General features: G+C 69.2%; 93 protein-coding genes and 11 pseudogenes (2 of these 104 only partly in view). 48 read left to right on the forward strand and 56 right to left on the reverse strand.

Annotated elements, in window-relative coordinates; genetic code table 11:
* From IU449_RS05865 to metH, 3 genes are all read right to left on the reverse strand, one after another.
* On the reverse strand, positions 1-16 hold the 5' end (the start) of the coding sequence (locus IU449_RS05865) for an HAD family hydrolase (RefSeq protein ID WP_195000901.1). The gene continues 656 nt to the left of window position 1, outside the view; only the first 16 of its 672 coding nucleotides appear in the window; its start codon is at positions 14-16; the stop codon falls past the left edge of the window.
* A gap of 80 nt (positions 17-96) precedes the next feature.
* The gene (locus IU449_RS05870; protein WP_195000902.1) at positions 97-1,698 is read right to left on the reverse strand and encodes a serine/threonine-protein kinase; all 1,602 of its coding nucleotides are present in this window, start codon (positions 1,696-1,698) and stop codon (positions 97-99) included.
* 62 nt (positions 1,699-1,760) lie between these two features.
* Positions 1,761-5,357, reverse strand: coding sequence for a methionine synthase (gene metH, locus IU449_RS05875; RefSeq protein ID WP_195000903.1), 3,597 nt, complete (start codon positions 5,355-5,357; stop codon positions 1,761-1,763).
* Between the two features lie 145 nt (positions 5,358-5,502).
* On the opposite strand from metH, the gene IU449_RS05880 reads away from it, so the two are divergent.
* Positions 5,503-6,387 carry a PAC2 family protein gene (locus IU449_RS05880; RefSeq protein WP_157101566.1) on the forward strand — a complete coding sequence of 295 codons (885 nt, stop codon included), beginning with the start codon at positions 5,503-5,505 and terminating at the stop codon, positions 6,385-6,387.
* 142 nt (positions 6,388-6,529) lie between these two features.
* Here IU449_RS05880 and IU449_RS05885 read toward each other — a convergent pair whose 3' ends face one another.
* The gene (locus tag IU449_RS05885) at positions 6,530-6,961 is read right to left on the reverse strand and encodes a hypothetical protein (protein ID WP_228803731.1); all 432 of its coding nucleotides are present in this window, start codon (positions 6,959-6,961) and stop codon (positions 6,530-6,532) included.
* 355 nt (positions 6,962-7,316) lie between these two features.
* Between IU449_RS05885 and IU449_RS05890 the strand changes: the two genes are divergently transcribed.
* The 4 genes from IU449_RS05890 (at position 7,317) to IU449_RS05905 (ending at position 16,124) form a co-directional block, all read left to right on the forward strand.
* On the forward strand, positions 7,317-8,459 hold the full coding sequence (locus tag IU449_RS05890) for an XRE family transcriptional regulator (protein ID WP_228803733.1): 1,143 nt from the start codon (positions 7,317-7,319) through the stop codon (positions 8,457-8,459).
* A gap of 279 nt (positions 8,460-8,738) precedes the next feature.
* Positions 8,739-10,226, forward strand: a complete 1,488-nt coding sequence (locus IU449_RS05895; protein WP_228804180.1) for a TIGR02677 family protein — start codon at positions 8,739-8,741, stop codon at positions 10,224-10,226.
* Complete coding sequence (locus IU449_RS05900) at positions 10,226-11,650, forward strand: DUF2398 family protein (protein WP_195002344.1); 1,425 nt, start codon at positions 10,226-10,228, stop codon at positions 11,648-11,650. The genes IU449_RS05895 and IU449_RS05900 overlap by 1 nt, the downstream gene beginning before the upstream one ends.
* A gap of 1 nt (position 11,651) precedes the next feature.
* Positions 11,652-16,124 (forward strand): SbcC/MukB-like Walker B domain-containing protein, encoded by a 4,473-nt coding sequence (locus tag IU449_RS05905; RefSeq protein WP_195000906.1) that lies wholly within the window; start codon positions 11,652-11,654, stop codon positions 16,122-16,124.
* A gap of 142 nt (positions 16,125-16,266) precedes the next feature.
* On the opposite strand, the gene IU449_RS05910 is transcribed toward IU449_RS05905, so the two are convergent.
* Entirely contained in the window at positions 16,267-16,785 is a 519-nt protein-coding gene (locus tag IU449_RS05910; RefSeq protein ID WP_195000907.1) for a M15 family metallopeptidase, read from the reverse strand.
* 301 nt (positions 16,786-17,086) lie between these two features.
* On the opposite strand from IU449_RS05910, the gene cutA reads away from it, so the two are divergent.
* The gene (gene cutA, locus IU449_RS05915; RefSeq protein WP_195000908.1) at positions 17,087-17,413 is read left to right on the forward strand and encodes a divalent-cation tolerance protein CutA; all 327 of its coding nucleotides are present in this window, start codon (positions 17,087-17,089) and stop codon (positions 17,411-17,413) included.
* A 344-nt stretch (positions 17,414-17,757) separates the two neighbouring features.
* Here cutA and IU449_RS05920 read toward each other — a convergent pair whose 3' ends face one another.
* The gene (locus tag IU449_RS05920; protein ID WP_195000909.1) at positions 17,758-19,434 is read right to left on the reverse strand and encodes a fumarate hydratase; all 1,677 of its coding nucleotides are present in this window, start codon (positions 19,432-19,434) and stop codon (positions 17,758-17,760) included.
* 257 nt (positions 19,435-19,691) lie between these two features.
* Between IU449_RS05920 and IU449_RS05925 the strand changes: the two genes are divergently transcribed.
* Positions 19,692-20,207, forward strand: a complete 516-nt coding sequence (locus IU449_RS05925; protein WP_195000910.1) for a MarR family winged helix-turn-helix transcriptional regulator — start codon at positions 19,692-19,694, stop codon at positions 20,205-20,207.
* A gap of 54 nt (positions 20,208-20,261) precedes the next feature.
* Here the strand turns inward: IU449_RS05925 and mftE are convergent, their stop codons facing one another.
* Complete coding sequence (gene mftE / locus IU449_RS05930; RefSeq protein ID WP_195000911.1) at positions 20,262-20,960, reverse strand: mycofactocin biosynthesis peptidyl-dipeptidase MftE; 699 nt, start codon at positions 20,958-20,960, stop codon at positions 20,262-20,264.
* Positions 20,961-21,023: 63 nt separating this feature from the next.
* On the opposite strand from mftE, the gene mftR reads away from it, so the two are divergent.
* The 6 genes from mftR (at position 21,024) to IU449_RS05960 (ending at position 26,417) form a co-directional block, all read left to right on the forward strand.
* Positions 21,024-21,665, forward strand: a complete 642-nt coding sequence (gene mftR, locus IU449_RS05935; RefSeq protein WP_195000912.1) for a mycofactocin system transcriptional regulator — start codon at positions 21,024-21,026, stop codon at positions 21,663-21,665.
* Between the two features lie 76 nt (positions 21,666-21,741).
* Positions 21,742-22,638, forward strand: coding sequence for an STAS domain-containing protein (locus IU449_RS05940; RefSeq protein WP_195000913.1), 897 nt, complete (start codon positions 21,742-21,744; stop codon positions 22,636-22,638).
* A gap of 13 nt (positions 22,639-22,651) precedes the next feature.
* Positions 22,652-23,041, forward strand: a complete 390-nt coding sequence (locus tag IU449_RS05945; RefSeq protein WP_040796867.1) for an STAS domain-containing protein — start codon at positions 22,652-22,654, stop codon at positions 23,039-23,041.
* The gene (locus IU449_RS05950) at positions 23,019-23,444 is read left to right on the forward strand and encodes an ATP-binding protein (RefSeq protein WP_228803735.1); all 426 of its coding nucleotides are present in this window, start codon (positions 23,019-23,021) and stop codon (positions 23,442-23,444) included. Before IU449_RS05945 ends, IU449_RS05950 begins: the two co-directional genes overlap by 23 nt.
* A complete protein-coding gene (locus IU449_RS05955) occupies positions 23,437-24,087 on the forward strand; it encodes a stage II sporulation protein M (protein WP_195000914.1) in 651 nt (216 codons plus the stop codon). Before IU449_RS05950 ends, IU449_RS05955 begins: the two co-directional genes overlap by 8 nt.
* A complete protein-coding gene (locus IU449_RS05960; protein WP_195000915.1) occupies positions 24,084-26,417 on the forward strand; it encodes a SpoIIE family protein phosphatase in 2,334 nt (777 codons plus the stop codon). Before IU449_RS05955 ends, IU449_RS05960 begins: the two co-directional genes overlap by 4 nt.
* A gap of 15 nt (positions 26,418-26,432) precedes the next feature.
* On the opposite strand, the gene msrA is transcribed toward IU449_RS05960, so the two are convergent.
* On the reverse strand, positions 26,433-26,951 hold the full coding sequence (gene msrA / locus IU449_RS05965; RefSeq protein WP_195000916.1) for a peptide-methionine (S)-S-oxide reductase MsrA: 519 nt from the start codon (positions 26,949-26,951) through the stop codon (positions 26,433-26,435).
* Between the two features lie 83 nt (positions 26,952-27,034).
* Complete coding sequence (locus IU449_RS05970; protein WP_195000917.1) at positions 27,035-27,988, reverse strand: helix-turn-helix transcriptional regulator; 954 nt, start codon at positions 27,986-27,988, stop codon at positions 27,035-27,037.
* Between the two features lie 92 nt (positions 27,989-28,080).
* Here IU449_RS05970 and IU449_RS05975 point away from each other — a divergent pair, with 92 nt between their 5' ends.
* The 4 genes and pseudogenes from IU449_RS05975 (at position 28,081) to IU449_RS05990 (ending at position 30,704) form a co-directional block, all read left to right on the forward strand.
* Complete coding sequence (locus IU449_RS05975) at positions 28,081-28,617, forward strand: DinB family protein (protein WP_195002346.1); 537 nt, start codon at positions 28,081-28,083, stop codon at positions 28,615-28,617.
* Positions 28,618-28,710: 93 nt separating this feature from the next.
* Positions 28,711-28,914, forward strand: coding sequence for a hypothetical protein (locus tag IU449_RS05980; protein WP_195000918.1), 204 nt, complete (start codon positions 28,711-28,713; stop codon positions 28,912-28,914).
* Between the two features lie 242 nt (positions 28,915-29,156).
* A pseudogene (locus IU449_RS28870) lies at positions 29,157-29,551 on the forward strand (AMP-binding protein); the annotation flags it as partial.
* 232 nt (positions 29,552-29,783) lie between these two features.
* Positions 29,784-30,704 (forward strand): cation diffusion facilitator family transporter, encoded by a 921-nt coding sequence (locus IU449_RS05990; RefSeq protein WP_195000919.1) that lies wholly within the window; start codon positions 29,784-29,786, stop codon positions 30,702-30,704.
* On the opposite strand, the gene IU449_RS29790 is transcribed toward IU449_RS05990, so the two are convergent.
* The 3 genes and pseudogenes from IU449_RS29790 to IU449_RS06005 form a co-directional block, all read right to left on the reverse strand.
* Positions 30,654-31,175, reverse strand: coding sequence for an SDR family oxidoreductase (locus IU449_RS29790; protein ID WP_416382154.1), 522 nt, complete (start codon positions 31,173-31,175; stop codon positions 30,654-30,656). The two genes, IU449_RS05990 and IU449_RS29790, sit on opposite strands and share 51 nt — an antisense overlap.
* 106 nt (positions 31,176-31,281) lie before the next feature.
* Positions 31,282-31,964, reverse strand: a pseudogene (locus IU449_RS06000) (thiolase C-terminal domain-containing protein); the annotation flags it as partial.
* Between the two features lie 34 nt (positions 31,965-31,998).
* Positions 31,999-32,631: a glyoxalase gene (locus IU449_RS06005; protein ID WP_195000920.1), complete on the reverse strand. Its 633-nt coding sequence runs from the start codon at positions 32,629-32,631 to the stop codon at positions 31,999-32,001.
* Positions 32,632-32,813: 182 nt separating this feature from the next.
* Here IU449_RS06005 and IU449_RS06010 point away from each other — a divergent pair, with 182 nt between their 5' ends.
* The 3 genes and pseudogenes from IU449_RS06010 to IU449_RS29630 form a co-directional block, all read left to right on the forward strand.
* Positions 32,814-34,109: an MFS transporter gene (locus IU449_RS06010; RefSeq protein WP_195000921.1), complete on the forward strand. Its 1,296-nt coding sequence runs from the start codon at positions 32,814-32,816 to the stop codon at positions 34,107-34,109.
* Positions 34,110-34,278: 169 nt separating this feature from the next.
* Positions 34,279-34,671, forward strand: coding sequence for a nuclear transport factor 2 family protein (locus IU449_RS06015; protein ID WP_195000922.1), 393 nt, complete (start codon positions 34,279-34,281; stop codon positions 34,669-34,671).
* Between the two features lie 140 nt (positions 34,672-34,811).
* Positions 34,812-35,271 (forward strand): annotated as a pseudogene (locus tag IU449_RS29630) (aldehyde dehydrogenase family protein); the annotation flags it as partial.
* A gap of 91 nt (positions 35,272-35,362) precedes the next feature.
* On the opposite strand, the gene IU449_RS06030 reads toward IU449_RS29630, so the two are convergent.
* Both IU449_RS06030 and IU449_RS06035 read right to left on the reverse strand, forming a co-directional pair.
* Positions 35,363-36,403, reverse strand: coding sequence for an NAD(P)-dependent alcohol dehydrogenase (locus IU449_RS06030; RefSeq protein WP_195000923.1), 1,041 nt, complete (start codon positions 36,401-36,403; stop codon positions 35,363-35,365).
* A 170-nt stretch (positions 36,404-36,573) separates the two neighbouring features.
* Positions 36,574-36,963, reverse strand: coding sequence for a MarR family winged helix-turn-helix transcriptional regulator (locus IU449_RS06035; RefSeq protein ID WP_195000924.1), 390 nt, complete (start codon positions 36,961-36,963; stop codon positions 36,574-36,576).
* A 211-nt stretch (positions 36,964-37,174) separates the two neighbouring features.
* Between IU449_RS06035 and IU449_RS06040 the strand changes: the two genes are divergently transcribed.
* The gene (locus IU449_RS06040; RefSeq protein WP_416382155.1) at positions 37,175-38,503 is read left to right on the forward strand and encodes an MFS transporter; all 1,329 of its coding nucleotides are present in this window, start codon (positions 37,175-37,177) and stop codon (positions 38,501-38,503) included.
* A 165-nt stretch (positions 38,504-38,668) separates the two neighbouring features.
* Here the strand turns inward: IU449_RS06040 and IU449_RS06045 are convergent, their stop codons facing one another.
* From IU449_RS06045 to IU449_RS06055, 3 genes are all read right to left on the reverse strand, one after another.
* The gene (locus IU449_RS06045; protein WP_195000925.1) at positions 38,669-39,082 is read right to left on the reverse strand and encodes a hypothetical protein; all 414 of its coding nucleotides are present in this window, start codon (positions 39,080-39,082) and stop codon (positions 38,669-38,671) included.
* Positions 39,083-39,605: 523 nt separating this feature from the next.
* Positions 39,606-40,619: an alpha/beta hydrolase gene (locus IU449_RS06050; RefSeq protein WP_416382103.1), complete on the reverse strand. Its 1,014-nt coding sequence runs from the start codon at positions 40,617-40,619 to the stop codon at positions 39,606-39,608.
* Positions 40,620-40,693: 74 nt separating this feature from the next.
* On the reverse strand, positions 40,694-41,533 hold the full coding sequence (locus tag IU449_RS06055; protein WP_195000926.1) for an NAD(P)H-binding protein: 840 nt from the start codon (positions 41,531-41,533) through the stop codon (positions 40,694-40,696).
* 75 nt (positions 41,534-41,608) lie between these two features.
* On the opposite strand from IU449_RS06055, the gene IU449_RS06060 reads away from it, so the two are divergent.
* Complete coding sequence (locus IU449_RS06060) at positions 41,609-42,205, forward strand: TetR/AcrR family transcriptional regulator (protein WP_324188106.1); 597 nt, start codon at positions 41,609-41,611, stop codon at positions 42,203-42,205.
* A 341-nt stretch (positions 42,206-42,546) separates the two neighbouring features.
* On the opposite strand, the gene IU449_RS06065 is transcribed toward IU449_RS06060, so the two are convergent.
* Together IU449_RS06065 and IU449_RS06070 are read right to left on the reverse strand one after the other, a co-directional pair.
* A complete protein-coding gene (locus tag IU449_RS06065; RefSeq protein WP_195000927.1) occupies positions 42,547-42,753 on the reverse strand; it encodes a hypothetical protein in 207 nt (68 codons plus the stop codon).
* A 99-nt stretch (positions 42,754-42,852) separates the two neighbouring features.
* The gene (locus IU449_RS06070; RefSeq protein ID WP_195000928.1) at positions 42,853-43,284 is read right to left on the reverse strand and encodes a group III truncated hemoglobin; all 432 of its coding nucleotides are present in this window, start codon (positions 43,282-43,284) and stop codon (positions 42,853-42,855) included.
* A 249-nt stretch (positions 43,285-43,533) separates the two neighbouring features.
* Here IU449_RS06070 and IU449_RS06075 point away from each other — a divergent pair, with 249 nt between their 5' ends.
* Entirely contained in the window at positions 43,534-44,349 is an 816-nt protein-coding gene (locus IU449_RS06075; protein ID WP_195000929.1) for an NAD(P)H-binding protein, read from the forward strand.
* A 57-nt stretch (positions 44,350-44,406) separates the two neighbouring features.
* Here the strand turns inward: IU449_RS06075 and IU449_RS06080 are convergent, their stop codons facing one another.
* From IU449_RS06080 to IU449_RS06090, 3 genes and pseudogenes are all read right to left on the reverse strand, one after another.
* Positions 44,407-44,625, reverse strand: a complete 219-nt coding sequence (locus tag IU449_RS06080; RefSeq protein WP_195002579.1) for a hypothetical protein — start codon at positions 44,623-44,625, stop codon at positions 44,407-44,409.
* A pseudogene (locus tag IU449_RS06085) lies at positions 44,615-44,944 on the reverse strand (acyl-CoA dehydrogenase); the annotation flags it as partial. The gene IU449_RS06080 and the pseudogene IU449_RS06085, both read right to left, overlap by 11 nt.
* A 34-nt stretch (positions 44,945-44,978) precedes the next feature.
* Positions 44,979-45,479: an AMP-binding protein gene (locus tag IU449_RS06090; protein ID WP_416382104.1), complete on the reverse strand. Its 501-nt coding sequence runs from the start codon at positions 45,477-45,479 to the stop codon at positions 44,979-44,981.
* On the opposite strand from IU449_RS06090, the gene IU449_RS06095 reads away from it, so the two are divergent.
* Both IU449_RS06095 and IU449_RS06100 read left to right on the forward strand, forming a co-directional pair.
* Positions 45,432-45,881, forward strand: a complete 450-nt coding sequence (locus IU449_RS06095) for a hypothetical protein (RefSeq protein ID WP_195000931.1) — start codon at positions 45,432-45,434, stop codon at positions 45,879-45,881. The two genes, IU449_RS06090 and IU449_RS06095, sit on opposite strands and share 48 nt — an antisense overlap.
* Positions 45,882-46,057: 176 nt before the next feature.
* Positions 46,058-47,230 (forward strand): Cmx/CmrA family chloramphenicol efflux MFS transporter, encoded by a 1,173-nt coding sequence (locus IU449_RS06100; protein WP_195000932.1) that lies wholly within the window; start codon positions 46,058-46,060, stop codon positions 47,228-47,230.
* Positions 47,231-47,255: 25 nt separating this feature from the next.
* On the opposite strand, the pseudogene IU449_RS28875 reads toward IU449_RS06100, so the two are convergent.
* Positions 47,256-47,438: pseudogene (locus tag IU449_RS28875) on the reverse strand (CoA transferase); the annotation flags it as partial.
* Positions 47,439-47,789: 351 nt separating this feature from the next.
* Here IU449_RS28875 and IU449_RS06105 point away from each other — a divergent pair.
* A complete protein-coding gene (locus IU449_RS06105) occupies positions 47,790-48,440 on the forward strand; it encodes a TetR/AcrR family transcriptional regulator (RefSeq protein WP_195000933.1) in 651 nt (216 codons plus the stop codon).
* 64 nt (positions 48,441-48,504) lie between these two features.
* Here IU449_RS06105 and IU449_RS29795 read toward each other — a convergent pair whose 3' ends face one another.
* Positions 48,505-49,464, reverse strand: a complete 960-nt coding sequence (locus IU449_RS29795; RefSeq protein WP_416382105.1) for a helix-turn-helix domain-containing protein — start codon at positions 49,462-49,464, stop codon at positions 48,505-48,507.
* Positions 49,465-49,673: 209 nt separating this feature from the next.
* On the opposite strand from IU449_RS29795, the pseudogene IU449_RS06120 reads away from it, so the two are divergent.
* The 3 pseudogenes from IU449_RS06120 to IU449_RS06135 all read left to right on the forward strand — a co-directional run.
* Positions 49,674-49,988: pseudogene (locus tag IU449_RS06120) on the forward strand (amidohydrolase); the annotation flags it as partial.
* A gap of 362 nt (positions 49,989-50,350) precedes the next feature.
* Positions 50,351-50,467: pseudogene (locus IU449_RS29800) on the forward strand (CoA transferase); the annotation flags it as partial.
* A 158-nt stretch (positions 50,468-50,625) separates the two neighbouring features.
* Positions 50,626-51,846, forward strand: a pseudogene (locus tag IU449_RS06135) (CaiB/BaiF CoA transferase family protein); the annotation flags it as partial.
* Positions 51,847-51,865: 19 nt separating this feature from the next.
* On the opposite strand, the gene IU449_RS06140 reads toward IU449_RS06135, so the two are convergent.
* Positions 51,866-52,390: a DUF2690 domain-containing protein gene (locus tag IU449_RS06140; RefSeq protein WP_195000934.1), complete on the reverse strand. Its 525-nt coding sequence runs from the start codon at positions 52,388-52,390 to the stop codon at positions 51,866-51,868.
* A 35-nt stretch (positions 52,391-52,425) separates the two neighbouring features.
* Between IU449_RS06140 and IU449_RS29635 the strand changes: the two genes are divergently transcribed.
* The 5 genes from IU449_RS29635 to IU449_RS06165 all read left to right on the forward strand — a co-directional run bounded on the left by IU449_RS29635 (position 52,426) and on the right by IU449_RS06165 (position 55,646).
* Entirely contained in the window at positions 52,426-52,776 is a 351-nt protein-coding gene (locus IU449_RS29635) for a ferredoxin (protein ID WP_324188107.1), read from the forward strand.
* A 78-nt stretch (positions 52,777-52,854) separates the two neighbouring features.
* Positions 52,855-53,595 carry a class I SAM-dependent methyltransferase gene (locus tag IU449_RS06150; protein ID WP_195000935.1) on the forward strand — a complete coding sequence of 247 codons (741 nt, stop codon included), beginning with the start codon at positions 52,855-52,857 and terminating at the stop codon, positions 53,593-53,595.
* 28 nt (positions 53,596-53,623) lie between these two features.
* On the forward strand, positions 53,624-54,022 hold the full coding sequence (locus IU449_RS06155) for a VOC family protein (RefSeq protein ID WP_195000936.1): 399 nt from the start codon (positions 53,624-53,626) through the stop codon (positions 54,020-54,022).
* Positions 54,023-54,085: 63 nt separating this feature from the next.
* Positions 54,086-54,697, forward strand: coding sequence for a TetR/AcrR family transcriptional regulator (locus tag IU449_RS06160; RefSeq protein WP_195000937.1), 612 nt, complete (start codon positions 54,086-54,088; stop codon positions 54,695-54,697).
* Between the two features lie 106 nt (positions 54,698-54,803).
* Positions 54,804-55,646: a thioesterase family protein gene (locus IU449_RS06165; RefSeq protein WP_195000938.1), complete on the forward strand. Its 843-nt coding sequence runs from the start codon at positions 54,804-54,806 to the stop codon at positions 55,644-55,646.
* Between the two features lie 138 nt (positions 55,647-55,784).
* Here the strand turns inward: IU449_RS06165 and IU449_RS06170 are convergent.
* Together IU449_RS06170 and IU449_RS29805 are read right to left on the reverse strand one after the other, a co-directional pair.
* Positions 55,785-56,662, reverse strand: a pseudogene (locus IU449_RS06170) (cytochrome P450).
* A 96-nt stretch (positions 56,663-56,758) separates the two neighbouring features.
* Positions 56,759-57,043 (reverse strand): annotated as a pseudogene (locus tag IU449_RS29805) (hypothetical protein); the annotation flags it as partial.
* A 7-nt stretch (positions 57,044-57,050) separates the two neighbouring features.
* Between IU449_RS29805 and IU449_RS06180 the strand changes: the two are divergent.
* The 4 genes from IU449_RS06180 (at position 57,051) to IU449_RS06195 (ending at position 59,003) form a co-directional block, all read left to right on the forward strand.
* On the forward strand, positions 57,051-57,242 hold the full coding sequence (locus tag IU449_RS06180; RefSeq protein WP_195000939.1) for a ferredoxin: 192 nt from the start codon (positions 57,051-57,053) through the stop codon (positions 57,240-57,242).
* Positions 57,239-57,385, forward strand: a complete 147-nt coding sequence (locus IU449_RS06185) for a DUF1059 domain-containing protein (RefSeq protein ID WP_195000940.1) — start codon at positions 57,239-57,241, stop codon at positions 57,383-57,385. Before IU449_RS06180 ends, IU449_RS06185 begins: the two co-directional genes overlap by 4 nt.
* Positions 57,386-57,613: 228 nt before the next feature.
* Positions 57,614-58,450 (forward strand): adenylate/guanylate cyclase domain-containing protein, encoded by an 837-nt coding sequence (locus tag IU449_RS06190; protein ID WP_195000941.1) that lies wholly within the window; start codon positions 57,614-57,616, stop codon positions 58,448-58,450.
* A 157-nt stretch (positions 58,451-58,607) separates the two neighbouring features.
* On the forward strand, positions 58,608-59,003 hold the full coding sequence (locus IU449_RS06195; protein ID WP_195000942.1) for a RidA family protein: 396 nt from the start codon (positions 58,608-58,610) through the stop codon (positions 59,001-59,003).
* A 218-nt stretch (positions 59,004-59,221) separates the two neighbouring features.
* Here IU449_RS06195 and IU449_RS06200 read toward each other — a convergent pair whose 3' ends face one another.
* The 3 genes from IU449_RS06200 to IU449_RS06210 are packed head-to-tail and all read right to left on the reverse strand — an operon-like array spanning position 59,222 to position 61,870.
* Positions 59,222-59,914 (reverse strand): ATP-binding cassette domain-containing protein, encoded by a 693-nt coding sequence (locus IU449_RS06200; protein ID WP_195000943.1) that lies wholly within the window; start codon positions 59,912-59,914, stop codon positions 59,222-59,224.
* Entirely contained in the window at positions 59,911-60,633 is a 723-nt protein-coding gene (locus tag IU449_RS06205; protein WP_195000944.1) for a response regulator, read from the reverse strand. The genes IU449_RS06200 and IU449_RS06205 overlap by 4 nt, the downstream gene beginning before the upstream one ends.
* Complete coding sequence (locus IU449_RS06210) at positions 60,626-61,870, reverse strand: sensor histidine kinase (protein ID WP_195000945.1); 1,245 nt, start codon at positions 61,868-61,870, stop codon at positions 60,626-60,628. Before IU449_RS06210 ends, IU449_RS06205 begins: the two co-directional genes overlap by 8 nt.
* Before the next feature lie 165 nt (positions 61,871-62,035).
* Here IU449_RS06210 and IU449_RS06215 point away from each other — a divergent pair, with 165 nt between their 5' ends.
* Entirely contained in the window at positions 62,036-62,638 is a 603-nt protein-coding gene (locus tag IU449_RS06215; protein WP_228803736.1) for a hypothetical protein, read from the forward strand.
* A 73-nt stretch (positions 62,639-62,711) separates the two neighbouring features.
* On the opposite strand, the gene IU449_RS06220 is transcribed toward IU449_RS06215, so the two are convergent.
* Complete coding sequence (locus IU449_RS06220; RefSeq protein ID WP_195000946.1) at positions 62,712-63,308, reverse strand: TetR family transcriptional regulator; 597 nt, start codon at positions 63,306-63,308, stop codon at positions 62,712-62,714.
* 103 nt (positions 63,309-63,411) lie between these two features.
* Here IU449_RS06220 and IU449_RS06225 point away from each other — a divergent pair, with 103 nt between their 5' ends.
* Both IU449_RS06225 and IU449_RS06230 read left to right on the forward strand, forming a co-directional pair.
* Positions 63,412-63,798 (forward strand): PaaI family thioesterase, encoded by a 387-nt coding sequence (locus IU449_RS06225; RefSeq protein ID WP_195002353.1) that lies wholly within the window; start codon positions 63,412-63,414, stop codon positions 63,796-63,798.
* Between the two features lie 14 nt (positions 63,799-63,812).
* Positions 63,813-64,043, forward strand: a complete 231-nt coding sequence (locus IU449_RS06230; protein WP_228803737.1) for a DUF1272 domain-containing protein — start codon at positions 63,813-63,815, stop codon at positions 64,041-64,043.
* Between the two features lie 227 nt (positions 64,044-64,270).
* Here IU449_RS06230 and IU449_RS06235 read toward each other — a convergent pair whose 3' ends face one another.
* The 5 genes from IU449_RS06235 to IU449_RS06255 all read right to left on the reverse strand — a co-directional run bounded on the left by IU449_RS06235 (position 64,271) and on the right by IU449_RS06255 (position 69,573).
* Positions 64,271-65,881, reverse strand: coding sequence for a regulator (locus tag IU449_RS06235; protein WP_195000948.1), 1,611 nt, complete (start codon positions 65,879-65,881; stop codon positions 64,271-64,273).
* Positions 65,882-65,904: 23 nt separating this feature from the next.
* On the reverse strand, positions 65,905-66,603 hold the full coding sequence (locus IU449_RS06240) for a cysteine hydrolase family protein (RefSeq protein ID WP_195000949.1): 699 nt from the start codon (positions 66,601-66,603) through the stop codon (positions 65,905-65,907).
* A complete protein-coding gene (locus IU449_RS06245; RefSeq protein WP_195000950.1) occupies positions 66,600-67,988 on the reverse strand; it encodes an allophanate hydrolase in 1,389 nt (462 codons plus the stop codon). The genes IU449_RS06240 and IU449_RS06245 overlap by 4 nt, the downstream gene beginning before the upstream one ends.
* Before the next feature lie 120 nt (positions 67,989-68,108).
* A complete protein-coding gene (locus IU449_RS06250; RefSeq protein WP_195000951.1) occupies positions 68,109-68,777 on the reverse strand; it encodes a GntR family transcriptional regulator in 669 nt (222 codons plus the stop codon).
* Positions 68,778-68,982: 205 nt separating this feature from the next.
* Positions 68,983-69,573 (reverse strand): TetR/AcrR family transcriptional regulator, encoded by a 591-nt coding sequence (locus IU449_RS06255; protein WP_195000952.1) that lies wholly within the window; start codon positions 69,571-69,573, stop codon positions 68,983-68,985.
* 137 nt (positions 69,574-69,710) lie between these two features.
* Between IU449_RS06255 and IU449_RS06260 the strand changes: the two genes are divergently transcribed.
* Entirely contained in the window at positions 69,711-70,730 is a 1,020-nt protein-coding gene (locus IU449_RS06260) for an aldo/keto reductase (RefSeq protein WP_195000953.1), read from the forward strand.
* Between the two features lie 143 nt (positions 70,731-70,873).
* Here the strand turns inward: IU449_RS06260 and IU449_RS28885 are convergent, their stop codons facing one another.
* The 17 genes and pseudogenes from IU449_RS28885 to IU449_RS06345 form a co-directional block, all read right to left on the reverse strand.
* Entirely contained in the window at positions 70,874-71,341 is a 468-nt protein-coding gene (locus IU449_RS28885; RefSeq protein WP_228803738.1) for a hypothetical protein, read from the reverse strand.
* A 796-nt stretch (positions 71,342-72,137) separates the two neighbouring features.
* Positions 72,138-72,359 (reverse strand): annotated as a pseudogene (locus tag IU449_RS06270) (cation transporter); the annotation flags it as partial.
* Positions 72,360-72,453: 94 nt separating this feature from the next.
* Positions 72,454-73,560, reverse strand: coding sequence for an RNA-guided endonuclease InsQ/TnpB family protein (locus IU449_RS06275; protein ID WP_195000954.1), 1,107 nt, complete (start codon positions 73,558-73,560; stop codon positions 72,454-72,456).
* A gap of 468 nt (positions 73,561-74,028) precedes the next feature.
* Positions 74,029-74,820 (reverse strand): enoyl-CoA hydratase, encoded by a 792-nt coding sequence (locus tag IU449_RS06280; protein ID WP_195000955.1) that lies wholly within the window; start codon positions 74,818-74,820, stop codon positions 74,029-74,031.
* A gap of 11 nt (positions 74,821-74,831) precedes the next feature.
* The gene (locus IU449_RS06285; RefSeq protein ID WP_195002354.1) at positions 74,832-76,004 is read right to left on the reverse strand and encodes an acyl-CoA dehydrogenase family protein; all 1,173 of its coding nucleotides are present in this window, start codon (positions 76,002-76,004) and stop codon (positions 74,832-74,834) included.
* The gene (locus IU449_RS06290) at positions 75,985-76,980 is read right to left on the reverse strand and encodes an acyl-CoA dehydrogenase family protein (protein ID WP_195000956.1); all 996 of its coding nucleotides are present in this window, start codon (positions 76,978-76,980) and stop codon (positions 75,985-75,987) included. The genes IU449_RS06285 and IU449_RS06290 overlap by 20 nt, the downstream gene beginning before the upstream one ends.
* 30 nt (positions 76,981-77,010) lie before the next feature.
* On the reverse strand, positions 77,011-77,325 hold the full coding sequence (locus tag IU449_RS06295) for a DUF4286 family protein (protein WP_195000957.1): 315 nt from the start codon (positions 77,323-77,325) through the stop codon (positions 77,011-77,013).
* Between the two features lie 66 nt (positions 77,326-77,391).
* Positions 77,392-78,852 (reverse strand): MlaD family protein, encoded by a 1,461-nt coding sequence (locus IU449_RS06300; protein ID WP_324188108.1) that lies wholly within the window; start codon positions 78,850-78,852, stop codon positions 77,392-77,394.
* Positions 78,852-79,976 (reverse strand): MCE family protein, encoded by a 1,125-nt coding sequence (locus tag IU449_RS06305; RefSeq protein WP_195000958.1) that lies wholly within the window; start codon positions 79,974-79,976, stop codon positions 78,852-78,854. Before IU449_RS06305 ends, IU449_RS06300 begins: the two co-directional genes overlap by 1 nt.
* 2 nt (positions 79,977-79,978) lie before the next feature.
* Positions 79,979-81,217, reverse strand: coding sequence for an MCE family protein (locus tag IU449_RS06310; protein WP_195000959.1), 1,239 nt, complete (start codon positions 81,215-81,217; stop codon positions 79,979-79,981).
* Positions 81,214-82,245: an MCE family protein gene (locus IU449_RS06315; RefSeq protein WP_416382106.1), complete on the reverse strand. Its 1,032-nt coding sequence runs from the start codon at positions 82,243-82,245 to the stop codon at positions 81,214-81,216. Before IU449_RS06315 ends, IU449_RS06310 begins: the two co-directional genes overlap by 4 nt.
* On the reverse strand, positions 82,233-83,255 hold the full coding sequence (locus tag IU449_RS06320; protein ID WP_195000960.1) for an MCE family protein: 1,023 nt from the start codon (positions 83,253-83,255) through the stop codon (positions 82,233-82,235). The genes IU449_RS06315 and IU449_RS06320 overlap by 13 nt, the downstream gene beginning before the upstream one ends.
* Positions 83,252-84,394, reverse strand: coding sequence for an MCE family protein (locus tag IU449_RS06325; protein ID WP_195002357.1), 1,143 nt, complete (start codon positions 84,392-84,394; stop codon positions 83,252-83,254). The genes IU449_RS06320 and IU449_RS06325 overlap by 4 nt, the downstream gene beginning before the upstream one ends.
* Positions 84,395-84,416: 22 nt before the next feature.
* A complete protein-coding gene (locus tag IU449_RS06330; RefSeq protein ID WP_195000961.1) occupies positions 84,417-85,292 on the reverse strand; it encodes an ABC transporter permease in 876 nt (291 codons plus the stop codon).
* Entirely contained in the window at positions 85,292-86,089 is a 798-nt protein-coding gene (locus tag IU449_RS06335; RefSeq protein WP_195000962.1) for an MlaE family ABC transporter permease, read from the reverse strand. Before IU449_RS06335 ends, IU449_RS06330 begins: the two co-directional genes overlap by 1 nt.
* A 9-nt stretch (positions 86,090-86,098) precedes the next feature.
* Positions 86,099-87,589, reverse strand: coding sequence for an aldehyde dehydrogenase family protein (locus IU449_RS06340; RefSeq protein ID WP_195000963.1), 1,491 nt, complete (start codon positions 87,587-87,589; stop codon positions 86,099-86,101).
* 122 nt (positions 87,590-87,711) lie between these two features.
* Positions 87,712-89,262: a class I adenylate-forming enzyme family protein gene (locus tag IU449_RS06345; RefSeq protein ID WP_195000964.1), complete on the reverse strand. Its 1,551-nt coding sequence runs from the start codon at positions 89,260-89,262 to the stop codon at positions 87,712-87,714.
* Positions 89,263-89,627: 365 nt separating this feature from the next.
* Here IU449_RS06345 and IU449_RS29810 point away from each other — a divergent pair, with 365 nt between their 5' ends.
* Both IU449_RS29810 and IU449_RS06355 read left to right on the forward strand, forming a co-directional pair.
* Positions 89,628-90,860: a hypothetical protein gene (locus tag IU449_RS29810; RefSeq protein ID WP_195000965.1), complete on the forward strand. Its 1,233-nt coding sequence runs from the start codon at positions 89,628-89,630 to the stop codon at positions 90,858-90,860.
* Positions 90,857-91,408, forward strand: a complete 552-nt coding sequence (locus IU449_RS06355) for a twin-arginine translocation pathway signal (RefSeq protein WP_228803743.1) — start codon at positions 90,857-90,859, stop codon at positions 91,406-91,408. Before IU449_RS29810 ends, IU449_RS06355 begins: the two co-directional genes overlap by 4 nt.
* 96 nt (positions 91,409-91,504) lie before the next feature.
* Here the strand turns inward: IU449_RS06355 and IU449_RS06360 are convergent, their stop codons facing one another.
* Positions 91,505-92,341 carry an SDR family oxidoreductase gene (locus tag IU449_RS06360; RefSeq protein ID WP_195000966.1) on the reverse strand — a complete coding sequence of 279 codons (837 nt, stop codon included), beginning with the start codon at positions 92,339-92,341 and terminating at the stop codon, positions 91,505-91,507.
* A gap of 124 nt (positions 92,342-92,465) precedes the next feature.
* Positions 92,466-93,239 carry a CoA pyrophosphatase gene (locus tag IU449_RS06365; RefSeq protein WP_324188109.1) on the reverse strand — a complete coding sequence of 258 codons (774 nt, stop codon included), beginning with the start codon at positions 93,237-93,239 and terminating at the stop codon, positions 92,466-92,468.
* Positions 93,240-93,463: 224 nt separating this feature from the next.
* On the opposite strand from IU449_RS06365, the gene IU449_RS06370 reads away from it, so the two are divergent.
* The 4 genes from IU449_RS06370 to IU449_RS29440 all read left to right on the forward strand — a co-directional run bounded on the left by IU449_RS06370 (position 93,464) and on the right by IU449_RS29440 (position 97,149).
* Positions 93,464-94,516 (forward strand): alpha/beta hydrolase, encoded by a 1,053-nt coding sequence (locus tag IU449_RS06370; protein WP_195000967.1) that lies wholly within the window; start codon positions 93,464-93,466, stop codon positions 94,514-94,516.
* Between the two features lie 195 nt (positions 94,517-94,711).
* A complete protein-coding gene (locus IU449_RS06375; RefSeq protein ID WP_195000968.1) occupies positions 94,712-95,629 on the forward strand; it encodes a universal stress protein in 918 nt (305 codons plus the stop codon).
* Positions 95,630-96,108: 479 nt separating this feature from the next.
* Positions 96,109-96,981: a universal stress protein gene (locus IU449_RS06380; protein WP_195000969.1), complete on the forward strand. Its 873-nt coding sequence runs from the start codon at positions 96,109-96,111 to the stop codon at positions 96,979-96,981.
* A 33-nt stretch (positions 96,982-97,014) separates the two neighbouring features.
* A complete protein-coding gene (locus tag IU449_RS29440; protein ID WP_267468261.1) occupies positions 97,015-97,149 on the forward strand; it encodes a hypothetical protein in 135 nt (44 codons plus the stop codon).
* 159 nt (positions 97,150-97,308) lie between these two features.
* Here the strand turns inward: IU449_RS29440 and IU449_RS06385 are convergent, their stop codons facing one another.
* Positions 97,309-115,343 carry the 3' portion of an amino acid adenylation domain-containing protein gene (locus IU449_RS06385; RefSeq protein ID WP_195000970.1) on the reverse strand. 292 nt of this gene lie beyond the right edge of the window, so 18,035 of the gene's 18,327 nt are visible here — the last part of the coding sequence; its start codon lies beyond the right edge, outside the window; its stop codon occupies positions 97,309-97,311.

Consider the following 115,343-nt stretch of genomic DNA (forward strand, 5'->3'; position numbering starts at 1 on the left):
CGAGTCGCCCCGTCATCCGCCGTTTTTCCCCTCGTCCCGACCGTCCCGGGACCTCCCCGGCGCATCGCCCTTCACCCTATCGACCCCCTGGTCCCCTCAGAGTCCGGAGCCGGAGATCAAGGTGCGGCCGCCGTCGCGGGTGACGCTGATCCAGCGGCTCTCCCCCGCGACCGTGCCGTCGGTCTTGACGTAGGTCAGCGAGACCGTCGCGCGATCGGGACCGTCGGGGGTCACGCTGGTCACGCTCACCGAGCGGATCGAGGACCAGAACGACGCGTAGGAACCGTATCCGCCGGTCTGCGCCTGGTAGGCGGGCGAGAGCTGCGCCCACGCGCCCGCGATGTCGCCGGGCAGCATGGCGTAGTAGCCCTGGGCGAACTGCGCCGCGTCGCCCGCGGGCGCTGCCGTGGTGGTCGTCGGCGAGGGCGTGGTGGTCGGCACTGTGCTGGTGACCGACTCGGCCGAGTCCTCGTCGGTGGTCTCGTCCGACGGTGTGGTGGCCTCGGCGGAGGCCGGAAGCGAAGGGGGCGCGGCGGTTTCGTCGCCGCCGGTGTCGCGGGTGAGCAACAGGACCACAGCCAGAGCGAGCACGGCAACCACCGCGACGACCGCCAGCATCAGCGTCGGCTTGCGCTGCGTATCCGAGGTCGAGGCACCCGCGGCCGCCGGGGGCGCCGGCGGCGCCGGGGGGTCGTACCCGTCCGTCGCCGGAATCGGTGCTGCGGCCGGAGCGGGAGCGGGACGGGCTGGTGCCGGACGGGCGGGGGCCGGACGGGTGGTCGCGGGGAGCGACGGCGCCCCGGACAGAACCGCCGTGGCGTCGGAGCCCGGTGTGGGCAGGACCTTGGTGGCCATCGGCGGCCCCGGCAACCGGGGCGCGCGACCGGCCGCCACATCGGCGAGCGCACGCGCCGCTTCCCGCATGGTCGGCCGGGCCTGCGCGTCCACCGAGAGCAGGCTCATCAGCACCGGCGCGAGCGGTCCGGCATTGCGGGGCGGCGCCACCTCGCCGAGGGCGACGGCGTGCAGGATCGCCAGCGGATTGTCGCCCTCGCCGAACGGCGGCGACCCCTCCACCGCGGTGTAGAGCGTGGCGCCGAGGGCGAACACGTCCGAGCTGGGCAGCGGGTCCTCACCACGGGCCACTTCCGGTGCGAGATAGGCCGGCGTGCCCGCCAGCAGACCGGTCGCGGTGACCGTGACGTCGCCGACCGCACGGGAGATGCCGAAGTCGGTGAGCTTTACCGTGCCGTCGTCGGCCACCAGCAGGTTCGCCGGCTTCACATCACGGTGCATGATCCCCGCGTCGTGCGCCGCCGCCAACGCGGAGGCGGCCTGCGCCCCGATCTCGGCGACCTCCAGCGGCGGCAGGGTGTGCCCACCGGCGATCTTGAACGCCAGGCTCGGCGCATCCATGTACTCCATCACCAGCCACGGCTGGCCGTCCTCCTCGGCGACGTCGAAGACGGTGATGGCGTTGGGATGGTGCAGCCGCGCCGCGATCCGGCCCTCACGCATGGCGCGCCGCTTGGCCTCGGTCGCCTGGTCCGGTGTCAGCCCCGGGGTCAGCAGCAGCTGCTTGACGGCGACGACACGCTCCAGCCGCTCGTCGGTTGCCCGCCACACCACCCCCATCGCCCCGCTGCCTACCTTCTGGGTCAGCCGGTACCGTCCCGCGATCAACCGGTCCGCCGTCATCTGGTCGCGCCTTTCCTCACCCGAGCGTCCACCCGAAAGATCCATCCACCCCGCATCGGGTCTCAGGCGTTGAAGTACTTGGCCTCCGGGTGCAGCAGCACGAACGCGTCGGTCGACTGCTCGGGATGCAACTGCAGTTCCTCGGACAGCACCACCCCGATCCGCTCCGCTTCGAGCAGCTCGACCATCTTGGCGCGATCCTCGAGGTCCGGGCACGCGCCGTAGCCGAAGGAGTACCGCGCGCCACGGTAACCCAGCTTGAAGTACTCCTGCACGTCGTCGGGATCGGATTCGGCGATCGCGCGGCCGTCGACCACCAGTTCCTCACGCACCCGCCGGTGCCAGTACTCGGCCAGCGCCTCGGTGAGTTGCACACCGATGCCGTGGACTTCGAGGTAGTCGCGGTAGTTGTCGGCGGCGAACAGCTCGTTGGCGAAGTCGGCGATCGGCTGCCCCATCGTGACCAGCTGCAACGGCAGCACATCGACCTGCCCGGTGGCGCGCGCCCGCTCCCTGGACCGGATGAAGTCGGCGATGCACAGGAACCGGTCGCGCTGCTGGCGCGGGAAGGTGAACCGGAACCGTTGCGGCGCATCGGGTTCGGGTTCGGTGAGCACGATCACGTCGTCGCCCTCGGAGACCGCGGGGAAGTAGCCGTACACCACAGCCGCGTGCTGGAGCACACCCTCGGTGGACAGCCTGTCCAGCCAGGCGCGCAGCCGCGGACGACCTTCGGTCTCCACCAGTTCCTCGTAGGAGGGACCGTCGCCGCCGCGCTGCCCGCGCAGGCCCCACTGGCCCAGGAACAGCGCACGCTCGTCGATCAGGCCCGAATACTCCTGCAGGGCAAGCCCCTTCACCACCCGGGTACCCCAGAACGGCGGCACCGGCACCGGCAGGTCGGCGGCCACGTCGGATCGCTCCGGGACCACGACCGGCACCTCGGCGGCCTTGCGCTTCTCGGCGATGCGCTTGGAACGCTCGTGACGCGCCTTGCGTTCGGCGGCGCGCTCACGTTCGGCGACGGCTTCGGGACTGTCCGGATCCGGTCCCTCGCCGCGCTTACGCGCCATGATCTCGTCCATCAGCCGCAGTCCCTCGAAGGCGTCGCGCGCGTAGTGCACATCGCCCTCGTAGACCTCGGTGAGGTCGTTCTCGACGTAGGCACGGGTCAGCGCGGCACCGCCGAGCAGGACCGGGAATTGCTCGGCCACTCCCTTGGAGTTGAGCTCCTCCAGGTTCTCCTTCATCACCACGGTGGACTTCACCAGCAGACCGGACATACCGATCACGTCGGCCTTCTTGTCCACCGCGGCGTCGAGGATGGTGTTGATCGGCTGCTTGATGCCGAGATTGACCACCTCGTAGCCGTTGTTGGACAGGATGATGTCGACCAGGTTCTTACCGATGTCGTGCACATCGCCCTTGACGGTGGCCAGCACGATGCGGCCCTTGCCCGCGTCGTCGGTGGACTCCATGTGCGGTTCCAGATAGGCCACTGCGGTCTTCATCGCCTCGGCGGACTGCAGCACGAACGGCAGCTGCATCTGGCCGGAGCCGAACAGCTCGCCGACGGTCTTCATGCCCGACAGCAGGGTCTCGTTGATGATCCGCAGCGGCGGCACCTCGCGCATGGCTTCGTCGAGATCGGCGTCCATGCCCGCCTTCTCACCGTCGACGATGCGCCGCTCCAGACGTTCGAACAGCGGCAGCGCGGCCAGTTCCTCGGCCCGGGAGGCCTTGGACGAGGACGCCGACACACCTTCGAACAGCGCCATCAGCTTCTGCAGCGGGTCGTAGTCGGGAGTGCGCCGGTCGTAGACGAGGTCGAGCGCGATCTCGCGGTGTTCCTCGGGGATGCGGCTCATCGGCAGGATCTTGGAGGCGTGCACGATCGCCGAATCCAGACCGGCCTGCACGCACTCGTGCATGAACACCGAGTTCAGCACCTGCCGAGCGGCCGGATTGAGGCCGAAGGAGATATTGGACAGACCGAGCGTGGTCTGCACCCGCGGGTGTCGGCGCTTGAGCTCGCGGATCGCCTCGATCGTCTCGAGGCCGTCGCGGCGCGACTCCTCCTGGCCGGTACCCAGGGTGAAGGTGAGGGTGTCGATGATGATGTCGGCTTCGTCGAGCCCCCAGTTGCCCGTGATGTCGGCGATGAGCCGTTCGGCGATCTCGACTTTGTGCTCGGCGGTGCGCGCCTGACCGTTCTCGTCGATGGTCAGCGCGACCACCGCGGCGCCGTGCTCGGCGACCAGCGCCATGATCTGCTGGAACCGTGAGCCGGGCCCCGCGCCGTCCTCGTAGTTCACCGAGTTCACCGCGCAGCGGCCGCCCAGGTGCTCGAGGCCCGCCTGCAGCACGGCGGGCTCGGTGGAGTCCAGCATGATCGGCAGCGTGGAGGAGGTGGCCAGCCTGCTCGCCAGCTCGTCCATGTCCTGCGCGCCGTCGCGGCCGACGTAGTCGACGCACAGATCGAGCATGTGGGCGCCGTCGCGGGTCTGGTCCTTGGCGATGTCGAGGCACTTCTGCCAGTCCTGGGCCAGCATCGCCTCGCGGAAGGCCTTGGAACCGTTGGCGTTGGTCCGCTCGCCGATCATCAGGATCGAGGCGTCCTGCTCGAACGGCACCGCGGTGTACATGCTCGACACCGCGGGCTCGTGTTCGGGCGAACGACGCCGCTCGGGCGCGGGCAGCGTGGTCTCGACCTCGCGCACCGCCTCGGCCACCTGCCGGATGTGCTCGGGGGTGGTGCCGCAGCAGCCGCCCACCATCGCCAGGCCGAACTCGGAGACGAACCCGCTCAGGGCCAGCGCCAGCTCCTCGGCGGTCAGCGGGTACTCGGCGCCGGACGCTCCGAGGACCGGCAGACCGGCGTTGGGCATCACCGACACCGGCACCCGGGCGTGCCGCGACAGGTGGCGCAGGTGCTCGCTCATCTCGTCGGGGCCGGTCGCGCAGTTCAAGCCGATCATGTCGATGCCCAGCGGCTCGAGCGCGGTGAGCGCGGCGCCGATCTCGCTGCCGACCAGCATGGTGCCGGTGGTCTCCACGGTCACGTGCGTGATGATCGGGATGCGCCGACCGGCCTGCGCCATCGCGCGCCTGCTGCCGGTGACGGCCGCCTTCACCTGCAGCAGGTCCTGGCAGGTCTCGATGAGGATGGCGTCGGCGCCGCCGTCGAGCATGCCGAGCGCGGACTCGGCGTAGGCGTCGCGCAGAGCGGCGTAGGGGGCGTGGCCCAGAGTCGGCAGCTTGGTGCCCGGCCCCATCGACCCGAGGACGTAGCGGGGGGTGCCGTCGGCGCTCGGCCCCATCTCGTCGGCGACCTCGCGGGCCAGGCGGGTACCGCGCTCGGACAGATCGCGGATGCGATCGGCGATGTCGTAGTCGCCGAGGTTGGACAGGTTGCAGCCGAAGGTGTTGGTCTCGACCGCGTCGGCGCCCGCCTCGAAGTAGGCACGATGGATGCCGCGCAGTACGTCCGGCCGGGTCTCGTTGAGAATTTCGTTGCAGCCTTCCAGGCCACGGAAGTCGTCGAGGGTGAGATCGGCGGCCTGCAACATCGTGCCCATCGCACCGTCGCCGATGACGACACGCCGACGGAGCGTATCGAGGAGGGTGGTATCGAACCCGGCGGAATCGGACACAGACATGGGTACAAGCCTAGTGGGCCCCTCCGACAGCCGGGCGCCGGTATCGTGGCAGCGGCTCACGCGTGTGCCCGGCTACCGTTTCGCTGCCCACGGCAAGCGGTAATCGGCACCACAGTCGCTGCGAGTAAGCCGTAGGCTCGGCAGGGTGAACCCCAGTGATACCTCCGATTCGGAATTGCCGACGTTGCGGGATCCGGTCCTGATCGCCGCTTTCGAGGGCTGGAACGATGCCGGTGACGCGGCCAGTGGTGCGGTGGAGCATCTGGAACTGATCTGGGACGCCGAGCCGCTGGCCGAGTTGGACTCCGAGGACTACTACGACTACCAGGTGAACCGGCCGACGGTTCGCCAGGTGGACGGCGTGACGAGGGAGATCCAGTGGCCCGCGACGAGCCTGTCGGTGTGCTCGCCGCCGGGCAGCGACCGCGACGTGGTCCTGCTGCGGGGCATCGAACCGAACATGCGCTGGCGGAGTTTCTGCGGCGAACTCCTCGAGTTCGTCGAACAACTGGGCGTGCAGACCGTGGTGATCCTCGGCGCGTTGCTGGCCGACACCCCGCACACCCGTCCCGTCCCGGTGACCGGCTCCGCCTACAGCAGCGAAGCCGCGGAGCGCTTCAACCTCGAGCAGACCCGCTACGAGGGACCGACCGGTATCACCGGAGTGCTGCAGGATCAGTGCGTGAAGGCGGGCGTGCCCGCGGTGTCGTTCTGGGCGGCGGTTCCGCACTACGTCTCGCAGCCGCCGAACCCCAAGGCGACGATCGCGCTGCTGCACCGGGTCGAGGACGTGCTCGACATCGAGGTGCCGCTGGGCGAATTGCCCAAGCAGGCCGAGGAGTGGGAGTCGGCCGTCAGCGAGATGACCGAGGGCGACGAGGAGATCACCGAGTACGTGCGCTCGCTCGAGGAGCGCGGGGACGCGGCCGTCGACATGAAGGAGGCCATCGCCAAGATCGACGGTGACGCGATCGCGGCGGAGTTCGAGAAGTACCTGCGCAGGCGGGGGCCGGGCAGCTTCGGGTTGTGACCCGACGCCGGACGGTCGCAGGGTGATCGCCGGACGGTCGCAGGGTGATCGCCGGACGGTCGCAGGGTGATCGCCGTGAGGTCGCCGACACGGGTTCTCCGTCGGCGGCTCCGGCTGTCACCGGGCGATTTTCGGGGAGGGTCTACTCGGCCGCGACAGATGCCGTCCGGTCGGTTCGGTGATCGGCGGGCAACGCGGGCGATCGGCCGTTCCAGCCGGCCATCGGCTCGCACACCGCGGAACCGCCCGGCGCGCCGGAACTCCGCGGCGCGTCGTCGATGGTCCACACCCGGGCCGCCGCGTCCTGCGCCAGTTTCGCGATCAGGATGTCGCGCGGGATCGTCTGCCCGGCAAGGTGGTCCAGTGAGGGCACGACGACGTGATGAGCGTCCGCCCGGCGCAGTTCCTGGGTCAGTTCGACGAAAGCCGTGCCGTCGCCCCCGGTCTCCTCGTGGAACGTCGCCGCGAAACACAGACCCTCCTCGCGCGCGAGGGAGCTCATCTTCGCCTCGAGTTCCTCGTGGTGCCCTTCGGCGAGATCGTCACGCACGTATCCGTAGATCAACGCTTCCACCCGAACCTCCGTTGGATTGGGGCCGTTGTCACCGATATCAGTTCGTTCACCGATCCGGCATTCCCCCCGCGGTCCTGCTGCGGGGCAATGCGATCGGACGGGGTTCGCGGCCTTGCAGCTGTACTTGCATCTGTACGACCGGCAACCTGTCCGTTCCTCTTTCAGAATGACTGACGCCAAACTGCGAATGCAGGTGTCAACCCGGGGACATCTGCGTGCCCTATCCGGTGCACCAGAGGTTAACTGGTGCGATACTACAGACGTGACCGCGAGTGAGGAACGACCCGTGTGGGCTGTCCGGATGCGCTCTGAACGTGACGCGAGGGGGTGGTCCCAGGCCGACGCCGTCCGCGCGATGAGAGCGAAGACATCGCACAACCTACCGACCGACTCGACCCTCCTACGCAATTGGCGCCGTTGGGAATCGGGCGAATCACGCCCCGACGACTTCTACGCACCGATCATCGCCGCCACCTTCGACACCGTGACGGCGGCGTTCTTCCCCAAGGCCAGACCGAATCGCGACGACGAACTGTTGTCGGCAACGGGTATGGACACGCTCGAATTCATCGGCAGGCTACGGATGTCGGACGTCTCGGCGTCCACCCTGGACGCCATCCGCATCACCGCCGAGCGGCTGTGCTGCGAATACTCCTATGCCGACCCGTATCAGCTGCACGCCGAGGGCACCGCCTGGCTGCGGCGCATCACCTCCTTGCTCGACGGCAGGCTCACCCTGGCCCAGCATCGCGAGATCCTCGTCATGGCCGGCTGGGTGGCGCTGCTGGTCGGCTGCGTCGACTACGACCTGGGCAGGCGCAGCTCGGCGGAGGCCACCCGGCGCGCGGCCTGGTCGCTCGGCCAGGAGGCCGACAACCCGGAGATCAGCGGCTGGGCGGCGGAGATGGCGGCCTGGTTCGCGTTGACGCAGGGTAACTACCGGGGTGCTGTCGAGGCGGTCGACGCGGTCCTGGAGGACACCCGACATATCGGCGTCGGCGTGCAACTGGCCGCCCAGCGGGCCAAGGCGTTCGCCCGGCTCGGGGATGTCGGCGAGGTCGACAAGTCCCTCGGCATCGGCCGAGCGATCCTGGACAGCCTCGACCATCCGGCGAATCTGGACAACCATTTCGTGGTCGATCCGCAGAAGTTCGACTTCTACGCCATGGACTGCTGCCGGGCGTCCGGGCAGGACCGGCTCGCCGAACGCTATGCGCGCCAGGTGATCCTGGAATCCACGCAGGCCGACGGCACGGTGTTCAATCCGATGCGGGTGTCGGAGGCGCACCTGACGCTGTCGGTGGTCGCGGTGCGCGACCGCGATCTGGAGCGTTCGGTCGACGAGGGCATGAAGGCGTTCGCGTGCAAGCGCCGTTCGCTGCCCTCACTGATGTGGATCGCCGGCGAGGCGGCCAGGGAGATGACCGAGCACTACCCCGGCGACCCGCGCACGAAGTCCTACCTCGATCAGTTGCGGGCGATCTCCGCCGACGCGTGAGGCGCGTCCTCCGCCTCGGCCCGGACACCCCGGCCCGGATACCTCGGCACCGCCCAATCGGTGTCCGGGCCGCCTCCGCGGCGAACCTCTCGTCATCGGAGTCGGCCACGCCGAACGCCCGCGGGTGATGTCGGCGGCGATCGCCCCGCTACTACTCTGTTGCCGGTGACCGACTCCGATGACCGGCCCGGCGGCCCCGACGATCAACCCGGCGGCGCCGACGATCGGGCCGGCGGCGCCGACAATCAGCCTGACGGCGACGAGGATCGGCGGCTTCGCCTGTTCGCTTTCACGACGGCGGACCGGCGCGCGGACTACCTGCGAGTGTTGCGCGCCTTCGACAGCGCCCGCGCCGCGTATGTGGTGTTGCTGCACGCCGACGAGGTCACCGAATGGGTGCTCGGGTCGGGCGGCGGCGAGCTGACCGCCGCCGAGGCCGCGCCGCTGTTGGATCAGCTGCACCGGTGGAATGTGCTGGAGCGCAGCTACGACGGCACCCGCGCGGCGACCCTGGCCGAGTACCGCAACCGGCATTTCGTCTATCAGTTCACCCAGCCGGGATACCAGGCCTACCGCGCGGTCGCCGATGTGCTGGACGCGCGCGGTGAGGAGGCTTCGCTCTCGCGGCTGGTGTTGCCGGAACTGCTCGCCGACCTGGGCGCGCTCGCCGAAGCCAATCGCGCCGGGGACGCCGAGCGCGTCTACCGGACTCTGCGCAGGCTCGACACGACGCTGTCGGATCTGGCCGGGCGCGCCGCGCACTTCTATCTGTCGCTGGGCGACCTGCTGCGCACCACCGAGGTCACCCCGGAATCGTTTCTGGCGCACAAGGACACGCTGCTGGCTCACATGCGCGAATTCGGCATGGATCTGGCCCGTTTCGCGCCGCGACTGGCAGAGGGCATCGCCGCGATCGAGGAGACCGGCGTCGAGACGATGCTCGAGCGAGCGGCGCGCTGCGACGAGCGGGTGCTGCTGTCGCGGGCCGATCGCGAGGCCGACTGGCGGGCACGCTGGCAGGGCCTGCGTGGCTGGTTCGTGCTCTCGGCCGACGGCCCCCGGGACGGCTTCGGCGCGGGGACCGAGGCCGAGCGGTTGCGCGAGGCCACCATGAGCGCCATCGCCGCGGTGCTGGCATTGCTGCGGCGCGTGACCGAGGCCAGGCGCGGCGGGGTGAGCCGCGAATCGGCACTGCGGCATCTGGCCGCCTGGTTCACCGCCGCACCGACCGCCGAGAGCGCGCACGCGCTCTTCGACGCGGTCTTCGGCTTGGGCCGCCCCCGTCATCTGGCGATGGAGCATCCCGACGCCGACCTGGTGCCTTCGAGCCGGTCCTGGTGGGAGGCGCCGCCGCTGGAGATCTCGCGCACGCTCGCCGAGACCGGCCGCCCGCCCGGCGCGGCGGCACCGGGCCGCATCCAGCGAGACCAGGCGAGCGTGCGCCGATTGCGGGAGACACAGCTGGCCACCCAGCGCGCTCGCGCCGAGGCGGCGCGTTCACTGGCGGGCGCGGATGTGCACGGGCGGGTTCTCGACGAGCGCGAGACCGAGATGCTGCTGCGCCTGCTGGACGCGGCGTCAACGGCCTGGGTGCCGGTCAGCGGCCGGGTCGCGGGCAGCTCCGGCAGCGACAGCGGCGTCACCCTCACCGTGTCCGAGCATCCGGAACCGACGGTGGTGCGTACCGCGCGCGGTCTACTGCACCTGAACAACCGCAGACTCGAGGTGCGCGCCGCAACCACCCGGCCCGGCGGGGAGCCACGGTGATCCACGCCCAGCGCATCGACCCGCTCGAACTCGACAGCTATCAGCGAGCCGCCCGGCTCGTCCTGGCCCATCACCTGGTGACCCGCGACTACCCCGACCGGGCCGCACTGTCCCAGATCCGCCGCTGGGCCACCGAACTGCGCGAGGATCTCGCCGCCTTGTTCGGCTACCGCCTCGAGGTCACCGAGACCACCGCCCGGCTGTTCCCGGTCGTGGACGCCCTCGATCCGGGCAGGCCCGCGCGCACCGTCAACGACCGGGTCTTCGATCGCCGCCGCTACACCTATCTGGCGCTGGCCCTGGCCGCCCTCGGCCGAGCGGGGGAACAGGTCACACTCTCCGAGCTCGCCGAGCAGGTGGTGGCCTACACCGGGCAGATCGACGGGCTGGAACTGTCCCCCGACCGCGCCGCGGACCGGGATGCCTTCGTGGACGCGGTCGGCTGGCTCGCCGCGCGCGGGGCGCTCACCCTGGCCGACGGTGACGCCGGTGGCTGGGCCGCCGACCCGGAGGCGGGCGAGGCGCTCTACGACATCGACCGCGCGGTGGTCTTCGCGCTCTTCCGCCCGTCGCGCGCGCTGCAACATCTGGACAGCGTGGCGGGGCTCCTCGGCGAGGACACGGTACCCGCAGGCGAGGACCGGGTGGTGGATCCGGCTGCGACAGCGCGCGAGATCCGGCGGGCGGTGGTCGAACGGCCGGTCGTCTACACCGCCGATCTCACCAGCCCGCAACGGGCGGTGCTCGCGCGGGACTCGGTGACCGCCGAGGTGACCGCGTTCACCGGGCTGCGAGTGGAGCGACGGGCCGAGGGCGTCGCGTTGATCGACACCTCCGGACGGCTCTCGGATGTGCGGTTCCCCGGCGCGGGCACCCTCGCGCAGGTGGCGCTGCTGCTGATCACCGAGATCGCCGATCTGGTCCTCGATATCGACGATCCGCTGCCCCGCAGGCCACTGGGACCGGATCCGGCACGGGATCTGCTCGCCGGGTTGGACAGCGCGATTCCCGAAGCCACCGTCTTCGCGCCGATGATCGACGGCACCGTGCCGGCGGATCCCTTCGACGGCTCGGGGCGGGCGGACCGGATTCCCGACGAGGACGGCGACCGCGGTGCCGGGCCGGAACCCGGCACCTATCCGTTCGTCGGCATGGAACGACTGCGGGCGATCGTCGGCGTGCTCACCGAGCGCTACGGCTCCACCTTCGCCGCTCACTGGCTCACCGATGTGCCCGGCCTGACCGCCGAGGCGCTCGACCTGCTGCGGCGTCTGCGCCTGGTGCACCCGGTAGCCGACGGTGTGTTGGTGCTGCCCGCACTGGCGCGTTATCGGGGCGCGGTGGTGTCGGTGCGCGCCCGGCGCGCCGAGGAATTGTTCGTCAGCGCCGCCGATGTCGGCGCGAGCGGTCCGGAAGGGATCTGACATGTCGGTCATCCACGGCGGTGTGCGTTTCGTCCCGACCAGGGCCGGAATCATCAATCTGTGGGACTACCGCGACCAGGAGTTCTGCTTCGCCGACGGCAGGCTGGTGTTGCGCGGCCCGAACGGTTCGGGCAAGACCAAGGCGCTCGAGGTGCTGTTCCCGTTCGTCCTCGACGGGCGCATCGAGCCGCGACGGTTGAATCCGTTCGCGGGCGAGGAACGCACCATGAAATCGAATCTGCTGTATCGCAAACAGGATTCGGCCTACTCGTATGTGTGGATGGAGTTCGCGCGCGGGCACCGGGACGATCCGGAGGTCGTCACCGTCGGCATCGGCATGCGCGCGACCCGTTCCTCGGACAAGGTGACCCGCTGGTACTTCGTGGCCGACGGCCGGGTGGGCGTCGATTTCTCCCTGCTGGGCCCCGAGGACCGTCCGCTGACCCGCAAGCAGCTGGCCGAAGAGATCGGCGCCGACAGCATCGTGGATCGTCCGGTGGAATACCGGGCCGCCATCGATGCCCGCATGTTCGGTCTGGGCGTCCAACGCTACGACCAGTTGATCAACCTGATCCTCACCCTGCGCCGCCCGCAGCTGGCCAAGAACCTCGACCCGCGCGGCCTGTCGCAGGCGCTGACCGGCGGCCTGCGTCCGCTCGACGACCAGCTGATCCTCGACGCGGCCCGCTCCTTCAGCGATATGGAGGAGGTCGGGCGCACCTTGACCGGACTCGTTCACGCCGACACCGCCACCCGCGCCTTCGTCGACGTCTATCGCAGGTATCTGGCGGTGCAGGCCAGGACCGAGGTCGAGCAGGTCGGCGCGCGGCTGGACGCGGTGACCCACGCGAGCACCGCCCTGTTCGCGGCGACCGAGCTGCGCCGCCGCCGCGAAGCCGAACGCGCCGCCGCCGAGATCCGCGCCGAGGACGCCGACCGCGAATACGAGCAGGCCCGCACCGATCGCGAAGCGCTGCAACGTTCCGGCGCCTACGAAGGCAAACAGCAACTCGACGACCTCGCCGACGCGGTCCGCCGACTGGAGAGTTCGGCGGCGGTGCACCGCGACAAAGCGGTGGCCGCGCAGAAGACGGTCGACCAGCGCGCCCAGGAAGCCGAACGGACCCGCGCCGCCGTCCGCGAATCGGTCGAAGCCCGCGTCCTCGCCGAGGACCGCACCCGCGCCGCCGCCGAGGAAGCCGGCATCGTCTGGATCGCCCCCGAACAGGCCCGCGGCGAGGCGCTCACCGCCGCGGTCCGCGCCCGTTCCGAGGAACGCGACGCCGACCTGCGGGCCGCCCGGGCCGCCCGCACCCGGCTCGAAGCCGCCCGCGCCGAACGCGATCGTGCCGAACGCCTCACCCACCGCACCACCACCGCCCGCGACAGCGCCGCCGCCGATCTCGCCCGCGCCGAAGCCGAGGTCGAACTCGCCCGCACCCGTCACGCCGCCGCGGTGCGCGACTGGCAGGCCGAGCACCGCGAGCTCTACGCACCCCTGGGCCCCGGCCTGGTCGATGCCCTGATCTCTTCCTCGACCGGTTCCGACGACGCACCCTCGCCCGCCGAACTCCTGGCCGAGCGAACCGCCCCGCTGTCGGAGGAGCTGCGGGAGCGCCGCCTCGCCGCCCGCGCCCGCGCGGCGGCCGCCGATTCCGGGCTCGCCGCCCTCATCGGCGAATCCGACCGTCTGCGCGCCGAACTCGACTCCTCCCCCACACCCGCCGCCCCGATGACCGGCGTACCCGGCCGCACCGGCGCACCCCTGTGGCGGCTGATCCGGTTCGGCGACAACGTCACCGAAGAAGCCGCGGCCGGTATCGAAGCCGCCCTCGAAGCGGTCGGCATCCTCCACGCGCGGGTCGGCGGCGCGGGTGCCGCACCGGCTCGGTCCGGCTCCGCGGCGGCCGCCATCGCACATATCGACACGGACATCCGCCCGCCACACCACTGCGCACCAACCATCGGCAACCAGGGCGCTCCCGCGACCGTGGGCAAGACCGGAAACCGGCTTCCCGGCGAAGGTTTCGCACCTGCGGCCGACGTCGGGCCGGCGGGCTCGCCGCACGGCGACAGTGACCGGTCCGGCCGCGGCGCGCACGAGGCGGTCACTGCCGGAGCGCACGTCGTTCTCCCGCTTCCACCGGAACGCCGCCCGGCTACACCGACACTCGCCGACGCGCTCCGGGTCGAACAGGATTGTGCGGATCTGGGCGTCGATCGAGAGGTCGTCGCCGATCTGCTCGCCTCCATCGCGCTGCTCGAGAACACCGAGACGTCCGGACAGATCGCGCCCACCGAGCCGGATCCGCGGGCGACCGTCGACCAGGACCACACAGCTCTGACGGTCGACACGAACGGCGGCTACCGGCACGGTGTCCGGCTGGGCAGGGCGAGCAAGGCACGGGCCGAGTTCATCGGTGCGGCGGCGCGCGCCCGGCGCAGGCAGGAACGGCTGGACGCGCTCGACGCCGAGTGCGCGACGGTGCGTCAGCAGGCGCAGCAGGCGCGAGCGGAGATGGAGCGAGCCGAGGCCGGGCTGGCGGAACTGACCGCGGCGGCCAAGGCGTTGCCCCGGCCGACGGCGGTGACCACGGCTTTGCGGGCGGTCGCGGAGGCGGCGGGCGGATTGCGGTCGGGCACCGAGGCCGCGGCCCAGGCCGAGCGCGAACTCGACCAGGCTGTCGCCGAGGTGACGGCGCAGGAGAAGAAGCTGCGGGCGATCGCCGCCGAGCACGCCACGCCGCACGAGGCCGCCGAGCTGGACGCGCTCGCCGCCGCCATCCGGCATTTCGAGAACACCGGTGCGGGGCTGGCCCGGTTGCGGCTCGAGCACGAGCGAGCGCTGGAGCGCGAGCGGGAAGGTGTCGATCGGTACGACGAGGCGGTGGCGCTGGCCGAGGCGTTCGCCGAGGAAGCCGAGGCGGCGCGGGCCGGGCTGGAGGAACAGCAGCGCAAGCTGGCCACGCTGCGCGACGCGCTGGGTGCGGGCGCGGCCGAGATCGACGCGGAACTCGAGCGCGCCGCGCGGCGCATCGATGCCTGCCGGGCCGCGCAGAAGTCCGCGCGCACGGCCGCCAACGCCGCCATCGCGGCGGTCGGCGACGCCGAGGCCGCCTACCGCACCGCGCACGAAGCACTGGGTACCGCGCTGACCGAAGTCATGGCCCAGGTCCGGGCCCTCGCGCCCTACGCACAGCCGGATCTGCTCGCCCTGCTCGGTGCGGATCCGGGCTTGCGCTGGCCGAGCAGCGCGGCCGCCTGGTCGACCCCGGACCAGGTGCTCTATCGCATCGCCCAGGCGGGACCGGATGCAAACGCGCAGATCCTGCCTGTCGAGGTCGCCGAACTGTTCGAGGCGCTGTCGGCGGCGACCGACCGCGTGCGGGCCGGGGAGGCCGCCCGCAAATCCACGCGCAGCGCGGTCACCGCGGCGTTGCAGGAGTTCGATGCCGCGCTCGCCGCGTCCGGGCGCGACTACCGATTGCGCTGGGACGCCGCCGACGGGCTGACCATCGTGCAGGTGCAGGACGAGCACGGGCTGTGTCCGCTGGCGGATTTCGCCGCGCGCGTCGCGAGCGCGCGCAGCGATCAGGAGCTGCTGCTCACCGACTCCGAGCGCCGTATCCTGGAGGACGCCCTGCTGACCGGGTTGGCCCAGCAGATCCACGAACGCACCCGCGATGCCCGCGAACTCATCGCGAAGATGGGTGCGGAGATGAAGAAGCGCCGGATGTCCTCGGGCAACACCATCGGGGTGCATTGGCTGCTGGCCGACGACCTGTCCGACAGCGCGCGGACGATGTGCAAGCTGCTCGATCGCGAGACCGCCGCGCTCGAACCGGCGGATCTGGCCGCGATCCGGGCACATTTCGCCGCCGAGATCCGCGCCGCGCGCGCCGCCCACCCGGAGCGGTCCTACCCGGAGATCCTCGCCACCACCCTGGACTACCGGCGTTGGCGGGTCTTCTCGTTCAGTTTGATCGGTGCCGACGGCAGCGAGGACAAGCTGACCGTCGCCCGGCACAGCGCACTCTCCGGCGGTGAGCAGTCGGTCTCACTGCACCTGCCGTTGTTCGCCGCCGCGCACGTGATGCTGGACTCGGCCGATCCGCAGGCGCCGCGCCTGCTGGCGCTCGACGAGGCCTTCGCCGGCGTGGACGACAACGGGCGCAGCGAATTGCTCGGCCTGAGCGTGCAATTCGACCTCGATCTGTTCATGACCGGCTACGACCTGTGGATCACCTACCCACACGTTCCCGGCTGCGCACACTACGACCTGGCCCATTCCGCCGCCGAGCACACCGTCAGCGCCACCTTGCTGGTGTGGGACAGCGGGGATCTGCTCGCCGAACACGACGGGACCGATCTCACCTCGGCGCTCGGTTCCCCCGACCGCCGTAGGGTTCCGGCGGGCATCGACGGAGGGCTGCCGCTCGACGACATGCCCGGCGCCGCTGTGCCGGTTCCCTGATCGGCCGGGCCGCTGGTCATCGCCTCGGCGCCACTCGTCGGTCCGGCGGGAACGCCTGCCGACCGTGTACGCCGGGCACGGCGCCTGCGCGTGTCGTCCGAATGCGGTGGCGCCTACCCGCGCCGGGGCGGCAGGGGCGCCCTCAACGCGCGCTCGCGTCGGGCAGCATGGCCGGGCACGGCGCGCCGGGCAGGGTGGCCAGCTCGAAATGCCACCATTCGTTGAGGAACGTGCGACACAGCCCCCAGCGGTTGCCGTTGGCCTCGAGCCACTGCGCGCCGGCCTGCGGGCCGACATCGATCGCCCGGCCGGCGACATGGGTGGATTCCTCCGGTGGGAGAACCCAGCGCCTGGCCTCGTCGGGGCTGCCGTAGGTAGCCACCCCGTCCTCCCACATCGCCTGTTGTTCGGCGGGCGTGCGGTAGCCGGAGGTGATCGACAGCGGCACGCCCTCGGCACCGGCGGCATCGGCGGCCATGGTGTAGGCCAGCGCCAGCAGCGGGTCGAGGCCCTCGGTGCCCGCCGCCGAACCGAGTCCTTCCGCGATGTCGCCGGGTGTCGCCGTCGCGGTGGCTGTACCGAGGGCGCCGCCGAGGACGACGACCGGGGCGGCCACCGCCGCCAGAACGACTCTCCTACCGAGCGAACGAGTCCGAAGCATGACGACGATGGTAACGGCGAGCCACCGCCTGACCCCGACGCGTGATCAGGGCAACACGCGAGATGCGAAGCATCCCGTGAGTGGCGTGTCGGCTGTCACGAACAGCCAGGTGGGTCATGGGCATCCGCCCCGCGTGGTGGAAATCGCGCTGTCCACAAAGTTATCCAGTGCTGTGGATCACAACTCGCACCTTCGGCTACCGATCACCGGCGCTCGATCCGCTCGGCCTATCCGGTGGAACCGGCACGAATCACCGCAGGGCAGCGCGCTGTTCGGTCGCGCGTGGGCGACACTGTTCGACATGGCCGACGACCAGATCGTAGACGTGACCATCACCGCCGACGACGCCGAATGGCTGGCCGCGTTCGCCCGCGGCCTCGTGACGGATCGACTCGCCGCCTGCGGCAACATCATCCCCGGCGTCCGGTCGATCTTCCGATGGAAGGGCGAGATCGACGACGAGGCGGAGAACCTGCTCGTCCTGCACACCCGGGCGTCGCTGGTGCCGAAGATCATCGAACGCGCCGACGCCGAGCACCCCTATGACACACCCCAGGTGCTCGCGCTCCCGGTGTCCGCCGCGCACCCGGGCTACCTGCGCTGGGTCCTCGACGAGACCGCCCACTGAGCCGGGTCCGCTACCCGCCTCCCCGTAAATACGTCGAGCCCGACGGCCGGAGGGAGTCTCCCCGGCCATCGGGGCTCAGCGACGAGCGCCGGTCGATGCCCGGCCACGGGACCATCATCCCCGGATGCTCCCACCGGCCGAACCCGTCCGGATAGAACGGATCGAACCTGTCGTCGATCACCTTCCCGCGGAACCGGTTCCGCGGGACCCACCGACTCCTCGAACCGGAATGCCCGGCGCCGGTACACCTGACATCCCGACCTACAGAGTGCCTTGCCGAACCCGCTTGCCGCTGCGGCGAATCGAGGGACATCCCGATGTCCGCACGGCGCCGGAGGTGTCGGTCAGACCCGCTCCGCCGACCGGGTGCGCACCCGCAGCGCGATCGGCTTCTGGGTTTCGGCGAAGAAGTCGTTGCCCTTGTCGTCGACGACGATGAACGCGGGGAAATCCTCGACCTCGATCTTCCAGACCGCTTCCATGCCGAGTTCGGGGTACTCGAGCACCTCCACGTTCTTGATGCAGTCCAGCGCCAGGCGCGCGGCCGGGCCGCCGATGGAACCGAGGTAGAAGCCGCCGTGTTCCTTGCACGCCTTGGTCACCTGCGCCGAGCGGTTGCCCTTGGCCAGCATGACAAACGAGCCGCCCGCTGCCTGGAACTGGTCGACATAGGAGTCCATACGACCGGCGGTGGTCGGGCCGAACGAACCGGAGGCGTACCCCTCGGGCGTCTTGGCCGGACCGGCGTAGTAGACGGCCATCTCGCGCAGGTACTCCGGCATCGGCTCACCGGCGTCCAGCCGTTCCTTGATCTTGGCGTGCGCGATGTCGCGGGCCACCACGAGCGGGCCGGTCAGCGAGAGACGGGTCTTCACCGGGTATTTCGACAACTCGGCGCGGATCTCCGACATCGGCCGGTTCAGGTCGATCTTCACCACGTCGCCGCCGAGGATCTCCTCGGTGTGCTCGGGCAGGTACTGCGCGGGGTCGCGCTCGAGCTGCTCGAGGAACACGCCTTCGGGAGTGATCTTGGCCAGCGCCTGGCGGTCTGCCGAGCAGGACACCGCGATCGCGACCGGGCAGCTGGCGCCGTGCCGGGGCAGGCGGACCACGCGCACGTCGTGGCAGAAGTACTTGCCGCCGAACTGCGCGCCGATGCCGAAGGACTGGGTCAGCTTGAAGACCTCTTCCTCCAGCTCGAGATCACGGAAGCCGTGCGCGGCCATGGAACCCTCGGTGGGCAGGTGGTCCAGGTAGTGCGCCGAGGCGTACTTGGCCGTCTTGAGCGCGAATTCGGCGCTGGTGCCGCCGATCACGACGGCCAGGTGGTACGGCGGGCAGGCGGCGGTGCCCAGCGAGCGGATCTTCTCGTCCAGGAACTGCAGCATCCGCTCGGGATTCAGGATCGCCTTGGTCTCCTGGTACAGGAAGGACTTGTTCGCCGAACCGCCGCCCTTGGCCATGTACAGGAACTTGTAGGACGGCTGCGCGGCGTCGCCGGAGGTGGAGTACAGCTCGATCTGCGCGGGCAGGTTGGTGCCGGTGTTCTTCTCGTCCCACATATTGATCGGGGCGAGCTGGGAGTAGCGCAGGTTCAGCTTGGTGTAGGCGTCGTACACGCCGCGGCTGATCCACTCGGCATCATCGGCTCCGGTGAGCACGCCCTCGGACTTCTTGCCCATGACGATGGCGGTGCCGGTGTCCTGGCACATGGGCAGGATGCCGCCCGCGGAGATGTTGACGTTCTTGAGCAGGTCGAGCGCGACGAAGCGGTCGTTGCCCGAGGACTCCGGATCGTCGATGATCCGGCGCAGCTGGGCCAGGTGAGCCGGGCGCAGGTAGTGGCTGATGTCGTGCATCGCCTCGGCGGTCAGCATCCGCAGCACTTCGGGCTCCACCTGCAGGAAGGTGCGGCCGTTGTGTTCGAACGTGCTCACGCCCTCGGTGGTCAGCAGCCGATACGGCGTGTCGTCGGCGCCGATCGGCAACAGATCTGAATAGCGGAATTCCGGGGCGGTCACGGATCGCACTCCTTCGAGGTGGGACGGCGGCTCGCGCACAGGCGTCCGGCTCGGCTCGAGGTACGCCGGACCCGAGCCGGGCTGGTCTCGAGCGCTCACGAGCGTATCCGCGACCGGGAACCACCCTCTGGTTAGGCAAGCCTTTGTAGACTGCACGCGGTTGCACGGGTAACCGCAGAGTGCTAACTCTCGTCTGAGGCGCGCGCCACCCGTGACGGTTTGTACCCGACGACGCGTCGAAGTGTGGAGGCAGTGCCGTGAGCGAACCCCCGTGGCTCGACGAACTGGAGATGCGCGCGTGGCTGGGCTTCGTCCGGACCCGCGACACCATCGCCGCGGCCGTCGGCCGCGACTCGGTGCGCGACTCCGATCTCACCTTCGTGGAGTACTCGGTGCTGGCCTATCTCGCCCAGTCCGAGGACAACCGTCTGACCTTCGCCGATCTGGCCGCCAAGCTGGAGTGGTCGCAGAGCAGGCTCTCGCATCAGATCACCCGGATGAGCAAGCGCGGCCTGGTCGAGCGGGAGTCGATCCCCACCGACGCCAGGCGCACGGCGGCGCGCCTCACCGGCTTCGGCGAGCGGGTGCTCGCGGCCGCCGCGCCCGCGCACGTCCGCAGCGTGCGCAGGCACATCATCGATGTCCTCGACCAGGAGCAGCTCGCGGCACTGGCCGACATCTACGACACACTGCTCGCCCACCACCGCAAGCCGCCCATGCCCGACCAAGCCCCCGCATCCGGGCACACCACGCGAGATACGCCTACGACCTGACGCCGTCTGCTCCGGGGCGCCGCGGTGCCTCGGCAACCGTCTGGAACCAGGCGTTCATCGACGGGCTCTTTCCTGGTTCTCCGGCCACCAGCACCGAACCATGTGCGCCAAGTCGTCGGTCAGCGTGTCGAGCAGGCGTCGCCCCTCGTCGGCATCGGCACCGTCCGGGTCGCCGAGCACACCGTTCTCGCTCACCGCGCGCACGCCGCCCGCGCGCAGCAGCGGCAGGATCTCGCGCAACGGCCGGGTGTCACCGCGTTCGGCGCGGTCGAGGCGTACCCGCCCCGGATCCAGCGCCAGCTGCAGCGCGGTCTCGGCCCGCCCGGCGTGCGGGTCGCCCGCCCACACAGGCAGATGCACCCGCACGTCACGTGACTCCGAGCGCAGCAGCGTCTCGGCGCGACGCAGCGATTCGAGATTGCCGCCGTGGCCGCTGACGATCAGCAGCCGGTCGAAGGTGTCGGTGGCCGACCGGCACAGCTCGACGATCACCAGCTCGAGCGCGCGCTGCCCGATCGACAGGGTGCCGGGGAAGCCGGCGTGCTCGCCGCTCGAGCCGTAGGGCAGCGCGGGGGCGATCAGGACGTCCGGCCGCCGCTTCGCCAGCTCCGCGCACAGCGCCACGGCGATATCGGTGTCGGTCGACAACGGCAGATGCGGCCCGTGCTGCTCGGTCGCCCCGACAGGTATGGCGAGGATCACTCCGGCGGCGGAGTATGAGCCCGCCTCCGGAGACGTGAGATCAGCCATCATGCGCCAGACATTAACGTCACTCACTGACATAATCAATGTTTCAGCCGCTGACATAATCGAGGGGTGACGACCACCCGTCCGGGCCGCCCGCGCGGTACCTCCAAGCGTGATCTCGAGCTCATCGCGATGCGCCTGTTCAGTGAGCAAGGCTTCGACCACACCACCGTCGAGCACATCGCCGCGGCCGCAGGCATCAGCGGCCGAACCTTCTTCCGCTACTTCCCCAGCAAAGCCGAAGTCCTCTGGCACCAGTTCGACGCCGAAGTCGACGCCCTGCGCGCGGCTTTCGCGACCGTACCCGCGGATGTGCCCCTGATGACGGCGGTGCGCGAGGTGGTGGTGCAGGCCAACACCTATCGCGCCGAGGACGTCGAGGAGCTGCGCACCCGCATGCATCTGATCGCCTCGGTGCCCGCCTTGTCGGCCACCGCGGGTCCGCATTACGACGCCTGGGAACGCGCGGTCGGCGATTTCGCCGCGCGCAGGCTCGGCGAACCGGCGGACGCGCTGTTGCCGATGGCGGTCGGCCGGACCACTCTGGCCGCGGCCCGCGCGGCCTTCGACGCCTGGCTGCGTCAGGCCGATGCCGACCTGACCGTGTATCTGGATCGGGCCCTGTCGGCACTGGAGCGCGGTTTCGCTGTCGGCGGACGAGATCCACACGAGCAAACCCCAGGTTTGGGCGCCGATCGCGGTGGGGTATGACTAGGCTCGTGCTCGGCTACGTCCGTGCGCACGTGATCTCCGATGTCGTTTGTCGTCGAAAGGGGCTGGAGCATCCATGTCCGAGGTATCCATGAGCCTTTCGGCGGACTCACTTCCCGAGGGCCCGGTCGACAACCTGTTGCCCCAGCTCGTCGAACATCTGCGGCAGAACCGCACCGCTCTGCGCGAGGAGTGGGCAAGGCGCATCACCGACGCCCAGTTGCTCACGGCGATGACCCCGGAGGAGATCTTCTCCGAGGCGACCTCGATCTACGACAACTACGTCGAAGTTCTCGAGACCGGTAGCGTCGAAGCGCTGCAGGCCTACGCTCGCGATCTGTCCGAACGCCTCATCCCCCGAGGCGTCGAGACCGACGAAGTGCTCGGCATCGTGCTGCTGCTGCGCGACGTGCTGGCCCGCTCGCTGTTCGAGAAGTACCAGTCGAACTTCAAGTTGCTCAACTACGCACTCGACGCCTACGAGCCCGCGGCCAACCGCATCGCCAGCATCGTGGCCATCTCGTTCGTGCAGGAGCGCGAGCGCGTCATCCGCCAGCAGCAGGAAGCCATCCGGGAGCTGTCCACCCCGGTCCTGCAGGTTCGCGAACAGCTGCTCATCCTGCCCATCATCGGCGTACTCGACAGCCAGCGCGCCCGCCAGCTCACCGAGCAACTCCTGCGCGCCATCCGCGCCAACCGCGCCAAGGTCGTCGTCATCGACATCACCGGCGTGCCCACCATCGACTCCACCGTCGCCAACCACCTCGTCCAGACCGTCGACGCCTCCGGACTCATGGGCGCGAGCGTCATCATCACCGGCCTGTCCTCCGAGATCGCCCTCACCCTGGTCACCATCGGCCTGGACCTGTCGAAGATGAACGCCGTCGGCGACCTCCAGGGCGGCATCGAAGAAGCCGAGCGCCTGCTCGGCTACGAAGTGACCCGCGTGTCCATCGAGCGAGACGGGCGCTGAGCGGGCCCCCCACATGCCGGTACCCATTCTCAAGCAGGGCACGTACCTGATCGCGTCGGTCCAGTCCGCGTTGACCGACGCCGACACCGAGCGCCTGCAGGACGACCTGATGAAACAGGTCAGCAAATACCGGGCGCACGGCATCATCGTCGACGTCACCGCCATCGATGTGATGGACTCCTTCGCCGCGCGTTCGCTACGCACGATCGCGCACATGACCCAGTTACGCGGCGCGGAGACGGTCATCGTCGGCCTGCAACCCGAAGTCGCCTTCGCCATGGTGCAACTCGGGCTCACCTTCGAGGACATGCACACCGCCCTCGACCTCGAAGAAGGACTCGCCTGGCTGGAGAGCAAATCCTCCAGACGGCGCCAGCGAGATGGTCGTGACAGTGGCCGCTGAGACCATGGTGATCGTGGTCAAGGTGTCGGAGGACATCGTGACCGCCAGGCAGGCCGGACGGGAATTGGCGGCCGAACTCGGCTTCTCCCTGACCGACCGCACCATGATCTCGACCGCCATCTCCGAAATCGCCCGCAATATCACCAGTTACGCCGGGGTCGGCGAGGTCCGCCTGCTCGTCGGTGACCGGGAAGGCCGCAAGGCGCTGGTGGTCCAGGCCGAGGATCAGGGACCCGGCATCCGCGACATCTCCCGCGCACTCGACGACGGATTCTCGACCGGTCGCGGTCTCGGCCTCGGCCTGCCCGGCGCGCGGCGATTGATGGATCGGCTGACGATCGACTCGGCACCCGGCCGCGGGACCTTGGTGGAGATGTGGAAGTGGGTGCCCAACGGTGCGTGAGGACGGGCTCATCGGCAGCATCGAATGGGCGGTGGCCGGGCGGGCCATGCCGGGACAGCACCGCTCCGGCGACCGGGGTGTCGTGCTCGACGCCGGTGACGGCGTCGTGCTGCTCGCGGCGATCGACGGTCTCGGCCACGGCAGCGGCGCGGCCGATGCCGCCGACCGCGCGGCACACGTGCTGTCGGAGAACCGTGGCGAGCCGTTGGATCTGCTGATGGTGCTGTGCCATCGCGCGATGACCGACACCAGGGGGGCCGCGGTCTCGCTGGCGCTGTTCGCCGACGACGCGATCCACTGGCTCGGTGTCGGCAATGTCGAATCGCGACTGCTGGCAGCAGGGCCGGCCGGTATCACCGTGCGCGCCACCGCGCTGCTGACCGGCGGCATCGTCGGCTACCGGCTGCCGCAGACGCTGAAACCGCAGTCCGCTCGGGTACGCGCGGGCGATCTGCTGCTGATGTCCACCGACGGCGTGCTCGCCTCGGCCTGCGACTCGATCGATTTGTCCAGGTCCACCGCCGAGATCACGGCGGGCATCGTCGCCGGGCACGTACGCGAGACCGACGACGCGCTGGTTCTGGCCGCGCGCAGCCGTCGCACCAGCACCGAACCCGGCGCGATCGGTGGCGGGCTCCGATGAGCGGCCCGCTGCTCGCATTCCTGGACGCCTATGCCGAAGCCCTACGGCGGCACCTGGATTCCCCCACCCACGACACCCTCTCGGAGGGCTACGAGCTGGGTAGGCGCGCGCTGGTCGAGGGCATCAGCCTGCTCGATCTCACCGAACATCACTTCCGCCTCGCCGCCGAAGCCGAGCGGGCGGCGACGGCAGCGGGTGCGCCCGATGCCAGGATCGCCGAAAGCGCGCTGGAGTTCCTGCTCCAGACCCTCGCTGCCCTGGACATCGCCACCCGCGGCTATCTCGACGGCACCCGCCGCTACGAGCAACAGCGTTCCCGCGCCGACGATCTCGCCGGTCGCGACGCCTTCCGCACCGCGCTGGTGGAATCGCTGCAGGACGGCTTCTTCGTCGCCACCGCCGACGGCACCGTCATCGAGGTGAACGCCGCCTTCGGCGCGCTCACCGGGTACGGCGCGGCGGGTGTGCCCTATCCCCTGCCGCATCCGTGGTCGCTGCCCGAAGGCGGTGGCTATCCGAATCTGAGCACCGAGGTCCCACGGTTGGTGCTGCCGATCCGCCATCGCGACGGCAGGCGGCTGTTCTTGTCCGTCAGCACCAGCGCCCTGGTGAAGCCGGAGAACAACGAGCTGATCTACGTGGGCACCATCCGCGACGTCACCGCCGAACACGCTGCACAGGAACGCGATCAGGCCGCCAACCGGCTGGTGACCGCGGTCGGCGCGGCGACCAGCGTGATGGAGGTGCTCTCGGTCGGCCTGGACGAACTGCGCCACACGGTCGACGCGGAGTCGGCGGTGGTCATGGTGTGGCCGACCCGTCATGGCGCACCGGAGGTCTACATCTCCGGCAAAGTCCCCGAAGCCGATTCCGGCAGCGCCCGCGAGGCCGATTCCGGCAGCGCCTTCCCCGCCGATTCCGGCAGCGCGGCGACCCGGCGGCTGCTCGAGCGCGCGCGCAAGCGGCCGCCGCGCAGCCTGTCGGCCGTTCCGGAAGGCGCCGACAGCTCCGAGGGCATCGTCGCTCCGCTCGGAGAGACCGGGGATGCCGCGCTGTACCTGCGCTTCGCCCCGCCCCGCGCGATCAACAGCGCCGACTGGACGCTGTTCTCGCTGCTGATCGGGCATCTCAGCGTCGCGGTGCAGCGGGCCCGCAACTTCGATCAGGCCCGCGCGACCTCGCTGACGCTGCAGCGCGCCATGCTCGGCCCGATCGAGCTGCCGCCCCGGTTCTCCGTGCACTACGAGCCCGCGCTGCCGCCGCTCGAGATCGGCGGCGACTGGTACGACGTGGTTCCCTTGCGCGACGGCACGATCGGCGTCATCGTCGGGGACTGTGTGGGCCGTGGCCTGTCCGCGGCCGTGGTGATGGGCCAATTGCGCACGGCCGGAAGGGCATTGCTGCTGCGCGGCGCCGGACCGGCCCAACTGCTCGCCGAACTGGACGCCGTGGCCTCGCGTATCCCCGGCGCGATGTGCACGACGGCGTGCGCCGCCGTGCTCGACCCGGCGCGCGGGGTGGTGCGGTACAGCAATGCCGGGCACATGCCGCTCATCCTGGCCGAGGCGGGCAAGCCGGGCAGGAGGTTGGACGGCGGACGAGCGGTGCCGCTGGCGACCTTCGAGCTGACGCGCAGGCCCGAGGCCACCACCGCACTGGCACCCGGCTCGACGCTGGTGCTGTTCACCGACGGCCTGGTGGAGCGGCGGGGCGTGGACATCGACGACAGCTTCGCCCGGATCTGCGCAGTACTGGCCGACCAGAGCGAGAAGCTGCCGCGCGAGGTCGCCGACGCGGTGCTGCGCGAACTCAGCCCGGACGCCGGCTACGACGACGACGTCGCGATGGTGGTCTACCGCCAGCCGCCCGCTCCCCTGCATCTGGACCTGCCCGCCGAGGCCGGGCTGCTGTCCGGACTGCGCCGCACCCTGCGCAGCTGGCTCTGGGCCGCCGCCGTACCGCACGAGCTGGCCTCCGATCTGGTGGCGGCGGCCAACGAGGCGTGCACCAACAGCGTCGAGCACGCCTACCCGGCCGGCGGGACGTCCCCCCGGGTGGAGCTGAACGCTTACACCCGGCACGAGCCCGGCTCGGAGTCGGGCGCCGAGAAACTCGTCATCGAGGTGTTCGACACCGGCGTGTGGCGGCCCCGTTCGGCTGATCCCGGAAACCGGGGCCGCGGTATCGACATGATGCGCGCGCTCACCGACGAGCTCGAGATCGACCACTCCGACACCGGAACCCGGGTCAGGATGTCGGTGACCCTGCCCGCGACGGTCAAATCACCGGTGGCCAATCCGCTGCGCGGCACCGACCTCACGGTCGGCTGATCGCGGCGCTGCCGATTACGAGCGCGCGGTGTCCTGACGCCTGGGCAGTTTCCAGCCCGGCCGCGGGTAATGGCAGGTGTAGCCGTTCGGGAAGCGCACCAGGTAATCCTGGTGCTCGGGCTCGGCATCCCAGAAGTCTCCGGCCGGGGTGACCTCGGTGACCACCGGTCCGGGCCACAGGCCGGAGGCCTCCACATCGGCGATGGTCTCGCGGGCGATCGCCTGCTGCTCGTCGTCGAGGTAGAAGATCGCCGACCGGTAGCTGGTGCCGACGTCGTTGCCCTGCCGGTCCTTGGTGGTCGGATCGTGGATCTGGAAGAAGAACTCGAGCAGCGCCCGGTAGTCGGTCTGCCGGGGGTCGTACTCGATCTCGACCGCTTCGGCGTGGCCGGGATGGTTGCGGTAGGTCGGATGATCGTTGCGGCCGCCGGTGTAACCGACGCGGGTGGACACCACGCCGGGCTGCTTGCGGATCAGGTCCTGCATACCCCAGAAGCATCCGCCTGCCAGGATCGCCCTTCGCGTGCCGGTCACATTTCCTCCTCGCGTCGTCGGGTGATCAGCGCGATCGAGTGATCGCGCATCCGGTACAACCCGCAGTGGGGCCGGAAAGTTCCTCAGGCCCGGCCGAACCTGTCGGCCAGCGCGCGCAGCCGCTCCCGCAGTATCTGCGGGGCCACGACCTCGAAGTCGGCGTCGAGCATGCCGAGGCCCATGATCGGCCATTCCAGCGAATCCGCGGTCATGTGCACGCGGCAGGTGTGCGCGTCGATCTCCTCGATGGTGCTCCACCGGCCGATCCGCTCGCGCACCAGCTCGGCGGAGGTCGCGACGACGACTTCGATGGTGTACGGGCGGGGGATCTGATCCATTCCGGAGCGGACGAATGCGGCCGCGTCGGCGGCGGGCAGCTCGCGCGGGCGGAATCGCGAGCCGTCGGCGCGCGGGTCGGTGAGCCGGTCGACGCGGAAGCTGCGCCAGTCGTGCCGATCGAGGTCGTAGGCCACCAGATACCAGCGTCGCCCGAGCGCCACCAGCCGATGCGGTTCGGTGTGACGTTCGGAGCCGCGGCCGTCGGCGGCCGTGTAGTCGAAACGTAGCCGTTCGTTGTCGCGGCAGGCCAGCGCGACGGTGGTGAGTGCCGCCGGATCCATCGGGGATCGGCCCGCGGGCCCCCACGCCGCCGGGACCGTCATCGCGCGTAAGGCGTCGACCCGTTTGCGCAGTCGCGGCGGCATCACCTGGATCACCTTGGCCAGCACCCGAACCGCGGATTCGGCGATCCCGTCGACACTGCCGTGCACGGCGGCCTGCATGCCGACCACGAGCGCGACCGCCTCGTCGTCGTCGATCATCAGCGGCGGCAGCGCGGCGCCCGGTGCGAGCTGATAGCCGCCGTCGACGCCGCGCTGTGCTTGCACCGGATAGCCGAGGTCGCGCAGACGGTCCACATCGCGGCGTAGCGTACGGGCGGAGACGCCGAGCCGGTCGGCGAGTTCGCCGCCCGGCCAGTACTTGTGGGTCTGCAAGAGGGACAACAGTCGCAGTGTCCGGGTGCTGGTAGCGGCCATGGTCGAAATTATCGTTCCTATTGCGGACAGAAAGTGGCCGCAATAGGTCCTACCTTGGGTTTCGAACGGAAAACGAACTCCGAAAGGGCGACATCGTGAACGACACCGCAACCTCCACCACCGCGCTGACCGGCGAGCGCGCCGCGCTGCTGAAGGCGCTGGGCAAGGCGCGCTTCTTCCTCCGGCACACGGTGAACGGACTCACCGACGAGCAGGCGGGCATCCGCAGCACGGTCAGCGAACTGTGCCTGGGCGGGCTGATCAAGCATGTCGCCGGATGCGAGGAGGGCTGGGTGAACTTCATCCTCGACGGCACCTCGGCGATGAAGGACTTCGACGACATGACCGAAGCCGACTACCAGAAGCGCGACGAGGAGTTCCGCATGCTGCCCGGCGAGACTCTCGCCGGCGTCCTCGCCCGGTACGAGGCGGTCGCCGCCCGCACCGACGAGATCGTGGCCACCGTCGACCTCGACCGCGCGTGGCCGCTGCCGAAGGCGCCGTGGTTCGAGAACGAGAGCTGGTCGACCCGCGAGGTGCTGCTGCACATCATCGCCGAGACCACCCAGCACTCGGGTCACGCCGACATCCTGCGCGAGGCCATCGACGGTCAGAAGACGATGGGGTGAGCCGTCCGGACGAGGGTCCGAGCCGTCGCCGGATCGTGCGGGGCGCCGAAGCGAACGCCCCGGCCGGGCCCGATCCGCGCTTACCCTGGTGTCATGACAGGTAAGAACATCGATCGAGTCCGGGCACGCTCTGCCCTGGAGACGGTCAAGGAGAGTCCGTTCATCGCCGCGGTCGCGCTCGCGCCGGTCGCGGTGGTGCTGGGCGTGGTCTGGTTGCTGACCAACGGCTGGATCGCGTTCCTGCTGCTGGTGCTGCTGGGCGCGGGCGCCGTGGTGGGCGGCAAGTTCCTGCGCTGAACCGCTCGCGCCCCCGCCGACCGAGCCATGGCGTCCGGGTCGCCATCCAGCGCTGGGCCGGTACCCCGTGAGCCCGCCGACATCATCGGACGGCGGCGTGTTCCTCATGGCTCGGGTCGGGCAGTCTGCTGTCCGGGTCGCCGGGATGGTTCGGGTCGGGTAGGTGACCGAGCGCGAGGTCCTGGAAGTCGGCGTCGACATTGGCCGAGGTGGACGTGGTGACCGAGAAGACCGGGCCCGGGCAGCAGGGCTTCCTCGGGATGGACTACTCCGCGGCCGACGGTGTGCCGTTCTTCGACCTGAAGTCCGATTTCCTCTCCAACGGAGAGCCTTTCGAGCGCAAGATCTCCGGCGAGGACATCCCCGACATCATCTTCACCTCCGGGACCACCGGCCGGTCCAAGGGCGTGATGATGAACCACCGGCAATCCTTGCGCAGGTATGCCGAGTGCTGCCCGGACCGCCGACGCTGTATCACTCTCTGCTCGAGGCAGGCCCCGGACACGACCTGTCCTCCCTGCGCGCCGCCGTCACCGGTGCCGCCGCCATCGAGCCCGACGGCTGGCTGCACACCGGTGACCTGGGTGAACTCGACCCGGAGGGACGGCTACGTATCCTCGGCCGTAAGAAGGACATCGCTCGGTGCGTTTCCTGGACGGGCTACCGCTCAACGCCACCGGCAAGGTGCAGAAGGATCAATTGCCAACGTGACGGCCGGACGCCAGGCGGCAGGCCTGCGCGGCGCCGGCGCTATCGCCGCGAGCTGCGCTCGCACTGCTCCCGGGTCACGACCCCCGACCGCGTAGACATATGCATATCTGCTTATGTATTGTGGCGGATGTGATCGGATTCCGAGGAAGTGTGGCCTGATGGGTCACGGACACAGTCACGCGCCCACCAGTGTCGGCGGCGAGCACGCCGCGGGACGACACCGTTGGCGTCTGGCGCTGGCATTCGCCCTCATCTCCGCGTTCTTCGTCGTCGAGTTCGTCTTCGGCCTGCTGTCGGGCTCGCTCGCGCTGATCTCCGATGCCGGACACATGGCCGCCGATGTCGTGACCTTGGCGGCGGCGCTGGCCGCCACCGGCATCGCGACTCGCAAGGACACGACCGGGCGGCGCACCTACGGCTCCTATCGCGCGGAGGTCTTCGCCTCCGGATTCGCGGTCCTGATGATGCTCGGGGTCTCGGCCTACATCGTGATCGGCGCACTCGGTCGCATCGGCAGCCGGCCCGAGGTCGAGACCGGACCGATGCTCGTCGTCGGCGCGCTCGGCCTGCTGGTCAACATCGCCGCGATGGCGCTGCTGCGGGCGGGCGCCTCCGAAAGCCTCACTGTCAAAGGCGCCTACCTCGAGGTGGTCGCCGACACCGCCGGATCCGTCGGAGTGATCGTCGCGGGCTGGCTCGTCGTGGCCACCGCGAACCCGCTGTGGGACACCCTCGTCGCGCTCGCGATCGGCGCCTTCGTCGTCATCCGCGCGGTCGTACTCGGCCGCCAGGTCCTCGCGGTCCTGGCCCAGCACGTCCCCGAGGGCGTCGACCCGGCCGCGGTCGAATCCGACCTCGCTCGCATCCCCGGTGTCGCCTCGGTCCACGACCTGCACCTGTGGACGTTGACCTCGGGCATGAATGTCGCCACCGCCCATCTCGTCGTCCCCGGCCACGGCGACACGCGCACCGTCTTGACCGAGGCTCGCCGCCTGCTGCGTGACGACCACCGGATCGCCCACGCCACACTACAGATCGAACCAGCCGACCACACCGGCTGCGATGAACTCGACTGGTGACCCAACGGCACCGTGATCTGCGCCGAAACGCCTATGCCGGACCCGTACCCGGCGGTCGTGCCGCGCAGCGGGGCGCTCGGCCCGCCGTCCGCGGCGATCACGCTGCCGGTGACGGCGCCGCTGCCGGGGCCGGCGAGGAAGGCCAGTACCGACGCGACCTCGGCGGGGTCGAGCACCCGGCCCGCGCGAGGTAGCCCGCGTCGGTCGCCGCCGGATTCTCGATAGAGGCGGGCACTTTCGGTGAGGATGGTGGTCGCGGTGGCGCGCGAGCAGAGCGGGAATCGCGGCACGGGCGAGATTCGAGACGCCGCCCAGGCAGATGTCGAGCACGGCGCGTTCCTGTTCGGCGGGCATCTCCCACAACGGCATCCCGCCCGCGATGACCCCGGCCGCCGAGACCGCGGCGTCGAGGCCACCCCAGGTGTCGACGGCGAACTCCACCGCTTCGCGCACCGACTCCGCGTCGCGCACGTCGGCGACGAAGGACCTGACCGCGCCGCGCCGATCCCCCGCGCCGCGCCCGTCACCATCGCCACCCTGCGCTGTTCGCCGGAACAGACCGGCATTCTCGCGCGCGTCATCGTCCTGGGCCTTCAAGAATCGTCACAGCGGCCACCGCGGTCGGCCCGCCGAGGTTGTGCGCCAGACCGATCCGGGCGCCATCCACCTGATTGGACGCGTGCCCGCGCAACTGCTCGAACAGTTCCACGCACTGCGCCACCCCGGTCGCCCCGGGCGGATGTCCCTTGCTCTCGAGCCCGCCGCTCGGATTCACCGGCAGCGCGCCGCCCAGCGAGGTCGCCCCGGTCTCGACCAGCTTGCGGGCCTCGAACCGATCCGCGAAGCCGAGATCCTCTTACTCATCAACTCGATGCCGGTGAAGAAGTCGTGTACCTCGGCGACGTCGATGTCCGACGGCCGCAGCCCCGCCATATCGAAGGCGCGCCGCGCGGCACGCACGGTCGCCGGGAAGCTCGTCATGTCCCGTTTGTGCTGGTACATCACCGAATCCAGGCCGAGACCGACACCGCGGACCCACACCGGCAGATCGGTGTAGCGGTCCGCCACGTCCTCGGCCACCAAGGGCGGGGACATGGCCTGCTCCACGGTGATCTCGAACCGCAGCCTCGCCTCGGGGTTGCGCGCGCCGTGCCGATGGTTCTTCACCGCCACCATCGCGAGATGTTCACGGGCGGCATGGGATTCGTATCCGGGCACGGGCGCAGAAATCGTCGACGGGCACACCGACGCCCTGGGCCAGGGTCTCGATGGTCCCCAGCGCAGGGTGTCCGCCTCAAGACCGGACGTTCTCCCACACGTAGCCGTCCGGATCGGTGAACGCGCCCACGGTTCCGCCGAAGACCAACCGGTGCGACCCGGTGCCCTCCGGCGACAGCCCCGCCTCCTTGGCCGCCGAGCGGCGCCCGTAGAGCGCGAGCGTGATCGACGACGGGGTGGAGGCGAACTCGACGTACTTGCTGCCGAAGCTCTTCGCCACCGTCAACCCGTGCTCGACATAGAACTGCTTGGTCGCCTTCACTTTGTCGACGCCGAGCAGCACCACGAAGTCGTCGATCTCGCGCGTCGCCGGACCGGTGTCCTTCTTCGCCGACGTGGCGATCTTCCAGACGGCGCCGTCGGGAGCCTGGACCACGGCGCTGTAGCCCCAGAAACTCTTCGCGGCGGGCTTGAGTATCGTCGCGCCTGCCGCGACGGCGGTGCCGACGAGACTGTCGACGATGCTCGGCTGCGACACCACCAAGGAGAGGACGAAGCCCCGGAAGCCGGTCGACGGCGCCTCGGTAGCGCGCACACGCACCCTGTCGCCGAGACCGAACGCGGCGTCGTAAAATGCCTGCGCGGCGGCGGGGTCGGCGACCTCGAGGATCACGGACTCGATAGTGGCCTGATCTGCGATGATGTTCATACCGACGACGTTATGCGCCGGTCGCCACCGGGCGCTTCTCTATTCCTGACCGGTTGCCGCGACTCCTGTCGAACACCGAGAACGGCACTGTTCCGGCATCGCACCCCGGCGCGGCGTGACCCAGCCCACTTCCGGGTCGTCACCCGGATACCCGTCGAATACGGCGAGATACGCTGCCGCCGGTGAAAGTGCTCGCCGACACCACCCCGCTCCGCGATACCGACTTCCGGCGCCTGTGGACGTCGGGGATCGTCACCACCATCGGCGCACAGCTCTCGGTTGTCGCGGTTCCCCAGCAGATCTTCCAGATCACCGGCAGCTCCGGTTACGTCGGCCTGGCCGGATTGTTCGGCCTGGTGCCGTTGATCGTGTTCGGCCTGTGGGGCGGCGCGTTGGCCGACGTCATGGACCGCCGCGTCCTGCTGCTCATCACCACCTCCGGCACCGGCCTGACCGCCCTGACGTTCTGGTTACAGGCCGCGGCGGGGGTGAACAACGTGTGGGTCGTGCTCGGCTTGTTCGCGGTGCAACAGGCGTTCTTCGCCGTGAACCAGCCCACCCGCAGCGCGACCATCCCCCGGCTGCTGCCGGAGAGCCAATTGGCGGCCGCCAATTCCCTGAACATGACCGTGATGCAGTTCGGCGCGATCGCCGGACCCGTCCTCGCGGGCGCCCTCATCCCGGTGATCGGCCTGTCGATGTTGTACCTCATCGACGCGATCGCACTGCTCGCCACGCTGTGGGCGGTGTGGCGGCTGCCCGCGCTGCCGCCGCTCGGTCAGGCGCGCACCGCCGGACTGCGGTCGGTGCTGGACGGTTTCGCCTACCTGGCCGAGCATCGCGTACTGCTCGCCTCCTTCGCCGTCGACATCATCGCCATGGTCTTCGGTATGGCGCGCGCGTTGTATCCGGAGATCGCGCACGAGACCTTCGGCGACCCGATCACCGGCGGCGTCATCCTCGGCCTGCTGTTCGCCTCCATGTCGGCGGGCGCGGTCCTCGGTGGGGTCTTCTCCGGCTGGATTCCCCGTGTGCAGCGCCAGGGCCTGGCCGTCACGGTCTGCATCGTCCTGTGGGGCGTGTCCATGATCGGCTTCGGCGCCGCCGTCGGCTTCAGCGGACATGGCCTCGCCCCGGCCGTGGCCCTTGGGCTCGCCCTCGCCTGCTCGACTTTCGGCGGCGCGGTGGACATGGTGTCGGCCGCATTGCGGATGACGATGCTCCAGCAGGTCGCTACCGACGAGATGCGCGGGCGGCTCCAAGGTGTGTTCATCGTCGTGGTGGCGGGCGGGCCGCGCATCGGCGACGTACTGCACGGGTTCGCCGCGGCGAGCGTGGGCACTGCCGTCGCTGCCTCGGGTGGCGGTGCGCTGGTGGTAATCGGCGTCGTGATCTCCGCCCTGATGTTCCCGACCTTCATCCGCTACCGGGTGCGCAGGCTGGAGGCCCGAACTGGTCAACCGTTGAGATCGCAATAGCGCCTGCCGAGACGGCTATCAGCGTGACGCTGCCCGATCGCCGCGTGATCAGCCGATGTGGTGGCCGTACCTCGTGTCACTACACCCGGCGACGGCGGAGGCGTTGACCTCGAGCGCACTCGAGCTTCTAGGTTCGTCATGTCGCGATGAACCAGTGAAAGGGAAACCGATGACCGACGATGCAGCGTCGAACTTGTTGTGGCGGTATGAGAGCGCATTCAATGCCAACGACGCCGACGCCATGAATGCGCTGTTCTGGGACGACAGCACCTTCGTCAACTTCAGCGGCGGTCTGGTGACCAGCAGAAATGAGCTACTCGCCAAACAGCGGTTCGTGTTCGCTCCGGGCGGCCCCCTGCACGACGTCAGCGTCCGATACCAGCACGAGGCGACGATCGAGCTCGCCCCCACGATCGTGCAGGTGGTGGCTCGGCAACGCACCCGAGACAGCGTCGACCCGGCTGACGATCCCATGCACGGCCTGATCATCCTGACCGCCGAGTCCCGCGGCGACGAATGGCGGATCCGCACGGGGCAGAACACGCCCGCGAGCACCAGTTAGCCGCCCTGGCCCTGCGGCGCAGGCCGTAGGGCCGCCCGCGTTCACTCGCATTCGATGCCGACCTCGGGCGTGCACGCCGGCGACTGACAAGTGAGTACGTACCCGTCGGCGAGATCCTCGTCGGTGACCGCGTCGTTTACTCGCATGTGGATCCCGCCCAAATCTCGTTCACCGGTTCGACCGGGGGCCGGATCGAGATCGCGCGCCGCGGCCCCCAGCGTCAACCGGATCACTCAGGAGCTCGGCGGCAAGAGCCCGAACATCGTCCTCGACGACGCCGGGCTGTCCGCCGATGTCGTCGGCGCGGTGGCGACGATCATGAACAACTCCGGCCAGACCTGTAGCGCGTGGTCGCGCATGCTATTTCCCGCCGCCGGATGGACGAGGCCGTTGAGGCCGCGCTTACCGCGGCCGCCGCGCTGAACGTCGACGATCCACCGGCGACGTCGCGCTCGGCCCGTGGTGTCCCGCGCACAGCTGGACCCGTTCGGCGGCTACCGCAAGAGCGGGAATGGCAGGGAGTGGGGCGAATTCGGCTTCCACGACTATCTGGAGACAAAGGGCATCCTCGGATACCTGCCCGAGGCGGCGCAGGGCTGATCCGGCGACAGGGCGCTCGCGGCCGCGCGGTGACCGACCGCCCGACAGCCGTCCCCGGTGTCGCTCGGCCTGCCGAGCCGGATCGGACGAGTCAGCCGTTCGGCAGGATGACAGCGCGCCCGTCGATCGTCCCGGCGTGCAAGCGCTTGTAGGCCTCGGGTGCGTCGTCCATGGCGAAGGTCTCCACATGCACGTCGAGCGCACCGGCCCGAGCCAGATCGAGCACCTCACGCAGTTCGGTACGAGAGCCCCAGTACGGCGCGGTCACGGTGACCTCGTACGGCGGTGAGCCGAAGCCGACCGGCACCGCGCCGCTGCCGACGCCCACCACCGTCAGATCGCCCTCCATCGCGACGCAGGCCGCGGCGGTGGCGGTCGTCGACGGGGCGCCCACGAAGTCGAGTACCACTGTCGCGCCGCGGCCTCCGGTGAGATCCTTGACCTTTCCGGCGGCGTGTTCGTCGGAGGTCAGCACTTCGTGCGCGCCCACCGAACGCGCCAGTTCCAGCTTGTCCGCCATGGTGTCCAGCGCGATCACCCGCGCGGGACTGAGGGCGCGCAGGATCTGCACGGCCACGTGGCCGAGCCCGCCCGCGCCGATGACCACCGCGGTCGAGCCGGGCACGAGCTTGGGCAACGAGCGTTTGATCGCGTGGTACGGGGTGAGGCCGGCGTCGGTGAGCGGCACCGCGCGAATCGGGTCGAGGCCGCGCAACGGCTCCAAGTGGCGGACGTCGTCCACGATCATGTATTCGGCGATGGCGCCGGGCGAGCCCAGGCCGGGCGGGAAGATGCCCAGCTCCATCGTGCGCAGGCAGTAGTTCTCCCGGCCGCCCGCGCACGGCGGACAGGTGCCGCACCCCCATGGTCCGTACACCGCGACGTCTTCTCCCACGGCGACTCCGGTGACGCCCGCGCCGAGGGCGGCGACCGTCCCCACGCCTTCGTGGCCGAGGGTGAGCGGCAACGGGAACGGCAGTTCGGCCTCGGACCAGGACATGACCACGAAATCGGAGTGGCAGACACCCGCCGCGGTCATCTTCAACAGCACCTGCCCCGGCCCTGGTTCCGGATCGGGCACCTCGACCAGTTCCGGTGATCCACCGATCGTCCGATACTGCAAAGCCTTCATCACGCACCTCCGGGTCGAGCTCGCTCGGTCGGATACAGCAGTCGGACCGGTCGCGACCGGTCGCTAGAGGCGTACCTGTCCCGAGCGTACCGACCTCGATCGACTTTTCCGGTGCGATCGAACACCGCGAAGCCGTCGCGTGCGGCGCACCGTCGGGGTGGTGGTCGATGTCAGGCGAAGTGCTTGCGCAGGATCTCCTTGTGCGTCGGGCGAGCCGACTCGAGCCGTTCCCGCCCCTCGGGGGTGAGCTTCAGGAAGTTGGCGCGGCGGTCGAAATCGCAGGCCGCGCGCTCCACCAGCCCGGCCTTCTCCAGCCGGGTCACGGTGCGCGAGAGCGCGCTCTGGCTCAGGTACATCGCGGCTTCGATGTCCTTCATCTTGGCCTTCTCCGAAGACTCCTCGCCGCAGCGGCCCGCGAGGATCTGCAGCAGCTCGAATTCGCTGAGGCCGAGCTGGTGGCGCGCTTGGAGCACGTTCTCCAGCTCCGACGAGGTGCCGTGGTAGAGCCGGAGCGTTTCGGACCACTTCGCGCAGACATCTTTGTCGGTGTCGTGGTACATGACCCGAGGCTAGCATGTCAAGGCATTTTATGCGCACGCATTACATGCTGCCGCATTGCATGCGTTGACATTCAATGCTCATGCATCTAAGTTCTCTCTGGTGACCACGACAACGGCACCCGAGAACCTTTCCGCTCCAACCTTTTCCGAACCGGCCGCAGGCGGTTGGGGGCCCAAGCTGTGGGCCATCCTGTTCGTCGCCGGCCTGGCGATGTTCCTCGACGCCCTCGACGTCTCCATGGTCGGCGTCGCCCTGCCCTCCATCGGCCACGACCTCGGCCTGGACACCTCCGCACTGCAGTGGGTCGTCAACGGCTACATCCTCGGCTACGGCGGACTGCTGCTGCTGGGCGGACGAGCCGCCGACCTGCTCGGCCGACGGCAGGTCTTCCTCACCGCGCTGGTGGTCTTCGGCATCGCCTCCCTCGTCGGCGGGCTCGTCGACGACGGCGCACTACTGATCGCCACCCGCATCGTGAAGGGCCTCGCCGCCGCCTTCACCGCGCCCGCCGCGCTCTCGATCGTCACCACGACGTTCAAGGAAGGCCCCGACCGCAACCGGGCCCTGTCGATCTTCACCATCTTCGGCGCCACCGGCTACGCCTCCGGCCTGATCGTGTCCGGCCTGCTCACCGGCATCGACTGGCGGCTGACCTTCTACATGCCGGTCGCGGTCGTCGCGATCGTGCTCGTCACCGCATGGTTCGTGGTGCCCCGCACCACCGAGAAAGAGGAAGGCGGCATCGATTTCACCGGCGCCGTCCTGCTGACCGGCGGCATGCTGTCGGCGGTCTACACGATCGTCACCGCACCCGAGACCGGCTTCACCGCCACCGTCATCGCGACCACCATCCTCGCGGTCGGCCTGCTCGGCGCCTTCTTCGTGGTGGAGAATCGCGTCGGCCACCCGCTGGTGCGGCTGAGCATCTTCAAGGTGCGGTCGATCGTGCGGGCGAACCTCGCCGCGCTGGCCATCTTCGGCTCCTACCTGAGCTTCCAGACGATCGTCTCGCTGTACCTGCAGAACACGCTGGAATGGGAGCCGCTGCAGATGGCGCTGGCGATGGCGCCCGCGGGCATCATCGTGGCCATCCTCTCGCCTATGGCGGGCAAGCTCATCGACCGCTTCGGCACCGCGCCGATGATCATCGCCGCCCTCACCTCGTTCGTCGCCGGCTACCTGTGGTTCCTCGCCCGCGGCGGCAATCCTGACCCGACCTACGTGCTCGACTACCTCCCGGCCTTCCTGCTGCTCGGCCTCGGCTTCGCGCTCGGCTTCTCCTCGGTCATGGTCCAGGCGACCGAAGGCATCGCCGACCACGAACAGGGCCTGGCCTCCGGCCTCGTGCAGACCTCGCTGCAGATCGGCGGCGCGGTGGTGCTCGCCATCACCACCGGCCTGATCAGCGGCGCCGCCACCGACGGCATCGCCGGCTACCGGCCGGGGCTCTACCTGGTCACCCTGGTCGCGGCGATCGGACTGGTCGCCTCGGCCTCGGCCCTGCTCGCCCGCAAGCAGGCGGTCGCCGAACTCGCCTGAACGGATCGACAACCAATCGCACACAGGTGGGGTCGCCGTGTCGGCGGCCCCACCCGGCAATGCGCACGACCAGCAGTAACCTGCGCCTCTATCTCGCCGCCCTGCGCGCGGTATGGAGCTGAGTCCGGCGAACAGCCGCCCACGACCGCTGTGCGGCGGTCCGGATCAGAACTCGAAGTCCTCCACCCGGGAACGGACGTCGTGTTCGGCGAGGACCTCCGTCACCCGGTGTGCGAACTTCTCCGCCCACGCGCGTCCGTCCGAATACTTGTCGAAGCCGAGTCCGATGAAGACCGCCCGGGTTTCGTTCTCCGCTTCGCGGTAGACGATGTGAATCGTCTGTCCGCCGGTGACATCGACGAGGTCGTACCAGGGGGATGGATTGTCGTAGTCCTGCCGTCGCGAATCGCCCGGGGCCAGACGTTCACTCGACCACCGTTCGCCCAGGCCCGTCAGCATCGCGTACTTGAACTTCCGGTCCATCCACATGGGCTTCTCGCGCACCGCCCGGTGGACCGCCATCGCGATCCGAGACGTCGGCACGTCGGTGATCAGGACGGATCCGACATTCTCGGCCATCAAACGTTCCCCAACTGACTCGCACTACCCGATGAAGGGAACAGGATAGATGGCGAACGCGACTTCGGGACAGTTCGCTTCCAGACGGACGAAACCGGCCCCAGGGAGCGACTACGAGCGCGCAACACTATTCGGACGAGGAGCTGCGGGCTGTGTTCCGGCTCCTCGGCGAAACCGGAGCGCACGCGTCCGTACTACCGGACGTCCTGCGCGGCGCCGATCCGGCGCTTCTCGCCGATACGCGCTTGCCTTTCGCGGGCGGTCGCTGGGTGATCTGCGAACGTTGCGCGAGTCCTGAAGCGCCGGGACCGGACCGGCGGCACGACTCGCCTCCCGCCCACCGTGCACCCGCCCTCGACGAGGAGCTACCGCTACGTGCGATCGATCTCGTCGCAGGGGACGATGAAACCCACAGCCCGATCGCGCCTGCCTCTTGGCGGCAGGCCGCCGAGCACTCGGCTGGTGGCTGCTCGGCTCCGGCCACGCCATGCGTCCGCCCCGGGCTTCGCGGAGGTGATCGCCGTCAGTGGGCGCCGAGCGCGTCGAGAATCATCGGGCGCGCGGTGGCGATCGCCCGTTCCCAGTAGGGCCAGGTGTGGGTCCCGTCGACGATCTCGATATGAGCCGGGATGCCCAGGGCCGCGACTCGATCGCCGAAGATGCGGGCGGCGGCCCTCGCGATCAGCTCCAGCCCCATCGCGTTCATCGTGTTGCCCACCCCGTACGGCACATCGGGAGCCCCGGGCAGGCCGGCACCGGCCGATACGTACATCGGCAGGCCGCGCAGCAGCTCGGCCTGCACCGTGGGATCGTTGCGACTCCAGGCAGGGTCGCCGGGCGGGCCCCACATGTCGTCCACATTGAACCGGCCCTCGTCCCACAGCGCCGCGCGGATCGCCTCGTTCCACATCGGGAAGGTCGGATTCAGGAATCCGGAGAAGGATCCGGCGAACTTGAACTGGTCGCGATGGTGCGCGGCCAGCGTCAGCGCCGCCCCTCCGCCCATGGACGCGCCCACGATGGCGTTGTCGGTCCGCGAGACCCCGTATCCCGCGAGGAAGGCAGGCAACTCCTCGGTGAGAAAGGTTTCCCACTTGTACGTGGTGACCTGGCCGTTGGTGCTGCTCGGCCGGTACCAGTCGGTGTAGAAGCTGGAGTGCCCGCCGACCGGGAACACCAGCGTGACATTGTCACCGGCGAACCGCTGCAGCACGCCGGTATCGCTGGTCCACTGACTGTGATCGTGCGGCGCACGGAGGCCGTCGAGCACATAGAGCGCCGAATCGCCGCCGCGCGCCGCCCACTGCACCTGGATCTTGATCGGCCCCATGCCGGACGGCACGACGAGCTCCTCGTACCCACCGGCCGGTGCCCGTGATTTCACGACATCGCCCGGCACCGCACCGGCCACCGCTCCGCCGGCCAAGGTCGTCAGCATCACCGCCGCGACAACCGCACCGGCCCTGCGAAACCGCCCTCGCAGCGAGCCGGTGCCCCTCTTGCACTCCCATCCCCTCACCAGGTTCGTTTCGTGCATTCGCGCACGCTATCGAAACGCCTGGTGATCCAGCGGCAGCACACGCCGGGGGCAGCGAGCCGGCGCCGGATGCCTCAGCGGAAGGCGGCGATATTGCGTTGCGCCCACGCGGCGAAGGGCCGGGGCGCACGACCCAGCACGTGCTCGACATCGGGACTGATGCGCAATTCCTCCGCGGTGGGACTACCGAGGATGGCCAGAGTCGTGTCGGCCGCGTCCGCGGGCATCTGCCTCAGCATCGCCTCCCGCGCCTCCCGCGGACTCTGCTCCACGAACCGCACCGGCTCGCCGAGAACCTCACCGAGGACCCGCACCCGCTCGCGCGGCGATTCCGGCACGGGCCCGGTCAGGACATACATCCGGCCGGCGTGGCCGTCCTGGCGCAAGGCGGCCGCCGCCACCGCCGCGATGTCCTCCGGATCGACGAAGGGCACGCCCACATCACCGAAGGGCGCGCTGACCGCCCGCTCGCCGCGCACCTGCTCGGCCCACCACAGCGCGTTCGACTGGAATCCGCTCGGCCGCAGCAATGTCCACTCGAGTCCCGACTCCTGCACCGCCACTTCGACGGACTTCCCGAACTGCCCGTGGGAGGCGCTGTCCGGCCTGGTCGCCACCCCCTGTGACGACAGGAGCACGACCCTGCTCACGCCCTCGGCACGCGCGGCCGCGAGGATCGCGGGCACATCCGCGCCGAAGGCCCCGGGCCCGAGGAGCAGGAACAGCGCGGACGCTCCTCGTACGGCGGGCGCCAGCTCCGCGACATTCGTCAGGTCGACGGGCACGTGCCGCACCCCCTCCGGCAGCCCGCCCGGCGCGCGGCGGGACAGCGCTGTCACCTGCTCACCGGCATCGGCGAGCATCTGCACCAGGGGACGTCCGACATTGCCGGTCGCACCGGTCACCACAATCATTACCACTCCTCAGTTAGTTGACTGACTAACTGCGACCCTATCGCCCTCCCGTCACGGTTGTCTACAGTTAGTTGGGTGACCAACTCAGTCGAGTCCGGGGGCAGACGTCCGGGAAAGCGCGAGCGGTTGGCCGCCGCGGCCGCCGAGGTGTTCCACCGGCAGGGTGTGGAGAAGACCACCATCGCCGACATCGCGCGCGCCGCGGAGGTGCCGGTGGGCAACGTGTACTACTACTTCAAAACGAAGGACGAACTCGTCCGCGCCGCGATCGGCGCGCACGCCCGGACCCTCGACGACATGATCGCCGAACTGGACGAACTCGACGACCCGGCCGACCGGTTACGCGCCATGGTGCGCGGCTGGACCGAAAATCGTGACATGGCAGCGCGATTCGGTTGCCCGACCGGCACCCTGGCCACCGAGCTGGACAAGCGCCGCGACGGCCTGGACAGTGAACTGGCCGACGTCATGCGAGCGCTGGTGGAGTGGTCCGAACAGCAGTTCGCCCGGATGGGCCGCTCCGACGCCCACGAACTGGCTGTCGCACTGATCGCCGCTTATCAGGGAATCTCGCTTCTCACCAACACTTTTCGCGATCCCGAACTGATGGAGACCGAGGGCCACCGCCTGGAGCGTTGGATCGACTCGCTGGCCGGTCCTGGCATGCCCTAGCGGCGGGATCGTAAAGTCCGGCCTGCGACTGCCGCGGTCCCGCCATGATCTAGCCCCTGGATTCCAATTGTTCGATCGCTCTGCGCACCTGCCATTCGAGGAACTGCGTTTCCCGCTGAGTCTGCTGTGCGGTCAGCAAACGACCTGGTGCGAGCACGGACAGGACGGCTCGTTCTTCTGGTGTGGACTGGCCGCAGATCATCGCTTCCCTGGCGGGTCGGTTACCGACGAATCGATGGGCTGGTCTCCCGCCGGTCAAATGCTGATTCCGGTCGGTTGAACCGAAATAGACGGTATGCGCGGATAATCGGGGATCGAACCGTCTCGCTGTTCGCAGCCGTTCACTGCCACATCCACCAGGGGGCTCGATGGAACCCGGTTCGCTGCTTCACACCGCTCGCACCGCCACCGGCGTCGCCCTGCGTGAACTTGGGCGGCGCACGCACTACGCCGAATTCGCCACTGGCGCCGACGCCGCCGCTCAGCGCAGTTTCGTCCGCGCCGTGCACCTGGCACAGCAGTCCGGCAGCCCTGATCGATTGGTACACGGACTGAGTTTCAGCGCGTTCTCGGAGCTGGCGCGTCGGTCTGGACATGGGCGGCCGATGCAGCGCCGACGTGCCGCACTGAGATCGGCTGACCCGCTCTCAGGTATGGCGCGGCTCGCCTGGCCCGCCCAAGGTCCAGCTCCGATCCTTGGTGATCTGGCGGCTCATCGCCCGGGCCATGCGCGACGCCTGGAGTACCGCGCGTGCGGCGAACGGACCGGCATATCGCTCGTCGACAACCTCGGTCCACAAAGCCAGCCAGCGCTGGAAATGCGCGACGGTGAGCGGGTGCTGCTGGTGCAGGCGGGTATGGACGGCGAGCGCGCTGCCTCGGTAGGACTTGGTGCCGAACAACACCGTTTCCCAGAAGTCGCACATCACCGGCAGGTGGGATTCCAGGCCCTTCTCGCGGAGTTCGGTGAAGGGCTCGATCAGCTCTTCGTCGATCAACGCTCTGGAGTAGAAGGCGCGCAACAGCGCTTCGATGTCCGCGCGGGTGATCAGATCGCTGCGCTCCGCCTGCACTGTCATCGGCTACTCCTCGGCCCGCCGGGTGTTGTGCCCGGGGTCACGTTGCCTACGCGGCGGGCCTACTACCGATGGTAGTCCGAGACCACCGGACCTCCGGGCGATGAGACAGACGAGACAGGCCCCGAGGTGCTGATCTGCTGCACTCGAATCGGTTGAGTCCGACGCGGTCGTCGTCCGACCGGCGCCGGGTTGCGCGAATTCCACTGGCAAGATGGAGTCGTTCAGCGATCCGCACGGGAGAGGACGCAAATGACCATCCTGGTGACAGGGGCCACCGCGAACATCGGCCGCAAAGTCGTCGACCACCTGCTCGCGCGGGGCGCCAACGATATTCGCGCGCTCACCACCAACCCGCGCAAGGCCGCGCTCCCCTCCGCGGTGCAGGTGGCCGAGGGCTACCTCCGCCGACCGGACACCCTGCCCGCGGCGTTCGAAGGGGTGGATCGGATGTACCTGGCGCCCACACCCGACAACGTCACCGAGGTGCTCGCACTGGCCCGCGCGGCCGGTGTGCGGCATGTCGTCGATCTTTCCGGTGAGCCGGAGAGCTGGTGGGGCGGCGTCTGCACGGCCGTCGAGGACAGCGGCATGGCCTGGACTCATCTGTGGCCGGGGGATTTCATGGAGAACACCCTGATCTGGGCGCAGCAGATCCGCGAGATCGGTGCTGTCCTGGAGCCGCTGCCCGAGGCCGCGAGCGCGCCGATCGCCATGGACGACATCGCCGCTGTCGCCGCCACCGCCCTGCTGACCGACACACATCTCGGCCGGGCCTACCCGCTGGCGGGGCCGGAGATCCTCACCCGCACCGACCTGGTCCGGCATCTCGCCGAGGCACTCGGCCGCAGCATCACCTTCCGGCGGGCATCCCGTGAGGAGACCATCGCCGTTCTGACCCCCGCCATGGGCGACACCGCGACCTGGTACGTCGACAACGTTCTGACCAGTTTCGACGTGCCGGCTTCAGCTCTGCCGATCACCAGCGTCCAGGAGATCACCGGCAGGCCCGCGACGACCTTCGCCCGGTGGGCCGCCGACAACGCCGCGCGTTTCGCTGGCGACTGAGGGGAGCTACCGGGGGATGAGCCGTAGCCGCCGAGGGGTGAGCGCTCCGACCCACGCTCACCTACTCGGCGACGGATTGGTCCCCGTGTCGAGACAACGGTGGGCTGGTGTCGACAGCAGCGTGTCGGCGGCGGAATAGGCATCCAGCGCCCCGGCGCCGACCGCATCGGCCAGCCGGTCGAGGTCGCTGTGCCCGCGCAGCCGAGTCCGGGCCAGCGAGAGGATCTGGACGCGGGCGCGGGCCGTGTGACGATCGCGGGTCTCGGCCGCGAGCATCGACTGCCCGCCCGTCCACAGCGACGGTCCACTCGCCCGGCTCGCCTCCCGCGCCGAGCAGGTCGTCGGCCAGCACCGGCCCGAGGAAGGCGACGTCCACCAAGCCCCTGCCGAACTCCTCGGCGACCAGCGCGACCTCCACACCGGACGCGCCATCGGAGCGCAACGAACGCCAGCCCGCGGTCTCGACGGCCTTGTCCAGCCGGGCGACCCGCTGTTCGTCGTCGAGATCGGCGACCGAGCCCGGCCCGAGTTCATCGGCCAATCGGGCAGCGGCGTCGCGTAATTGACGCTGTTCAGCGGTCAGACGGACATCCATGACGCTCCTTCAGTACTCGGCGCAGCACCTTGCCCTAGGGCAGGCGGGGAATCTCCGGGACGAACACGATCCGGCGCGGTTTCTTGTAGGTGGCCAGTCGGCTGCCGACCAGGTCGACGAGTTCTTCCTCGGTGACCGGCTCACCCGCGTGGACCGCGGCGATCACCGCCTCGCCGTCGGCCGCGTCGGGCACGCCGAAGACTGCGCAGTCAGTGGCGAGCGCGTGCACGACCTCGTCGTTCTTCCACGCTGGGCTGATGAGCACGACCGCCGAGCCGAGCCGCCAGATCGCCAGCACGGCGACGACGAGCTCCGGCCGGTTGGACGACATCAGCGCCACCCGGTCACCGGCCCGGACACCGCGGAGGGCGAGGTCGGCAGCCAGGCCGGCGGCGAGTTCGTCGAGTTCGAGGCGGCTGTAGGAGCGCTCCTCGAAGACGAGGGCGATGGATTCGCTCCCAACAGGCATTTGAGATGATCCCGTCTCGTGGGTGAGACCGCGTGCTACCCGGGGCGGCTCGAGGTTCGCCGCCATCTCGACAGCTCGGGCGGTTTCCTCGACGCCGCCGCCGTCCGGGCCTTCGTCGGCCGGGACGGGCGCGGCGAGGCATACGTGTGCGGGCTTGATGCGTTCATGGAGATGGTCGAGAACGCGCTGCCGGAGCCGGGCGCGGTCTACAGCGAGCGGTTCGGGACGCCCGTGCCCGCACCGCCGGTGTCGGCCGACCCGATCGCCTGGGGCGCCGCGGGCGTCTCGCCGGAAATCGGCCCGTCCAGCACGGATACGTCGGTGTCAGCGACAACCCCGTCCGCGACTGCCGCACCACCGCCCACGGGCGAGACCGGCATCGTGACGATCCTGCTCCACCGCAAGAAGAAGACGGTGCCGCGCCGAACAATTCGGTTGCTCGAGTGCTGGTGGTTTCGGCTAAGGTAACCGCTATGTCGAGCCCCGAGGCATCCAAGGTTGGGCTTTCGGTCACGCCGTAAGCCCCTGAATCACCGAGTTCGTGAGCCCAGCAGTTTCGCTGCGCGGGGGAACTCGCGCGCTTTCGGTGGCGCCGACGGTTGTGACGAGACGTTTCCTTTCGTTCTCTCACCTCGGAGCTCTCGATGCCTCTCGCGCTCTACCTGCTTGCCACGGCGGTCTTCGCCATGGGTACTTCCGAATTCATGCTCGCCGGCCTGGTCCCGGACATCGCCGCAGGCCTCTCCGTGTCTGTCGGCGCGGCAGGCTTGCTCACCTCTGCTTTCGCCCTAGGCATGGTCGTCGGGGCGCCGTCGATGGCGGTGCTGGTGCGACGGTGGCCCGCACGAGCGAGTCTGTTGGTGTTCTTACTGGCCTTCACAGCAACGCATGTCGTCGGCGCTCTCACAACGAGTTTCGGCGTGCTGCTGGCGACCCGGGTCGTCGCTGCCGTGGCGTACGCGGGATTTCTCGCCGTGGCGATCAGTACGGCGTCCACCCTCGTCGCGGCCGATCGGAAAGGACGTGCCCTGGCGGTGCTGCTTTCGGGTACCACGCTGGCCACTGTCGCCGGAGTTCCCGGCGGAGCGATGCTCGGCACCCTGCTCGGCTTTCGAGCAACGTTCTGGGCGATCGCCCTGCTGTGCCTCCCCGCTGCGTTCGGCATCCTGAAGGGGGTCCGGTCGCACATCGAACTGACCACAGCAGGCTCTCCGGCAACCCCACCACTGCGCACGGAGCTCGCCCAGCTGGCGATGCCCCCAGTAGTCCTGGTCATGCTGCTCGGCGCCCTGGTGAACGCGGCCACCTTCGCGACGTTCACCTTCTCGGCGCCGATCGTGACCGAGGTCGCCGGCCTGGCAGAACTCTGGATTCCTTTCGTGCTGATGATCTTCGGTGTCGGGGCATTCAGCGGCGTCACGGCAGCAGGACGGCTTTCCGATCAGCGTCCCGGCATCGTCATCGCCGTTTGTGGGCCGTTGCTGTTGCTCGGCTGGATCGCGACGGCAATCCTGGCTGATCGACCGGCGGCGCTGCTGCTCCTGGTCTTCGCGCAGGGTGCGCTGTCGTTCGCGGTGGGCAGCACCCTGATCGCGCGGGTGCTCTACGAGGCGGCAGGCGCACCGACCATGGCCGGGTCGTATGCCACTGCCGCACTCAATATCGGCGCAGCCGCCGGACCGATCGTCGCGGCGGCGACTCTCGCTACCGGTGCCGGTGACCTCGGGCCGGTGTGGGCGAGCAGCCTCCTGGTCGCACTCGCACTGGTCATCGCACTGCCACTACTGCGAGTTGTCGCGCCCGTCGCGGCTGAGTGATTCCGCGACCGCGTCGGTCGTCTGATCACGCGGCCCCGTGCTGGTCCAGCAGCGGTGGTGGACGATATCGCGGTTGGTAGTCCGCGACGCGGATCGGACTGCCGACGAGCCGGTGATCCCCCGCCCGGATCACGACATCCGGAGTGGCTTCAAGCGCCTCGGGCAGTTCTCGGACGGCGGCGGCCGGGATGCCCAGCGGTCGTAAGCGCGGCGGCATGATAGTTCAGCTGCGACAGCATGACCTCGTAGAGCGAGACGTCGATCTGACCGCCGCGGCCACCTTCGACCGGCGGGCACCGATCCGCTATCGTCTACACCATGGGCGAGAGCATAATTCTTTTCCAAAGCGATTGACAATTTCGCGAGACTGACGATCTCACGTCAGCCGTCCCACAGACGACCCCCACCGCCGGCACCTGATCGGAGAATATCATTCTCCTTATATGCGTAAGTCATTTCTGAAACGCTGGCGCGCACACGAGGTGCCTCCCTTGTGATATGGGGTTATCCGTTACAGTGCATTCATGTTCTCTTCACATCACCAGGGCTGGAGGCGCCCGTGACCAGCCCGAGCGAGCAGCCGGCCTGGAAAGAGCGCGCCGTCGAGCGTTCCCTGCGGACCGCCAAGCTTCGCGCCGAACAGCGCGTCCAGCGGTTCCTCGACGCAGCTCAGGCGATCATCACGGAGAAGGGCAGCACGGATTTCACCGTGCAGGAGGTCGTCGACCGCTCCAAGCAGTCACTGCGCAGCTTCTACCTGCAGTTCGACGGTAAGCATGAGCTGCTGCTCGCGCTGTTCGAAGATGCGCTCGGCCGCACGGCGGACCAGTTGCGCGCCGCCGCCGACGGCGAGGCCGAGCCGTTGGACAAGCTGAGGGTCACCGTGGAGTTGCTGTTCGAGTTGTGCAGGCCCGATCCCGGCGCGCAGCGTCCGATGTTCACCGATTTCGCCCCCCAGCTACTGGTGAGCCATCCCAGTCAGGTGAAAGTCGCGCATGCGCCGATGCTGGCGCTGTTCACCGAACTGATGGAAGAGGCCGCCGCCGCGGGCGCGCTGCGCGAGGGCGTCGATCCGCGTCGCGTCGCCGCGATGGTCATCCAGACGGTCATGTTCACCGCGCAGTCGGCGACCGGCGAGGAGGATCAGCGGCCGATCACCGCCGCGGAGATCTGGGACTTCTGCGCGCACGGATTCACCTCCGGTAAGTGAGCACCTGAATCGAGTCCGATGGCGGGGCAAGTCGTTCGAGCCTGCCCCGCCCGCACTCCGCGCATCACCCGACCGGAAGCAGGTCGGCGGCGACCTGCGGCACGAGCGTGGCGCCGCTGCGGAAGATCTCCGTCGAGCCGACCGTGAGCGACGACGCCGCCGCCGCGCTCAGCGCCTGCGCCTTGAACGCCAGCGCCGCCATGCTGAGCCGATGCAGCACCGGATCCACCCGATGCTCGGGCGGGGACGACCAGTCCTCGCCCCACACCACGACCTCGACGCCGCCGTCGCGCAGCGCCTCGAGCACCCCGCGGTGCGCCCGCGAATCCCGTTGGCAGACAGCGCTGGCGATGCCGAGCGCATCGGGTCTGCGCCCCTGCCCGCTCGCGGAGAGCACCGACTCCAAGTCGAGCACCTCTGCGCCGAGGATGCGCAGCGGGCGGGAGTCGGCCAGATCCGCGACCAGAACGGTCACCTCCCAGCCGGCGATCGCACGGTCGAACAGCCATCCACCGGCGTGCTCGACAACGTCGATGATGCTGGTCCCGACGATGTCGAGCCGGTAGCGGGTGGTTCCGTGGCCGGAGCGAAGTCCCGGGCCAGCGCCCGAGTGTATTCCTCGAACACCTTCGCCAGCGGGGTCGTGCAGCGGCGCGTCGGGTTGCAGGTTCTCCACCAGCATCACCACGAAGGTGCCGACCAGCTCCGGTGAGCGCTGGATGCGTTCGGCGACCCGGCCGATCTCGACGAACAAGTCCCCGGTCAGGTCGGCCTGGGACAGATCGTCGGCGTCCTTGGCATCGAGAACAGCATGCAGCAGTTGTTCCTTGAACGGGAAGTGGTGCAGCAGTCCGGCCGGGCTGACACCGGCCTCGCGCGCGACCATCGCGACAGTGGTGTTGCGCCAGCCGTTCCGGGCGAGCAGTGAGGCACAGGGGCGAGGAGCTGTCCCGCGGAACACCTGTCGGCTGGAACCAAGTGAACACACAGTAGGTTGGTTTCGCGGCTGTGACAAGAGTCTCATGGCGTGGCGAAACTGTTCACCGCGTTCGCGTCGCACACCCTTGTGAAACTTCACGAGGAGAACATCATCATGCTTTCATCTGCTGCTCGGTTCCGCGTGAGCCATTGCGTCCGAACGCCTTCTTCTCCTACAGCGATGATCTCATTACCGCGCTGCTCGGCGCTGCCGACCGGCGCCTCGACCACACCCGAACTCCCACGGAGGTCATGATGTCGGTTCCGATCAGCAGTGCTTCGTTGTATCCGTTGGGTGGTTTCGGCCCGCCGAAGGACCGGCGCGGCAGCGCCCGAGGTAGTCTCGGCCTGCCCGCGGGCACCGAGGTGTTCTCGGCCGACAATCACATCTCCCTGGCGCACGACATCTTCTTCGAGCGCTTTCCCGCGAGCCTTGAGGACCGCGCAACCCGCGTCTGGTACGAGGGCGGCGCCTACCAGCTCGGCCGCAAGGGAAAGTCGTTCCTGCCCGGCGATTTCAGTCACGTGCTCACGCAGTACGACCCACTGGACGGGTCGGGCAGCGCCAACTGGTGGGAGCCCGCGGGCGCTCACCGCGCGGGAGATGTTCGACTGCAACTTCTTGAACAAGGTCGTCACGAACGCGAGGCCGAGACCGCCAAGTACGCGCTGGCCTGCGCCCGGAACCGCCCTACCGACACCATCTTCATGCAGCAGGTCTTCTTCGAGATCATGAAGCAGCAGCAGGGCGAGTACCTGGGCAGCCTGCTCAGCGGCTTCTTCGAGTCGTTGGGTGGTCACATCCACGCCGACGACGACGAGCTCATGCTGGACAAAGCCTTCGACAACGGGCTGAACGAGTCGGTCGAGGACAACGACTCCCGATTCCCGCCCGAGTTCCGGCTCAGCAAGTCCGCGCGTGAGGAGCGGGAGTGAGCACAGATCCGCCGCTGGACGGCTGCACGGTCGTCGCCCTGTCCCCCGGCATCGCCGGAGCCTACTGCACGCGCTTGCTTCGCGACGGTGGCGCGCGGGTCGTGAAAGTCGAAGCCCCAGCAGGTGATCCGCTCCGCCGCTGGAGTGCGTGGGGGGCCGTGATTCCCTCGGGTCAGGACGGCGCACTGTTGGCGTACCTGTCCGGCGGCAAGCACTCGGTGGTCGCCGATCCGGCGCGGCGCGCGGACCTACGAGATGGTCGAGACGCTGTTGGACGGAGCCCATGTGGTGGCCCTGCACGCACGTCCTGGCCATGCTCGGAGCAGAGGTCGTCCACTCGGGTCCGCCGCTCGTCCGGACGGCACCCGGCTCATCGCGGGCGTGCCGAACACCGAGGACCAGTGGTGGGAACGCTCCTGATCTTCTCTGGTCTCAACACCGGCAAGAAGAGCATCACGATCGACTGGCGCGACGAACGCGGCCGCGGTCTGCTGCGTCGGCTGGCGGCCACGTGCGATGTGGTGGTGGAGAACTACACGCCTCGCGTCATGGAGCAGATCGGCCTCGATTACCCGTCCTACCGCGCCCTGCGCCCCGACGGGATCATGGTGCGCATGCCAGGTTTCGGCCTCACCGGACCATGGCGCGACAACCCCGCCTTCGCGTACGTCATCGAAGACACTCGGGCATCACCGGACTCACCGGCCATCCCGACAGCAATCCGGTGCAGCCGTATTCGATCGGCGACCCGAATGCGGGCATCCACGCGCTGAACGCGCTGCTCCTCGCCCTCGAACACCGACGGTCGACCGGCGAGAGCGTTCTCGTGGAGGCGGCGATGGTCGAGGCGGCACTCAGCGTGGCAGCCGAACAGGTGATCGAGTACTCCGCCTATGGCGCGCTCCTGCGGCGGGACGGCAATCGGGGACCCGAGGCCGCTCCGCAGAACCTCTATCGCACCGCGGGGGCCGACGAGTTCGGCGGGCGTGATCGGTGGGTCGCCATCGCGGTCGCCACCGACGCCCAGTGGCGCTCGCTACGCGAGGCGCTCGGTAATCCCTCCTGGGCATCGGATCCGGAGTTGGACAGCGCGGCCGGGCGACGATGGCGACACGACGAGATCGACGCCCGGCTCAGCGCGTGGTGCGCCGAGCACACCGACAACCAGGTCATCGAATCGCTCTGGCCCGCGGGCATTCCGGTCGCCAAGGTGCTGCAACCGCACCGACAGGGCGAGATCTCGCAGCTGGAAGCGCGCGGCTTCTACGAGACAGTCGAGCATCCGGTCCTGCCAGCGGCCCGGCACAGCACGCTTCCGGCCCGATTCTCCGCCGGCCCCGCCCGACTGCACCGCGGTCACGCGCCGCTGCTGGGGGAGCACACCACCGAAGTGCTCGCCCAGCTCGGAGTCGATGCGGTGGAACGTGCCGACCTCGAGTCGGCGGCCGTGGTCGGCGGTGTACCGAGCGTGGCCGAACGGTCCGCCCGCTGACCACACCACAGGAATGCTGTCAGGACCAGGCGGTCACCAGCGGGCCTTCGACACCACTGATCAGACAGTCGCCGACCCCGGTGCATTGGAACTGCATCTCTGCCCGGACCTTGTGCACCGGCGAGTAGATCATCGGAGTCCAGAAGGTCGTCCACTCCGGGTGATCGGGGTAGGAATCACCGCCGATGCCATCTTGGAAGACGAAGACCTGCTCGTACCCGGTGTCCTGCACAGCCCTCATCACCATCGGAATCTGCGACATGGTCCACCCGCGGGGATAACGGACCCAGCGGGCCCAGTTCGTCTTACATGTCGGCGACCATCGAACATCGAGTCGGCCGACCTCGGTCTCCGTGGTCACAGTGGTGTAAGCATCGGCCCCGCATCCGGATGTCCTGGGATCCTGCCCGGAGCAGTAGTCGCCGTAGCAGTTCACCGGTTCGGCCGTAGCCGTGCCGCTCACCGCGATCGTGGCGCCGAACGCGAGCCCGAGCGTCGCCGTCATCGCCACCAGTACTCGCCGGACCGTCCTGAGTGTGCCCATTCTCCGCGACCTTTCGTCACAAGCCCCGCCGCACAGTGATTGCACAACGACGTATCATCCAGTATCGCGGGCCGTCAGGTCCGGCACAGTCCGCCGAACAATCGACGCAGGCTGCATGCACCGGGTGTTCTTCGCAGTACCCCGAAGTCATCGACCGGTCCGGACAATCACGGCCTCACGCGCCTGAGGCGAGCACGGAGGGCGTTCCGTCGGGAATCAGCCCCCTCTGTCTCGGAGTCTGCGAGTCCATCGCGCCCGACATCTTCGAAGTGGATGATTCCGGCGATATGGTCCTGTTGCGGGAACACGTCACCACCAGCGCGCACGCTGATGTCGAAGCGGCGCTTGCGAGCTGCCCGACCCTCGCGTTGCGCCTCGAGCTCTGACGGACCGCGGCCGTCGCGACACAGCCATCCGCTGCGCGGCACGGAAATTCCGAGCAGGGCGCATGGGAGAATGGCGGCATGCCGACCGCCGAGCACCGGGACAAGGCCCGTCGAGCACGTTCCTTCGGCGCCGCGGCGCAAGAGTACGAGCACGGCCGGCCGTCCTATCCACCGGAATCCGTCTCCTGGCTGGTGCCCGAGGACGCTCGAACCGTGGTCGACATCGGAGCGGGCACCGGCAAGCTGACCCGCACCCTGCTGTCGCCGGGCCGAGAGGTGATCGCGGTCGAGCCTTCGGCCGAGATGCGCGATCAGTTCGCTCGGGTTCTGCCGGATGTCCGAATGCTGGCAGCGACAGCGGAGTCCATCCCACTCCACGAGTCGAGCGCCGACGTCATGGTCTGCGCGCAGGCCTGGCACTGGGTGAGTCCCGAGCGGGCGACACCGGAGGCGGCACGGGTGCTGCGGCCGGGCGGGCGGCTGAGTCTCGCGTGGAATACCCGTGATGTGTCCGAGCCATGGGTCGCCGAGCTGGACCGCATACTCAGCGATCGAGCGGCGTCGGCGCGGGCCGGTGTGCGAGTTCCGCAGTTGCAGCATCCTTTCGGCCCCCTCGAGCGCCAGGAATTCCGCTGGACGCACCCGACCTCGCCGGAGGAGATCATCTCCATGGTCGCCTCGCGCAGCTACGTGATCACGATGGCGCCGATTGCCCGGCAGGAATTGCTCGACAGCGTGTGGGCTCTGGTGGAAGCGGAGGCACCGACCGGGATGCCGTATGTCACCGAGTGCTATCGCGCCGCGGTCGAGACACCCTGACCGCGATTCTGTGGAGTAGACAGCAACCATGCTCGGACACCTCGGTATCAATGTCCCCGACTTGGCGGCCGCGAAGCGGTACTACGACGCCGTGATGCCACACGTCGGCTTCGAACCGTTCCTGGACGCCGAGGACGAGTTCGCCTACCGCCCGGCCGGAGGCAGGCCGGGAACGTACCTGTTCTTCTACCCCGCCGCGGACAGCGCGCCGTATTCCCGCCACCACGTCGGCCTGCAGCATCTGGCGTTCATGGTGAAGACGAGATCGGCGGTGCGCGAGGTGCACCGGCTCGTGCGGCATCTCGGCAGCGAAGTGCTCCACGATCCGCGGGTGTTTCCGCGGTATCCCCAGCCGTACTTCGCGACGTTCTGGCTCGATCCCTTCGGAGTGATGCTGGAGGCGGTCTGCCACCACGACCGCGAGTGACCGCGGCTGGGGCGAGTCCGCACACGCGATCCCGAACTGCGGCGCTACCCTATAACGGTCGTTATGAGCGGGAAAGGGCGGGCGATAGTGGCGGAGTCGACGCAGGCGCGGGAGCGGATGGTGGCCGGTGCGGCGGACATGTTGCGTCGGCGCGGGCTCAATGCGACCAGCGTGCGGGAGCTGGCCAAGCATTCCGGTGCGCCACTGGGGTCGACCTACCACTATTTCCCCGGCGGCAAGACACAGCTGGCGGCCGAGGCGGTGCGATTCGCCGACGAGCTGACCGTGCGCACGCTGCGCAGACAGCTCGAGGCGGGACCGGTGGACGGGCTGCGCGGGTTCGTGGATCTGTGGCGTCAGGTCGTGCTCGACAGCGATTTCCGCGCCGGTTGCCCGGTGCTGGCGGTGTCGGTGGAAGACCAGCCCGACAGCGGTGACGAACCGCGGCGCGCCGCGGCAAAGGCATTCGCGGGCTGGACGGACATGTTGGCCACGTCGATGCGTGAGCACGGCGCCACGACGGAGGCGGCGCTGCGGACCGCGACCCTCGTGGTCGCCGCCGTCGAGGGCACGGTTGCCCTGTGCCGGGCGCAGCGCAGCATCGAGCCGCTCGACCGCACCGTCGACGCGCTCGAAGCGGCCGTGCGCAGCGTGCTCGACCAGAGCGACAGCTGAGAAGCCGGGGTCACGGAGACGTTCTATAACGACTGTCATAAGGTGGAGTGATACCGCCGCACGTGCCGACCGGCTCCGGCGCGATCGACAAGAGGGAACTTCCGAGATGACCGACGACGCCTGCTACTTGCCCATCAACGACCCCGCATTCGCCGCCGAGGGCATGGAGTGCTTCGCCCCCACCGAACACGTGCTCGGCCCGTGGGGACCGATCCAGCACGGCGGCCCCATCTCCGGGCTCCTCACCCGAGCGATGGACCGGTGCGCGCCGCGGGAGAACGCGCGCCTGACCAAGATCTCGGTCGACCTGCTCGGCCCGGTCCCGATGTCCGAGGTCCGGGTCGGCGCGCGGGTGACGCGACCCGGCAAGCGCATCGAAATGCTGTCCGCCGTCCTCGAGGCACGCCAGACCGACGGCTCCTGGCGCGCCGCCGCGACCGCGTCGGCCTGGCGGCTGGCCAACCAGCCCACCGACGATGTGGTCCGGCGCGCCGACGCCCCCCTCGAATTGCCCGAACAGGCGCCCGACCTGAGCACCGTGGAGGTGTCCTCGGCATGGTCGATGAAGGGCTTCGTCAACGCGATGCAGTGGCGCCTGGGCGCACCCGGCGGACAGCCGGGCGAACCGACGGTGGCGTGGGTGAACCTGAAGCTGCCGTTGGTGGCGGGCGAGGAGCTCTGCGGGATCGAACGGCTGATGACCGTCGCCGACGCCGCCAACGGTGTCGGGGCGCGGCTCGACCCGGCCGAATTCGCTTTCCTCAACACCGAATTGACCGTGCATTTGTTCGAGGAACCGCGGTCTCCGTGGATCGGTATGGCCGCGGAGGCCTCGGTCGGCAGCGATGGTGTCGGCATGAATGCCGCAGTCCTGCACGCTCCGCACGGGCCGATCGGCCGGGTCGCGCAGAACCTGCTCGTCGAGCGGCGCGCGCCCGTCAGCGCCTGATCGATACGACGCGGGATTCACCGCACCGGACTCCCGAGTGGCCGTCGCGGCCGGCTGGACGATCGACCTCGGCCCGCGCCTGTGGCCATACGTGTCCCCGGCAGACAGCCCGGGTACACGGAGGCCGAGGCAGTGACTTCAGGCAGTCGAGGCAGGCAGGCTCTCCCACCCACGCACCGTCGAGGTCGGCGACAGCCGGGCGTTGGACATGTCGACCTCCCACTCCGGGAAGCGTTTCAGGATCTCCTCCAAGGCGACCCGCCCCTCCAACCGGGCCAGGGCCGAGCCGAGGCAGAAGTGCGTGCCGACGCTGAACGACAGGTGCTGGCGGCCGCCCCGATGGATGTCGAAGACGTCGCCATCGGGCGGGTAGACGCGGTGGTCGCGGTTCGCGGCGCCGATGAGCATCATCATGACGCTGCCTTCGGGGACGGTCCGGCCGTGGATCTCCACGTCCCTGGTGACATACCGGGCGACGTGCGGGGCGGGCGGTTCGAAGCGCAACAGTTCCTCGACGGCTTTGGGGATGAGCCTCGGATCTCGGCCAATTCCCTTCGCTGGTCCGGGTGTTCGGCAAGGACTTTGCCCGCCCAGCCGATGAGGCGGGTGGTCGTCTCGTTGCCCGCGCCCGACACCACGTTGATGTAGGTGAGCAGTTCCTCGCGGGTGAGTTTGCGCTCCACACCGTGCTGGTCTTCGAATTCGACGTTCATCAGCTCGGTCATGATGTCGTCGGAGGGGTTCTCGACGCGCCATTCGAGATAGCGCTCGAAGATCTCGCCGGTGGGCAAACCCTCGGAAGCCGCCTTCATGGGCTTGCCTTCTTCGGTGCGCATCTGGTCGTCGGCGAAATCGCGGATGGCTTCCTGATCCTCTTCGGGGATGCCGAGGAGCATGCCGATGGTCTTCATCGGCATCTGCGCGCCGATGTTGAGGTCGTGCTTCTCGCTGTAGAACAGCGGTGACTCTTCGCGCAGGCGCTTGAACATCGGGTAGGGGTCGGCCTTGAGTCCGATGTCGTCGAGCGGAATCGCCAGGCGCAGCGTCGGAATCCGACGCAGCAGGGTTTCGAAGATGATCCGCAATTCCGCGCGGGCGAGCTGCTGGCCGACGCACTGGTGCGGGCCGAAGCCGAGGTGGTGGGCGGCGGGGCGGGTGACATCGAGCCGGTCGGGCTTCTCCCATTCGTGCTCGTCCCAGTTGGCTGCGGAGAGGTCGAAGATGAGGCCGTCGCCAGCGCGGACGGTGATCTCGCCGATCTCGATATCGGCGGTGGCGATGCGGCGGTTCCCGATCGCGGCGAAGTTGTCCGGCGTGCGAGGGTCCGCCTTGCGCGGTTCCCGGACCGTCGCCGTGGCGAACGGTGAGGAAGGCGAGCCCGCCTCCGTCAAGGACAAGTGGCTGATGCGCCATCGACCGCATCTGGTTCTCGACGATTGGGGCTACGCCGTCCTCGTCGGCGACGGCCGAATCGCACCCGAGGACCGGCCCGATGTGATGCGCGCCCTACTCGACTGCCCCGCGCATGCGATCATCGCCATGTCCGAATCCGATCCACCGAACACGCTCGAACGGCCAGAAGGGAACATTCCGTGAAGACCAACCTGTCCTGCCCCTGCGGTGAACTGATCACCGGAACCGACGAAGACGATCTGGTCGAGAAGGTCAACGCGCATCTGGCCGCGAACCACCCCGGCCACGAGTACACCCGCGATCAGATCCTCATGATCGCCTACTGACCTGCTCTCCGGGTCCACGCACGACAACAGCCCGTCCTGCGGCTGCGCCGGGGGCGGGCTGTCGCCTGTTCCGAGCCCGGCGGTCGATGCAGTCGAGCGGGAACCCGCGGCACCACCGCGACCTGACCACCCGACGTCGTTGTCACCCCGGTGGACCCGACGGCGGAGACCGGTCGTCGGCTAAGGTCGGATTGTTTTGTCGGCAGCGAACCTTCGGCGGTCCCCACGATGATCGAGATCGGACTTGCGGTCGTTGCCGTCGCCGAAGCTGTGGGCCTGCTCGTGCTGTGGACACAGCTGACCCGCACTCGGACAGAGTTGACTCGCACTCGGACATCGCTGAGTCGCAGTCGCCGCGACATCGAAGAACTCGAGCGCCGGATCGACACCCGTCGACAGCTGATGACCAGTGGCCGGGAAGCGGTGAAGACCGTATGGGAAACCGCGAATCTCGTGCGCGAGAAGGGTCTGCGCAGAGTGGTGCTCGGCTCGATCGAGGAACTGGCCGGGTGGGCGCAGGTGGAGCGACCCGACCTGGCGCGACTGGTGCCCGACGGTCACGTCGCGATCGTGTTCTCCGATATCGAGGGCTCCACCGCTCTCAACGAGCGGCTCGGTGATCAGGCGTGGGTCAAGCTGCTCGACCGCCACGAGAAGCTGATCCGCAGACTCGTCGCCGCGCACGGCGGGCACGTGGTGAAGAACCAGGGCGACGGGTTCATGATCGCCTTCGCCGAGGCCGCGCAGGCTGTGCGGTGCAGCATCGACATCCAACGCTCGCTCAGCAGCCGCGCCATGAAAGCCGGCAACCGCGAGAACGTCCGCGTGCGCATCGGCATCCACACGGGCAAGTCGGTCCGCCGCGGCGATGACCTCTTCGGCCGGAACGTGGCGATGGCCGCCCGGGTCGCCGGACAGGCGCACGGTGGGGAGATTCTTGTCAGCGAGGCGGTGCGGTGCGCGGTCCGCGATGAGCCCGGCATCGTCGTCACGCCCGCCCAGGAAGTCGAACTGAAAGGCTTCACCGGAACACATCAGCTCTACACAGCCGCAGACGCAGGCTGAGCGACTGGCGGCCGGATCCACCGGAGCGATGTCGTGGTCGGCGAGTGCGCGCGACCGCACCCACCTGCGCGCGACCGGACACCTCGTGTCGTTGTCACACTCTGCACGCCGACGTCGTCATCTCGTCGCGAACCTTTCGCGACGACAGGAGAGACACGTGTCCGTGGATATCATCAACCCGTCCGAACTGCACGACCCGACGGGCTTCGGGTACAGCCACGTCGCCCGCGTGACCGGAGAACTCGTACTGCTCGCCGGCCAGTACGACTCCGATCAGGACGGTCACACGACGACCACCGAATTCGCCGGTCAAGTCGATCGTGCCTTCGGCAATCTCGGGATCGCGCTGCGATCCGCCGGACTCGACTACCGCGATGTCGCGCAGTTGCGGACCTTCATCGTCGATCACGACCTCGACAAGCTGACGATCCTCGGTAAGAAGATCGCCGAGATCTGGGGGGACAAGCCACCGGCGCAGACCCTGCTCGGCGTTGCCGCGCTCGCCCTGCCGGGGATGCAGTTCGAGGTGGACGCGGTCGCGGTCCGGGACTGACCCGCCCGCGTCACGCACGTATTCCAGGCATTCCCGCGGCGGGATCGACGATGCCGCGACCGACCCACTCCCGATACAGGTCGTCGGCTCGGTATTCGCAGGCCGCAAGCGATCCGCCGGATCCCGGAACAGGACTGCGATGCTGCCGCTTCGGATCAACAAGCCGGACTCCGGGATTTTCGCCTTTCCCGAGAACGGACGTTTCGCGAAGAGGACCCTCAGAGACCCGGACGGAAATACATGCGCACCCGAGGATCCTCGGATGCGGACAGTTGCGCCGTCGTCCCTGCGGCGAGAACGCGCCCCTTGCTCATGATCACCAGGTTGTCGGCGAAGCCGGTGGCGGCGAGCATCGGGATGTCGTGAGTGATGATCAGGCAGGCGGCGCCGGAGTCGGCGTACTCCCGCAGCGACTTCCACACGGCATAGGCGGTGCCCTGGTCAAGCGACGCGGTCGGCCCGTCCGCGACCAGGACGTCGGGCGCGGCGAGCAGGGCGGCCGCGAGGGCGGCGCGCTGGAGCTGGCCCGACGAGTTGTGCTGCGGAAGCAGGCTCATGGCTTCGGTCGGGTAATAGGCCATGGCGCAGACGTGTTCGACAGAGCGTGCCCCGTGCCGTTGTTCCAGTTCCAGGAGTTGGGCCCCGACGGTCCGGTCGGGGGTGAACGCGTCGAGGCCGTCCTGGGGCACGTAGCCGACGGTGCCGTCGATCAAGACCTCACCGTTGGTCCTGGCCGATTCCGGCAGGTGGCCGGTCAGCGCACGGGCGATCATCGTCTTGCCGTCGCCGGGGCCGCCGAGAAGAGCGGTGATCCGGCCGGAGGGAACGTCGAGAGTCACTTGCTCCAAGACGTTTCCACGCCAGCGGCCGGTATCGATGTGCACGGTCACGGAACGCAGGGCTGCTGTCATGGTCGCAGTATCGTGCACTGGCCGGATGATCCGCCGGGAATCACCACGCCGGATTCGTAGGCGAAGACGACGAGCTGGGCACGATCGCGGGCGCCGAGTTTCGTGAGCAGTCGGCCGACATGCGTTTTCACTGTCGCGATGCCGACATGCAGCGCCACGCCGATCTCGGCGTTGGAACTCCCGGCGGCGATGTGGCCGAGCACCTCGCGCTCGCGCTCGGTAAGGGCCGCGAGAGGCTCGGAACCCGATGTGGGCACGGCAGGTCTGCGGGCGAACTCGGTGATCATGCGTCGGGTGATGCTCGGCGTCAACAGGGCATCACCGCTCGCGACGACCCGGATGGCGTGCAGCAACTGTTCGGGCGAGGAGTCTTTCAGGATGAAGCCACCCGCGCCGCTGCGCAGTGCGCGAAAGACGTGCTCATCCTCATCGAAAGTGGTCACGATCAGCACATGCGGCCCGTCGGGGCCGTCGGCGGCGATGTGCCGCATGGCTTCCAGACCGTCCATGACCGGCATGCGGATATCCATGAGCACGACATCGGGCCGCAACTGGCGGGTCAGCCGCACCGCTTCGCCACCCGTGCCTGCCTCGCCGACCACGGTGAGATCGGGAGCGGAGTCGACCAGGACGCGAAAACCCGCGCGTACCAGTGCTTCGTCGTCGGCGATCAGGACACGGATCAGATCCGATGGGACCGGGTGCGAGGTGTCAGACATGGCGTTCCACGTCGATCGGGAAGCTCGCGGCCACCGCGAAGCCGCCCTCGGGGCGTGGCCCCGCCTCGAATCCACCGCCGAAGAGCGACACGCGCTCGCGCATGCCTGGCAGGCCGAGCCCCGAACCGCTGGAATCGATGACTGCGGGCGCTTCGGATGGGGAGCCGTCATCGGTGATCGAGACGGTCAATTCCTTCGGCGCATGCCGGATCTCGACCACAGCATGGCCGGTGTTCGCGTGTTTGACGACATTCGTCAGCGCCTCTTGCACGATGCGATACACCGTGGTCTGCAGCACTGGTGGATAGTCCATCGCCACACCCGCCACCCGATATTCGACCATCAGCCCATCATGGCGCAGGCCGTCGACGAGATCGGCCACCTCGGCCAGGCATGGCTCGGCAGGTTCGGCGCGCAGGCCTGGCTCGCGGATCTGCAACAGGACGGCCCGCAGTTCGGTGAGTCCGGAGCGGCTGGCCGTCTCGATGGTGCTCAGCGCCCGACGCGCCTCATCCGGATTCTCGTCGAGCAGCAAGCGAGCCACCCCGGATCGCACCGCGATCATGCTCAATGTGTGCGAGAGAAGGTCGTGCACATCGCGTGACACCCGCAGTCGTTCCTCGGCCCTGATCCGGCGTTCCGCCTCGCCTGCTCGCTCGCGCTCCTGCTCGGCCAGACTGCGCCGGTACTCCCGCCGGGTCCGGAACGTGTCACCGAGCAGCCAGGCCGGTGCGGCGATCAAGAGTTGCACCATGTTCTGGTCCTGATCCGAAGAGATGTGGACCGCCACCAGGGCGGCTGCCGACATGGCGAGCACGGCCAGGCCAGTAGCCGTCAGCGATTCTCGTCGTGGTCGCCGGTCCGCCAGCGTGAGTACGGCGATGCCGACGACCGGGCCTGCATTGCTCACCCACGGCGTGAACCGCACCCCGGCCAGTGCGGCCGCGCACAGCACAGCCGACACCGCGATCAGCACGGCCAGGGGCCGTCGCCGTCGCACGATCAACGGGGCAACCGCCGCGACGCCGAATCCGGCGATCTGCGCCGTCGATCCGATCCCCCTCGTCATGCCCACCAGTAGCGGCCCGGTGAATACCACGAAGCAGGCGACGACGATCGCGATGTCGATGGCGTCCGGTCCCGAAAAGTCCGACCGATGACGTACTGCGAGCCGCTGATGCCACGGTGCAGCCGACGACGGCGTGGCCGGTGCGGACGGTAAGGCGGTGATCGACATGCGGCGACGGTAACCGCCGGGCTTCCGACGACGCATCGGCCTCGCGGACCACCTTTCGCATCATCCACAGGTCGGATGCCGCTCGCGGTGCCCGACCGGGGTGAGCGGGCAATTCCCGGCCACGGGCTGACGACACGTCGAGGGACTGGACGCCAGGCTGGTCGCATGAATATATCTGGTGGCTTTCCCTTTTCGTCCGGTCCTGACGGTGTCGTCAGGACCGGCATCCGAACGCGCCTGTCGATTCCCCTCGCCACGGTCGCCGCCGGGTCGTTCGGGGCGGGCATCGTCTCCGGTGGTATCTCCTTCCTCGATCGATCCCCGCATCGCGCGCAACATGGTGCGGGCACCGCCGCCTGGCCGCCACATCTGGCGCTGCTCGCGCTCGCGGTGACCGTCACCGCGCTGGTGATGCGCCGCAATGCCGCCCCGGCCGGCCTGCTACTTGCACCGATCGGTTCCCGGGCCGCGCACCGACTGGGACGCACCCTGTCGTCGGCCGGGCGCCACCCGACCGCGGCACTGCGACTCCTGATCGGCATCCTGCCGATGGCCATCCTGCTCTACGTCCCCTGGCGATTCGGCGTTCAAATCCTCGGCGGCCTCGATCCGAATTTCACCGCCAATGCCTGGGGCGGTCCGAGCTACCTCGGCGCGATGGCCTGCCACTATCTCGACGGCGCTCTGTTGCTCGCCGTGTCGGCAGGCCTGCTGAACCTACTCCTGCTCCCGGCTGAGGAACGCGAGCAGAGGCACTCGCACACGTGACGGCCGTCGCCACCGCACACGGAACGGACGGCTTCCCAGCCACCGCCCCCCGAGGTGACCGCCCGATTCGACGTCAGGATCGTTCGGCGAGTAGACCACCGCACAGCAGAGTGAGCTGAGCCGAGGCCGCCGCCAGATCACGCCCTTCGGTCGCGGCGACGCGCATCCCGGCCTCGTTGACAGCCCCCAGCAACAGTTGCGCGGCCAGGCTCGGCTCGACTCCGGCAACGAGCTGCCCCTGCTCGACGAGCGACTCGAGCAGTCCCGAGATGAGCACCAACGACCGTCCGCCGTCGAGCGCCCGCCAGCGCGACCAGCCCAGTGCGGCAGGGGCTTCGACGAAGACGATCCGCTGGACCAGCGTGTCGTGGGCCAGTGCCCGCAGGACCACGGGTCCGAGCGCCAGCAGTCGCGCACGCGGGTCGGCCTGCTCGGCCAGCGCATCGGTGACCCGGGAGACCAGCACACCCTCGGACCGGGCGAACACCGCCTCCATCACCTCGGTCATGTTCGCGAAGTGGTGGTAGAGCGCCCCTCGGGTGACACCGGCCGCCTCGCTCAGCCCTGTCGTCGTGACGGCGGCGAATCCCTCACTCGCGAACAACCGCGTCGCGGTGTCGAGGAGCCGCTGTCGGGTAGCCAGCGCCTGGGACTGTCTCACTGTGGCCATACCGGCATCCTAGCCATTGACATACAGACTGTATGTCACATTCAATCTGTATGTGAACGTCGAACAGATCGAACAGCAGCAGCCCACCAACGGCACCGAGCTGATGCGGCTCTTCGTGCCCCAATCTCCCTTCGTCGCCCTCCTCGGAATCCGGATCGAGAAACTGACCGACGACGAAGCGGTCCTTCGCCTCCCGTGGCGACCCGAACTCGCGACCGTCGGCGACATGGTCCACGGCGGCGCCATCTCGGCCCTGGCCGATATCACCGTGATGGCCGCGGCCTGGTGCGGCCGGGAGCTGCCGGGCACACTGCGTGGCGTCACGACCTCGCTGTCACTGCAATTCCTCGAGCCCGCCCACGCCACCGACCTCATCGGCCGCGGCCGCCCGCTTCGACGCGGCTCGACCCTGACCGCCCTCGAAGCCGATATCGAGACTCCCTCCGGAATCCGGATCGCCAAAGCCATGGCCTCCTACAAGGTGGGCTGAGTCCGATGCTTCGAATGAAGACCGCGTGCGAGCTCTGCGCGACCTCGTTGCCTCCCGACGCTGCCGCGTTCATCTGCTCCTACGAGTGCACCTACTGTCCGCAATGCCATGCCGATCTGAGGCGATGCCCGAATTGTGCGGGCGAACTCACCCCGCGACCGCGCCGCACCACCGGCCTGACCGAGATCGCCTCCCGAACGCCATCCCGCCTGGGCCGCCTCGCCCGCCGCCTCACCCAGCGGTAGCCCATCGATGCACACACAGCCTGGTCGGCGCAGACCCGCGACCATCCGACGCGTGTCATAGGGGGTCGCCGTCGGCGCCGAGGCAGAGATATCGATATCCGCCCGAGCCACCACACAGTGCATCTGAACGGCGGAGCCTGCGCACCACATCTCTCGGTCGCGGTCCCGGTGTCGTCGAGCGGCCGCTGCCGGGATCGCCGGCAACGGGGGTAGCCGTGACCTCCTCGCTAGGAAGTGGCGACCTCTGGTTCGGTTTGCTCTTCCGGTTCCGGTTCCGGTTCCGGGTGCGGTGTCTTGGCGCGGGGCAGCAGCGAGTACCCCGAGCAGACCACGCCGAAGAACAGATATCCCAACGCGACCTGCGGGGCTGCCGCCCAATCGACTTCGGCCGCGTGGATGAGCCCGATCCAGCTGAGCACCGCGCCCACGCCGGAGGCGATCGCCGCCGCGACGAACCGTTTGTCCAGGACGAAGGTGACGATCGCGCCGAGGACCAGGCCGGCGAGTACCGCGCCCGAACCCAGCGTCTTCAGTCCGTCGTAGACCACGCCCGCCTGCCCGAGCGCCTCCGCGCCGATCTTCTCGGCCGAGGTTCCCGCCGCACTCAGCGCATTGTCGATCTGCCCGACCGCCCATTCGGCGAGATTCGGCAGCAATGCCGCTACCACCGCGACCGCGTGCAGCCGCGGCACCGCCTGGAAGGCCTGGGCTCCGATCAGCAGGCCGATGTACAGCAGGATCGGCACGATCGCCGGAATCGGGAGGATAGTGGCGAGCAGGCCGAACAGGCCCAGCAGACACATCGATCCGATGATCGCACCGCTGGCGAGGGAGTAGCCGGTGCGGCCGCCGGCGTCCTTCCAGCCGGGATGGCCGATATAGACGGCGGGTGGGAAGGGCGAGCCGAATCCGGCGCCGATCACGGCGCCGAGTCCGTCGGCGAGCAGGACGCTGCGCAGATTGTAGTCGTCACCGGCCGCCGCCGCGCTCTCCACATTGCTCATGGCTTCGGTGAAGTTGTAGACGCCCAGCGGGATCGCGGTCGCCAGCAACGGCGCCAGATCGCCCAGACCGTCGAGCAGCAGATCGAGGCGTAGATCCGGCAGGCCTACGGCGATATCGCGCGCGGCTTCGGTGACATCCGGGGCCGACATGTAGCCGCCGATCCAGCCGATGGCCGTGCCGACGAGTAGCGCGACGAGCCCGACCGGGATATTGCCCGGCAGCTTGGCGTCGGTGAAGAAACCGATCAGGATGATCGCCAGGACCGGAAGCCCGATCCAGGCCACCTCCCACATCTGGGCGGCGGGCCGCATCGCGATGAACGTGATGGAGATGCCTGCCAGGGTGCCCAGCATCGCGGCGCGCGGGGTGATCCGGCGGATGAACGGGCCGACGAACGCGCCGATCATCACGATCACGCCGATCATGAACGCCCATGCCAGGCCCGCGGACCAGGCCTGGAGTGCGTCGCCGGTCTTCAGGTAGATCGGCAGCATCACCACGAACACGACGATGAACATGTGCGGCACGCTCGGCCCGTACGGCAGGGCCGTGACGGTGTCGCGGTTCGCACGCCGGGCCAGCCTGCGTGCCAGCAGCATGTAGTACAGATTGCCGAGCACGAGGGCCAGGCCCAGCGCGGGCAGCACCGTGCCCAGGACATCGCCGCTGGGGATGTGCACCACGGCGATGGACAGTGTGGTGAGGGTCAGAACGTTGACGAGGATGTTGAACGAGAGCCCGAAGAAGGCATTCGTGTCCCCTCTGGTCCACCAGGGCAGGGACAGTCGGGCGACGGGCTGGGATTCGTCGGAGAGTTCCGTATCGACGGACATCGGCTTTTCCTTGTGCGCTGGTGTTATGCGGAGGTGTCGGCTGGGATGAAGGGAGCGAGTGCGCCGATGACGGCTGCCGAATCGGCGACCCATCCGAAGATGCCGCCCTGGGCGGCGATCATCTCCAGACCGACGCGCTGGAACTGCGGGAAATACGAACCGACGCAATCGGAGACGACCAGGCATTCGTAGCCCCGGTCGTTGGCCTCGCGCACCGTCGTGTGCACACACACTTCGGTGGTGACGCCGGTGACGAGCAGCGACTCGACGGAGTTCCGCTTCAGTACCTCGCCCAGTTCGGTCGCGTAGAACGCGCCCTTTCCCGGTTTGTCGATGACGACTTCACCTGGCAGTGGGGCTAGTTCGTCGACGATGTCGTGTCCGTACTCGCCGCGCACGAGAATGCGCCCGAACCGGCCCGGATCGCCGATGCGCTGGGAGAGATTGCCGCGGTTCAGCTTCGCCGGCGGGCAGTCGGAGAGGTCGGGCAGATGACCTTCGCGTGTGTGGATCACGGGGATGCCCGCTGATCGCGCGGCGCACATCAGCCGCGACAGCGGGTCGATCACGGTGCGGAGCGCTGCGACATCGTTGCCGAGGCTTTCGCCGAATCCACCGGGAAGCAGGAAGTCACGTTGCATGTCGATCACGAGCAGGGCGGTTGTGCTCGGATCGAGGGAAAAGGGGGTCGGTATCGCAGGAATGTGCTGAGGTCCGGTCATCTTCGCTCTTTCTGTCTGATCAGGACATCCATGTGCTCCTCGACCGGGCGCGGCTCGTCGAGGATTCGGGCGGCCGCGGCGAGCACGGTGTCGTCGGACAGGGCCGGTCCGAAGACCATCGCCGAGACCGGACGACCATCGGCAGCGGTGCCCATCGGCACCGCGACCGCGGTGAGGTCGAGCAGATTGCCGAAGTGGGTGTAATGGCCGAGCATTGTGTTGGTGCGGATAGGGTCGGCCTGCACCTGATCGACGGTGAAGGTGGTGCCGATAGTGGGCACGACGATGACGTCGACGTCGGCCCACATCCGGCCGACCACAGCGCGCAACTCCTGGAGTCGCTGTTGCGCGCGGAAGACGTCCACGGCGTCGAACCGATAGCCGCCGGAGAGGATCTCGCGGATCACCGGAAGGATCGACGCGGGCTTATCGGCGATGAAGTCACCGAATTCCACCAGCCGTTCGGCGACCCACGGGCCCTGGTACAGCAACTCCCCCGCGTCCAGAAACGGACGGAGTGTGGTCGTCGTGCAATCGAATCCGAGACCGGCCAGGCGATCCCGGATGCCGAGGTGGGCGATCCGGAAGATCTCGTCACCGAAGAATTCCAGTTCCGATTCCGGCGGCAGGCCCATTCGGATGCGTTCGCCGCGGTAGCGCGGTCCGCGTGCGCGGCTCCACGGATCGTCGGGATCCGGTACGGCGATGACGTCGAAGACCCGGTCCAGGTCTGCTATCCGTGTGGCCAGCAGAGTCAGGCAGTCCAGCGACTTGCAGGCGGGTACCAGCCCTACTGTGCTGATCAGTCCCCGCGAGGGCTTCCAGCCGACGATGCCGTTGAGCGCGGCGGGAACTCGGCCGGAGCCGGCCGTGTCGGTGGCGACACAGAAGGGCACCTGCCCGAGCGCGACGGCCAGCGCGGACCCCGAGCTCGATCCACCGGAGATCAGATCTCCGCCGAAGACGCTGCGCGGAATCGGGTACGGCGTTCTGGTGCCGTTCAGCCCCGTCGCGAACTGGTCCAGGTTGCTCTTGCCGACGAACAGTGCGCCCGCGTCGAGCAGGCGCTGCACCGCGGGTGCTGTTTCGGTGGCGATGTAGGCGAAGTCCGGGCATGCGAGCGTCGTGGGCCAGCCCGCGACGTCGATACTGTCCTTCACACCGAACGGCACGCCGTAGAGCGGCAGCGTGCGCGCCCCCGGCCTGCGTTCGATCTCGGCCGCCGCGGCCAGCAGTCGCTCGCGCGGCACCGGCGTGATCCAGGTGCCGTCGTCACCGCGCGCCGCGATCGCGTCCGCGACCCGCATCGCGGTGTAGGTAGGTGTACCACTGCCGCTTTCGTGCGAAGCGAGGATCTCCGACACGGTTGGCCCGGGATTCAGCATCTGTCGATTGTCGACAGAATGTGTGAAGCCGACGGTCTCCGCTTGTATCCGGTGTGTTAGCAGAAATCGAGAGGCGTACCACCTCGCGGGAGGGCGCAGCAGCGCCACATCGGCGGGCTGTCAGCAGACGTCCAGATCCAGGTACGTCCGTTCGCCGTGTCGTTGCAGCGCGGCGCAGGCGATGTCGGGATCGTTCGACTCCAACGATTCGAGTAGTTCGAGGTGGCGGCGAATGCCGTTGCGGCGCGAAGCGATACGGGCTTCCTCGCGCAGGTTGCGCGCCATCGGCAGCTGTAGCTTCAACAGGATCGGCGCGTAGGCCAGGTTCAGTTGATGGTTGCCGGCGAGGGCGACGACCTCGAGATGGAAGCGACGGTGCGCGTTGTCGCGTTCGAGTGGGTCGTCCTGGGCATCGGCGGCGCGCATCTCGTCGAGCGCGTGCCGCACCGCACCGAGGGGATCGCCGCGGGACGGCAGCGGCAGCGCGCTCTCGATGGCGTGGCGTTCCAGGACCCTGCGCAGTTCGAACAGCTGCAGGATGTCGGTGGCCGACCACACCAGCACCCGGAATCCGCGGCGCGGCAGGTGTTCTACGAGGCCTTCCTGCGCGAGCAGCCGCAGTGCTTCACGCACCGGCGCCCGGCTGACCCCGAGCCGGGCGCACAGCGTCTCCTCGACGATCCGCTCCCCCGGTTCGAGCGCTCCGCTCAGCACCTCCGACCGCACATGCCTGGTCACCATCTCCACCAGGCTCGGCGGCAGGACGGTCACGTTCGTCCGCGAGGTCATGAGTCGAGTGTACGAACTTCGCCGGGCAGAGTTCCTCGCCTCCCGCTGCTCGATCGCTGTCTGCTTTCCCCGCGAACGATGCGACACCGATCGCCTGACAGTGTTCGATATCGCTGCGGGCCGGTCGCCGGTGGATGTGAGCCGACCGTGCCGAACGATGTGCGCGGGTCGCGAAACCCGCAGCAGCAGAGCGTTTGCCGCATGTTCAGCCTGGTCGCCGCAGACCCGCGACCAGGAGCGCAACCAGCTGACGCGCGTCGTAGCGGGAGTCGCTGTCGGCGCCGATGCACAGATTCCCGATTCCGCGCATGACCTGGTAGGCATCGAGCCCGGAGCGGACTTCACCAGCCTCGGCGGCGGCGTCGAGGAGTTGGGCGCACACGGGCAGGAGGCGGTCGAGGAAATAGATGTGCAGCGCTTCGAAGTCGGCGTTGGTGTTGTGGAGGGCGGCCGCGAGACCGTGCTTGGTGACCAGGAAGCCGACGAAGAGGTCGACCCACCGCTCGAAGGCGGCGTACGGGGTGGGACTGTCGGCAAGCAGGCGGGCGCCCGCCTCGGCGCAGGCGTCGACCTGGTGGCGGTAGACGGCGATGACGAGGTCGGCCCGGGTGGGGAAATGGCGGTAGATCGTGCCGATTCCGACGCCCGCCCTGGCCGCGATGTCGCGGACGGGCGCCTCCACGCCCGAGGTCACGAAGACCGCGGCGGCCGCGTCCAGCAGAGCCTGCTTATTGCGTTGTGCGTCTTTGCGTTTGGGCGCAGCCGTGCTACCCGAGCCCCCGTCGCTGTCGTTCATCGCGCCACTCCTTTCGCTGCCACGGTTGCCAAACGGAACGATGTTCCATATTCTTGTTTCGGAACATGGTTCCGATTCCCAGGATGGCAGAGCGGAACCTCGCAACCAAGCCACGCTCCCCGTAACGGAGGAATGTCATGCAGTACCGCACCTTGGGTCGCACCGGCGTGCAGGTGAGTTCGCTGGCGCTCGGCGCGATGAACTTCGGCAAGATCGGCCGCACCACCCAGGACGAAGTCACCGCCATCGTCGACGCCGCCCTAGAAGGCGGCATCAATCTCATCGACACCGCCGACATGTACAGCGACGGCGAGTCCGAGGAACTGGTCGGCGCGGCGATCGCCGGTCGCCGCGACGACATCGTGCTCGCGACGAAAGCGGGTATGCCGATGGGCGAAGAACGCAACCATCGGGGAAGCTCGCGCCGCTGGCTGATCACCGAACTGGACAACAGCCTGCGCCGTCTCGGCGTCGACCACGTCGACCTCTATCAGATCCATCGCTGGGACCCGAGCACCGGCGACGAGGAAACGCTTTCCGCGCTGACCGACCTGCAACGTGCCGGGAAGATCCGCTACTTCGGCTCCTCCACCTTCCCCGCCTACCGCATCGTCGAGGCGCAATGGGCGGCCCGCGACCATCACCTGAGCCGCTACGTCACCGAGCAGCCCAGCTATTCGATCCTACAGCGCGGCATCGAAACTCACGTGCTGCCCGTGACCGAGCAGTACGGCCTCGGCGTGCTGGCCTGGAGTCCGCTGGCCTCGGGCTGGCTCTCCGGCGCGATCCGCGCGGGCCGCGACATCACCACCAACCGCTCCACGTTCATGCCGCAGCGCTTCGACCCCGCCGTCCCCGCCAACCAGGCCAGGCTCGTCGCCGTCGAGAAGCTCGCCCGGCTCGCCGACGACGCCGGCCTGACCATGATCCAGCTCGCGCTGGGATTCGTGACCGCGCATCCGGCCGTGACCAGCGCGCTCATCGGTCCCCGCACACCGGACCACCTGCGCTCGCAACTCGCCGCCGCCGACACCGTGCTGTCCGGCGACGTGCTCGACGCGATAGACGCGATCGTCGCTCCCGGTGTCGATCTCGCCCCGCAGGAGAAGTTCGACACTCCCCCAGCGCTTCTCGACCCGACCTTGCGTCGCCGCTGACCAGCTGAACGGTTCACCTTCGCAACAGGTTCCACGGAGGGCGGGCAACGGGGCGGCACATAGGATCGAGTGCACTCGCCGAGCACCGATCACGGGGTCGGTCGGGCGCACTGCGAGCAAAGAGTCGGCTGTGCCCGGCGGACTTACCCGTACAGGTCGGACAGTCCGATCAGTGTGATGTCGGACGACGCGGCGGCACTTCGCGCGTTGTCGTTGAATCCTGCGCCACTGAAAAGGATCAGTCGAGTGTCGGTGGTGTCGTAGCGACCGGCGCGGGCGATGAGGCTTCGGAGGTGCCGCAGCCGGTCGATGTGGGCTCTGCCGATGGTGTCGTTCCATTTCGCTTCACCGATGGCCAGCAGCGGAGGTTTGCCCACATCGGTGAGACCGACCACCGCGACATCGATTTCGTGAGCGACCCGGGCAGTGGTGTCGTGGACAACGTGTCCGACCCGCGCGGGCAGTCCGCCGAAGAGATCCGGGTCGGCATGGTGCAGGGACCATTCGCGGCAGATCTGTTCGAAGTGCGGGCCGAGCACGTTGCTGGTGAACCTGCGCCTACTGGCCTGCCACACCCGACGCGCACTGCCGGGGCGCTCCAGTGATCCCACACCGGTCGCATGATCGCGTGATAGAAGCCGATCAGCGGCTCGGCGATGCGATATGCCGACCGGTTCTGACGGAAGACATCGGCGTCCCGGTGCAGCAGACCCACGTCTTCGAGCACGGTGATGGGATGGGCGAGATCGGTGGCCTTGCCATGAGTCGAAGTCGGCCGCATCGGCAGGAACATCGCCCCGGGCGAACTCCCGGCGATATGCCGGAGTACCGCCGACGATCGCATGCACCCGGACAGCCAGCTGCGGATCGGAGATGCCCCAGAAGTCGGCGGCCAGACGGAAATCGAGCGGGCGCACCAATAGTTCCAGCCCGGCCCGGCCCCGCAAGGGCGCGCTGCCCGACAGCAGTCTGCTCATGAACGAAGCCTCCCGTCGCCCGGCACACCGCCCCGAGCAGGAACGTCTTTCCCTACCTGCGCCGACCGGACACGACGCCCAAGGTGGCACCGACTTGACTGTCGGAAACGAATCGCGACAGCGCTGACCACTCGTAGTCCCGATCGAACATGTCCAGCGGCTTGTCCATACAGCTCCATAACGCCAGGCTCGTGTGGGCGCTCAGGCTGCGGGTGCGCCACCACGGCCTCGTGAACGCGCCGCGCCGCGGACCGGTGTGGACTTCGGACGCATCACGGCCGCGTCCGCGGGGTGTCCGCGGCCGACCGGGATATCGGTACTACGCGGGATGGAGCAGGGCGTCGAGGTCGGCGGGTGCCGGCATGACCTGCAGCAGTCCGACACCCACGCGACCGGTGTTGCGACGACCTAGCCGACAGCTTCGCGGCGATCACGTTGCCGCACGGCCTTCCTCGACCGCGAACACGGCGATCACCAGCCCCGCGATCGGGTCGGCCCACGACCAGCCGAACAGACTGTTGAGCAGCAGCCCCAGGAGCAGCACCGCCGACAGGTAGGTGCACAGCAGGGTCTGCTTGGAATCGGCCACCGCCGAGGCCGATCCGAGTTCGCGTCCGGTGCGGCGCTGAGCCACGGACAGGACGGGCTTGACCTCTCCCCGCCTTGAAGGACGAGGATTCCTGCTTCTGCACCGGTTGCCCGCCCGGACTACTCCGTTGAGGTCTTACACCGACTCGACAGGCGTTTTATCTCTCTGCCAGCCCGGCAGCGAGGATGTTCCTCGCGGCGTTGACGTCTCGGTCGTGGACGGTCCCGCAGGCGCAGGACCATTCGCGGACACTCAACGGCATCGCTTCACGCAGCGCCCCACACGCGGAACACATTTTGCTGGAGGGGAACCAGCGGTTCACCAACAACAGGTCACGCCCGTACCAGGCGCACTTGTATTCCAACATCGTTCGCAGTTGCCGCCACGACGCATCCGAGATCGCACGGGCGAGCGAATGGTTGCGAACCATGCCGGACACGTGGAGGTCTTCGAGGGCGACCGCTTGGTTCTCACGGACGAGCCTCGTCGACAACTTGTGCAGGTGATCGGTACGGCGATCAACGATCCGGGCGTGAATCCGGGCCACCTTGCGGCTGGCCTTCGCTCGGTTCGACGACCCCTTCTCCTTGCGGGAAAGCCCACGCTGGGCTTTCGCCAACTTCACCCGGTCCCGCCGTTCATGGCGCGGGTTGGTGATCTTCTCCCCCGTGGAGAAGGTGAGCAGGGTGGCGAGCCCGGCGTCGAGGCCGACCATGCCGTCGACAGCGGGCAGGGCCTCGAGGGTCTCCTCCACCAGCATCGACACGAACCAGCGGCCCGCTCTGTCGCGAGACACGGTGACCGTGGTGGGTTCGGCCCCCTCGGGCAGCGGGCGAGAGAAGACGATATCGAGCGGAGTCGACATCTTCGCCAACGTCAACTGTCCATCACGCCAACGGAAACCGGATCGGGTGTACTCGGCCGACGCGCGGGACTTCTTGCGCGACTTGAAACGCGGGTACAGCGCGCGCTTGGCGAAGAAATTCGCGTACGCGGTCTGCAGATGCCGCAGCGTCTGCTGCAACGGCACCGACGACACCTCGTTCAGGAACGCCAGATCCGCTGTCTTCTTCCACTCGGTGAGCGCGGCAGAGGACTCGGTGTACTTCATGCTCCGCTGCTCGGTGGCATAGACACGGGACCGTTCCCCGAGCGCTTTGTTGTAGACCAAGCGCACACAACCGAACGTACGAGCAAGCTGTTCAGCCTGCTCGCTCGACGGATAGAAGCGGTACTTGTACGCCCGCTTCACTACTCCCCCCATGCCTCACAGACTACTACCCCCGAATGTGAGCCCCTGAACCCACAGGAAGGAGATAGGCGCTTCCTCCCCGCCGTGAACGACGGGGTCTCCCGCCAGTGGATCGGCAGTGACGATCTCGATGACCGCGTTGCGTGCCAGACACCGGGGTGTTCTTGCCCGAGGCCACACCGACGGTTCCGAGCGTGATTGCATCGGCCGCCGCAGGCAGCGCGTAGGTGATCTCCGGCGTATCGGCATTGTTCAACAGATAGTCGGTCATCGGGCGCGGCGTGACCGTGGTGGCGGGAGCAGCGCTGCTGGTCGTCGGTGCCGCTTCCTGACTGCTGGAACACCCCGCGGCGACGACCGCCGTACCGACCAGCACTCCCGCGACAACCATTCGATGGCGTGACATGACGCTTCGACTCCCACAGATCCGAAAACACAACCACCTGGTGGCAACCGCGGCAGCCTATCCCGCGTCCTGATCTACTTCTCGCTGTGGTGGCTCTTGACGCTGCTCATGCCGGTGAGGATGGGATATCCGCTGTGGCTCAACGCGTTTCCGTGGCCGGTCTGGTGGGTGTCGAAGACCGATTGGACGGCGGCGTAGAAGCCTTGGATGTCGAGGGTCTGGTTGACGGCGCGCTTGGCCTGACGGAGGCCGAAGGGTGGCATCCGGGCGATCTGTGCGGCCAGTTCGGCGGTCTCGATGGCGAGGCTGTCCAGCGGAACCACGCGGTTGACCATGCCGGTCCGGAGTGCTTCTTCGGCGGTGACGGATCGACCGGTGAAGAGGATCTCCTTGGCCTTGCGAGGGCCGAGTTCCCAGGTATGACCGTGGTACTCGACGCCACCTATGCCCATCAGAACTACGGGGTCGGAGAACTGGGCGTTGTCGGCGGCGATGATGAGGTCGCAGGGCCAGCACAGCAGTAGGGCGCCTGCGATGCAGCGGCCTTGGACGGCGGCGATGGTGGGTTTGGGGATATTGCGCCAGCGGAGGCTGTATTCGAGGTAGCGGCGGGACTCGGCGGCGTAGACGAAGTCGAGGGCGATCTTCTCGGGGGCGTCGGCGGGGCGGTCTTTGAGGTCGTGGCCCGCGGAGAAGTGTTTGCCCGCGGCGGCGAGGACGACGACCACGACGTCGTCGTCGGTGGCGGCGCGGGTCCAGACGGCGTCGAGTTCGTCGAGCAGGGCCATGTTCTGGGCGTTCGCCGCCTCGGGGCGATTGAGGGTGATGGTGGCCACGCGGCCTTCGGTGCGGTAATCGATGTACACGGATGTCGCCTTCACGGTCGGGGGAGGCCGAGTACGCGCTCGGCGATGATGGTGCGCTGGATTTCGGAGGTGCCGCCGGCGATGGTGCCCGCGAAGGTGCGGACGAAGCGCTCGAACCAGCCGGGAGCGGTGTCCTCGAGGCTGAGCGGGCTGTAGCGGGCGGTGACGCCGGGGTGTTCGAGGCCACGGGGGCCTGCGGCGGCGAGGGCGTGTTCGGCTCCCGATTGCACGGCTTCGGAGCCGAGGAGCTTCAGAACCGACAAGCCGGGGCCCGCTTCCTCACCGCGGGCCGCCTTGGCCAGCGCCTGCGAGCCGAGCAGACGCAGGGCGTGGGCGTCCATGGCGAGCGTGGCGTAGCGGTTCTCTTCCAGCGGGGTCGCGGGGTGGAAGTCGGCGAGCAGGCCGTCGAGGCGGCTGGCGAAGTTGGTCCACAACAGGTTTCGCTCGTGGCCGAGGGAGCCGCTCGCGACCCGCCAGCCGGCGTTGAGGTCGCCGAGCAGATTCTCGGCGGGCACGCGGACGCTGTCGAAGAAGACCTCGTTGAAATCCAGATCGTCGGGCCGGGCTACCGAGGCGAACGGGCGGCGGTGCACTCCTGGCAGATCGGTGGGTATGAGCAGGGCTGAAATGCCACGGTGTTTGGGCGCATCCGGGTCGGTGCGGACGAAAGTGAGCACGACGTCGGCATCGTGGGCGCCGGAGGTCCAAACCTTTTGTCCGTCGACGACGAAGTGGTCGCCGTCGAGGCGGGATCGGGTGCTCAAGCCCGCGAGGTCGGAGCCCGCGCCCGGTTCGCTCATACCGAGGGACGCGGTGAGATCGCCGCGCAGGATGGGGACAGCCCACCGCTGCTTCTGTTCCTCGGTGCCGAAAGTGAGCAGGGAGGCGGCGATGATCCCGACACCCTGGGGGTTGAAGTATTCGTGGATGCCGCGTTCGGCGAGGGTCTCGCGGTGCACGTATTGCTCGAGGATGCCCGCGTCGCGGCCGCCGTATCCGGGCGGGTTGCCGGGGACGAGCCAGCCGTGGTCGAACTGGGTACGTTGCCAGCGCCGCGCCCAGTCGGGGGTGTGGGAGCTGGATCGGGGGCGTTCGAGGCCCTCGGCGTCGGGCAGGTGCTCGTCGAGGAAGGCGATGAATTCGGCGCGGAACGCCTCGACGCCGCTATCGAAGGCCAGTCGCACGGTGGTGCCTCGCAATCGTCGCTCGATGTTCGTCGGTGCCGCCGAGCAGCAACTCCCCCGCCTTGGCGCGCTTGAGGGCGAACTGGACGTCGTTTTCCCAGGTGTAGCCCATCGCGCCGAACAATTGCAGACCGTTGCGGAAGACCAGGGATTGGCATTCGCCCGCGGCGGCTTTGGCCATGACGGCGGCCAGGTGCTTGCGGTCGTCGGCCTCGGCGATGGTGAGGGCCGCGAAGTAGGTGAGGGCGCGGGCGCGTTCGATCGCCACGTGCATGTCGGCGGCTTTGTGGCCGACGGCTTGGAAGGAGCCGATCGGCGCGCCGAATTGGCGGCGCTCGCGGACATGCTCGACGGCGAGGTCCAGGACGCGTCGGCAGGCGCCGACCATGGTGGCGGCCATGCCGGTGAGGGCGACGGCGCGGGCGTGGCGGACGTCGGAGTGCTGCCGGGCGCCGGGGGCGACCCGTACGCGATCGAAGACCACGTCGGCGATGTGCAGAACCGGGTCGAAGACGGCGGCTCGGCGGATGCTCGCCGATCCGGCGGGGACCAGGAAGACGCCCGCGCCGATGACGACAGCCAGCTGGTCGGCGCGGTCACCGTCGAGGACGCGGGCGGAGCCGTTGAGGATCCATTCACCGCCTTCGCGGGTGGCGGTGACGCCTTCGTAGACGGCCGCGCCCGCGATCTCGGTGGGAGCCTCGGTGACGAGCGGCGCGAACTGGCTCGTGGTGGCGAGGAAGGGCGTCGGATCGCAGGCACGTCCCAGTTCTTCGTGGGCGATAGTCAGCTCGACGGCCGCACCGGGCTCGGTCATCCCCGTCCAGCCCTGATCAACGAGCGATTTCCATAGCGGGCCCGGGTCGGCGCCGTGATCGGCCACCTCCCTGATCAGCGTCGGCGGGCAGTGCCGGGCGAGCATCTCGCGCACGGTGATCTGCCAGAACCGCTGATCGGAGTCGAACTCCAACAGCATCCGATCGACCTCCTCGTCCGTGACCGCGGTTCAGCGCGCTCGCCACACCTGCATGGACATCGATGCGAGATCCAGGGTCGGGCTCAGCGGCAGCTTCCCGCTCGCGGAACGTTCCCCGAAACCACGCAGGACGACATCGGGATCCGCGCTGAGTTCGTAGACGGCGAGGTAACGGTGGGTGGGCTCGCCGCGACCCGGGACCGGCTGGATCTCGTAGCGAGTGCACGATTCGATGCCGGGAATCGCGAGGACGTCGGCGAGGTGGTCGGTGTCGTACCAGGTGTTGAATTCCTCGTCACGCCCTTCGACGGCGTTGGTGAAGACGAGCATCTTGGCGTCGGTCATGGTCGGGTCCTGTATCTTTTATCGGCTTACGGATTGTCGGCTTACGGATTGTCGGCTCGCGGAGGGTCAGTGCGGGAGCATCTCGGTCCAGGGGCGGTTCGGTTCGGTGGCGAGGTCGCCCTGCTGGTAGACGCGGCCGTCGGAGGCCAGGTAGGTGCCGGTCGCCGGGTCGTAGCGCGCGGCGCCGATCGCCGGGGCGTCCGCGGGGCTGCTCGCCGGGGCACTGGCGGGGGCGTCGCCGGGCGGGCTCTCCGCGGGGATCGGACGGGTGTCGGGGGCGATGCCCTGGTCCTCGAGTCCGGGGTCGCGAGGATAGGGGCCGAGCAGGGGTTGTTCGGTGGCGAGCGGAACGAATCCTTCCGCGTCGTGGCAGAGTTCGGCGGTCGGGGCGTATTTGCCCGGCTGGCCCGCGCAGGGGGTGTTGCGGACGCCACGCACTGCTATGTCCGAGTCCTGCGGGAGTTTGCAGTAGAGGCCGTCGGGGGTGTCGAGGGTCTCGGTCTCGTGCGGGGAACGCCATTCGGTCGGCGGGAGGAAGCCGACGGTGCAGGCGGCCGGCTCGGACATGTTGCCGAAGCGGAAGGTGCCCAGGCCGAGACCGGAGGCGTTCTTGGTCGGCTGCACGGTCTGGATCATCGAGATCGAGGGCGGGAGCAGGACGAGCAGTTGTTCGAGACCGGCGTTGTAGGTGACGGCGAGCTGACCGACGCTGGTGAGGTTGGCCAACAACACCGGCAGCGTCAGTTCGACGGATTCGAACAGGCGGGTCGCCTCGGTCGCGAGGCCGGGGCCCTCGCGCAGGATGGCGCGCAACTGCGGGTCGTCGGTGACGAGCTGACCGGTGACGCCGGCGAGGCTGCGGGTCCACACCTGCACGGCGTCGAGGCTGCGGGCTTGGGCGTCGAGCAAGGGCACGGCGTCCTGGACGAAGGTACGGGCGGCGGGTCCGGAGCGCTCGAGCGCATCGGCGAGGGTTCGGCCGGAGGCCAGCAGCGCATCGAGTTCGTGGCCCGAGGCGCCCAGGCCGGTGGACAGTTCGCCGAGCAGGTCATACATGCGGTCGGTCGGGACGGTGCCGACCATGGCGCTGAGGCTGTCGAGCATGGGGCCCACCGGCTGCGGGACATCGGTGTGCGCCAACGGGATCACCGCGCCCTCGTCCAGGTAGGGCGCCTGATCGGTGCGGGGGCGCAGTTCGACGTACTGTTCGCCGACCGCCGAGACGCTGCGGACCATGGCTTCCAGGTCGGCAGGAATCGGGTGGTCGGTGTCGAGGGTGAGGGTGGCGCGCACGCCGTCGTCGGTGAGGTCGACGGCGGTCACCTTGCCGACCTGCACGCCGCGATAGGTGACATTGCCGAAGCGGTAGAGGCCGCCGGTCTCGGGCAGGTCCAGGTAGACGGTGATCGAGCCGACGCCGAGCAGCTGCGGCAATTTCATGTAGACGGTGCCCATGACGGTCAGGCCGAGCACCGACAGGACGGCGAAGATGACGAGCTGGGCGCGGACGAAACGGGTGAGCAGCATCAGCGGCCTCCCGTTCCCGGCGGGGTGAGGCCCACGCCGAGCGGGTTCGAGGTCTGCTGGGCGTAGCCGGGATCGCCGATGGCGGCTTGGATCACGGCGTGGGGGTCGGCCCACGGGGTGCCCTGCAGCAGTTCGCGTTGCAGGCGCGGGATGGTGAGGTCGACGGTGGCGTGCAGGTTGATGTAGTCGCCGCGCACGGCGCGGTCGATCACCTGCTGGCCGTAGGGGTAGACGGTGGCGTAGGCCAGGCCGGCGTCGAGCAGTGGGCCCACATCGGCGACGGCCTTCAGCGTCGGTTCGAGGTTGCGCAGGTCGGCGATGAGGTCCGCGCTGACCTCGGTGACCACGCCGGTGGCGGTGTCGCTGAACACCCGCAGGCGCTCGAGCGCGTCGGTGAGGGCGGGGCGTTCGGCGAGCAGCAGGTCCAGGGTGGGCGGGAGTATGTCCAGTGCGCGGGTGAGGGTGTCGGTCTGACCGGCGAAGGTCTCCCCCAGCCGGGTCAGCGCCTCGATGGAGGCGACGATCTCGGCGCGCTGGTCGGCGAGGACGGCCATGAAGCCGTCCAGGCGGGCGAGCAGGTCGACGACCTGGTCTCCACGGCCGTCGAGGGCATTGTTCAGTTCGGCGACGATGTCGCCCAACTGGCCCAGGCCGCCGCCGTTGACGACGACCGACAGGGAGGCCAGGGTCTGCTCGGTGGACGGGTAGGTGGAGGCGCGGTTCAGCGGCAGGCGCGCGCCCGATTCCAGCCGGCCGGTGGGTTGTTCGCCGTCGGGGGTGTTCAATGCCAGATGGGTGGAGCCGAGCAAGCTGGTCTGGCCCACGGTGGCGACGGCATCGGCCGGGATCACGGTCTCGGGGCGCACCGCCGCCTCGACCACCGCGTGCCAGCCGTCCAGGGAGATGGTGCGGACGCTACCGACCACCACGTCGTCGACCATGACCGGTGAATTCGGCGTCAAGGTGCCGACATTCGCGATCTCGACGGAGATGATCGTCGCCTGCGAGCTGTTGGCCTCCGCACCCGGCAGCGGCACCGAGTTGACCCCGTGCGTGCCGCAGCCGGTGACGGTCAGCAGCAGGCAGGCCGCGACGGCGACCCGGGAGGGCGGGAAGTGCTTCATGGTCAACGCCTTCCGCCGAACAGGATGTCGGCCAGGTCGAGCGGAGGCGCCGGGGCCTGCTCGGCGGGGGCCACCACCTGAGGGACCAGGTGCGGCTCGGTGTAGAGCACCTTCTCGGGGCGCGGGGTGGGGCCGAGGACGGGGTTGATCGAGAAGGGCAGGTAGTTGAAGCTCAGCAGCGGCAGGACCGGGCCGAGGTAGTCCCGGCAGGTCTGGGCCGATTGCGCCGAGGTCTGCTTGCCGACGGCTTCGATGGCCGAGCAGATGAACTGCACCGGGTTCGAGAAGTTGTTCAGTACGAAGACCCCCGCTTCGGTGCCGGATTCGGGGTTGTAGATGTTGTAGAAGTTGGCCATGCTCGTCGGGAACACGTGCAGCAGCTGTTCGAGGTCGTCGCGGTTGTCGACGAGGTTCTGGGTGACGTTCGCCAAGCGGCCGACCTGCTCGCTCGCGCGGTCGCGGTTGTCGGCGACGAAGCGCTGGACTTCGCTCACCGCGAGGGAGAGTTGGTGCAGGGCGGCGTCGAGGTCGGAGCGGCTGCCGTCGATGACACTGGTGAGGGTGGCCAAGCGGTCCTGGAACTCGACGATCTGCACATTGCTGTTCCGCAGAGCGGTGACGAACTGCTGCAGTCCGGCCACGGTGGTCACGATGTCGCCGCTGCCGTCGGCGAGGATGCGGCCGACGCCGCTGAGCTGGTGCAGGGTGTCGCGCAGCTTGTCGCCGTTGCCGTTCATGGCGGTGGCGGCGCTGTCGATGAACCGGCCGAGCGAGCTCGAGGAGAGGTCACCGTCGGGACCCAATTCGTCCGACAGCCTGGTCAACTGGGTCTTGATCTCGTCCCATTCGACCGGCACGGCGGTGCGCTCGATCGGGATCGTCGCGCCGTCGGCCAGGATCGGGCCCTGGCCGCGATGAGCGGGAGTCAGTTGCACGAAACGGGAGTCGACCAGACTCTGGGCGACGATGACGGCCTGCGCGTCGGCGGGGATCGATACCTCTCGGTCGACCTCGAGAGTCACCTCGACGGCGGTGCCGCGCGGTTCGATGGCGGTGACGACGCCGACCTTCACGCCGGAGACCCGCACGTCGTCGCCAGGATAGATGGCGGTGGCGGTGCTGAACACGGCGCGCATGGTGTTCGGGCCGAATGCGGCTCGCCATCCGGTCGTGCCCGCCGCGATCAGTGCGGCGGCAAGGACGAGCACGCCCGCGATACGGAGGATCTTCGCTCGGGTCATCGCGGTGGCTCCGGAGTGAGTTGCGGGGCGCCGAAGGCCTGGTCGATGAACGGCTGGACGAGATCGCCGGGGATCAGGTTGGCGACGAAGGCGTTGTAGAACGGGCCACCGGAGACCGCCTCGCCCTGGGTCATGGCGACTTTCGCCAGGCCGGGCAGGGCGGCGGCGATATTGTCGCGATTCTTCTCCAGCATGGCGACCACGGAGTTCAGCCGGTCCAGTGTCGGCGCCAGATCGGCTTCGTTGTCGGCGACCAGGCCGCGCAGTTGCTCGGCCACGGCGGCGGTTCCGGCCAGCAGGTCCACGATCGCCTGCCGGCGGGCGACCAGCGTCTGCAGCAGCGCGTTCGACTCGAGGATCATCGTGTTCACCTGCGCGCCGCGTTCGGCGAGGATGCCGGTGACGTCGGCGGTGGCCCGCAGCAGGGCGCGCAGGGTTTCGTCGCGGCTGTTGATCGTGCGGGACAGTTCGGTGAGGCCGTCGAAGGTGGGGCCGAGTCGCGGGGCGATCCGGTCCAGGGTGGTGGCCAGGGTGTCGAGAGAGGCGTCCAGGGCGACGGTGTCGGTCTCGCCGACAGTGGTGGTCAGATCGCCCACGGCATCGGTCAGCGAGTACGGCGAGGAGGTCCGTTCGATCGGGACGACGTCGCCGGGGCGCAGCACCCCCGGTCCTGCCGAGACCAGGGTGAGAACTCGCTTGCCCAGCAGAGAGCCGGTTTTGATGTGGGCCGAGGTGCCGCCGCCGAGGGTGATGCGGTCGCGGACGGTGAAGTCGACCTTCGCGTCGCCGTCGTCCAGGCTCAGCCGGGCGACGGTGCCGACGGTGACGCCGGAAAGGATGACCTCGTCGCCGACGGCGAGTCCGCCCGCTTCGGCGAAGACAGCGGTGTAGCGCACGGTGGTGCCCCAGGCGATGAACTTCTGTGATTGCAGGCCGATGGCGATCACGCAGATCATCAGAACCACGCCGATCACGCCGTGGCGGGCCAGGTGCGCGCCGCGGTACTGCGTCAGGCTCATGGGCTGCACCGTCCCGTCGTCTGCTCGATGGCGGGCAGGACGAGCACCTGACCGCTGGGGTCGTTGATCCGGACGGTGATGGCGCAGATGTAGTACTGGATGAAATTGCCGTAGGCGCCGGTGCGGACCAGCTTGCGGAAGTTCTCCGGGGCGCGGCCGAGCGCGTCGTCGAGGACTTGCTTGTCACCGTCGAGAAGCGGTGCGAGCCGGGCCAGTTCGTCGACGGTGCCTGCCAGTGGCGGCCGGGCGTCGGCGAGGAGATCGGCAACGCTCGCGGTGCCCCGGTCGATGGCCTCGACGGCCGCGCCGATCGGATCGCGTTGCGCGGACAGTTCGCCGACGAGACGTTGCAGGCGGTCGACAGTGGCGGTGAACTGGTCGCCCTCGGCGCTCAGAGTTTCCATCACGGTGCGCAGATGGTCGAGCAGGCGTCCGACGACGTCGTTCTTCTCCGCGAGCGCGCTGGTGAACGAGGCGGTGCCCGCCATGAGCGAGTCGATGGTGTTCTCCCTGCCCTGCACGATCTCGAGCAGCGACCAGGTCAGCGCGTTCACCTCGTGGGCGTTCAATCCCTGGATCACGGGTTTCAGACCACCGATGAGCAGGTCGAGATCGAGTGCGCCCGCGGTCTTCTCGACCGGGATGCGGGCGCCGGGCGCCAGCGGCTCGGAGCCCCCCGGCGAGTCGGCGAGTTCCAGGTACCGGTCGCCGACGAGGTTGAGGTACCGCACGGCGGCCTCGGTGGCGGTGGTCAGGGTGACGCTGTCGGCGGCGTCGAATTCGACCAGGACGGAATGGTCCGCACGCAGCTCGACGCCGCGGACCGTCCCGATCGGCACACCGGCGATGCGCACGGTGTCGCCGCGACTCAACCCGGAGACGTCGGCGAACACCGCCGAGTATCCGGTGACGCCGCCGCTGCGGTACTGGCCGAACACCAGGATCAGCAGGGCCGAGAGCAGCACCATGACGACGGCGAAGGCGCCGAATTTCAGCAGTGGCGCGTTGCGTGGGCTCATCGCGGCGCTCCGGTCGAGGGGCCGAACAGAGCGTTCGGGAGCGTGTCGGGGTTGACGACGATGCCCTGGTTGCCGCGGGCGAACGGGTCGGCGCCGACGTCGGCGACGACGAACGGCGGGCGCTGCTCGTAGCCGACCGGCAGGACCGAGCACTGGGAGCCGCCGGAGGCCTGCAGTTTCGGCAGATTCTGCGGGTAGCGGTAGGGGTCGATGCCCCACAGGAAGTTCGCCGACAGGCCGAGGCCGGGGACGTCGACCGGGGCCATCTGCGAGAGGTCGGCGAAACCGTCCAGCGAGCAGTACAGCGCCTCGCGGTATTCGGCGGTGAGGGCGGTGGTCGGGACCAGCACGTCGAGGGTGCTCGCGAGGGCGGAGGCATTGGCGGCCAGGACGCGATGTCCGGTGTCGGACAGTCCGATCAGGCCGAGCAACATGGCGTCGAGGTTCTGGTGTTCGTCGAGGAGTGTGCCGCCGACCGAGGTGATGTTGCCCGCGGTGTCGAGCAGAGGTTGAGCGGTGTCGGCGTAGGTGTTCAGGACCGGGGTGGCGAGGCTGATGTCGGTGCGCAGGTCCGGCAGGGCCGGTTCGAGTTCGGCGAGGAAGGTTTCGAGGTCGCCGAGCATCTCCCCCACCTGCGCGCCCCGGCCGCGGGTGGCCGCGGCCAGCGAGCCCAGCGTGGCGTTCAGCTTCTCTGGCTCGAGCGCGGCGAGCACGGCGGTCAATTGCTCGAAGACGGTATTGATCTCGACGGTGACACGATCGGCGGTGAGCACCTGACCGGCGCGCAGTCGGCCGTCGGGTCGCTCGGGGGGCAGGAGCTGGACGAACTTCGCGCCGAAGACGGTGGTCGAGGCGATCGCTACCGAGACATTGCCCGGAATGCGAGCGAGTTCATCGGCGTCGATGGCCAGTTCGAGGGCGGCCAGGCCGTCGGGACGTTCGCGGATCGCGGAGACCTTGCCGACGGTGACCCCGCGCATCTTCACGTCGGCGTCGGGGTTCATGACCAGGCCCGCGCGCTGCGAGAGCACCTGCACCGCAACGGTGTCGGCGAAGGCGCCGCGGAAGCTCTGCACCGCGCCTGCCACCAGCAGCGCGCACAGCGCCATCGCGACTGTCCCGGCCAGCGGGCGGATCATGTTGTGCACCGCGGTCACTCCTCTATCCGGACAGATCGAAGTTGCCGTCGGCGCCGTAGACCGCCAACGAGACCAGCAGGGTGACCGAGACGATGGCGATCAGCGAGGTGCGCACGGCATTGCCCACCGCGATGCCGACCCCGGCCGGGCCACCCGCGGCGAAGAAGCCGAAGAAGGTGTGGATCAGCAGCACCGTCAGCGCCATCGCCAGCGCCTGCACGAACGACCACAGCAGGTCGATCGGATTCAGGAACGTCGAGAAGTAATGGTTGTACAGGCCCGAGGACTGCCCGAGCAGCACGACCGTGGTGAAGCGGCTGGCGACGAAGGAGGCCACCACAGCCAGCGCGTAGAGCGGGGTGATGGCGATCATCCCCGCCACCAGGCGGGTACCGACCAGGTAGGCGATGGGCTCGATCGCCAGCGATTCCAGGGCGTCGATCTCCTCGTTGATGCGCATCGCGCCCAACTGGGCCGTGGTGCCCGCCCCGAAGGTCGCCGCCAAGCCGATGCCGGCGACCACGGGAGCGGAGATGCGCACATTGATGAAGGCGGCGAGAAAACCGGTGAGCGCTTCGATTCCGATATTGCCCAGCGAGCTGTAGCCCTGCACGGCGAGCGTGCCACCGGTGGCCAGGGTGAGGAATCCGACGATCACCACCGTGCCGCCGAAGACCGCCAGAGCGCCTGTGCCCATGCTGATCTCGGCGATCAGCCGGACGGTCTCGCGGCGATGGTGCCAGGCCGCGAACGGGGCGACGGCGAGGGCTTTGACGTAGAAGAGGGCGTGGTCGCCGATCTCACCGGCGACGGTGATCGGCTTGCGGAGCCTGCGCACGAGCAGCGGGTACCGGGTGGCGAAGGTCGCCAGTTCCGCGTGCACGGGTTGATCTGTCATCAGCGCACCGTCATCTGGATTCCGATGGCCGTGACGACCACATTGATCACGAACAGCGACATGAAGGCGTAGACCACGGTCTCGTTGACCGCGTTGCCCACCGCCTTCGCGCCGCCGGTGACGATCAGCCCGCGATAGCAGGCCACCAGACCGGCGACCAGACCGAACAGCAGCGCCTTGACCGAGGAGATGAACACCTCGTTCATCCCGGTCAGCAGGGTGATGCCCGCGGCGAACGCCCCCGGATTCACCTCCTGCACGTAGACCGAGAACAGATAGCCGCCGAGGATGCCGATCACGCAGACCAGATTGTTGAGCAGGAACGCCACCAGGCCGGAGGCGAGCATGCGGGGGGTGACCAGCCGTTGCACCGGGTCGATGCCGAGCACCTGCATGGCGTCGATCTCCTCCCGGATGGTGCGCGAGCCGAGGTCCGCGCACATGGCGGTCGCGCCGGAGCCGGCCACGATCAGCACGGTCACCATCGGCCCCACCTGGGTGACCGCGCCGAACGCCGCGCCCGCCCCGCTGAGATCGGCGGCGCCGAGTTCGCGCAACAGGACGTTCAAGGTGAAGCTGACCAGAACCGTGAACGGGATGGCGACCAGCAGGGTCGGTACCAGCGAGACCCGCACGATGAACCAGGACTGTTCGAAGAACTCTCTGGTCTGGAACGGTCTGCGGAACGCGAAGCGCACGGCGTCGGCGGACATGGCGAACAGGCCGCCGACGAGCTCGAACGGCCGAGCCGCCCGATCCACCGCCGCGGGCGTCCATGCGCGCCGTGTCCGCTTCATCGCCGCGCCTCAGCCGACGATCGTCGCGAAGGTCTTGCTTTCCAGGAACTCCTCGAGCCCCGCCGCACCCATCTCGCGGCCGATGCCCGACTGTTTGAAGCCGCCGAACGGCGTCTCCGGGCCGAAGTAGTGACCGCCGTTGATGCTGAACGCTCCGGCGCGGATGCGGCGCGCGACGGCGACGGCTCTGGCCTCGTCGGCGCTGTAGACCGCTCCCGCCAGACCGTACTTCGAATTGTTGGCGATGCGGACCGCGTCGTCGTCGCTGTCGAACGGGATCACCACCAGGACCGGCCCGAAGACCTCCTCCTGAGCGATCTCGCTGTCGGGGTCCACATTCGTCAGCAGCGTCGGGGTGTAGAAGAAGCCCGGATCGACGCGTTCGCCGCCGGTGACCAGCGTCGCGCCGTCGGCGATCGCGCGGCGGACCATGCCGTCGACCTTGTCGCGCTGGCGTTCGCTGATCAGCGGCCCCATATAGGTGTGCGGGTGGGCCGGGTCGCCGTAGGTGATGTTGGAGAAGTTCGTGGCGAGCATGGCGACCAGCTCGTCGTGACGTTGCCGGGGAACCAGCAGCCGGGAGGTGAGCGCGCAGCCCTGACCCGCGTGCGAGCACTGGCTGAACGCGGCGAACATGGCGGGCAGGCCGAGGCCGGCGGTGTCGAGGTCGTCCAGCACGATCATCGCCGATTTGCCGCCGAGCTCGAGGAAGACCTTTTTCACGGTCTCGCTCGCGGCCGACATGATGCGCTTGCCGGTGGCCGTCGATCCGGTGAAAGTGATCATGTCGACGTCGTCGTGGGTGGTCATCACCACGCCGATGGCCGGGTCCGAGGACGTCAGCACGTTGACCACCCCGGCCGGGATATCGGTGTGCTCGGCGATGAGCTCGCCGATCGCGAGCGTGACCAGCGGGGTGTCCGGCGCGCCCTTGAGCACCACTGTGCACCCCGCGGCCAGCGCGGGCGCGAGCTTGGCGAGAGCGAGCTGGTTGGGGTAGTTGTAGGCCACGATGGCGCTGACCACGCCCGCGCCCTCCTTCTCCACCCATCGCCGGTGCTTGGACCCCCGGACCTCCGCCTCGCCGAGTTCCTCCACGAACGGGTAGGTCCGCAGCAGATCGGCGTAATAACGCACGATCTCGATGGGTGAATCGACCTGGGCGGTGGTGAGCAGACGGGTCGCTCCCACTTCGGCGATCGTCAGCTCGCGCAGCTCTTCCCGATGTTCGGTCAAGGCGTGGTGGAGCTGGTCCAGACAGTGGACGCGGAACTCGCGGTCGGTGGCCCAGGTGGTCTCGTCGAAGGCACGGCGGGCCGCGGCGATGGCGGCGTTCACATCGGCCACACTCGCGTCCGGGGCGTGGCCGAGGACCTCGCCGGTGGCGGGGTTCAGGGTCGGGAAGGTGACCTCGCGACTCACCAACCGACCGTCGATGAGCAGGTGGCGCCGGAGATTCAGAGGCGTCGTGGACGCGGGTGTCGTGGTTTCGGTTGACATGCTTCCCCACTCACGGAAATCGTTGTGCTGGCTGGTTTTCGACGGGTGACGGTGACCGGGCCGAAGCTGACGGTCTCGCCTGGCGGCGCGATGCGCGGGACGGGGTGAACGACCGGATCACGCTAGGACGACCGGGCCGTGGGTTGCGCGGCGCCCTCGGACCGGCGGCTGCGGCCGGCCGGCGGGCTGTCGGCCTGCTCGATGTCCGCGACGAGGCTGCGCCGGAGGACTTTCCCGGTCGCAGTGGTGGGCAGTTCGTCGCGGAAGACGACGCGGTCGGGGGTGCGTGAGCCACGCAGGCGGGCGCGGACGAACCCGCGCAACTGCTCGGGATCGGGGTCGGCGGGTCCGGCGGGTACCACGACCGCGACGATGATCTGGCCCCACTGGGCGTCCTCGAGGCCGACCACCGCGACTTCACGCACCGCGTCGTGTTCGACCAGCACATCCTCGATTTCGGCGGGTGCGATGTTCTCGCCGCCGCGGATGATGGTGTCGTCGGAGCGGCCGCCGATGAACAGGTAGCCGTCGGCGTCCAGGCTCGCGATGTCGCGGGTGGGGAACCAGCCCTCGGCGTCGAGGACCGAGCCGATGCCGGTGTAGCGGCCGGAGACCTGCGGACCACGCACGAACAGTTCACCTGTCCGGCCCGCGGGCAGTACAGCGCCGAGTTCGTCGCGGATCTGCAGTTCGATGCCCGGCACCGGTGTGCCCACCGACGACAGTCTTCTCGCGACGTCAGGGTCGGTGGCCGCGTGCGCCACCCGGTGGTCGTCGGGGCCGAGAACGGCGATGGTGGAACTGGTCTCGGTCAGGCCGTAGGCGTTGACGAAACCGACCTCGGGCATGAGTTCGAGTGCCTTGCGCACCAGCGGGAGCGCGACCTTGGCTCCGCCGTAGGCGAGCGTGCGCAGACTCGCCAGATCCGCGCCGGTGCGTTCGAGTTCGCTCACGATCCGGTCCAGCATGGTCGGCACCACCGTCGCACTGGTGATGCGTTCCTCGGCGACCAGGCTCAGCCAGCGGGCGGGATCGAACTGGCGCAGATAGACCAGTTTCCGGCCCGCGTAGAGGTTGGACAGTACCGCGCTGACGCCCGCGATGTGATAGGGCGGAACGCTGATCAGTGCGGCGTCTCCTGCTGCGGCCGAGGCGAATTCGACGGTTCCGGTGATGTAGCTGACCAGGTTGGCGTGGGTCAGTTCGACGGCTTTGGGCGCAGAGGTGGTGCCGGAGGTGAACAGGACCACCGCGACCTCGTCCTCGCCCTGGGGCGCGGCGGCGCCGCCCTCGCCGGACCGCCCGACGAAATCGTCCGAGGACATCGTGGTGCCCCCGAAATCGCCGACCACGTCGAGATATTCCGTATCGCACACCAGCAGCGGCGAGTCGAGCCGGGCGAGCAGTTCGAGCAGCGCGGGGCCGCTGAGGCGGTAGTTCAACGGCGTGAACGGCACACCGGCGCGAGCCGAGGCGAAGATCAGAAAGGGGAGCATCGGCCCGCCGGTGCCGATATAGGCCAGGCTCCGGCATTCCGAGCCCGCGATCCGGGCGCCACCGCCGTCGGCGAGTTCGGCGAGCCGGGCGGTGGTCCAGCGCACATCGTCGCAGACGACCGCCGTCCGATCCGGGTCGCTCGACGCCGCCATGTCGAGCAGCAGTGACACGCTCATCCCGCACCCTCTCCGCGAACCTCGCCACGGGTCGCGCGGCACGGGGTTGGCAAACCCCGATGTCCGCCCGTCGACGATATTTGCATTCTCCTTTTGAGAGAATATCATAATCGCGACTTGGCGGCAGGCGTCAAGTATCGCTCCCGAGCGAGCGGATGCTCGCGCGACCAGAGCCACCGAATTCCGCCGTCTACCACAACAAACAGGCACTCCAGCCCGCACGTGCTGTGATAACGTGATTCTCGTCTATGGATAATCCGAACCCCTCCCATATGGCAGAAGGGTTCGAGACCGTGGGCATGCCTCAGAGCCGTCGAACGATCGCGGATCGACCCGTGATCCGTTCCCACACCGAGGATCCGGCGATGACCCAGCTCACCGACAGCGACAACCGCGCAGGCCCCGGCAGCCCCGGAGCCACTGATCACGGAGGTCGCGTCGACACTCCCCCGGACCGTTCGCTCGACCCCACCGCCGACCGAGCGGCCGCCCGGCCACCGAACGGCCGGGGCCCGTCCCCCGGCCCGAACGACGCGCCGGCCTGCGGCGGCGCCCCGGCCATCCTCGACGAGCTACGGCTGGCGGCCGAGGAAGCCGAAGCCGAAGCCGTCGCAGCGGAAGCGGTCGCCGCAGCCGCCCTGGCACGCGCCCGGGCTACCCGGTTACGCAGGCGCGCGACCACGGCGGCGGGTCCGGGCGCGGCCGTGGAGGCGCCCGAAGCGCTGAGGCCCGGTGCCGATACGATCGCATCAAGTGGCGCGGACCGCGGGCCCGCCACCGCACCAGTGCCGACTCCCGCGCCCGCGTCGGTTCCGGTGGCGACGGGAGTCGGGCCCGAAGACGCGGCCGAACCCGAGGACTCGGCACCCCCGGCCGATCGCGCGTCCGCGACGACAGCCGACCTCGGATCCGGCGACATCGGATCCGGCGACATCGGGACCGGCGACATCGGGACCGGCGCTGCCGATCACGGCACCGCCGTACCGACGGACGCGGTGCAGAGCAACTCGGCGAGCGTCGGCCACGCAGACGAACGGTCCGCGGAAGACGACTCCACGGCCGAACGCTCCGAGCACGAGAGCACCGTCGCCTCGTCGGTGCGGTCCCGGCGCGCGCCGAGCGCGCGGGCGTTGGTCAGCGCGGTCGCGGTCGCGGTGATCGCGGTGTCCGGCACGGTGAGTGGGCTGCTGGTCCACCATCACCAGCAGACAGTGCAGGCGAATCAGCGCGAGACGGAGTTCGCCGAGGCGGCGCGCCAGGGCGTGGTCGCGCTGACCTCGCTGGATTTCCGTCGGGCCGAGCAGGATGTGCAGCGGGTGCTCGAACACTCGACCGGAGCGTTCCGTGACGACTTCGAGAGCCGGTCGCAGGATTTCACCTCGGTGATCCAGCAGTCGCAGGTCGCCACGGCGGGCACGGTGAATTCCGCCGCCGTCGAGTCGATGGCCGAGGATTCGGCGGTCGTCCTCGTCGCCGCCACCTCACAGGTCACCAATGCGGCCGGGGCGCAGGAGGAACCGCGGGTCTGGCGGTTGAGTGTGACGGTGACCCGTGCGGGAGACACGATCAAGATGTCGAAAGTGGAGTTCGTGCCATGACAGCTCTCGGTAAGACGACCACACGCGGCCTCATGAGCGTCTCACGCCGGATACTCGCCCTGCTGCGCGCCGAACGCGGCATCACCCTGCTGTCGATCCTGGCGATCGCTTCGGCCGCTCTCGCGGTCACCCTGTGGGCGACGCAGTACCGCACCGACAGCCACGTCGACGAGGCGGCCGCGCGGGCGGCCGTCGACGCCGCGACCACCGGAACGGTCGCGCTGCTGTCCTACGCCCCCGAGACCATCGACGCCGACTTCGCCTCGGCCAGAACGCATCTCACCGGCGAATTCCTGGCCTACTACAGCCAGTTCACCCAGCAGATCGTCGCACCGGCAGCCAAGGAGAAATCGGTCGCCACCGATGCCGCCGTCGTGCGCGCCGCCGTCGCCGAGCTCACCCCGGACCGCGCCGTGGTACTGGTCTTCATCAACCAGACCACCACCAGCGCCGACAAGCCCGACCCGGCGACGACGGCGAGCAGTGTGCGGGTAAGCCTGACCAAAGTCGAGGACTCCTGGCGAATCTCGCAATTCGAGCCGGTGTAGTGCTGACCCCACCCTCCACGGTGGGGCCCGCACACCACACCTCTCGGCACCGGCACCAGCACCGGCACCGGCACCGGCACCGGCACCGGCATCAGCTCAGCTCGCGCCGAGTTGCACCGCGCCGCTGCGGACGGCCGCGACCACACCGCCGTCGACGAGCAGGTCGGTCCCGGTGATGAAGGTCGACTCGGGACCGAGCAGGAACGCGACGGCCGCGGCGATGTCGGCGGGGGTGCCGACCCGGCCGGTGCCCGAGCCCGCGATCATCGCGCGCATGCCCGCGCCGGACTCGCCCGCCAGTTCCTCGCGGCCCATGGGGGTGGAGATCACGCCGGGGCTGATGCTGTTGACGCGAGCGCCGCGAGCGCCCCAGGCCAGGCTGGCGGACTGCACGCGAAGCTGGTTGCCGCGCTTGGCGAACGCGTAGGCCGCGCCCGCGTTCGGGATCGCGCTCTCCTGCAGGAACGGCAGATCGAGCAGTTCGCCGGAGGGGGTACGGGCGAGGGCTGTCTCCATCTCGGCCGGCAGCGCCCCGGCCGTCAGGCTGCCCGCCATGCTGGCGATCACCACACCCGCGCCGCCGGGAGCCACGACCTCGCCGAATGCGTCGAGCACGTAGGCCACACCGGCCAGGTCCACGCCGAGGATCGCGGCGGCCGAGGCCTGGGTGGGCGACAGGCCCGCGGTGTGCGCGACCGCGGTGACCGCCCCGAGCTCGGCCGCGCGGGCGGCCAGCGCCGTCACCGCCGCGGGATCGGAGACGTCGACCTGCTGGGTGTGGACGTCGTAGCCGTCGCCGCGCAGGCGTTCGGCCACGTCCTGGAGCGCCGCGTCGTCGAAGTCGGCCAGCAGCACCGGGCGGCCGGGACCCAGCCTCCGGGCGATGGCCATTCCCATGCCGCCGATGCCGATCACGACCAGAACGTCACTCATGGCGCTCCATTCCTTCCGCCGGGGACGATCCCGAATTCCGATGCGATGCTTCGATCCTGCTATGTCCGGGGTCCGGCCGCGAGCAATCCGGGCGAACCCCGGCGCGGCGCGACCTGTCGCCGATTCACCGGCGGGTCCAGTCGGGTTGGGCGAAGTGCGCGACCCTCGCCTCGGCGGGCGCGCTACCGAGCAGGACGACCTCACGGAACTGCCACAGCATCGCGCCGGTCGGCGCGTGGATGGTCATCTTCGGGCCGAGCCGCATCTGCAGCAGGTCCGGCCCGTCGGGGAAGTCCGCGTGGCGCAGCCAGTGCGGCACATCCGCGGCGCCGAGCCGCGTCAGCGACACATAGTGGACCGAGTGGACCTCCCCGGGGTCCGGGCGCAGTCCCGCGGTGTCGGGCATGGTCACCACCACCGGAGTGATCGCGAAGCCGGACGTGGCCGGGAAGTCGTCGAGCACGCCGAGGATGTCGCCCGGATCGGCGGGCAGGGCGAGTTCTTCGTGCAGCTCGCGCAATGCCGCCTGCTCGGCCGTCTCGCCCGCTTCCATCCGCCCGCCCGGCAGCCCCCACTGCCCGGCATTGCGGCCGCGGTAGGCACGCTTGATCACGAGCACCGACAGTTCTCCCGCCTCGGCGGGCACGACGCACAGCACGACCGCCGCTCGCCGCATGCCGGGTGCGTCGGGGACCTCGATCCGAGGGAACCGTTCGAGGCGGGAATGGGCGAGTGCGCGGAAGCTCGCGATATCGAGTTCGGCCGTCGGTCGGCCGCCACCAGCCGAGGACGGCTCCGGCGATGAGCCACCCGGTGCGGCCGGCTCCGGCGTGCTCGGTTCCGCTGCGCGCGGGGCGTCCGAGTCGTCCGGGGACCGCAGTTCGGATGTGGTGCTCATCGTTCGATCTTGCCTCGAGCCCGCAACGGCCGCGAACGGCGATCTCGTCCGCATCCCGGACACGGCGGCGTAGCGCGCCCGGCCCCCGTTTCGGGCGGCATGCGGGGACAGTTCGTGTCCTGGCCCGCCCGCGTGTAACAGTTAGTCCTCGATCGGGTATGTAGCCGGTCACAGGACCAATAGCGCGCGCGTGGGCGCGGCGAGGCTAGGCAGGTGGTGCATTCATGCGTTCTCGGACGCGGAAATCGGTGATCCGGGCGCAAGCCGGGGTGGGGAGACGGAAGCGGGTGCTGCGCACCGCCGCCGCCGCGCTCACCGCCGCGATGTCCATGTCGGTGTTCGCGGGGGCGACCTCGGCCGAACCGGCCGAGGCCTCGGCGATCACCTCCGTCGAGAAGGACGGCCGGACGTGGCATCTGAAGGTGTACTCGGCGGCGATGGGCTCCGAGATCACCGTCGACGTGCAGCGCCCGGCCGACGAGTCGGTGCCCGCGCCGAACCTGTACATGCTCAACGGCCTCGACGGCGGCTACGGCACGGCGAGCTGGAAGGCCGCCACGCACGCCCTGGAATGGCTGGCCGACAAGCCGGTCAACGTCATCCAGCCGATCGGCGGCCGCGGCAGCTACTACACCGACTGGCTGCAGCCCGACCCGCGACTCGGCGTCAACAAGTGGAAGACGTTCTTCACCGAGGAACTGCCACCGCTGTTGGACAAGGAACTCGGCTCGACCGGCCTGAACTCGCTGGCCGGTCTGTCCACCTCGGGTACCTCCGTGCTGCAGCTGGCGCAGGCGAAGCCCGGCCTGTGGAAGTCCGTCGCCGCCTACAGCGGGTGCGCGCAGATCGCCGATCCGGTCGGTCAGCAGTTCCTGAAGCTGGCCGTCGAAACCTGGGGCGGCGGTGACACCGAGAACATGTACGGTCCCGCCGACAGCCCGCTGTGGGCCGAGAACGACCCGGTGATCAACGCCGAGAAGCTGCGCGACACCAAGCTCTACATCTCCACCGGCAGCGGTATCCCGGTGCTCGAGGACGTGCAGTACTACCTCGACAGCGCGCCGGGTCCGATGGGCGCGGTCAACCTGAGCCTCGGCGTGATCATCGAGGCGGCCGTCAACGGATGCACCGCCAACCTGAAGAACAAGCTCGATTCGCTGGGCATCCCGGCCACCTACAACTTCAACCCGGTCGGCACCCACTACTGGCCGTACTGGGAAGAGGCGCTGAAGGATTCGTGGCCGCTGCTCGCCAAGGGCATGGGCCTGAGCAGCTGAGCCGAGCGCTCGCACGAAACGAAAGGCACGCCGCGGCGGCGGCAGTTGTCCGCTGCCGCCGCGGCGCGCTCGTCCGCCGGACGCCCGGCTCTTCGCGATCGCCCCTCGAAGAGGGGACCATCGGCCTGCGGCGGGTGTGACCGGATCCGGCCTAACATGAGGGCACCACAGCCGACTCGCGAAAGGGCCGCGCACATGATCAGTGAAGACCCGCACATCCTCGTCTCCGCGCCGATCGTCGTCGGCATCGACGGCACCGCCGGTGACGCCGCGGTGCGGTGGGCCGCCGAGACCGCCGCCCGCCGCAAGCGCCGCCTGTTGCTCGTCAACGCCGTGAACGTGGCCGCGGCCAGCGCGGTCTTGGGGCCCTACGATCTTTTCGTCCCGCCGGTGACGACCGCTATGCGGGACAGCAGCGCCGAACTACTGGCCCGCGCCCGCGAGCTGGCGGCATCCGTCGCCCCGGACATCGACATCGATACCGAGTCCGCCGACGGCAGTCCCGGCAAGATCCTCATCGACCGATCGGCCACCGCGCACCTGACCGTCCTCGGCGCCACCGGCACCGGCGGCACGCTCGCGCACCTCGGGTCGACTCTGCTCGCGGTCACCTCGCACGCCTCCGGCACCGTCGCCGTGGTGCGCGGCGCGAACCCCACCGCCACCGAAGACGCGAACGGGCAGAGGCTGCCGGTGGTGGTCGGCGTGGACGGCAGCGAGCTGGGTCGCGCCGCGGTGGAGGTGGCGTTCACCGAAGCCGCCGAGCGCAACGCGCCGCTGATCGCCGTGCATTCCTGGACCGACCTGCCCGCGGAGGGGTTCTTCGGCCTGCCGCCGGGCATCGAGGATCAGGATGTGCAGGAAGCCGCGCAGCAGTTGCTCGCCGAGCAGCTCGCGGGCTGGCGCGAGAAGTTCCCCGATCTCGACGTCTCCACCCGGGCCTACTTGTCCGGGCCGCGCAAACACCTGCGCGAGTGGTCCGAGCGGGCGCAGCTGGTCGTGGTCGGCAGCAGGGGGCGCGGCGGGTTCCGCGGCCTGCTGCTCGGTTCCACCAGCAACGATCTGGTGCAGAACGCCCAGTGCCCGGTGATGGTGGTCCACCCGAAGAAGTGAGCACCCTGGCGCACCGCCCGTTCCCGCCCGAGTGAGACCCGCCGCTGATTCGGCTTGTCACCGCCTGCGCACAGGCAGGCGGCCTCGGGCGAGCCAGGTGATCGCCTGCTACCGGACCCGGGCCGTACCGCCGGGTTCGGTGGACGACCCTTCCCGCTGATCACCGTGGAAGATGTTCGCGCATGCCGATCGCCGAGATCACCGCCACGGTGGTGACCGTCGCGGTCACCGTGTTCACCGGCAGTCCGGCACCCGGCGTGATCGCGGGGGTGCTCCCACCGCGTCGCCCACTTCACCGAGGTGGTCGTGGCGGACCGAACCCGGGTGCGGCAGGATGTATCCGGCGCGAGCGTCGGGACCAAAGACCCGTGCGGGACGTGACCGGATTCTCCTATGCTCCGAGAATCCGATCGAATCCGCACGCCAGTCCGGTCGGTCGCTCCGAATGCCCGCCAGCAAGCTCGCCCGAAAGGCTGCCGATGTCCGAGAATTCGCAAGCGCCCGTCGTCGTCGGAGTGGACGGCTCCGAATCCGCCCGCCCCGCGCTGGTCTGGGCGGCCGAATACGCCGCCAGGCACCGTCGGCCCCTGCACCTGGTGTACGCGATCGGCATGCCGGTCACCTTCGACCCCGGTTTCGCCGGTCCGGTCGACAACGAGACGAGCATCGAGGCCGCGAAGCCGACCGTCGCCGAGGCCGCCGAGACCGCGCGCAAGGCGGCCGTCGCCATCGGCGAACTCACCGTGAAGTCCTCCGTGGTGGTGTCCGCGCCCATCCCCGAGCTGCTGCGCCGCTCCGAAGAGGCGCATCTGGTCGTGGTCGGCAGCCGCGGTCTCGGCGCGTTCCGCCGGGCGCTGCTCGGCTCGGTCAGCACCGCGCTGGTGCGGCACGCCGAGTCCCCGGTCGCGGTCATCCCGGAGACCGAACCCGCGCCCGAGGGCCCCGTCGTCGTCGGCGTGGACGGGTCGCCGCTGAGCAGCGCCGCCATCGCGCTGGCCTACGAGGAGGCGCAAGCCCGTGGCGCGAAGCTGGTCGCCGTGCACGGGTGGTCCGAGCTCTACCGCTATGTCTCCCGCGACGAGATGCAGGGCGAGGCGGAGGCCCTGGTGGCGGAGAACCTGGCCGGTTACGGCGAGCGCTACCCTGACGTCGTGGTCGAGCGTCTCGTCGAAGAGGAGCGCCCGGCCAAGCTCCTGTTGAAGGCCGCGGAATCGGCGCGCCTGGTCGTGGTGGGCAGCCACGGCCGCGGCGGGTTCCCCGGCATGACCCTCGGTTCGGTCAGCCAAGCTGTGTTGCACGGAACCGACAGCCCCGTCATCGTGGTGCGCCCCCGGCCGGGAGCCACCGCCTGACCCACCACGACACCACCGGACGGAGAATCCACCATGTGCATGCCCACACCCTGCTCGACCTGCGGTAAGACCACCTGGGCCGGATGCGGTCAGCACATCGACGAGGTCCAGGCGAGCGTGCCCGCGGACCAGTGGTGCCCCGGTCACGCGGAGTCGAACGCCGGCTGATCCACGCGGGCGTCCGGCGTCGTCGGCTGGCGCATGACGGTCGTCTCTCCCCGTCGGCTTACCGGCGCGCTCAGCTGATTCGCTGAGCGCGCCGCGCTCGTCCGATTCGGCAGTCCGTCGGACGGGCCGAGTGGCTGGTCGCCGACACCGACCGGGTGATCACCAGCCGAGCCATTCGTCGAGGATCCCGGCGATCCGGGCGAGCACGGCCGGATCGGTCATGCCCAGGTGCTCCGCGTCGACGTTCACGTCGGCGATCCGACCGCCGACGAGCGGTGCCCAGCCCTGGTGTCCCCGCGCGTCGGCTCTGCGGTTCTCGGTCGCGGTGAAGTACAGCATGTCGGTGTCCACGGGGCGGGGCCGCCATTCCGCGGCCGCGCGGATGGACATGTTGTAGGCGTCGGTCATACGCTCGAGCATGGCCGCGTCGACCCCGACGCCGTCACCGAAGTGCTCGCGGATCAGTTCGGCCGCCTCCTGCGCAGTGGCCTCGGCGTCCACGAAGTCGATGCCGAGCACCGGGCCGAGATTGCTGATGAGGTCACCGGTCGTGACGGTGGTGACCATCGACGCGTCGAACCCGTCGGCCTCGGCGTCGAGCAACGCCAGCAGCGCGACCTGTTCACCGGCCTCGCGCATGTCGGCGGCGATCGCGTGCGCGATCTGACCGCCCAGCGACCAGCCGAGCAGGTGGTACGGCCCGTGCGGCTGAACCTTCCTGATCTCGTCGTAGTAGCGCTGGGCGATCTCCTCGATAGTGGTCGGACCGGGCAGCTCGCCGCTGAGTTGCGGCGCCTGCAAACCGTAGATGGGCCGGTCGGCGCGAAGATACTCGTCGAGGGGACGGTAGGCCCAGGCCAGGCCCGATGCCGGGTGCACGCAGAACAGCGGAGGCAACTCACCGCGGGTCCGGATCGGCAGCAGCACCTCGAATCCCAGCCCCTGACCGGTCGTGGCGTCGACGCCCGAGCGCATCCCCGATTCGATGCGCCTGGCCAGATCGGCCGGGCGCGGATCCGACAGCATCCAGCTCACCGGAACCTCGTAGTGCAGGCCCTTCTTCAGTTCGGTCACCACCTGCACCGAGCGCAGCGAGTTCCCGCCGAGGGCGTAGAAGTCGTCGTCGGCGCCGACCCGCTCCACGCCGAGGACGTTCTCGAAGGCACGGGCCACTTCACCCTCCAGCCAGGTGGCTGGCTCACGGAACTCCTTGGTCGACAGCTGCGGCTCCGGTAGCGCCTTGCGATCCAGCTTGCCCGAGGCGGTGAACGGCACGGTGTCGAGCACCAGCACGGTGCTGGGCACCATGTAGTCGGGCAGCTCGGTGGCGGCGTGGGCGAGCACGGCGTCGACGTCGACGGTGGCGCCCGCGGCGGGAACCAGGTAGCCGACGAGGCGGGCCGCGAGCCCTTCGCCGTACACCGCGGCGATCGCCCTGGCGACCGTGTGGTGTTCGCCGAGGACCGCTTCGATCTCGCCGAGTTCGATCCGCAGGCCGCGCAGCTTCACCTGGAAGTCGGTGCGGCCCAGGTACTCCAGCTCCCCTGTGCGCCGCCACCTGGCCAGGTCTCCGGTGCGATACAGGCGTTTGCCCTCGGTGAAGGGGTCGGGCACGAAACGCTCGGCGGTCAGGCCGGGACGCGATTGGTAGCCGCGCGCCGCCTGCTCGCCCGCGAGGTACAGCTCACCCGCCACACCGGGCGGCACCGGACGCAGCCGGGTGTCGAGCACGTACGCCCGTACGTTCCACACCGGACCGCCCATCGGGATGCTGCCCTCGTCGTCCGCGCGCACCGCGCGCGCGGTCGCGTGCAGGGTGAACTCGGTCGGGCCGTAGAGATTGTGCAGCTCGGCGCCGGGCAGCACGCGCCGGGCGGCGGCGACCACATCGCCGCCGAATGCCTCGCCGCCCACCAACAACGCCCGCAGCGAATGCAGCGACTCGGCCGGGACCGCGTCGGCGAACGCCGCCAGCATGGACGGCACGAACGAGGTCACCGTGACCCGTTGCGCGGCGATGACGTCGGCGAGATAGGCCGGATCGGCGTGGCCGTCGGACCTGGCGATCACCATCCGGGCCCCCGCCGCGAGCGTGCCGAACAACTCCCACACCGACACGTCGAACGTCGCGGGCGTCTTGTACAGCACCGTGTCCTCGGGCGAGAGGGTGTAGGTCCCGATGATCCAGTGCAGCTGATTGAGCACCGCGCGGTGCGCCACGGCCACGCCCTTCGGCCGTCCGGTCGAGCCGGAGGTGAAGAGCACGTAGGCGACATTGTCCGGCCGCAACGCCGCGGTCCGGTCGTCGTCGGTGACGGGCGAGTCGTCGAACTCGGACAGATCCAGACCGTCCAGACTCGTCAGTACCACCACCGGTTCGGCGGTCGCGAGGATGTAGTCGATGCGGTCGGCCGGATAGTCCGGGTCGACCGGGACGTAGCCGCCGCCCGCGGTGATCACCGCGTGCGTGGCGACAACCTGATCCAGGCTGCGCCGCATCCGCAGCGCCACCAGCGATTCCGGCCCGACTCCACGCGAGATCAGCCAGCGGGCCAGCCGGTTCACCCGCGAGGCGAAATCGGCGTAGGTCAGCGACCGGTCTCCGTCGAGCACGGCGGTGCGCTCGGCGTATGTGCCGACGGCGTCGGCGATGATCGAGGCCAGTGTGACGTCCGGATCGAGCGGACGATCAGTCGCATTCCACCGTGTCAGCACGGCTTCCCGTTCGTCGGCGTCGAGCAGGTCGACCTCGTGCAGTGGTCGGCTCGGATCGTCGGCCAATGCGCGCAGCAGGCGCTGCAGGCGGGCGACGATGGTTGTCACGGTGTCCGGATCGAACAAGTCGGTCGCGTAGCTGATCCCACCGTCGAGACCCGCGGGCGCGCCGGTGTCGTCGTAGGAGTCCGACACGGTGACCTGCAGATCGAACAGCGAGGTACCGGTGTCTGCTTCCACCGCCGACACCGACAGTTCGGGCAGTTCGAAATCGGTCGATGCCTGGTTCTGGAAGGCCAGCATCACCTGGAACAGCGGGTGATGGGCGTGCGAACGCACCGGGTTCAGCTCCTGCACCAGCCGTTCGAACGGCACGTCGGCGTGTCCGAACGCCGACAGGTCGGCGCCGCGCACATGTTCGAGCAGGTCGGTGAACGACATGCCCGCCCGCACCCTGGTCCGCAGCACGAGGGTGTTGACGAACATGCCGATCAGATCGTCGAGCTCGGGCTCGCCGCGGCCGGCGTAGGGCGTGCCGATCGCGACATCGTCGGTGGCCGACAATCGGGCCAGCACCGCGGCCAGCGCGGTGTGGAACACCATGAACAGCGTGGCATTGTGCGCCCGGGCGACGCGTTGCAGATCGGCGTGCAGCGCGGCATCGACGGTGAACGGCACGCTCGCCCCCGCGTAGGACTGCACCGGTGGCCGGGGCCGGTCGGTCGGCAGTTCCAGCACGGCGGGCAGTTCGGCCAGTTCCGCCGTCCAGAAATCGATCTGCGCCCGCAGCAGCGAGGCGGGGTCGTCCTCGGTGCCGAGCACCGTGTGCTGCCAGATGGCGTAGTCCGCGTACTGGACCGCAAGCGGCGTCCACGCCGGGGCCTGCCCCTGCATGCGGGCGGCGTAGGCCATCATCATGTCGCGGGCCAGCGGGCGCAGGGAGGAGCCGTCACCGGTGATGTGGTGCATGACCGCGGCCAGCACCCATTCGTCGCCGCCGAGGTCGAACAGCCGCAGCCGAAAGGGGACTTCGGAGGTCACGTCGAACACCTGCGACACGAAAGCCGAGACCGCCTCGGGGACTTCGGCCTCCGTGATGCCGACGACCGGGATCGACGGCGCCGACTCCGACGCGGGCAGCACCACCTGGGCCGGTTCGCCGCCCGCGTGTGGGTAGACGGTGCGCAGCACCTCGTGGCGGGCGACCACGTCACCGACGGCGGCACGCAACGCCTCCAGGTCGAGGCGGCCGCGCAAGCGCATCACGATCGGGATGCTGTAGGCGGGCGAGTCCGGCTCGAAGCGGTTGAGGAACCACATCCGCTGCTGTGCGTAGGACAGCGGAATGCGCGGTGGCCTGCGCTGTGCGGTCAGCGCGACCCGGCCCACATCGGCGTGCGATTCCACCCGCGCGGCCAGCCGCGCCACGGTCGGGGCCTCGAAGATCATCTGCACCGGGACGGTCGTGTCCAGTGCGGCGCCGACGCGGGCGGCCACCCTGGTCGCGATCAGGCTGTTGCCGCCCAGTTCGAAGAAGTCGTCGTCGGCGCCGACAGCTCGGTCGATGTCGAGCACGTCGCCGAACACGGCGGCCACGATCTCCTCCACCGGCGACCCCGGCGCGCGGAATCGCTTGGCCTGCAACACCGGTGCGGGCAGGGCTCGACGGTCGAGTTTGCCGTTGGGCGACAACGGGACCTCGTCGAGCACCATCACCGCCGCGGGCACCATGTAGGACGGCAGCACCTCGGCCAGGGCGGCGCTCAATTCCGCGCCGGTGACCTCGGCTCCGGCGGCGGGGACGACGTAGGACACGAGCATCGTCGTTCCCGCGCCCTCGCGACGCGGGACCGTGGCGGCGAAGGAGACGTCCTCGCGCGCGTCGAGCACCGCGTCGATCTCGCCCAGTTCGACCCGGAAGCCGCGGATCTTGACCTGGAAGTCGTTGCGCCCGACGAACGCCAGGCGGCCGTCGGTGGTCCAGCGCACCACGTCGCCGGTGCGGTACATGCGCTCGCCCGGTTCACCGAACGGGCACGGCACGAAGCGGGCCGCGCTGACGGCGGGCTTGTTGAGGTAGCCGCGCGCCGACGCCGGGCCTGCCAGGTACAGCTCACCGGCCACACCGGCGGGCACCGGCCGCAATCGTCCGTCGAGCACCAGCGCCCGGATGCCCGGCAGCGGGACGCCGATGGTGGGCCGGTCACCCGGTCGTACCCGGCGTGCGGCCGTGGCGATGATGGTGGCCTCGGTGGGGCCGTACAGCACCCGGAACTCGCGTCTGCGCGCCCGGTCGGTACCTGCCCACCGCCGCACCAGATCCTCGGGGACCTGCTCGCCGCCGGACATGACCAGCCGCAGATCGTCCAAGCCGTCCGGATCGACCGAGGCCAGCGCCGCCGGGGTCACGAACGCGTGGGTCACCCGACGGGTGCGCAGCAGCTCGGCCAGTTCGCCACCGCCGTAGGTGCCGACCGGGGCGATCACCAGAGTGGCCGCGGCACTGACCGCGGTCAGGATCTCGAGCAGCGACGCGTCGAAGGACGGGGAGGCGAAGTGCAGGACACGGGCGGTGGGGGTGAGCTCGGTGTCCGCGCGTTGCCCCGCGTGGAAGTCGGCGATGCCCGTGTGACTGACGGCCACGCCCTTGGGCACGCCGGTGGAACCGGAGGTGAAGACGACGTAGGCCATGTTCTCGGTGCGCAGCGGACGCGTCCGCTCGTCGTCGGTGACCGGCTCGGCGGACACGGCTTCCAGCCGGGCCAGGACACCAGGAGAGTCGACGACGATCCAGTCCACCGCGCCGGGCAGCTCGTCGCGAGCGCCGGACACCGTGATCCCCAGTGCCGCACCCGATTCGGTGATCATCTGCTCGATGCGGGCAGCCGGGTAGGTGGGGTCGACCGGAACGTAGACGGCGCCGGACTTCACCACCGCCCACCAGGCGACGACCGATTCCACCGACCGCGCCACCGCGACCGGCACCGGGACCTCCGGCCCGGCCCCCGCGGCGATCAGCAGCCGGGCCAGCCGGCTGGAGCGCTCGTCGAGTTCGGCATAGGTCAGCTCGGTATCGCCTGCGACAAGAGCTGTGCCGCCGCGATTCTCGCGGACCGCTGCCGCGAACAGCTCGGGCAGTGTGGCGGGCGAGTCCGTCTCCGGACGTGCGCCGACACGCGAGACGAGGTCGTCGCGTTCGCCTTCGGCCAGCCAGTCGATGTCGCCGACCGGTGCGGCGGGGTCGGCGGCGATGCCTGCCAGCAGCCGGTTCAGGCGGTCGACGAAGCCGGTCACCGTGGCCTCGTCGAACAGGTCGCGCGCGTACATCATCTGGCCCGAGACGCCCTCGGGGTCACCGGATTCGCCGTATTCGTCGGAGAGCACCAGTTGCAGGTCGAACTGGCTCACACCGGTGTCCACATCGGCGCGCGAGACGACGACCTCGGGCAGCGCCACCTCGACGTTCGACAAGTTCTGGAAGGCGAGCAGCACCTGGAACAACGGATGCGCGGAGCTCGAACGGTCGGGATTGAGTTCCTCCACGACACGCTCGAACGGCACGTCCGCGTGTTCGAAGGCGAGCAGGTCGATCTCCCTGGTGCGGTCGAGCAGGCCGGTGAACGGTTCCTTCGCCTCGACCGGGGTCCGCAGCACCAGTGTGTTGACGAACATGCCGACCAGATCGTCGAGTCCCTGCTCGCCGCGACCGGCGATCGGAGTGCCGATCACCACGTCGTCGGTGTCGCTCGAGCGCCCGAGCAGGACGGCCAGGGCCGCGTGCACGACCATGAACAGCGAGGCGCCCTGCTCGTGCGCCAGTTCCACGAGCTTGCGATGGACCTCGGGCGCGATCCGGAACGGCACCCGGCCGCCCTCCAGCGAGGAGGTCGCGGGCCTGGGCCGATCCATGGGCAGGTGCAACTGGTCCGGGGCGCCGTCCAGGGTCGAGCGCCAGAACGCCAGCTGCTCGGCCAGCAGTGATTCGGGGTCGTCGGCCGAGCCGAGCACCTGCCGCTGCCACAGCGCGTAGTCGGCGTACTGGACCGGCAGCGGCTCCCACACCGGGGCGTGGCCGGCGACCCGCGCGGTGTAGGCGACCATCACGTCGCGGGCCAGCGGTCCCATCGACTGGCCGTCACCCGCGATGTGGTGCACGACCATGACCAGCAGGTATTCCCCTTCACCGGCGGCACGCCCACGGCCGGCGATCTCGAACAGGCCGACGCGCATCGGCACCTGCGTGGTGACGTCGAAGCCCGCGCGCATGAACGCGCCCACGACTTCGGCGACCGCTTCCTCCCGCGCGGGGGCGACCCGGATCAGGGCAGGCTCCGGATCGTCGAGGACCCACTGGTGGGGTTCGCCCGCGGTCTCCGGGTAGATCGTGCGCAGCACCTCGTGCCGCTCCACCACGTCGCGTAGCGCCGCCTCGAGCGCGGCGATGTTCAACCGGCCCGACAGGCGCAGCATGACCGGGATGTTGTAGGCCGCCGAGTCCGGCTCGAAGCGGTTCAGGAACCACATCCGCTGCTGGGCCAGCGACAACGGCACCAGCTCCGGACGCACCCCCGCGGTGAGCGCCACCCGGCCACGGCCGCCGAAGGTGCGTGCGAGTTCGGCCAGCGCGCCGACGGTGGGCGCCTCGAACACCGCGCGCACGGGAACCCGCGCGTCCAGTGCCGCGCCGATTCGCGCCGCCACCAGCGAGGCGCTCAGAGAATCACCGCCGAGGACGAAGAAGTCGTCGTCCACGCCGACCCGTTTCACGTCGAGCACATCGGCGAACGCGGCCGCGACCACGCCCTCCAGCCACGAACTGGGCGCGCGGAACTCGCGCGTGGCGAACTCCGGCGCGGGCAGCCGATCGCGATCGAGTTTGCCGTTGGCGGTCAGCGGCACCTCGTCGAGCACGATCACCGCGTGCGGCACCATGTAGGCGGGCAGCGTGGCGCTCAGCGCTTCGCGCAACGTCTTGCCCAGATCCTCGCGCGACTCGCCGCCGGACACACTCGTCCCCTCGACCGGCACCACGTAGGACACCAGCAGCACCGGACGCCCCTCGGCGGCGCGCGGCACCGTGACCGCCCAGGCGACCTCCGGCCGCGCGCCCAGGGCCGCGTCGATCTCGCCGAGCTCGATCCGGGTGCCGCGGATCTTCACCTGGAAGTCGTTGCGGCCGATAAATTCCAGCTCGCCCGAGGCGGTGCGGCGCACCAGGTCGCCGGTGCGGTACATCCGGCGTCCTGGTTCGCCGAACGGGCAGGCCACGAAGCGGGCCGCGCTCATTCCGGGTTTGCCGATGTACCCGTCGGCCAAGCCGACGCCGAACAGATACAGCTCACCCACGACACCGTCGGGCACCGGGCGCAGCCAGGTGTCGAGCACCGCCGTGGCGACCGGGCCGACCGGGCGGCCGACGGTGATCGGCAGGCCGGGGTGCATGGGCGCGCTCGCGGTCGCCCAGATGGTCGACTCGCTGGGGCCGTAGAGGTTGATCATGGCGCGGTTCGGCGCCCACCGCTCGACCAGTTCCGGGCCGACCGGCTCGCCTGCCGTCGCCAGCACCCGCAGCTCGTCCATGCCGTCGTCGGGCACGGTAGCCAGGGCGGACGGCGTCAGCACCGCATGCGACACGTGTTCGCGGCGTATCAGTCGCGCCAGTTCGGGGCCGCCGTAGACGTCCGCGGGCGAGATCACCAGCCTGCCGCCGGAGCCGTGGGCCATCAGCAGTTCGAACACCGAGGCGTCGAAACTCGGCGAAGCCACCTGCAGCACAATGGAATCCGGGCCGACACCGAGATAGCGGCGCTGGGCGGCCACCAGATCGGCCAGACCACGATGGCCCACCAGTACGCCCTTCGGGACACCGGTGGAGCCGGAGGTGTAGAGCAGATACGCGGTGGCCTCGATCGGGACAGGGCCGCCTCGTTCGGCATCGGTGATCGGACCGGAGGGCATCGCCTCGATCGCCCGGAGGGTTCGTTCGTCGTCGACGAGCAGCCGGTCGAAGGCCGCGGGCAGCCGATCGGTGGATGCGGTGTCGCTCACGCCCACGCGCGCGCCGGAGTCGTCGACCATGAACGCGATGCGTTCGGCGGGCAGTTTGGGGTCGACGGCCAGGAAGGTCGCGCCGGTCTTGGCGACCGCCCACAGAGTCAGTGCAGCCGCTGTCGATCGGGGTAGGACGCAGGCCACAACGGTTCCCGGCCGGACACCGCGCCTGAGCAGGAGCCGGGCGAGGCGGTCGGATCGTTCGTCGAGTTGCCGGTAGGTCATGACATGCCCGTCCTGCGGGGCGTCGGTCGCCGACTGCTCGTCGCCGATCGCCGCTCGCTCGCCGTAGACGACCGCGGGCGCGTCGGGCACGGCCGCCGCGGCGGCCCCGAGGAGCGCGGGCAGGGTGCGCGGTGTGATGCGCTCGGCGTCGAGTTCGGGCCAGCTCACCCCCGGCTCGTCGGTGAGCGCGAGGTCGCCGAGCCGGTCGTCCGGTGTTTCGGCGATGTGGCACAGCAGTTCGACGAAGCGGTCCAGGATCGCGCGGGCCTGGGCGGTCTCGACATCGTGTTCCAGGAAGCGCAAAGTCGTGTGCAACGCCGGGGTGCCGTCCTCGGCGTAGGTCGGGGTGAGGACCAGGCTCAGCGGGAACGGTGTGGCGTCCACGCCGGTGATCTCTTCCACGTGCAGTCCCGCCGAGTCGACGAGCCGCTGCAGCGCGGGGCGATCGACCGGGAAGGACTGGAACGCGATCGCGGTGTCGAACAGCTCGGACACTCCGGCGCTGCGCAGGATGTCGGGCAGGCCGATGAAGTGGTGGTCCAGCATGCGGGCGTGGGTGGCCTGGATGTCGGTCAGCACTTCCCGCAGCGTGGCGGTCGGCTCGAGCCGGGCACGCATCGGAATGGTGTTGAGGTACATGCCGAGGGCCTGATCGACCATCGGCAGCTCCGGCGGCCTGCCGGAGACCGCGGCGCCGAAGATCACCTCGGTGTCCCCGGTCAGCACCCGCAGATTCAGGGCCCAGGCCGCGGCGATGGCCACGTTGACCGTGACGGCGGTCTCCGCGGCGACCCGGCGCAGTCGCTCGTAATGCCGCGGGCTCAGTTCGGACTCGACCTCGGCCGCCGCCGCGTCGGCAAGCCGACCGCTGGTGCGGACGACTCGGGTCGGCCCGTCCACCTGGGCGAGCTCGTGGGCCCACGCCGCCTCGGCGGCGGCCCGGTCCTGGCCGGTGAGCCAGACCAGATAGTCACGGTAGGAGGGGGCGGGTCCGGCCGCGCCGACCAGTGCGGGCGAGCCGTAGTACTCGAGCAGTTCGCCCAGCAGCAGCGGCATCGACCAACCGTCCAGGATCACATGGTGATTGGTGATCACCAGCCGCCTCTGCCCTTCGCCGGCGCGGATCACCGTGAAGCGGATCAGCGGCGGCTGGGACAGATCGAATCCGGCAGCCGCGTCGGCGGCCGCGAGCGCCCGGGCCTCGGCGCGCACCGCCGCGTCGGAACCGTCGAGGCGGACCTCGCGGAACGCGACGTCCGCGTGCGCGAGCACGACCTGGCACGGGCCGGTGGCGGTCTCGGCGTACGCGGCACGCAGGATGCCGTGCCGGTCGACAAGTGCCTGCGCGGCGCGGCGCAGCCGGTCGGGATCGATGTCGCCGGAGAAGGCGACGGCCGTCTGCACGGTGTAGGTGTCGCCCGCGTCCGGGTCGTACACGGAGTCGAAGTGGATACCGGACTGCATGGGCGACAGCGGCCACACGTCGGCCAACGCGCCGTAGCGGTGCTCGAGGCGGGCGATATCGGTCTCGGTCAGCCGCACCAGCGGGAAGTCCGTGGGGTGCGCGTGTCCGTCGGCGCGCGGTGGTCCGGACGGATGGACCGGCGGCTCGACGGCCGGGGAACCCGCCGCCACGCGGGCCTTCGCCGCCAGGCCCGCCACCGTCTTTCCATCGAACACGTCGTGCGGCGTGATGGTCAGGCCGGCGGCCTTGGCCAGCGCCACCAGGCGCATGGAGACGATGCTGTCGCCGCCGAGGGTGAAGAAGTTGCTCTCCGCGCTCACGCTGTCGGGGTCGAGCTGCAGAACCTCGGCGAACAACCGCGCCATGATCTGCTCGGCGGGTGTGGCGGGCGCGCGACCCGGCACCGCATCGACCTGGAACTCGCGCCGGCGCAGCACATTGCGGGCGATCTTGCCCGAGGTGGACAGCGGCATGGCCTCCAGCGCCACGATGGCGGCCGGGTTCATGTAGTGCGGCAGCGCCGCGGCGAGATCGTCGTGCAGCGCCCGGATGTCCAGTGCCGCACCGGGAACCGGCACGACATAGGACACCAGGACGGGCTCGCCCGCCGGTCCGGGACGGGCGATGGTCGCGGCGCTCGCGACGCATTCGTGGCCGACCAGGTGCGCGTCGATCTCCTCCGGCTCGATCCGCAGGCCGTGGATCTTGACCTGCTGGTCGTTGCGGCCCAGGTACTCGAGCTCGGGGCCGGCGGGGCCGCGCACCCAGCGCACCGCGTCACCGGTCCGGTACAGGCGCGCGCCGTCACCCGAGGCGGGGTCGGCCACGAACCGGGATGCGGTCAGGTCGGGGCGACCGAAGTAGTCGCGGGCCAGCCCCGGACCGCCCAGGTAGAGCTCACCGGTCACGCCGACCGGGACCGGGCGCAGCCAGTGATCGAGCACGGCCACCGACACGCCGGGGATCGGGCCACCGATGGTCACCGGCTCCCCCGGCCGCAGCGAGTCCGCGCCCGTGGCCCAGATGGTGGTCTCGGTCGGGCCGTAGTGGTTCATCAACCGTCGACCGGGCGCCCAGCGATCGACCGTCTCCGGACCGGTGGCTTCCCCGACGACGGCGATCGTGGCGAGATCGGGCAGCCGCGCCGGGTCCAGAGTGCTGAGCACCGACGGGGTGATGATGGCGTGCGAGACACGCCGCTCGCTCAGCAGCGCCTCCAGGTCGGGGCCCGCGTAGGCCTCCGACGGCGCCACCACCAGGCAGGCTCCCACGCTGTGCGCGAGCAGCAGTTCCGAGACGTACGCGTCGAATCCCGGTGAGGCCACGTTCAACACCTTCGACCCCGGGTGCACCTGGAAGGACTCGGCCTGCGCGGCGACCAGACCGGCCAGGCCGCGATGCGTCACCTGTACCGCCTTCGGCGTGCCGGTCGAACCGGAGGTGTAGATCACGTAGGCCGTGTGGTCGGTACGCAGGGCAGGCGCAGGCCCGACCGCGATCGGCTCACCGGCGTCCGCTTCGGCGTTGTCGCCGAGGACGACCCAATCGACGGTGCCCCGGAGTCCGCGCGCCACCGTCGGAACCGTGATGCCCAGCGAACTGCGGGAGTCCTTCAGCAGCCCGTCGATGCGATCGGCCGGGTGGCTCGGGTCGATCGGGACGAAGGCCGCGCCGGTCTTCGCCACCGCCCACAACGCGACGATCAGTTCGGGCGAACGTGGAAGGGCGAGGGCGACGAACATCTCCGGACGTGCGCCGCGCGCCGCCAGCTCCGCGGCGAGCCGGGACGCGCGCCGATCGAGTTCGCGGTAGGTCAGCGAGGTGTCGCCGAAGCGGACGGCCTCGTTGTCGGGATGGGCGCGCGCGCTGTCGGCGAGGATCTCACGCAGGGTGCGTTCGGTGACCAGCGGCTGGGATCCCACCGAAAGCAGCTGCGCGCGTTCATCGTCCCAGCAGGTACGCACGGCGGCGACCTTCGCGGTGGGGTCGGTGACCAGCTGGGTCAGGATCGACTCGAAGCGTTCCAGCAGTGTGCGGGCCTCGTCCACGTCGAACCGGTCGGTGGAGAAGCGCAGTGTCACCGTGTGGCTGTCCGGCTCGCCCAGCGTTGCACTGCCCTCGCGCATCGGCCGTGGCGGGGTGACCTGCAGGCTCAGCGGATACGGTGTCGCGTCGTGGGCGTCGACATCGACCAGACGCAGTCCCGCGCCGCTGAGATCCCCGGACAGTTCCCGCTGGTCGAGCGGATAGGACTCGAGCACCGTCACGGTGTCGAACATGTCGGCCACACCGGTTTCGCGCTGGAGTTCGGCCAGACCGATATGGCGGTGGTCGAGCATGGCGGCCTGCTCGGACTGCACACGGGCCAGCAGGTCGCCGATCGTCTCGCCAGGATCGAGGCGGACCCGCACCGGCAGGGTGTTGATGAACAGACCGACCATGCGCTCCACACCGGCCAGCTGCGGCGGGCGATGGGAGACCGTGTTGCCGAACACCACATCCGAGCGACCGGTCAGCACGGTCAGCAGCAACGCCCACGCGGTCTGGACCGCGGTATTCGCCGTGACGCCGTGGGAGCGGCCCAGCGCGAGCACCGCGGCGCTGGTCGCGGGATCCAGGCGCAGCCCCACGTCACCGTTGTGCGCGGTGACGACGCGGTCCGTGTGGCCGGTGACCCTGGTCGGGCTCTCGATGCCGTCGAGCATCCGTCGCCACGCCGCCATCGCGGCGTCGTGGTCCTGCGCCGCCACCCACTGCAGATAGTCCCGATAGGAGCGGGCCGGGCCGAGTGCGGCCGGATCGCCGCCGGTGCGGTAGGCGGTGAGCAGTTCGTGGACGATCAGCGGCATGGACCAGCCGTCGAGCACGATGTGGTGGTTGGTCACCAACAGCTGGTATTCCTCGGCGCCGGTGCGCACCAGATGGAATCGCAGCAGCGGCGGGTGCGCGGGATCGAACGGCTCGGCGGCCACGGCGGCCAGCCTGCGCAGTTCCTCTTCGCGGGCGCGGGGGTCGTCGATGCCGGTGACGTCGTAGAAGTTCCAGTCCACCTCGACATCACGCAGCACGATCTGACGTGGCCCCGAGGGGCTTTCGACGAAGGCGGCGCGCAGGCTGTCGTGGCGGTCCAGGAGTAGTTGCGCGGCACGGCGCATCCGGTCGGCGTCGACCTCGCCCGCGAAGCTGAGCGCCGCCTGCACGGTGTAGCCGTCCGCGCCGTCGGCGTCGTAGACAGCGTGGAACAGCAGCCCGGACTGCAGGGCCGTCAGCGGCCACACGTCGGTCATCGACGGGTACTCGCGCTGCCAGCCGTCGATATCCTCGGCGGTCACCTCGACGAGCGAGAAGTCCGACGGGGTGTAGCCGCCCGCGGATTCCGAACGCACGTGCTCGGCGACCGCCCGCAGGGCCTGAACCCACAGGTCCGCGAGTTCCTCGATGTCGGCGACGCCGAGGATCTGCGCGGCGAACTCCCACGTCGCCTCGAGTTCGAGGCCGTCGGGGCCTTCTTCGGCGATCGCGTTGACGTCCACCACGGCGGGCAAGGCCATCCGTGGATCGGTGGTCGAGGTCAGAGCGTCGAACTCCGAGGTGGGTGCCCACGCCCCCGACCGGTCGCGGACACCCACCCGGCCCAGATAGTTGAAACTGATCTGGGGTTCCGGCGCCCCCGCGAGTTCGGCGGCGCCGAGGGCATCGAGCCGGCGCACCATGTCGAACCCGATGCCGTTGTCCGGTACGGCGCGCAACTGTTCCTTCACCCGCTTGATGGCCAGTCCCGCCGCCGGGCCACCCGCGAACGCCTCGTCGAGATCGATGCCGCGCAGGTCGAGCCGGACCGGGAAGCGCGTGGTGAACCAGCCCACCGTACCGCTGAGATCGGCACCGGGCACGGCCTGTTCCTCGCGGCCGTGGCCTTCGAGCGAGATCAGCTCACCGGCCACGGCGGTGCCGCGTTCTCGCCGCCACTCGCTCAGTGCCAGCACCAAGGCCGTCAGCAACGGATCGTTGGCGCCGCCGTGGTAGCGGGCCGCGACAGTGGTGAGCACGGCCTCGGTGACGTCGGCGGGCACCCGTGTGCGGACCATGCCCGCTGTCGCCCCGACGTCGCGGCGCGGATCGAGGCGTCGCGAGCCGAGCAGCCGATCCCCCGGCGCCAGCACGTCTTTCCACCAATCGAGCTCGGCCTCGCGTCGGTGCGGCGCCTGCTCGACCAGACCGTGCACCCAGCGGCGCATCGAGGTGGCGGGCGCACCCACCTGCGGTTCACCGCCTTCCTCTGCCTGGCACCACGCGTGTCCGAGGTCGGCGAGCAGGTTGCGCCACGACACCGCGTCGACAGCCAGGTGGTGGATCACCAGCCACAGCAGGTCGGGGCCGCGATCGGGGTCGTCGCAGAGTCGGACCGCCTGCACCAGCACGCCGCGGGCGGGATCGAGCCGATCGGCCGCGGCCTGCAGATACGCGTCCACCTCGGCGGCGTCGCGACGCTCGAGCCGGGCATCGGTCAGAACCTTCTCGGCGGCAACGGAACCCGGCTCCAGCACATCGACGAACCGGTCCACCGACTTCGCGCCGCGCAGCACCGCGCGCAGCATGTCGTGGTGATCCAGCACCGCCTGCAGCGCCCGCACCAGATCGCCGTGCCGGACCCCGTCGGGCAGCGTCACCAGCGCGGCCTGCGCGAAGCGGTCGAAATGACCGCGCTCGAGCATGGCGTGCATGATCGGCGACAGCGGCATCGCTCCGACGCCGCCGCCGGGCAGTTCGGGCAGCCGGGGACCGCTGCCGGATTCGGTGGCGGTCGCGGCCAGCGCCGCCACGGTCTTCTGGTCGAACACGTCCTGGGTGGAGAAGTTCACGCCGACGGCCTTGGCCCGCGCCACCAGCTGGATCGACAGAATGCTGTCGCCGCCGAGGGCGAAGAAGCTGTCGTCGGCGCTGACCTGACGTGCCCCGAGCACCTCGCGGAACAGTCCCGCGATCAGATTCTCCTTCGGCGTGGCCGGAGGGCGGCCTTCCGGGGCGTTGCCGAACTCCGGTTCGGGCAACGCGGCGCGATCGACCTTCCCGAAGGCGTTGGTGGGCATGGCTTCCAGGGGCATGATCACCGCGGGGACCATGTGCGGTGGCAGGGATTCGCGCGCGTAGCGCTGCAGCTCCACCGCATCGAGCTGCCGATCGCGCACCGGCACCACATAGGACACCAGCACGGTGACGCCCGCCTTGTTGCGCGCGGGGACAGTGACCGACATGCCGATGTCCTCGTGCCCGGTCAGTGCGGCGTCGATCTCGCCCGGCTCGATCCGGTAGCCACGGATCTTGACCTGGAAATCGCTGCGCCCCATCAGTTCCAGCGCCGGCTCCGCTCCCTCGCCGACCCAGCGCGCGAGGTCGCCGGTGCGGTACATCCGCTCCCCCGGCGCACCGTAGGGGTTGGCGACGAACCTGGCCGCCGACTCGGCGAGCAAGTGGCTGTACCCGCGGGCCATCCCCGGACCCGCGAGGTACAACTCACCCGCCGTGCCTTTCGGCACGGGCTGCAGGGTCCGTCCCAGCACCATGGCCGCCACCCCGCGGATCGGACCACCGACAGTGCGGGCACCGTCGGGGCGGATGTGCGCGCCCGCCGCGGTCACCGTGGTCTCCGTCGGTCCGTATTCGTTGAACATCGTCGCCGCGCGCGACCACCGGTCCATGACGTGCGGCGGGCACACGTCGCCGCCGACCACCACGACCCGCAAAGCGGTCAGCGGGTTCGGATCCACCGTCGCCAACATCGCAGGTGTCAGGGTCAGATGGGTCACTCGCGTCGCGGCGAGCAGGTCGGTGAGCGTCTCCCCGCCGATCACCTCCGGCGGCACCACCACCAGCGTCGCCCCGTTGGCGAAGCAGGTGAGGAACTGTTCCATCGATGCGTCGAAACTCGGCGAAAGCGCGTACGAGATGCGCGCATTCGGCTCGATACCGTATGTCTCGGTGCGGTCGGCGATGAGGTTCGCCAGGCCGGTGTGGGGGACGTAGACCCCCTTCGGAACGCCCGTGGAACCCGAGGTGTAGGTCATGTAGGCGAGGTTCGCCGGGCGCAGCGGACGGACGCGCTCGGCGTCGGTGACCGGCTCGCCCGAAAGGGTGTCGCAGGCATGCGATGTCGCCGGATCGTCGATGGCCACCGCACGCACCTGCTCCGGCAGTCGCGGCAGGTATTCCTCGAGGGTGAAGGCCACACGCGCGCCGCTGTCGGTCATCATGTGCTCGATCCGCTTCGGCGGATACTCCGGGTCCACCTGCACGATGGCCGCGCCGCACTTGGCGATCGCCCACGCCGCGATGATCGACTCGACCGACCGCCGGATCAGGATCGCCACCGCGTCGTCCGGGCCGCAGCCCAGCGCGATCAGGTGCCGGGCCAGCCGGGATGAGCGCGCGTCGAGTTCGGCGTAGGTGACCGTGTGGCCCGCGGAGACGATCGCGGTGGCCGACGGGTCGTGGCGCGCGCCCTCGGTCAGGATGTCGGGCAGCAACCGGGCTTCGACGTCGGCTCCCCCGCGCACCGGAACCAGTTCGGCCCGTTCCTCGCCGGTGAGCAGCGGCAATCGGCCGACCTGGCAGTCGGCCCCGCCCGCCAGGAACTCGTGCAGGAACAGCAGGAATCGGCGATGGTGGGCGGCCAGCTCGTCGGCACTGTAGATCTCCGGGTTGCCCTGGAAATCGATGTGGGTGTTCTCCTTGCCCGCACCGGGATAGAGATTGACGAACAGATCGGCGGTGGGCCCCGAGGTCAGCACATTGAGCCGGCCGGTCGTCTCACCGAAGACCACTTCGTTCTCGATCATCATGAGGTTCACCGCCGGACCGAAGGACGCCGCCTCGTCACGGGCGATTCCCATGTCGTGGAAGATGTCCTCCTGGCGGTAGCGCTGCCTGCGCAGGGCGCTGGTCAGCTCGCTCTGGGTGGCGTCGATCAGCTCGCCGACGGTGCGCGGGGTGACCCGAAGCCGCAGCGGAACGACATTGGCGACCATGCCGCCCGAACGGCGCAGCACCGCCGAATGCCTGCCCGAGACCGGCAGACTCAGCAGCACTTCGTCGCTGCCGGTCATCCGGCCCAGGTACGCGGCGAAGGCCGCGACCACCACGGGGGTCACACTGCTGCCGCGCGCCAGCACCAGCGCATCCATCAGGCGGGCCGTCTGTTCCGGCAACTCCTGGCTGATCAGCAGCGGGTGGATCGTCGGCTTGCCCACCCGGCCGGCCAGGCTCACCACCGGTGGTGCGCCTGCCAGATGTTCGATCCAGTACCGGCGATCGTTGGCGAAGCGCTCCGATTCCCGGTAGGCCATATCCTGCGCGGTGATCTCCCGCAGGTCCTGGGCTGTCGACTTCGGCTCCTCCAGGCCCCGCAACCAGGCGTTGTAGAGCTCGGTGATCCGGCGCAGCATGGTGACCGCGGCGTAGCCGTCGAGCGCGATGTGATGGGCACGCTGGTACCAGAGATAGTGGTCGACGCCGACCTGATAGATCACGCTGGTCATCAGGCGGTCGTTGCGCAGGTCCAGCGGGGTCGAATAGTCCTGCACCATCAGCCGATGCGCCGCCGCGACCGGGTCGGCGTGCCCGCGCAGATCCACCTCGATCACCGGTGAATCGAAGTCGTAGTCGACGTACTGCAGCGGCTCCCCGTCGACCTCGATCAGCCGCAGGTGCCCGGATCCGAACTCACGGCCGACGGTGAGGC

Source organism: Nocardia higoensis (genome assembly GCF_015477835.1).
GTDB classification, from domain to species: Bacteria; Actinomycetota; Actinomycetes; order Mycobacteriales; family Mycobacteriaceae; genus Nocardia; species Nocardia higoensis_A.

Coding starts and splice junctions, on each gene's coding strand:
- IU449_RS05870 (WP_195000902.1), bottom strand. CDS start 1,698: ATGACGGCGGACCGGTTGATCGCGGGACGGTACCGGCTGACCCAGAAG.
- metH (WP_195000903.1), bottom strand. CDS start 5,357: ATGTCTGTGTCCGATTCCGCCGGGTTCGATACCACCCTCCTCGATACG.
- IU449_RS05890 (WP_228803733.1), top strand. CDS start 7,317: ATGAGAGCGAAGACATCGCACAACCTACCGACCGACTCGACCCTCCTA.
- IU449_RS05905 (WP_195000906.1), top strand. CDS start 11,652: ATGTCGGTCATCCACGGCGGTGTGCGTTTCGTCCCGACCAGGGCCGGA.
- IU449_RS05910 (WP_195000907.1), bottom strand. CDS start 16,785: ATGCTTCGGACTCGTTCGCTCGGTAGGAGAGTCGTTCTGGCGGCGGTG.
- cutA (WP_195000908.1), top strand. CDS start 17,087: ATGGCCGACGACCAGATCGTAGACGTGACCATCACCGCCGACGACGCC.
- mftE (WP_195000911.1), bottom strand. CDS start 20,960: ATGATGGCTGATCTCACGTCTCCGGAGGCGGGCTCATACTCCGCCGCC.
- IU449_RS05940 (WP_195000913.1), top strand. CDS start 21,742: ATGTCCGAGGTATCCATGAGCCTTTCGGCGGACTCACTTCCCGAGGGC.
- IU449_RS05945 (WP_040796867.1), top strand. CDS start 22,652: ATGCCGGTACCCATTCTCAAGCAGGGCACGTACCTGATCGCGTCGGTC.
- IU449_RS05950 (WP_228803735.1), top strand. CDS start 23,019: ATGGTCGTGACAGTGGCCGCTGAGACCATGGTGATCGTGGTCAAGGTG.
- IU449_RS05960 (WP_195000915.1), top strand. CDS start 24,084: ATGAGCGGCCCGCTGCTCGCATTCCTGGACGCCTATGCCGAAGCCCTA.
- IU449_RS05970 (WP_195000917.1), bottom strand. CDS start 27,988: ATGGCCGCTACCAGCACCCGGACACTGCGACTGTTGTCCCTCTTGCAG.
- IU449_RS05980 (WP_195000918.1), top strand. CDS start 28,711: ATGACAGGTAAGAACATCGATCGAGTCCGGGCACGCTCTGCCCTGGAG.
- IU449_RS05990 (WP_195000919.1), top strand. CDS start 29,784: ATGGGTCACGGACACAGTCACGCGCCCACCAGTGTCGGCGGCGAGCAC.
- IU449_RS06005 (WP_195000920.1), bottom strand. CDS start 32,631: ATGAACATCATCGCAGATCAGGCCACTATCGAGTCCGTGATCCTCGAG.
- IU449_RS06015 (WP_195000922.1), top strand. CDS start 34,279: ATGACCGACGATGCAGCGTCGAACTTGTTGTGGCGGTATGAGAGCGCA.
- IU449_RS06030 (WP_195000923.1), bottom strand. CDS start 36,403: ATGAAGGCTTTGCAGTATCGGACGATCGGTGGATCACCGGAACTGGTC.
- IU449_RS06035 (WP_195000924.1), bottom strand. CDS start 36,963: ATGTACCACGACACCGACAAAGATGTCTGCGCGAAGTGGTCCGAAACG.
- IU449_RS06040 (WP_416382155.1), top strand. CDS start 37,175: ATGTTCCTCGACGCCCTCGACGTCTCCATGGTCGGCGTCGCCCTGCCC.
- IU449_RS06045 (WP_195000925.1), bottom strand. CDS start 39,082: ATGGCCGAGAATGTCGGATCCGTCCTGATCACCGACGTGCCGACGTCT.
- IU449_RS06050 (WP_416382103.1), bottom strand. CDS start 40,619: ATGCACGAAACGAACCTGGTGAGGGGATGGGAGTGCAAGAGGGGCACC.
- IU449_RS06055 (WP_195000926.1), bottom strand. CDS start 41,533: ATGATTGTGGTGACCGGTGCGACCGGCAATGTCGGACGTCCCCTGGTG.
- IU449_RS06070 (WP_195000928.1), bottom strand. CDS start 43,284: ATGACAGTGCAGGCGGAGCGCAGCGATCTGATCACCCGCGCGGACATC.
- IU449_RS06075 (WP_195000929.1), top strand. CDS start 43,534: ATGACCATCCTGGTGACAGGGGCCACCGCGAACATCGGCCGCAAAGTC.
- IU449_RS06080 (WP_195002579.1), bottom strand. CDS start 44,625: ATGCTCGCGGCCGAGACCCGCGATCGTCACACGGCCCGCGCCCGCGTC.
- IU449_RS06090 (WP_416382104.1), bottom strand. CDS start 45,479: ATGGCGGCGAACCTCGAGCCGCCCCGGGTAGCACGCGGTCTCACCCAC.
- IU449_RS06100 (WP_195000932.1), top strand. CDS start 46,058: ATGCCTCTCGCGCTCTACCTGCTTGCCACGGCGGTCTTCGCCATGGGT.
- IU449_RS29795 (WP_416382105.1), bottom strand. CDS start 49,464: ATGAGACTCTTGTCACAGCCGCGAAACCAACCTACTGTGTGTTCACTT.
- IU449_RS06140 (WP_195000934.1), bottom strand. CDS start 52,390: ATGGGCACACTCAGGACGGTCCGGCGAGTACTGGTGGCGATGACGGCG.
- IU449_RS06150 (WP_195000935.1), top strand. CDS start 52,855: ATGCCGACCGCCGAGCACCGGGACAAGGCCCGTCGAGCACGTTCCTTC.
- IU449_RS06155 (WP_195000936.1), top strand. CDS start 53,624: ATGCTCGGACACCTCGGTATCAATGTCCCCGACTTGGCGGCCGCGAAG.
- IU449_RS06160 (WP_195000937.1), top strand. CDS start 54,086: ATGAGCGGGAAAGGGCGGGCGATAGTGGCGGAGTCGACGCAGGCGCGG.
- IU449_RS06165 (WP_195000938.1), top strand. CDS start 54,804: ATGACCGACGACGCCTGCTACTTGCCCATCAACGACCCCGCATTCGCC.
- IU449_RS06180 (WP_195000939.1), top strand. CDS start 57,051: ATGCGCCATCGACCGCATCTGGTTCTCGACGATTGGGGCTACGCCGTC.
- IU449_RS06190 (WP_195000941.1), top strand. CDS start 57,614: ATGATCGAGATCGGACTTGCGGTCGTTGCCGTCGCCGAAGCTGTGGGC.
- IU449_RS06200 (WP_195000943.1), bottom strand. CDS start 59,914: ATGACAGCAGCCCTGCGTTCCGTGACCGTGCACATCGATACCGGCCGC.
- IU449_RS06205 (WP_195000944.1), bottom strand. CDS start 60,633: ATGTCTGACACCTCGCACCCGGTCCCATCGGATCTGATCCGTGTCCTG.
- IU449_RS06210 (WP_195000945.1), bottom strand. CDS start 61,870: ATGTCGATCACCGCCTTACCGTCCGCACCGGCCACGCCGTCGTCGGCT.
- IU449_RS06215 (WP_228803736.1), top strand. CDS start 62,036: ATGAATATATCTGGTGGCTTTCCCTTTTCGTCCGGTCCTGACGGTGTC.
- IU449_RS06220 (WP_195000946.1), bottom strand. CDS start 63,308: ATGGCCACAGTGAGACAGTCCCAGGCGCTGGCTACCCGACAGCGGCTC.
- IU449_RS06225 (WP_195002353.1), top strand. CDS start 63,412: ATGCGGCTCTTCGTGCCCCAATCTCCCTTCGTCGCCCTCCTCGGAATC.
- IU449_RS06230 (WP_228803737.1), top strand. CDS start 63,813: ATGAAGACCGCGTGCGAGCTCTGCGCGACCTCGTTGCCTCCCGACGCT.
- IU449_RS06235 (WP_195000948.1), bottom strand. CDS start 65,881: ATGTCCGTCGATACGGAACTCTCCGACGAATCCCAGCCCGTCGCCCGA.
- IU449_RS06240 (WP_195000949.1), bottom strand. CDS start 66,603: ATGACCGGACCTCAGCACATTCCTGCGATACCGACCCCCTTTTCCCTC.
- IU449_RS06245 (WP_195000950.1), bottom strand. CDS start 67,988: ATGCTGAATCCCGGGCCAACCGTGTCGGAGATCCTCGCTTCGCACGAA.
- IU449_RS06250 (WP_195000951.1), bottom strand. CDS start 68,777: ATGACCTCGCGGACGAACGTGACCGTCCTGCCGCCGAGCCTGGTGGAG.
- IU449_RS06255 (WP_195000952.1), bottom strand. CDS start 69,573: ATGAACGACAGCGACGGGGGCTCGGGTAGCACGGCTGCGCCCAAACGC.
- IU449_RS06260 (WP_195000953.1), top strand. CDS start 69,711: ATGCAGTACCGCACCTTGGGTCGCACCGGCGTGCAGGTGAGTTCGCTG.
- IU449_RS06275 (WP_195000954.1), bottom strand. CDS start 73,560: ATGGGGGGAGTAGTGAAGCGGGCGTACAAGTACCGCTTCTATCCGTCG.
- IU449_RS06290 (WP_195000956.1), bottom strand. CDS start 76,980: ATGCTGTTGGAGTTCGACTCCGATCAGCGGTTCTGGCAGATCACCGTG.
- IU449_RS06295 (WP_195000957.1), bottom strand. CDS start 77,325: ATGACCGACGCCAAGATGCTCGTCTTCACCAACGCCGTCGAAGGGCGT.
- IU449_RS06300 (WP_324188108.1), bottom strand. CDS start 78,852: ATGCTGCTCACCCGTTTCGTCCGCGCCCAGCTCGTCATCTTCGCCGTC.
- IU449_RS06305 (WP_195000958.1), bottom strand. CDS start 79,976: ATGAAGCACTTCCCGCCCTCCCGGGTCGCCGTCGCGGCCTGCCTGCTG.
- IU449_RS06310 (WP_195000959.1), bottom strand. CDS start 81,217: ATGACCCGAGCGAAGATCCTCCGTATCGCGGGCGTGCTCGTCCTTGCC.
- IU449_RS06320 (WP_195000960.1), bottom strand. CDS start 83,255: ATGAGCCCACGCAACGCGCCACTGCTGAAATTCGGCGCCTTCGCCGTC.
- IU449_RS06325 (WP_195002357.1), bottom strand. CDS start 84,394: ATGATCCGCCCGCTGGCCGGGACAGTCGCGATGGCGCTGTGCGCGCTG.
- IU449_RS06330 (WP_195000961.1), bottom strand. CDS start 85,292: ATGACAGATCAACCCGTGCACGCGGAACTGGCGACCTTCGCCACCCGG.
- IU449_RS06335 (WP_195000962.1), bottom strand. CDS start 86,089: ATGAAGCGGACACGGCGCGCATGGACGCCCGCGGCGGTGGATCGGGCG.
- IU449_RS06340 (WP_195000963.1), bottom strand. CDS start 87,589: ATGTCAACCGAAACCACGACACCCGCGTCCACGACGCCTCTGAATCTC.
- IU449_RS06345 (WP_195000964.1), bottom strand. CDS start 89,262: ATGAGCGTGTCACTGCTGCTCGACATGGCGGCGTCGAGCGACCCGGAT.
- IU449_RS29810 (WP_195000965.1), top strand. CDS start 89,628: ATGACCCAGCTCACCGACAGCGACAACCGCGCAGGCCCCGGCAGCCCC.
- IU449_RS06355 (WP_228803743.1), top strand. CDS start 90,857: ATGACAGCTCTCGGTAAGACGACCACACGCGGCCTCATGAGCGTCTCA.
- IU449_RS06360 (WP_195000966.1), bottom strand. CDS start 92,341: ATGAGTGACGTTCTGGTCGTGATCGGCATCGGCGGCATGGGAATGGCC.
- IU449_RS06365 (WP_324188109.1), bottom strand. CDS start 93,239: ATGAGCACCACATCCGAACTGCGGTCCCCGGACGACTCGGACGCCCCG.
- IU449_RS06370 (WP_195000967.1), top strand. CDS start 93,464: ATGCGTTCTCGGACGCGGAAATCGGTGATCCGGGCGCAAGCCGGGGTG.
- IU449_RS06375 (WP_195000968.1), top strand. CDS start 94,712: ATGATCAGTGAAGACCCGCACATCCTCGTCTCCGCGCCGATCGTCGTC.
- IU449_RS06380 (WP_195000969.1), top strand. CDS start 96,109: ATGTCCGAGAATTCGCAAGCGCCCGTCGTCGTCGGAGTGGACGGCTCC.
- IU449_RS29440 (WP_267468261.1), top strand. CDS start 97,015: ATGTGCATGCCCACACCCTGCTCGACCTGCGGTAAGACCACCTGGGCC.